108 protein-coding genes, 1 tRNA gene and 2 riboswitches (1 of these 111 running past the window's edge) are annotated in these 113,183 nt (G+C 72.9%); of the genes, 54 read left to right on the top strand and 55 right to left on the bottom strand.

Going from position 1 to position 113,183, the window contains the following annotated elements:
• The 5 genes in view from ACZ31C_RS25845 to ACZ31C_RS25825 are tightly spaced (at most 5 nt apart) and all read left to right on the top strand, a layout consistent with a single transcriptional unit that may run on beyond the window.
• Positions 1-1,375, top strand: partial view of an amidohydrolase gene (locus ACZ31C_RS25845; RefSeq protein ID WP_465797467.1) — the 3' portion only. 194 nt of this gene lie to the left of the window's left edge; the window shows 1,375 of its 1,569 coding nt (coding positions 195-1,569); the start codon falls outside the window, past its left edge; its stop codon occupies positions 1,373-1,375.
• A gap of 5 nt (positions 1,376-1,380) precedes the next feature.
• Positions 1,381-2,952 carry a lysine 5,6-aminomutase subunit alpha gene (kamD, locus tag ACZ31C_RS25840; protein ID WP_465797556.1) on the top strand — a complete coding sequence of 524 codons (1,572 nt, stop codon included), beginning with the start codon at positions 1,381-1,383 and terminating at the stop codon, positions 2,950-2,952.
• Complete coding sequence (kamE, locus tag ACZ31C_RS25835) at positions 2,949-3,710, top strand: lysine 5,6-aminomutase subunit beta (protein WP_465797466.1); 762 nt, start codon at positions 2,949-2,951, stop codon at positions 3,708-3,710. Before kamD ends, kamE begins: the two co-directional genes overlap by 4 nt.
• Positions 3,707-4,099, top strand: coding sequence for a 3-aminobutyryl-CoA ammonia lyase (gene kal, locus ACZ31C_RS25830; protein ID WP_396745868.1), 393 nt, complete (start codon positions 3,707-3,709; stop codon positions 4,097-4,099). The genes kamE and kal overlap by 4 nt, the downstream gene beginning before the upstream one ends.
• Positions 4,096-5,424: a glutamate mutase L gene (locus ACZ31C_RS25825; RefSeq protein WP_465797465.1), complete on the top strand. Its 1,329-nt coding sequence runs from the start codon at positions 4,096-4,098 to the stop codon at positions 5,422-5,424. The genes kal and ACZ31C_RS25825 overlap by 4 nt, the downstream gene beginning before the upstream one ends.
• Before the next feature lie 407 nt (positions 5,425-5,831).
• Here the strand turns inward: ACZ31C_RS25825 and ACZ31C_RS25820 are convergent, their stop codons facing one another.
• Complete coding sequence (locus tag ACZ31C_RS25820) at positions 5,832-6,413, bottom strand: helix-turn-helix domain-containing protein (protein WP_465797464.1); 582 nt, start codon at positions 6,411-6,413, stop codon at positions 5,832-5,834.
• 75 nt (positions 6,414-6,488) lie between these two features.
• Here ACZ31C_RS25820 and ACZ31C_RS25815 point away from each other — a divergent pair, with 75 nt between their 5' ends.
• From ACZ31C_RS25815 to ACZ31C_RS25800, 4 genes are all read left to right on the top strand, one after another.
• The gene (locus ACZ31C_RS25815; protein WP_465797463.1) at positions 6,489-8,066 is read left to right on the top strand and encodes an FAD-dependent oxidoreductase; all 1,578 of its coding nucleotides are present in this window, start codon (positions 6,489-6,491) and stop codon (positions 8,064-8,066) included.
• Positions 8,067-8,200: 134 nt separating this feature from the next.
• On the top strand, positions 8,201-9,817 hold the full coding sequence (gene lnt, locus ACZ31C_RS25810) for an apolipoprotein N-acyltransferase (protein ID WP_465797555.1): 1,617 nt from the start codon (positions 8,201-8,203) through the stop codon (positions 9,815-9,817).
• Between the two features lie 30 nt (positions 9,818-9,847).
• Positions 9,848-10,654 (top strand): polyprenol monophosphomannose synthase, encoded by an 807-nt coding sequence (locus tag ACZ31C_RS25805; protein WP_396746139.1) that lies wholly within the window; start codon positions 9,848-9,850, stop codon positions 10,652-10,654.
• Between the two features lie 90 nt (positions 10,655-10,744).
• Positions 10,745-11,308, top strand: coding sequence for an FxsA family protein (locus tag ACZ31C_RS25800; protein ID WP_465797462.1), 564 nt, complete (start codon positions 10,745-10,747; stop codon positions 11,306-11,308).
• A gap of 69 nt (positions 11,309-11,377) precedes the next feature.
• On the opposite strand, the gene ACZ31C_RS25795 is transcribed toward ACZ31C_RS25800, so the two are convergent.
• The 6 genes from ACZ31C_RS25795 to ACZ31C_RS25770 all read right to left on the bottom strand — a co-directional run bounded on the left by ACZ31C_RS25795 (position 11,378) and on the right by ACZ31C_RS25770 (position 19,109).
• Complete coding sequence (locus ACZ31C_RS25795; RefSeq protein WP_046564157.1) at positions 11,378-11,719, bottom strand: RNA polymerase-binding protein RbpA; 342 nt, start codon at positions 11,717-11,719, stop codon at positions 11,378-11,380.
• 244 nt (positions 11,720-11,963) lie between these two features.
• Positions 11,964-12,557: a pyridoxamine 5'-phosphate oxidase family protein gene (locus tag ACZ31C_RS25790; protein WP_465797461.1), complete on the bottom strand. Its 594-nt coding sequence runs from the start codon at positions 12,555-12,557 to the stop codon at positions 11,964-11,966.
• 325 nt (positions 12,558-12,882) lie between these two features.
• Positions 12,883-14,097: a hypothetical protein gene (locus ACZ31C_RS25785; RefSeq protein WP_465797460.1), complete on the bottom strand. Its 1,215-nt coding sequence runs from the start codon at positions 14,095-14,097 to the stop codon at positions 12,883-12,885.
• Positions 14,098-14,143: 46 nt separating this feature from the next.
• On the bottom strand, positions 14,144-15,217 hold the full coding sequence (locus ACZ31C_RS25780) for a LacI family DNA-binding transcriptional regulator (RefSeq protein WP_465797459.1): 1,074 nt from the start codon (positions 15,215-15,217) through the stop codon (positions 14,144-14,146).
• A complete protein-coding gene (locus tag ACZ31C_RS25775; protein WP_465797458.1) occupies positions 15,214-17,661 on the bottom strand; it encodes a glycoside hydrolase family 3 C-terminal domain-containing protein in 2,448 nt (815 codons plus the stop codon). Before ACZ31C_RS25775 ends, ACZ31C_RS25780 begins: the two co-directional genes overlap by 4 nt.
• A 230-nt stretch (positions 17,662-17,891) precedes the next feature.
• Complete coding sequence (locus ACZ31C_RS25770) at positions 17,892-19,109, bottom strand: ROK family transcriptional regulator (RefSeq protein WP_465797457.1); 1,218 nt, start codon at positions 19,107-19,109, stop codon at positions 17,892-17,894.
• 211 nt (positions 19,110-19,320) lie between these two features.
• On the opposite strand from ACZ31C_RS25770, the gene ACZ31C_RS25765 reads away from it, so the two are divergent.
• From ACZ31C_RS25765 to ACZ31C_RS25755, 3 genes are all read left to right on the top strand, one after another.
• On the top strand, positions 19,321-20,985 hold the full coding sequence (locus tag ACZ31C_RS25765) for an extracellular solute-binding protein (RefSeq protein WP_465797456.1): 1,665 nt from the start codon (positions 19,321-19,323) through the stop codon (positions 20,983-20,985).
• Entirely contained in the window at positions 20,982-21,989 is a 1,008-nt protein-coding gene (locus tag ACZ31C_RS25760; RefSeq protein ID WP_396745900.1) for an ABC transporter permease, read from the top strand. Before ACZ31C_RS25765 ends, ACZ31C_RS25760 begins: the two co-directional genes overlap by 4 nt.
• Positions 21,990-22,084: 95 nt before the next feature.
• Positions 22,085-22,969 (top strand): carbohydrate ABC transporter permease, encoded by an 885-nt coding sequence (locus ACZ31C_RS25755; protein ID WP_465797455.1) that lies wholly within the window; start codon positions 22,085-22,087, stop codon positions 22,967-22,969.
• A gap of 109 nt (positions 22,970-23,078) precedes the next feature.
• Here the strand turns inward: ACZ31C_RS25755 and ACZ31C_RS25750 are convergent, their stop codons facing one another.
• A complete protein-coding gene (locus ACZ31C_RS25750) occupies positions 23,079-25,421 on the bottom strand; it encodes a TIM-barrel domain-containing protein (RefSeq protein ID WP_465797454.1) in 2,343 nt (780 codons plus the stop codon).
• A 162-nt stretch (positions 25,422-25,583) separates the two neighbouring features.
• Between ACZ31C_RS25750 and ACZ31C_RS25745 the strand changes: the two genes are divergently transcribed.
• Positions 25,584-27,602, top strand: coding sequence for a beta-galactosidase (locus ACZ31C_RS25745; protein WP_465797453.1), 2,019 nt, complete (start codon positions 25,584-25,586; stop codon positions 27,600-27,602).
• Between the two features lie 35 nt (positions 27,603-27,637).
• Here the strand turns inward: ACZ31C_RS25745 and ACZ31C_RS25740 are convergent, their stop codons facing one another.
• A complete protein-coding gene (locus tag ACZ31C_RS25740; RefSeq protein WP_465797452.1) occupies positions 27,638-28,687 on the bottom strand; it encodes an NAD(P)-dependent alcohol dehydrogenase in 1,050 nt (349 codons plus the stop codon).
• A 96-nt stretch (positions 28,688-28,783) separates the two neighbouring features.
• On the opposite strand from ACZ31C_RS25740, the gene ACZ31C_RS25735 reads away from it, so the two are divergent.
• From ACZ31C_RS25735 to ACZ31C_RS25720, 4 genes are all read left to right on the top strand, one after another.
• Entirely contained in the window at positions 28,784-29,380 is a 597-nt protein-coding gene (locus tag ACZ31C_RS25735; protein WP_465797451.1) for a TetR/AcrR family transcriptional regulator, read from the top strand.
• 134 nt (positions 29,381-29,514) lie between these two features.
• Complete coding sequence (locus ACZ31C_RS25730; protein WP_465797554.1) at positions 29,515-29,982, top strand: DnaJ family domain-containing protein; 468 nt, start codon at positions 29,515-29,517, stop codon at positions 29,980-29,982.
• 97 nt (positions 29,983-30,079) lie between these two features.
• Positions 30,080-30,355, top strand: a complete 276-nt coding sequence (locus ACZ31C_RS25725; protein ID WP_449950412.1) for a putative quinol monooxygenase — start codon at positions 30,080-30,082, stop codon at positions 30,353-30,355.
• Between the two features lie 67 nt (positions 30,356-30,422).
• Positions 30,423-31,115 (top strand): class I SAM-dependent methyltransferase, encoded by a 693-nt coding sequence (locus ACZ31C_RS25720; RefSeq protein ID WP_465797450.1) that lies wholly within the window; start codon positions 30,423-30,425, stop codon positions 31,113-31,115.
• A 197-nt stretch (positions 31,116-31,312) separates the two neighbouring features.
• Here ACZ31C_RS25720 and ACZ31C_RS25715 read toward each other — a convergent pair whose 3' ends face one another.
• From ACZ31C_RS25715 to ACZ31C_RS25705, 3 genes are all read right to left on the bottom strand, one after another.
• Positions 31,313-31,780, bottom strand: coding sequence for an HNH endonuclease (locus tag ACZ31C_RS25715; protein ID WP_465797449.1), 468 nt, complete (start codon positions 31,778-31,780; stop codon positions 31,313-31,315).
• Positions 31,781-31,838: 58 nt separating this feature from the next.
• On the bottom strand, positions 31,839-32,621 hold the full coding sequence (locus tag ACZ31C_RS25710) for an FkbM family methyltransferase (protein WP_465797448.1): 783 nt from the start codon (positions 32,619-32,621) through the stop codon (positions 31,839-31,841).
• A 90-nt stretch (positions 32,622-32,711) separates the two neighbouring features.
• The gene (locus tag ACZ31C_RS25705) at positions 32,712-33,515 is read right to left on the bottom strand and encodes an alpha/beta fold hydrolase (protein WP_465797447.1); all 804 of its coding nucleotides are present in this window, start codon (positions 33,513-33,515) and stop codon (positions 32,712-32,714) included.
• Positions 33,516-33,586: 71 nt separating this feature from the next.
• Between ACZ31C_RS25705 and ACZ31C_RS25700 the strand changes: the two genes are divergently transcribed.
• From ACZ31C_RS25700 to ACZ31C_RS25685, 4 genes are all read left to right on the top strand, one after another.
• Positions 33,587-34,258, top strand: coding sequence for a winged helix-turn-helix transcriptional regulator (locus ACZ31C_RS25700; RefSeq protein WP_465797446.1), 672 nt, complete (start codon positions 33,587-33,589; stop codon positions 34,256-34,258).
• Between the two features lie 78 nt (positions 34,259-34,336).
• Positions 34,337-34,762 (top strand): Hsp20/alpha crystallin family protein, encoded by a 426-nt coding sequence (locus tag ACZ31C_RS25695; RefSeq protein WP_396745930.1) that lies wholly within the window; start codon positions 34,337-34,339, stop codon positions 34,760-34,762.
• 132 nt (positions 34,763-34,894) lie between these two features.
• Positions 34,895-35,893 carry a tyrosine-type recombinase/integrase gene (locus ACZ31C_RS25690; RefSeq protein ID WP_465797445.1) on the top strand — a complete coding sequence of 333 codons (999 nt, stop codon included), beginning with the start codon at positions 34,895-34,897 and terminating at the stop codon, positions 35,891-35,893.
• Between the two features lie 105 nt (positions 35,894-35,998).
• Positions 35,999-36,406, top strand: a complete 408-nt coding sequence (locus tag ACZ31C_RS25685; RefSeq protein WP_465797553.1) for an Rv0361 family membrane protein — start codon at positions 35,999-36,001, stop codon at positions 36,404-36,406.
• Here the strand turns inward: ACZ31C_RS25685 and ACZ31C_RS25680 are convergent, their stop codons facing one another.
• The 7 genes from ACZ31C_RS25680 to ACZ31C_RS25650 all read right to left on the bottom strand — a co-directional run bounded on the left by ACZ31C_RS25680 (position 36,407) and on the right by ACZ31C_RS25650 (position 47,130).
• Positions 36,407-37,105 (bottom strand): ABC transporter ATP-binding protein, encoded by a 699-nt coding sequence (locus ACZ31C_RS25680; RefSeq protein WP_465797444.1) that lies wholly within the window; start codon positions 37,103-37,105, stop codon positions 36,407-36,409.
• Entirely contained in the window at positions 37,102-38,070 is a 969-nt protein-coding gene (locus tag ACZ31C_RS25675; RefSeq protein WP_465797443.1) for an ABC transporter ATP-binding protein, read from the bottom strand. Before ACZ31C_RS25675 ends, ACZ31C_RS25680 begins: the two co-directional genes overlap by 4 nt.
• Positions 38,071-38,137: 67 nt before the next feature.
• Positions 38,138-40,816: an FtsX-like permease family protein gene (locus ACZ31C_RS25670; protein WP_465797442.1), complete on the bottom strand. Its 2,679-nt coding sequence runs from the start codon at positions 40,814-40,816 to the stop codon at positions 38,138-38,140.
• On the bottom strand, positions 40,813-44,007 hold the full coding sequence (locus ACZ31C_RS25665) for an FtsX-like permease family protein (RefSeq protein WP_465797441.1): 3,195 nt from the start codon (positions 44,005-44,007) through the stop codon (positions 40,813-40,815). Before ACZ31C_RS25665 ends, ACZ31C_RS25670 begins: the two co-directional genes overlap by 4 nt.
• A 135-nt stretch (positions 44,008-44,142) precedes the next feature.
• The gene (locus ACZ31C_RS25660) at positions 44,143-44,832 is read right to left on the bottom strand and encodes a thymidine kinase (RefSeq protein WP_465797552.1); all 690 of its coding nucleotides are present in this window, start codon (positions 44,830-44,832) and stop codon (positions 44,143-44,145) included.
• Between the two features lie 109 nt (positions 44,833-44,941).
• Positions 44,942-46,339, bottom strand: a complete 1,398-nt coding sequence (locus ACZ31C_RS25655; protein WP_465797440.1) for an MFS transporter — start codon at positions 46,337-46,339, stop codon at positions 44,942-44,944.
• Positions 46,340-46,362: 23 nt separating this feature from the next.
• The gene (locus ACZ31C_RS25650; RefSeq protein WP_465797439.1) at positions 46,363-47,130 is read right to left on the bottom strand and encodes a glycerophosphodiester phosphodiesterase; all 768 of its coding nucleotides are present in this window, start codon (positions 47,128-47,130) and stop codon (positions 46,363-46,365) included.
• A 121-nt stretch (positions 47,131-47,251) separates the two neighbouring features.
• On the opposite strand from ACZ31C_RS25650, the gene ACZ31C_RS25645 reads away from it, so the two are divergent.
• The 3 genes from ACZ31C_RS25645 to ACZ31C_RS25635 are packed head-to-tail and all read left to right on the top strand — an operon-like array spanning position 47,252 to position 49,983.
• A complete protein-coding gene (locus ACZ31C_RS25645) occupies positions 47,252-47,932 on the top strand; it encodes a hypothetical protein (RefSeq protein WP_465797438.1) in 681 nt (226 codons plus the stop codon).
• On the top strand, positions 47,929-49,605 hold the full coding sequence (locus ACZ31C_RS25640; RefSeq protein WP_465797437.1) for a hypothetical protein: 1,677 nt from the start codon (positions 47,929-47,931) through the stop codon (positions 49,603-49,605). Before ACZ31C_RS25645 ends, ACZ31C_RS25640 begins: the two co-directional genes overlap by 4 nt.
• Positions 49,606-49,623: 18 nt before the next feature.
• Entirely contained in the window at positions 49,624-49,983 is a 360-nt protein-coding gene (locus tag ACZ31C_RS25635) for a hypothetical protein (protein WP_131052273.1), read from the top strand.
• 67 nt (positions 49,984-50,050) lie between these two features.
• Here the strand turns inward: ACZ31C_RS25635 and ACZ31C_RS25630 are convergent, their stop codons facing one another.
• Positions 50,051-50,830, bottom strand: coding sequence for a lysophospholipid acyltransferase family protein (locus tag ACZ31C_RS25630; protein ID WP_465797436.1), 780 nt, complete (start codon positions 50,828-50,830; stop codon positions 50,051-50,053).
• A 177-nt stretch (positions 50,831-51,007) separates the two neighbouring features.
• Between ACZ31C_RS25630 and ACZ31C_RS25625 the strand changes: the two genes are divergently transcribed.
• Genes ACZ31C_RS25625 through ACZ31C_RS25615 form a run of 3 tightly spaced genes read left to right on the top strand, consistent with a single transcriptional unit; the run spans position 51,008 to position 53,961 of the window.
• On the top strand, positions 51,008-52,423 hold the full coding sequence (locus ACZ31C_RS25625; protein ID WP_465797435.1) for a cytochrome ubiquinol oxidase subunit I: 1,416 nt from the start codon (positions 51,008-51,010) through the stop codon (positions 52,421-52,423).
• Between the two features lie 14 nt (positions 52,424-52,437).
• Positions 52,438-53,436 (top strand): cytochrome d ubiquinol oxidase subunit II, encoded by a 999-nt coding sequence (gene cydB, locus ACZ31C_RS25620; protein WP_465797434.1) that lies wholly within the window; start codon positions 52,438-52,440, stop codon positions 53,434-53,436.
• Between the two features lie 51 nt (positions 53,437-53,487).
• Positions 53,488-53,961: an OsmC family protein gene (locus ACZ31C_RS25615; protein ID WP_465797433.1), complete on the top strand. Its 474-nt coding sequence runs from the start codon at positions 53,488-53,490 to the stop codon at positions 53,959-53,961.
• A gap of 70 nt (positions 53,962-54,031) precedes the next feature.
• Here the strand turns inward: ACZ31C_RS25615 and ACZ31C_RS25610 are convergent, their stop codons facing one another.
• Positions 54,032-54,733 (bottom strand): hypothetical protein, encoded by a 702-nt coding sequence (locus ACZ31C_RS25610; RefSeq protein WP_465797432.1) that lies wholly within the window; start codon positions 54,731-54,733, stop codon positions 54,032-54,034.
• A 72-nt stretch (positions 54,734-54,805) separates the two neighbouring features.
• Positions 54,806-55,267 carry a peroxiredoxin gene (locus tag ACZ31C_RS25605; RefSeq protein WP_465797431.1) on the bottom strand — a complete coding sequence of 154 codons (462 nt, stop codon included), beginning with the start codon at positions 55,265-55,267 and terminating at the stop codon, positions 54,806-54,808.
• A 145-nt stretch (positions 55,268-55,412) separates the two neighbouring features.
• On the opposite strand from ACZ31C_RS25605, the gene ACZ31C_RS25600 reads away from it, so the two are divergent.
• From ACZ31C_RS25600 to ACZ31C_RS25585, 4 genes are all read left to right on the top strand, one after another.
• Positions 55,413-56,141: an SDR family NAD(P)-dependent oxidoreductase gene (locus tag ACZ31C_RS25600; RefSeq protein WP_465797430.1), complete on the top strand. Its 729-nt coding sequence runs from the start codon at positions 55,413-55,415 to the stop codon at positions 56,139-56,141.
• Positions 56,142-56,278: 137 nt separating this feature from the next.
• Positions 56,279-57,061 carry an aspartate racemase/maleate isomerase family protein gene (locus tag ACZ31C_RS25595; protein ID WP_465797429.1) on the top strand — a complete coding sequence of 261 codons (783 nt, stop codon included), beginning with the start codon at positions 56,279-56,281 and terminating at the stop codon, positions 57,059-57,061.
• Positions 57,062-57,063: 2 nt separating this feature from the next.
• Complete coding sequence (locus ACZ31C_RS25590; protein WP_465797428.1) at positions 57,064-58,263, top strand: FAD-dependent oxidoreductase; 1,200 nt, start codon at positions 57,064-57,066, stop codon at positions 58,261-58,263.
• A gap of 77 nt (positions 58,264-58,340) precedes the next feature.
• Positions 58,341-59,252: an IclR family transcriptional regulator gene (locus tag ACZ31C_RS25585; protein WP_465797427.1), complete on the top strand. Its 912-nt coding sequence runs from the start codon at positions 58,341-58,343 to the stop codon at positions 59,250-59,252.
• On the opposite strand, the gene ACZ31C_RS25580 is transcribed toward ACZ31C_RS25585, so the two are convergent.
• Complete coding sequence (locus ACZ31C_RS25580) at positions 59,183-59,803, bottom strand: cysteine hydrolase family protein (RefSeq protein WP_465797426.1); 621 nt, start codon at positions 59,801-59,803, stop codon at positions 59,183-59,185. The genes ACZ31C_RS25585 and ACZ31C_RS25580 overlap by 70 nt on opposite strands.
• A gap of 173 nt (positions 59,804-59,976) precedes the next feature.
• Between ACZ31C_RS25580 and ACZ31C_RS25575 the strand changes: the two genes are divergently transcribed.
• The 11 genes from ACZ31C_RS25575 (at position 59,977) to ACZ31C_RS25525 (ending at position 73,215) form a co-directional block, all read left to right on the top strand.
• A complete protein-coding gene (locus tag ACZ31C_RS25575) occupies positions 59,977-60,768 on the top strand; it encodes an ABC transporter ATP-binding protein (protein WP_350694330.1) in 792 nt (263 codons plus the stop codon).
• A gap of 22 nt (positions 60,769-60,790) precedes the next feature.
• Positions 60,791-61,663 (top strand): ABC transporter permease, encoded by an 873-nt coding sequence (locus tag ACZ31C_RS25570; RefSeq protein WP_131052286.1) that lies wholly within the window; start codon positions 60,791-60,793, stop codon positions 61,661-61,663.
• 124 nt (positions 61,664-61,787) lie between these two features.
• The gene (locus tag ACZ31C_RS25565; protein ID WP_176094144.1) at positions 61,788-62,861 is read left to right on the top strand and encodes an ABC transporter substrate-binding protein; all 1,074 of its coding nucleotides are present in this window, start codon (positions 61,788-61,790) and stop codon (positions 62,859-62,861) included.
• Positions 62,858-64,588, top strand: coding sequence for a thiamine pyrophosphate-dependent enzyme (locus ACZ31C_RS25560; RefSeq protein WP_465797425.1), 1,731 nt, complete (start codon positions 62,858-62,860; stop codon positions 64,586-64,588). The genes ACZ31C_RS25565 and ACZ31C_RS25560 overlap by 4 nt, the downstream gene beginning before the upstream one ends.
• Positions 64,581-66,005, top strand: coding sequence for an aldehyde dehydrogenase family protein (locus tag ACZ31C_RS25555; protein ID WP_465797424.1), 1,425 nt, complete (start codon positions 64,581-64,583; stop codon positions 66,003-66,005). Before ACZ31C_RS25560 ends, ACZ31C_RS25555 begins: the two co-directional genes overlap by 8 nt.
• A complete protein-coding gene (locus ACZ31C_RS25550) occupies positions 65,992-67,236 on the top strand; it encodes an MFS transporter (protein WP_465797423.1) in 1,245 nt (414 codons plus the stop codon). Before ACZ31C_RS25555 ends, ACZ31C_RS25550 begins: the two co-directional genes overlap by 14 nt.
• Positions 67,237-67,316: 80 nt before the next feature.
• Positions 67,317-68,528, top strand: coding sequence for a CaiB/BaiF CoA transferase family protein (locus ACZ31C_RS25545; protein WP_465797422.1), 1,212 nt, complete (start codon positions 67,317-67,319; stop codon positions 68,526-68,528).
• A 38-nt stretch (positions 68,529-68,566) separates the two neighbouring features.
• Positions 68,567-69,418, top strand: coding sequence for a cyclase family protein (locus tag ACZ31C_RS25540; RefSeq protein WP_465797551.1), 852 nt, complete (start codon positions 68,567-68,569; stop codon positions 69,416-69,418).
• Positions 69,411-70,835: an MmgE/PrpD family protein gene (locus tag ACZ31C_RS25535; protein WP_465797421.1), complete on the top strand. Its 1,425-nt coding sequence runs from the start codon at positions 69,411-69,413 to the stop codon at positions 70,833-70,835. The genes ACZ31C_RS25540 and ACZ31C_RS25535 overlap by 8 nt, the downstream gene beginning before the upstream one ends.
• Positions 70,836-70,876: 41 nt before the next feature.
• Positions 70,877-72,343 (top strand): dihydroorotase, encoded by a 1,467-nt coding sequence (locus ACZ31C_RS25530; RefSeq protein ID WP_465797420.1) that lies wholly within the window; start codon positions 70,877-70,879, stop codon positions 72,341-72,343.
• Positions 72,340-73,215: an HpcH/HpaI aldolase/citrate lyase family protein gene (locus ACZ31C_RS25525; RefSeq protein ID WP_465797419.1), complete on the top strand. Its 876-nt coding sequence runs from the start codon at positions 72,340-72,342 to the stop codon at positions 73,213-73,215. Before ACZ31C_RS25530 ends, ACZ31C_RS25525 begins: the two co-directional genes overlap by 4 nt.
• 57 nt (positions 73,216-73,272) lie before the next feature.
• Here ACZ31C_RS25525 and ACZ31C_RS25520 read toward each other — a convergent pair whose 3' ends face one another.
• Both ACZ31C_RS25520 and ACZ31C_RS25515 read right to left on the bottom strand, forming a co-directional pair.
• Complete coding sequence (locus ACZ31C_RS25520; protein ID WP_465797418.1) at positions 73,273-74,208, bottom strand: ADP-ribosylglycohydrolase family protein; 936 nt, start codon at positions 74,206-74,208, stop codon at positions 73,273-73,275.
• Positions 74,209-74,246: 38 nt separating this feature from the next.
• The gene (locus tag ACZ31C_RS25515) at positions 74,247-74,891 is read right to left on the bottom strand and encodes a formylglycine-generating enzyme family protein (RefSeq protein WP_465797550.1); all 645 of its coding nucleotides are present in this window, start codon (positions 74,889-74,891) and stop codon (positions 74,247-74,249) included.
• Positions 74,892-75,379: 488 nt separating this feature from the next.
• Here ACZ31C_RS25515 and ACZ31C_RS25510 point away from each other — a divergent pair, with 488 nt between their 5' ends.
• A complete protein-coding gene (locus tag ACZ31C_RS25510) occupies positions 75,380-76,378 on the top strand; it encodes a tyrosine-type recombinase/integrase (RefSeq protein WP_465797417.1) in 999 nt (332 codons plus the stop codon).
• A gap of 9 nt (positions 76,379-76,387) precedes the next feature.
• Here ACZ31C_RS25510 and ACZ31C_RS25505 read toward each other — a convergent pair whose 3' ends face one another.
• Positions 76,388-76,954 (bottom strand): TetR/AcrR family transcriptional regulator, encoded by a 567-nt coding sequence (locus tag ACZ31C_RS25505; RefSeq protein WP_465797416.1) that lies wholly within the window; start codon positions 76,952-76,954, stop codon positions 76,388-76,390.
• A 55-nt stretch (positions 76,955-77,009) separates the two neighbouring features.
• Between ACZ31C_RS25505 and ACZ31C_RS25500 the strand changes: the two genes are divergently transcribed.
• Together ACZ31C_RS25500 and ACZ31C_RS25495 are read left to right on the top strand one after the other, a co-directional pair.
• Positions 77,010-78,071, top strand: a complete 1,062-nt coding sequence (locus ACZ31C_RS25500; RefSeq protein WP_465797415.1) for an FAD-dependent monooxygenase — start codon at positions 77,010-77,012, stop codon at positions 78,069-78,071.
• 56 nt (positions 78,072-78,127) lie between these two features.
• A riboswitch (ZMP/ZTP riboswitch) is annotated at positions 78,128-78,211 on the top strand.
• 13 nt (positions 78,212-78,224) lie between these two features.
• Positions 78,225-79,097, top strand: coding sequence for a bifunctional 5,10-methylenetetrahydrofolate dehydrogenase/5,10-methenyltetrahydrofolate cyclohydrolase (locus ACZ31C_RS25495; protein WP_465797414.1), 873 nt, complete (start codon positions 78,225-78,227; stop codon positions 79,095-79,097).
• Here ACZ31C_RS25495 and ACZ31C_RS25490 read toward each other — a convergent pair.
• The gene (locus ACZ31C_RS25490; protein ID WP_465797413.1) at positions 79,094-79,873 is read right to left on the bottom strand and encodes an endonuclease/exonuclease/phosphatase family protein; all 780 of its coding nucleotides are present in this window, start codon (positions 79,871-79,873) and stop codon (positions 79,094-79,096) included. The two genes, ACZ31C_RS25495 and ACZ31C_RS25490, sit on opposite strands and share 4 nt — an antisense overlap.
• A gap of 175 nt (positions 79,874-80,048) precedes the next feature.
• Here ACZ31C_RS25490 and ACZ31C_RS25485 point away from each other — a divergent pair, with 175 nt between their 5' ends.
• From ACZ31C_RS25485 to ACZ31C_RS25475, 3 genes are read left to right on the top strand one after another with little or no spacing between them, the layout of a single operon-like run.
• Positions 80,049-80,828, top strand: a complete 780-nt coding sequence (locus ACZ31C_RS25485; protein ID WP_465797412.1) for a sulfite exporter TauE/SafE family protein — start codon at positions 80,049-80,051, stop codon at positions 80,826-80,828.
• A 33-nt stretch (positions 80,829-80,861) separates the two neighbouring features.
• Positions 80,862-81,638 (top strand): GNAT family N-acetyltransferase, encoded by a 777-nt coding sequence (locus tag ACZ31C_RS25480; protein WP_465797411.1) that lies wholly within the window; start codon positions 80,862-80,864, stop codon positions 81,636-81,638.
• Positions 81,639-81,673: 35 nt separating this feature from the next.
• Positions 81,674-82,258 carry a GNAT family N-acetyltransferase gene (locus ACZ31C_RS25475; protein WP_465797549.1) on the top strand — a complete coding sequence of 195 codons (585 nt, stop codon included), beginning with the start codon at positions 81,674-81,676 and terminating at the stop codon, positions 82,256-82,258.
• On the opposite strand, the gene def is transcribed toward ACZ31C_RS25475, so the two are convergent.
• Together def and ACZ31C_RS25465 are read right to left on the bottom strand one after the other, a co-directional pair.
• Positions 82,241-82,747 (bottom strand): peptide deformylase, encoded by a 507-nt coding sequence (gene def / locus ACZ31C_RS25470; RefSeq protein WP_396746042.1) that lies wholly within the window; start codon positions 82,745-82,747, stop codon positions 82,241-82,243. The two genes, ACZ31C_RS25475 and def, sit on opposite strands and share 18 nt — an antisense overlap.
• 10 nt (positions 82,748-82,757) lie before the next feature.
• Positions 82,758-84,026 carry a chorismate-binding protein gene (locus ACZ31C_RS25465; RefSeq protein WP_465797410.1) on the bottom strand — a complete coding sequence of 423 codons (1,269 nt, stop codon included), beginning with the start codon at positions 84,024-84,026 and terminating at the stop codon, positions 82,758-82,760.
• Positions 84,027-84,122: 96 nt separating this feature from the next.
• Between ACZ31C_RS25465 and ACZ31C_RS25460 the strand changes: the two genes are divergently transcribed.
• Positions 84,123-84,323 carry a DUF5999 family protein gene (locus ACZ31C_RS25460; protein WP_131057861.1) on the top strand — a complete coding sequence of 67 codons (201 nt, stop codon included), beginning with the start codon at positions 84,123-84,125 and terminating at the stop codon, positions 84,321-84,323.
• Between the two features lie 121 nt (positions 84,324-84,444).
• On the opposite strand, the gene gcvP is transcribed toward ACZ31C_RS25460, so the two are convergent.
• Entirely contained in the window at positions 84,445-87,264 is a 2,820-nt protein-coding gene (gcvP, locus tag ACZ31C_RS25455) for an aminomethyl-transferring glycine dehydrogenase (protein WP_465797409.1), read from the bottom strand.
• A 77-nt stretch (positions 87,265-87,341) separates the two neighbouring features.
• A riboswitch (glycine riboswitch) is annotated at positions 87,342-87,440 on the bottom strand.
• Positions 87,441-87,502: 62 nt separating this feature from the next.
• A complete protein-coding gene (locus ACZ31C_RS25450; protein WP_465797548.1) occupies positions 87,503-88,369 on the bottom strand; it encodes an NAD-dependent protein deacetylase in 867 nt (288 codons plus the stop codon).
• A 72-nt stretch (positions 88,370-88,441) separates the two neighbouring features.
• Here ACZ31C_RS25450 and ACZ31C_RS25445 point away from each other — a divergent pair, with 72 nt between their 5' ends.
• Positions 88,442-89,101, top strand: a complete 660-nt coding sequence (locus tag ACZ31C_RS25445) for an SDR family oxidoreductase (protein WP_465797408.1) — start codon at positions 88,442-88,444, stop codon at positions 89,099-89,101.
• 50 nt (positions 89,102-89,151) lie between these two features.
• On the opposite strand, the gene ACZ31C_RS25440 is transcribed toward ACZ31C_RS25445, so the two are convergent.
• The 15 genes from ACZ31C_RS25440 to ACZ31C_RS25370 form a co-directional block, all read right to left on the bottom strand.
• Complete coding sequence (locus ACZ31C_RS25440) at positions 89,152-89,871, bottom strand: DivIVA domain-containing protein (protein WP_465797407.1); 720 nt, start codon at positions 89,869-89,871, stop codon at positions 89,152-89,154.
• Positions 89,868-91,046 (bottom strand): globin domain-containing protein, encoded by a 1,179-nt coding sequence (locus ACZ31C_RS25435; protein WP_465797406.1) that lies wholly within the window; start codon positions 91,044-91,046, stop codon positions 89,868-89,870. The genes ACZ31C_RS25440 and ACZ31C_RS25435 overlap by 4 nt, the downstream gene beginning before the upstream one ends.
• Before the next feature lie 3 nt (positions 91,047-91,049).
• Positions 91,050-91,448, bottom strand: coding sequence for a group I truncated hemoglobin (locus ACZ31C_RS25430; protein ID WP_465797405.1), 399 nt, complete (start codon positions 91,446-91,448; stop codon positions 91,050-91,052).
• A gap of 420 nt (positions 91,449-91,868) precedes the next feature.
• On the bottom strand, positions 91,869-92,465 hold the full coding sequence (locus ACZ31C_RS25425) for a MerR family transcriptional regulator (RefSeq protein ID WP_465797404.1): 597 nt from the start codon (positions 92,463-92,465) through the stop codon (positions 91,869-91,871).
• A 208-nt stretch (positions 92,466-92,673) separates the two neighbouring features.
• Positions 92,674-93,138: a bifunctional nuclease family protein gene (locus tag ACZ31C_RS25420; protein WP_131299495.1), complete on the bottom strand. Its 465-nt coding sequence runs from the start codon at positions 93,136-93,138 to the stop codon at positions 92,674-92,676.
• A 173-nt stretch (positions 93,139-93,311) separates the two neighbouring features.
• Positions 93,312-94,013 carry a transcriptional regulator FtsR gene (gene ftsR, locus ACZ31C_RS25415; RefSeq protein ID WP_465797403.1) on the bottom strand — a complete coding sequence of 234 codons (702 nt, stop codon included), beginning with the start codon at positions 94,011-94,013 and terminating at the stop codon, positions 93,312-93,314.
• A gap of 50 nt (positions 94,014-94,063) precedes the next feature.
• Entirely contained in the window at positions 94,064-94,516 is a 453-nt protein-coding gene (odhI, locus tag ACZ31C_RS25410) for an oxoglutarate dehydrogenase inhibitor Odhl (RefSeq protein ID WP_093402417.1), read from the bottom strand.
• Between the two features lie 218 nt (positions 94,517-94,734).
• On the bottom strand, positions 94,735-95,115 hold the full coding sequence (gcvH, locus tag ACZ31C_RS25405; RefSeq protein ID WP_465797402.1) for a glycine cleavage system protein GcvH: 381 nt from the start codon (positions 95,113-95,115) through the stop codon (positions 94,735-94,737).
• Between the two features lie 58 nt (positions 95,116-95,173).
• On the bottom strand, positions 95,174-96,151 hold the full coding sequence (locus ACZ31C_RS25400; protein WP_465797401.1) for a DUF881 domain-containing protein: 978 nt from the start codon (positions 96,149-96,151) through the stop codon (positions 95,174-95,176).
• 9 nt (positions 96,152-96,160) lie between these two features.
• Positions 96,161-96,493 carry a small basic family protein gene (locus tag ACZ31C_RS25395; protein WP_396746078.1) on the bottom strand — a complete coding sequence of 111 codons (333 nt, stop codon included), beginning with the start codon at positions 96,491-96,493 and terminating at the stop codon, positions 96,161-96,163.
• Positions 96,490-97,389, bottom strand: coding sequence for a DUF881 domain-containing protein (locus ACZ31C_RS25390; protein ID WP_465797400.1), 900 nt, complete (start codon positions 97,387-97,389; stop codon positions 96,490-96,492). Before ACZ31C_RS25390 ends, ACZ31C_RS25395 begins: the two co-directional genes overlap by 4 nt.
• A 76-nt stretch (positions 97,390-97,465) precedes the next feature.
• Entirely contained in the window at positions 97,466-98,101 is a 636-nt protein-coding gene (locus ACZ31C_RS25385; protein WP_465797399.1) for a CDP-alcohol phosphatidyltransferase family protein, read from the bottom strand.
• A 296-nt stretch (positions 98,102-98,397) separates the two neighbouring features.
• Positions 98,398-98,853, bottom strand: a complete 456-nt coding sequence (locus tag ACZ31C_RS25380) for a MarR family winged helix-turn-helix transcriptional regulator (protein WP_350694383.1) — start codon at positions 98,851-98,853, stop codon at positions 98,398-98,400.
• Between the two features lie 44 nt (positions 98,854-98,897).
• Complete coding sequence (locus tag ACZ31C_RS25375; protein WP_465797398.1) at positions 98,898-100,076, bottom strand: PP2C family protein-serine/threonine phosphatase; 1,179 nt, start codon at positions 100,074-100,076, stop codon at positions 98,898-98,900.
• A 62-nt stretch (positions 100,077-100,138) separates the two neighbouring features.
• Positions 100,139-100,885 carry an SAM-dependent methyltransferase gene (locus ACZ31C_RS25370; protein ID WP_465797397.1) on the bottom strand — a complete coding sequence of 249 codons (747 nt, stop codon included), beginning with the start codon at positions 100,883-100,885 and terminating at the stop codon, positions 100,139-100,141.
• A gap of 129 nt (positions 100,886-101,014) precedes the next feature.
• Here ACZ31C_RS25370 and ACZ31C_RS25365 point away from each other — a divergent pair, with 129 nt between their 5' ends.
• From ACZ31C_RS25365 to ACZ31C_RS25355, 3 genes are read left to right on the top strand one after another with little or no spacing between them, the layout of a single operon-like run.
• Positions 101,015-101,917 carry a universal stress protein gene (locus ACZ31C_RS25365; RefSeq protein WP_465797396.1) on the top strand — a complete coding sequence of 301 codons (903 nt, stop codon included), beginning with the start codon at positions 101,015-101,017 and terminating at the stop codon, positions 101,915-101,917.
• A gap of 40 nt (positions 101,918-101,957) precedes the next feature.
• Positions 101,958-102,173: a phosphatidylethanolamine-binding protein gene (locus ACZ31C_RS25360; RefSeq protein WP_396746097.1), complete on the top strand. Its 216-nt coding sequence runs from the start codon at positions 101,958-101,960 to the stop codon at positions 102,171-102,173.
• Positions 102,170-102,640, top strand: a complete 471-nt coding sequence (locus ACZ31C_RS25355; RefSeq protein WP_465797395.1) for a hypothetical protein — start codon at positions 102,170-102,172, stop codon at positions 102,638-102,640. Before ACZ31C_RS25360 ends, ACZ31C_RS25355 begins: the two co-directional genes overlap by 4 nt.
• Before the next feature lie 27 nt (positions 102,641-102,667).
• Here the strand turns inward: ACZ31C_RS25355 and ACZ31C_RS25350 are convergent, their stop codons facing one another.
• Complete coding sequence (locus ACZ31C_RS25350; RefSeq protein WP_465797394.1) at positions 102,668-102,871, bottom strand: hypothetical protein; 204 nt, start codon at positions 102,869-102,871, stop codon at positions 102,668-102,670.
• A gap of 106 nt (positions 102,872-102,977) precedes the next feature.
• Between ACZ31C_RS25350 and ACZ31C_RS25345 the strand changes: the two genes are divergently transcribed.
• Positions 102,978-103,625: a hypothetical protein gene (locus tag ACZ31C_RS25345; RefSeq protein ID WP_396746100.1), complete on the top strand. Its 648-nt coding sequence runs from the start codon at positions 102,978-102,980 to the stop codon at positions 103,623-103,625.
• Positions 103,626-103,634: 9 nt separating this feature from the next.
• Here ACZ31C_RS25345 and ACZ31C_RS25340 read toward each other — a convergent pair whose 3' ends face one another.
• The 8 genes from ACZ31C_RS25340 to fdh all read right to left on the bottom strand — a co-directional run bounded on the left by ACZ31C_RS25340 (position 103,635) and on the right by fdh (position 112,793).
• Positions 103,635-103,811 (bottom strand): hypothetical protein, encoded by a 177-nt coding sequence (locus tag ACZ31C_RS25340; RefSeq protein ID WP_162854401.1) that lies wholly within the window; start codon positions 103,809-103,811, stop codon positions 103,635-103,637.
• Positions 103,812-103,879: 68 nt separating this feature from the next.
• On the bottom strand, positions 103,880-104,077 hold the full coding sequence (locus ACZ31C_RS25335; RefSeq protein ID WP_013733930.1) for a hypothetical protein: 198 nt from the start codon (positions 104,075-104,077) through the stop codon (positions 103,880-103,882).
• Between the two features lie 4 nt (positions 104,078-104,081).
• Entirely contained in the window at positions 104,082-105,884 is a 1,803-nt protein-coding gene (selB, locus tag ACZ31C_RS25330) for a selenocysteine-specific translation elongation factor (RefSeq protein WP_465797393.1), read from the bottom strand.
• A 2-nt stretch (positions 105,885-105,886) separates the two neighbouring features.
• The gene (gene selA, locus ACZ31C_RS25325) at positions 105,887-107,191 is read right to left on the bottom strand and encodes an L-seryl-tRNA(Sec) selenium transferase (protein WP_465797392.1); all 1,305 of its coding nucleotides are present in this window, start codon (positions 107,189-107,191) and stop codon (positions 105,887-105,889) included.
• 20 nt (positions 107,192-107,211) lie between these two features.
• Positions 107,212-107,307: transfer RNA gene (locus ACZ31C_RS25320), tRNA-Sec, on the bottom strand.
• 43 nt (positions 107,308-107,350) lie between these two features.
• Positions 107,351-108,451 (bottom strand): NrfD/PsrC family molybdoenzyme membrane anchor subunit, encoded by a 1,101-nt coding sequence (gene nrfD / locus ACZ31C_RS25315; protein ID WP_465797391.1) that lies wholly within the window; start codon positions 108,449-108,451, stop codon positions 107,351-107,353.
• Positions 108,448-109,503, bottom strand: a complete 1,056-nt coding sequence (locus tag ACZ31C_RS25310; protein WP_465797390.1) for a 4Fe-4S dicluster domain-containing protein — start codon at positions 109,501-109,503, stop codon at positions 108,448-108,450. The genes nrfD and ACZ31C_RS25310 overlap by 4 nt, the downstream gene beginning before the upstream one ends.
• The gene (gene fdh / locus ACZ31C_RS25305; RefSeq protein WP_465797389.1) at positions 109,503-112,793 is read right to left on the bottom strand and encodes a formate dehydrogenase; all 3,291 of its coding nucleotides are present in this window, start codon (positions 112,791-112,793) and stop codon (positions 109,503-109,505) included. Before fdh ends, ACZ31C_RS25310 begins: the two co-directional genes overlap by 1 nt.
• Between the last annotated feature and the right edge of the window lie 390 nt (positions 112,794-113,183).

Here is a 113,183-nt window from a genome sequence, read left to right as displayed (position 1 = left end):
TGTGAGTGACACCGGGTTGGCGTTGTCGGGGCTGGATCTGTCCGGGGTGCGCTCGGCGGAGGAGTTGCTGGCGGCGGTGGCGGCGTTCGCGGCGGGGTTGCCGGAGGACGCGGTGGTGTTGGGGCACGGGTGGGACGAGTCGACGTGGTCGGTGCCGGTGCCGCCGGGGGCGGCAGAGGTGGGTCGGGCGGCCGGTGGGCGGCGGGTGTACCTGTCGCAGGCGTCGATCCATTCGGCGCTGGTGTCGTCGGCGTTGTTGGCGGCGTGTCCGGAGGCGGTGACGGCGCCGGGGTACGACGCGTCGGGGTGGTTGCGGCGGGACGCGCATCACGTGGTGCGGGCGGTGGCGCGGGCGTCGGTGTCGCGGGCGCAGCGGGTGGCGGCGCAGCGGGTGGCGTTGCGGCATGCGGCGTCGTTGGGGATCGCGGCGGTGCACGAGTGCGGTGGGCCGGAGATCTCGGACGAGGAGGACTTCACTGGCCTGTTGTCGCTGTCGGGCGCGGGGGTGCCGGAGGTGTACGGGTACTGGGGCGAGTTGGGTGGTGCGGCGCGGGCGCGGGAGTTGGGTGCGGTGGGCGCGGGTGGGGATCTGTTCGCGGACGGGGCGTTGGGGTCGCGGACGGCGCACGTGTCGGCGGCGTACGTGGACGGGCAGGGGTGTGGTCACGGGTATCTGACGGCGGAGCAGGTTCGTGATCATTTGTTGGACTGTGCGGCGCACGGGATGCAGGGCGGGTTCCACGCGATCGGGGATGCGGCGATCTCGACGGTGTTGGCGGGGTTCGCGGGGGCGGCGGAGAAGTTGGGGACGGAGCGGGTGCGTGCGGCGCGGCATCGGATCGAGCACGCGGAGATCGTGGATCGGCGGTTGATCGCACGGTTCGTGGAGTTCGGGGTGGTGGCGTCGATGCAGCCGGCGTTCGACCGGTTGTGGGGTGGCGCGGGTCGGATGTACGAGGCGCGGTTGGGGTTGGTGCGGTCGTTGGCGTCGAATCCGATGGGGGCGATGCACGGGGTGGGGGTGGCGTTGGCGTTCGGGTCGGATTCGCCGGTGACGCCGTTGGATCCGTGGGGGTCGGTGCGGGCGGCGGTGGCGCATCACAACCCGGTGCAGCGGATGAGTGTGCGGGCGGCGTTCGCGGCGCATACGCGGGGTGGTTGGCGGGCGGTGCATCGGGACAGTGAGGGGGTGTTGGCGTTGGGGGCGCCGGCGACGTTCGCGGTGTGGTCGTCGCCGGCGGGGGTGCAGCGGGGGTTGCCGGTGTTGGAGGCCGAGGATCCGCAGGTGCGGGGGGTGCAGGATCCGACGCCGTTGCCGGTGTGTCGGGTGACGGTGTTGCGCGGTGAGGTGATTTACGAGGAAGGGGCGTCGTGACGCAGGTGAGTGGTTTCTCGGGCGGGAAGCTGGATCTGGATCCGGTGGTGGTGGCGCGGGCGCGGGAGTTGGCGCGGCGGGTCGGGCAGCCGGTGGTGGAGTTGGCGCGGGGGCACACCACGGTGTCGGTGGAGCGTGCGGTGTTGCGGTTGGCCGGGGTGGCGGGTGCGGATCCGGACGGTATTCCGTGGGTGAACCGGTTGGTGGACGCGGTGGTGGCGGATGTGGGGTTGGGGCACGGGGTGGCGGTGCCGGTGTTCGAGGCGTTGGCGCGGGAGCAGGTCTCGGATGTGACGTTGTTGGCGCAGCAGGCGGCGGCGGGTGCGGTGCGGTTCGTGGTGCCGTCGGGGAGGTCGGCGTCGGTGGCGCGGCGGTCGGCGCGGCGGGCGGTGGCGGCGGGGGTGCGGCGCATCGATCGGCGGCGGGCGGAACGGGATCGGTTGGTGCGGCGGTTCGGGGATCCGGTGCGGCGGCCGTGGGTGTATCTGATCGTGGCGACGGGGGACATCTACGAGGACATTCCGCAGGCGCAGGCGGCGGCGCGGGCGGGTGCGGATGTGATCGCGGTGATCCGGTCGACGGGTCAGTCGTTGTTGGACTACGTGCCGGAGGGGGCGACTCGGGAGGGGTTCGCGGGGACGTACGCGACGCAGGAGAACTTCCGGTTGATGCGGGCGGCGTTGGACGAGTCGTCGCGGGAGTTGGGTCGGTATGTGCGGTTGACGAATTACGCGTCGGGGTTGTGCATGCCGGAGATGGCGACGCTTGCGGGTCTGGAGCGTCTGGACATGATGCTCAACGATTCGATGTACGGGATTCTGTTCCGGGACATCAATCCGATCCGGACGTTCGTGGACCAGCGGTTCTCGCGGCAGGTGCACGCGCGGGCGGGGATCATCATCAACACCGGTGAGGACAACTACCTGACCACGGCGGATGCGGTGGACGAGGCGCACACGGTGACGGTGTCGCAGTTGCTGAACGAGTACTTCGCGCACGAGGCGGGGTTGGCGGACTGGCAGTTGGGGCTGGGGCACGCGTTCGAGATCAGTCCGGATGTGCCGGAGTCGTTCCGGTTGGAGTTGGCGCACGCGTTGTTGGCGCGGGAGTTGTTCCCGGATGCGCCGTTGAAGTGGATGCCGCCGACGAAGCACATGACCGGTGACGTGTTCCGGGGCAATCTGCTGGACGGGTTCTTCAATCTGGTGGGCGCTATGACGGGGCAGGGGATCCTGCTGGTGGGGATGATGACGGAGGCGGTGGTGACGCCGTGGTTGTCGGACCGGGACATCGCTCTGCAGAACGTGCGGTACGTGTTGGGTGCCGCCGGTGGGTTGCACGAGGACTTCGTGCCGGCGCCGGGTGGGTTCATTCAGCAGCGGGCGCACCACGTGCTGGGTGAGGCGGTGGAGTTGTTGGAGCGCATCGGTGAGCGGTCGTTGTTGTCGGCGATCGCCGAGGGCACGTTCGGGATCATGAAGCGGCCGGCGGATCGGGGCAAGGGGTTGGACGGGGTGGCGGCGCACGAGGCCGACTACTACAACCCGGCGACGGAGATCCTGGAGGCGGTGGCGTGAGCGCGGCGCAGGGTCCGGTGGTGCGGCCGTACGGGGACACCACGGGTGACGGCATGGTGCAGGTGTCGTTCACGTTGCCGGTGCCGCACGACAAGCGGGCCGAGGGTGCGGCGGTCCAGTTGGCGAACCGGATGGGGATGGATCCGGCGTTATTGGTGCACGCGAAGCAGATGGGTGATGGGTTCACGTTCTTCGTGGTGTATGGGCGGGTGAACCATCTGGTGGACCTGTCGGCGGTGCAGGTGGTGGAGCGGGACTTCCCGCTGTTGTCGGCCAAGGAGGTCAACGCGGTGGTGAAGCGGCGGTTGCGGCGGAAGTTGTCGGTGGTGGGGGCGTGTATCGGCACGGACGCGCACACGGTGGGCATCGACGCGATCCTGAACGTGAAGGGGATCGCGGGGGAGAAGGGCCTGGAGTACTACCGGGAGTTGTCGGTGACGAACCTGGGTGCGCAGGTGAGTGTGCCGGAGTTGGTGGAGGCGGCGCGGGCGGCGCGGGCGGATGCGGTGTTGGTGTCGCAGGTGGTGACGCAGCGGGACGCGCATCTGCACAACACGCGGGAGATGTCGGCGGCGTTCCGGGAGGCGATGCCGGCGGGGCGGCGTCCGTTGCTGATCGTGGGTGGGCCGCGGTTCGACGAGTCGCAGGCCGCCGAGTTGGGGGTGGATCGGATCTTCGGTCGGGGCACCACGCCGGGTGAGGTGGCGTCGTTTCTGGTGCACGCGTTGGTGACGGGTCGGAAGGTGGGGGCGGCATGACGGATCCTCGGGTGGGGTTGACGGTGACGCATCGGCGGTATGTGCCGTACGCGCATGCGCATTACGCGGGGAACCTGGTCGACGGGGCGTACGCGTTGGGGTTGTTCGGTGACGTGGCCACGGAGGTGTGTATCCGCACGGACGGCGACGAGGGGTTGTTCGCGTCGTACTCGGATGTGCAGTTCCGGGCGCCGATGAAGGCCGGTGACGTGCTGGAGGTGGTGGCGACGGTGACGCGGGTGGGTACCCGGAGCCGCACGTTGGACTTCGAGGCGCGGGTGGTGTGTCGGGGGCGGCCGGATCGGGGTGAGTCGGCGGCGGAGGTGTTGGAGGTGCCGGTGGTGGCGGTGTCGGCGACCGGCACGGTGGTCGTGCCCGCGTCGGTATGAGTGTCGCGGTCTGCGCCGACGTCGGGTCGACGTTCACGAAGGTGGCGGTGGTCGACCTGGCCGGCGGCGGGTTGGTCGCGGCGGCGGCGGTGCCGACGACGGTGGGTACGGACGTGTTGCACGGCCTGGACGCGGCGGTGGCGGCGGCCGGGCTGGGTGCGCGGGAGGTGCCGTGGTTCGTGTGTTCGTCGGCCGGTGGTGGGCTGCGGTTGGCGGTGGTGGGGTACGAGCCGTTGGTGACCGCGCAGGCGGGCCGGCGGGTGGGGTTGTCGGCGGGGGCCGACGTGGTGCACGTGGCCGCCGGCCGGTTGGGGCGGGCGGAGCTGGCCGGGTTGCGGGCGGCGCGGCCGGACGTGGTGTTGCTGGTGGGTGGCACCGACGGTGGGGATGCCGAGACGCTGACCCACAACGCGACGCGGTTGGCGCGGGCACGGTGGCGGGTGCCGGTGGTGTTGGCCGGCAACGTCGACGTGCGCGAGGAGTTGGCGGCGGTGTTGGCCGGTGCGGGGGTGCCGGTGACGGTGGCCGACAACGTGTTGCCGCGGATCGGGGTGTTGTCGCCGGTGTCGGCGCGGTCGGCGATCCGGCAGGTGTTCCTGCGGCACGTGATCGGCGGTAAGCGGTTGTCGCGGGGGTCGCGGTTCGCGCGGCTGGTGCGGGCGGCGACGCCGGATGCGGTGCTGACCGGGGTGGAGGTGTTGGCGGAGGCGGCCGGTGGTGATCTGGTGGTGGTGGACGTGGGGGGTGCCACCACGGACGTGTATTCGGTGTTGACTCCGGATGAGCGGGCCGACGGCCCGGGTCGGGAGGTGGCCGGGGCGTTGTGGCGGGCGCGGACGGTGGAGGGGGATCTGGGGATGCGGTGGAGCGCGCCGGGGGTGGTGCGGGCCGCCGTGGAGGAGCGGCTGGTGGCCGACGGCGAGCGGGACGCGTTGGTGGCTGCGGCGGCGGTGCGGGCCGTCGATCCGGGTTTCCTGCCGGTGGACGCGGCGGGGCGGATGTGGGATGGCCGGTTGGCGGCGTTGGCGGCGACGGTGGCGGTGCGGCGGCACGCCCGGGGTGTGGGGACCGGTGAGCGGGCCGGTCGGGATCTGCGGGACGTGCGGCTGCTGGTGGGTTCGGGTGGGGTGTTGCGGCATGCCCGCGACGGTGAGGTGACGCCGGTGTGGCAGGCGGTGTTGGGTGATCACGCGGGTGGGTGGGCGGTGCCGAGGGCGGCGCGGGCGGTGGTGGACTCGGACTACGTGTTGGCGGCGGCGGGGTTGTTGGCGGCGGAGCATCCGGGGGCGGCGCGGGCCCTGGTGGGGCCGCTGACGTCGGTGTGACCGGTGTCGGGTCGGTTTCGGACGGTGACGGTGAGCGCGACACGCCGTGCCGGTGTGGCGACTCGTCGGGGGTGGGTTGACAAGGCCGGGGGTGAGCCACGTACCGTCTTTGAGTCCTACCACGGGAAGCGGCTGTTGTTCGCTTCGTCCCTTCGTCCGCTGGCCGAGCGACGGTTGTCGCGGCGGCCAGGTCCAGCGGGCGGGGGTCGGCGGGGCGGCGCGAACCGGCCGCGGTTACCGGTGTACGGGCAGGGTGGGGTGCACGGCCAGTAGACAACGGCCCGACGGGGACAGCCAGTCACCGTCCGGTCGGTCCGAAGGTCGGGGTGCCTCATTCCCGCCGCACCGGCTGGGAAGGGCCTGGGAGCATCGGGGCGCGGCGTATGCCGCGCCCCGATTTCGTGTGGTCAGTCGGCGGCGGGTCGGGCCCGCACGTGCAGCCGTTCGCCCTGGGGGCCGTAGAGGTTGAGGACTTCGGCGGGGGTCGGGTCGGGGTTGGCGACGGAGTGCGGCACCCGGGTGTCGAACTCGGCGACCTCTCCGGGGTGCAGGATCAGGTCGTGCTCGCCCAGGCGCAGCCGGATGCGGCCGGAGAGCACGTACAGCCATTCGTAGCCCTCGTGGGACGCCGGTTGCGGGTCGGTGGGGGTGTGGGGCGGCAGGATCTGCTTGAACGCCTGGACGCCGCCGGGGCGGCGGGTCAGCGGCAGGAACGTCATGCCGTGGCGGACGATCGGCTGGGGGCGGACGCGGGGGTCGCCGACGGCGGGTGCGCCGACGAGTTCGTCCAGGGGCACCTGGTGGGCGCGGGCCAGTGGCAGGAGCAGTTCCAGGGTGGGGCGGCGGTGGCCGGATTCGAGTCGGGACAGGGTGCTGACGGAGATGCCGGTGGTGTCGGCGAGTTCGCTCAGGGTGGTGCCGCGTCGTTTGCGGAGGGCCCGGAGCCGGGGGCCGACCTCCGCGAGCACCGCCGCCTCGTCGTTTGCCATAACGGCAACATTACTTGTCGTTTCGGCGGGTGGGGTGCAGCGTGGGTGCCGCAGAAGGTCACGAGGGGGGTACGCATGGACGACGGATACGACGTGGTGGTGGTCGGCGGCGGCGCGGCCGGGCTGGCCGGGGCGCTGGCCCTGGCGCGGGCGCGCCGCTCGGTGCTGGTGGTGGACGCCGGAGCGCCCCGCAACGCCCCCGCCGACCGGGTGCACAACTATCTGGGTCGGGAGGGTACGCCGCCGGCGGAGTTGACGGCGACCGGCCGCGCCGAGGTCACCGGGCACGGCGGGCACGTCGTGGACGGGCGGGTCGAGGCGGTGACCCGCGATGGGGACGACTTCGTGGTGGCCGTCGACGGCGACCGGCGGGTCCGGGCGCGGCGGCTGCTGGTGACCACCGGCCTGGTCGACGAGTTGCCGGCGGTGCCGGGGTTGGCGCAGCGGTGGGGTCGGGACGTGCTGCACTGCCCGTACTGCCACGGGTGGGAGGTGCGGGACCGGCGCATCGGGGTGCTGGCGACCGGGCCGCTGGCGGTGCACCAGGCGCTGCTGTGGCGGCAGTGGAGCCCGGACGTGCTGTTGCTGGCGCACCAGGGACCGACGCCGGACGCCGAGCAGGCCGAGCGGTTGGCCGCCCGCGACGTCGGTGTGGTGCCGGGTGAGGTGACGGGCGTGACGGTGGCCGAGGACCGGCTCACCGGCGTACGGCTGGCCTCCGGGGAGGTCGTGGCGTTGGACGCGTTGGTGGTGGCGACGGGGATGACCGCCCGGTCGGCGCTGCTGACCTCGCTCGGGCTGGTCCCGGAGGACGTGGAGATGTCCGGGCACGTGATCGGCCGGCGCATCGCGGCCGACGCGACCGGCGCCACCGCCGTTCCGGGGGTGTGGGTGGCCGGCAACGTCACCGACGTGTCCGCGCAGGTGATCCGGGCCGCCGGGGCGGGCCTGACGGCCGGGGCGGCGATCAACGCCGACCTGGTCGAGGAGGACACCCGGCGCGCGGTGGACGCACGTCGCCGGCAGCGGGAGGAGATGTTCACCGAGGCGGCCTGGGAGGAGCGGTACCGGTCCCGGACGTCGATGTGGAGCGGCCGACCCAACCCGCAGCTCGTTGCCGAGGTGGCGGGCACGACGCCGGGCCGGGCGTTGGACGTGGGCAGCGGCGAGGGCGCCGACGCGGTGTGGCTGGCCGAGCAGGGCTGGCAGGTCACCGGCGTGGACATCTCCGCCACCGCCCTCGAGCGGGCCGCCGGGCACGCCCGCGACGCCGGTGCGCGGATCGCCGCGCGCATCGAGTTCACGCACGCGGACCTGTTGAGCTGGTCGCCGCCGCCGGGCGCGTACGACCTGGTGTCGGCGCAGTTCATGCAGCTTCCGCCGGAACCTCGGCGGGAGATGTTCGCGCGGCTGGCCGAGGCGGTGGCCCCGGGCGGGCGGCTGCTGATCGTCGGACACGATCCGGGTGACACGCACGTCGGCGGTCACCGCGCCCGCTACCCGGAGATGATGTTCACCGCCGAGCAGGTCGCCGCGGACCTGGACCCGCGGCGGTTCGAGGTGCTGGTGACGCAGAGCCGCCCCCGGTCGGCGGTGCACGATGGCCGGGACGTGGTCATCCACGACGCGGTGCTGGTGGCCCGCCGCCGCTGAGGCACCCCGACGCGAAACGGACACGCGACGCGGTCAGCGGCCGGGCGGGAGGATCGCCCGAGGCCGGTGACCGCGTCGGCGTCGGGGGCCGCCGGGCGGGTAGCCTTCGGCGCGTGACCCCGCCTGACGCCCCCGTGACGACCACGGACCGCGCCGACGCGCCCGCCGACGTCCGCCGGCCCGACGGTACGCCCCGGCCACTGCCTCTGCCGGTGGCGGTGGTGATGGCGGTGGCCGCCGGGTTGGCGCTGCTGGTGGCGTTCCCGCCGTACGGGTGGTGGCCGCTGGCGCCGGTCGGGGTGGCGCTGCTGGCCGCCGCGACGCACCGGCGGCGACTGCGGGCCGGCGCGGGTCTGGGTTTCCTGACCGGGCTGGCGCTGTTCGCGCCGCTGCTGTCCTGGACGAACCTGCACACCGGCTACCTGCCGTGGGTGCTGCTGTCGCTGTTGCAGGCCGGCTACCTGGCGCTGCTGGGTCTGGGCACCGCGTGGGTGTCGCCGCTGGCCGACCGGTACCCGGCGGTCTGGCCGGCGCTGACCGGTGTGCTGTGGGTGGGGCAGGAGGCGCTGCGGGACCGCACCCCGTTCGGGGGGTTCCCGTGGGGGCGGCTGGCGTTCGGCCAGGACGGCTCCCCGCTGCTGGGGGTGGCCGCCGTCGGCGGTGCCCCGCTGGTGACGTTCGCCGTCGCCACGGCCGGTGGGCTGCTGGTGGCCGGCGTGTGGTGGACGGTGCGGGCCCGGCGGGACGCCACCGGCGGCGGTCGGTGGCGTCCCGCCGCCGGATGCGCGGCGGCGCTGGTGCTGCTGTTCGGTGGGGGGCTGCTGGTGCCGGTGAGTACGGTGGCCACCGGTGACACGGTGACCGTGGCGATCGTGCAGGGCAACGTGCCGCGTCTCGGGTTGGACTTCAACGCCCAACGGCAGGCGGTGCTGAACAACCACGTGAACGCCACCATCGCCCTCGCCGGTGAGGTGGCCGCCGGCACCCGGGCCCGACCGGACCTGGTGGTGTGGCCGGAGAACTCCAGCGACATCGACCCGCTGCGCAACCAGTCGGCCAACATCCGCATCTCCGAGGCCGCCGACGCGATCGGCGTACCGATCCTGGTCGGTGCGGTGCTGACCGGCCCCGAGCAGGGGCAGGTGCGCAACGCGGGGCTGCTGTGGCGTCCAGGCAGCGGCCCCGACCTGGAGCAGCTCTACATCAAGCGGCATCCGGTGCCGTTCGCCGAGTACGTGCCGCTGCGCCGGATCGCCCGGATGGTCAGCGACCAGGTCGACCGGGTCCGCGCCGACTTCGTGGCCGGCACCGCACCGGGGGTGGTGCGAACTCCGGCGGCGGTGCTCGGCGACGTGATCTGCTTCGAGGTGGCCTACGACGGACTGGTGCGCGACACCGTGATCGGTGGGGCGCAACTGCTGGTCGTGCAGACCAACAACGCCACCTTCGACGAGGCCGAGGCCCGCCAGCAGTTGGCGATGGTCCGGTTGCGGGCGATCGAGCACGGTCGGCCCGCGTTGATGGCCTCCACGGTCGGAGTGTCCGGGTTCGTCTCCCCGGACGGGCGGGTAAGCGACGCCACCGGGTTCAACACCCAGGCGGTCGTGGTGCGTGAGCTGCGGCTGACCGAGGGGCGCACCCTCGCCACCCGGGTCGGGGTGCTGCCCGAGGTGGTGCTGGCCGGGCTGGCCGTGGCCGCGTTGGTCGGGGCGGCCCTGGTGCGGCGACGGTGGGGCGGCCGAGCCGGATGACCGGCGGCTGCCCGGAGAGGGGCAGCGGTGATGCGCAGGACCGACATCCGCCCGGCGGCGACCGGGGTGCCCGGCGTGGGTCGGGTGCTGGTGGTGATCCCGACCTACAACGAGGCTGACAACGTCGGCGCGATCGTGCGGCGGGTCCGTGGGGCCGCACCGCAGGTGGAGATCCTCGTCGCCGACGACAACAGCCCCGACGGCACCGGCCGCATCGCCGACGGTCTGGCCCGCGGCGACGCGCACGTGCACGTGCTGCACCGGGAGGGCAAGCAGGGCCTCGGTGCGGCGTACCTGGCCGGTTTCGCGTGGGCGCGCCAGCGCGGCTACGACGCGGTGGTGGAGATGGACGCCGACGGCTCGCACGCCCCGGAGGACCTGCCGGCGCTGCTGGCCGCCGCCCGCCACGCCGACGTGGTGATCGGGTCGCGGTGGACCCGGGGTGCCCGGGTGCTGAACTGGCCGCTGCGGCGGCTGCTGCTGTCGCGGTGCGGCAACCTGTACGCGCGGCTGGCGCTGGGCATGCCGGTGGCCGACGCGACCGGCGGCTACCGGGTGTACCGGGCGGGTGTCCTCGACGCCCTGGACCTGGAGTCGGTGTGCTCGCAGGGGTACTCGTTCCAGGTGGAGCTGTCCCGGTTGGCGCACCGCGCCGGGGCGCGCATCGTCGAGGTGCCGATCACGTTCGCCGAGCGGGAACGCGGCGACAGCAAGATGAGTCCGCTGATCGTGGCCGAGGCGCTGTGGCGCATCACCGGCTGGGCGGTACGCGACCGGCGTAGCGCGGTGCGGCAGGGTTGGCAGGCGGCGACGGTGGGGCGGGCCCGCTGGCCATGAGCCGGAGCGTGTCATGCTTGACGGACGGGACGGCTGCGCCCCGCCGGGCGCGCCGTCCGATGACGAGCGCCGTGAGGCGGATGGGGTGAGATGCGCCGGACAGTGAAGTTCGTACCGTTGGCCCTGCTGCTGTCCCTGGCAGTGGAACTGGCCGTGTTCGTGGTGGTGGGCCGGGCGATCGGCTTCGGCGCGGCGACGCTGCTGGTGTTCGCGGCCTCGCTGCTGGGACTGGTCCTGCTACGTCGCGAGGGGATCCGGGCCTGGCGGGGCTTCCGGGACGCGGCGCAGTCCGGACGGCCGCCCGGCGGTCAGGTCACCGACGGGCTGATCGGGCTGCTCGGCGCGCTGCTGCTGGCCACCCCGGGGCTGGTCAGCGGCGCGGTGGGGTTGGTGCTGCTGGTGCCGCCGGTGCGCCGGATCGCCCGTGGCGGCATCCAGCGTTCCGCCGAGCGGCGGGTGTCGTCGATGACCGCCGGTGACCTGTTCGGGCCGCGCCGGGTGCACGTGTACCGGGGTGCGCCGCAGCAGCCGGCCGGCGAGCAGCCCGCCCCCGCGCCGCAGACTCCGCCGCACACCGCGCCTCAGCAGCAGCCGGTGACGCCGGTGGTCGACGACGGCCGCGCCATCGAAGGTGAGATCGTCGAGCCGCGCTGAGCGCGACCCGTCGCACGCACGACGGCGCCCCGGGAGATCATCTCCCGGGGCACCGTCGGTGGTGACTGCTCAGGCGCGACCGCGGCGGGTCCGGACCTCCTGGAGCCGCTCGGCGAGGATGTCCTCCAGCTCGGCGATCGAGCGCCGCTCCAGCAGCATGTCCCAGTGCGTACGCGGCGGCTTCGCCTTCTTCTGCTCCGGCTCGCTGCCGTCGACCAGCCGGGCCACGCTGCCGTCGAACTTGCACTCCCAGGTGGTGGGCACCTCGGCGTCGACGGCGAACGGCACCTCGAACTGGTGACCCTTGGCGCACAGGTACTCGCGGGTCTGCCGCGGCGCGAGCTCCGTGTTGCGATCGGATTCGTAGCTGACCGCGCCCAGTCGGCTACCGCGCAGCATGCGCTCGCCCATGATCGACTTCCCCTCTGTGGTGGTGCTGGTCCTATCGGTGTAACGGTCCGCCGGCACCGCGCCATTCCCCGTGGCCGTGTCTCGGCGTCCCGCAGCACGGCGGGTACGGGTCAAGGGTAGCGGGCCGCAGCGCGTACCCGGTCGGGTCCGCCCGCCGGGTCGTCTCGGCGGACCGTCGCCGCCAGCGGAAATCGTAGCCGTCGCGCGCACCCGGGCGGGCCCGGTGGGCGGCGGCGCGCCGTGATCAACCGGCCCGGGGCGTCGGCGGCAGGGGCAGCGGCAGCCCGGGCAGGCCGTCGATGCTGGTGGCGACGTCGTCCTTGCCGGCGAAGTAGGCGTCCAGCGACGCGTCGTCCTCCCGGGCGAACCGGCGGCCGTGCAGGTCCCGGTCGGCGTCGTAGGTCATCAGCGGCACCGCGAACCCGCAGGTGTCGCGGATCAGCCCGGCGTGCACCACGATGATCGCCCGCAGCCCGTGGTCGGCGCTGTCGATGTCCGGGAAGCGGGCCAGCAGCCCCGGGAAGCGGGGGTCGTCGCGGAACACCGGCTCGCCCCGCCCGTGCACCCGCACGATCGTCGGCGGACCGGAGAAGGCGCACCACATCAGCGTGATCCGGCCGTTCTCCCGCAGGTGGGCGATGGTCTCGGCGTTGCTGCCGGCGAAGTCGAGGTAGGCCACCGTCTGCTCGTCGAGCACCGCCAGGCACCCCCGCAGGCCCTTCGGCGACAGGTTGACCGTGCCGTCGCCGGCCAGCGGCGCGGTCGCGGTGAAGAACATCGGCTGGGCCTCGATGAAGTCCCGCAGCCGACCCTCGATGCGCGCGTAGGTCTTCCCCATCCGCCCATCATCGGCGAGCCCCCACCCACCCCGCCGCCCCGTTCCCAACCCTCGACACCCCTCCGACGCGCGACAGCACGAACGGTTCAGCTCGACAGCCCCCGCCCCCAGAAGCCCCGCCCCCAACCGAGCCCCGCGCCGACCCCCCACCGAGCCCGGACCCGGGACCGGTGCGTTGATCAAGAAGTTTGCGCGCGAATGGTGGCCAGGTCACGCCGAAACCTCTTGATCAACAAGGGTGTGCGGGCGTCGAGGTCGTTCGGCGAGCGCAGGAGGTCGGGGGGAGACAGGTGGCAGGGGGCGGGAGGTCGGGGCGGGGCGGGGGTCAGGAGGGGGCGCGGCGGGTCAGGGCGGTGGCCAGGTCCGCCACCTGGGCGGCCAACTGGGCCACCCGCTGCCGGGCGTCGTCCCGGTCGGCCTCGGTGGCGCGCAGGCGTACCGTCACGTCGTCGAGTCCCCGCTCGGCGGTGCTCGCGGCGGCGCGGGCGGCGGCCAGGTCGGCGCGCAGCGTGCTGACGTCGGCGAGCGCGGCGGCCAGGTCCCCGGCGGACTGCCGGGCCACCGCCTGGGCCCGGTCCCGGTCGGCGGCGGCCTGGGTGCGGGTCCGCTCGATCTCGGCCTGCACCGCCGCCACCTCCGCCTGGGCCGCTGCCACCTCCGCCTGGGCCGCCGCCACCTGGGCCCGGTCCCGGTCGGCGCTCGCGCGGGCCTGTGCCGCCTCGGCCCGGGCCTGGTCGGCGTCGGCGCGGGCCTGGACGAGGTGGGTCTGGGCCTGGTCGGCGGCGAGCCGCGCCCGGTCGGCGGCGGTCCGCAGCCGATCGGCCTCGGCGCTGGCCTCGCCGAGGGCGCGGGCGGCGCGCTCGGCGTCGGCGCGGGCGGTGTCCCGCTCGGCGGTGAGGTCGGTGACCCGGCGGTGGGCGGTGTCCGCCTCGGCCCGCAGGGTGACCGCCTGCGCGCGGGCGGCGTCCCGGTCCGCCTCGGCCTGCGCCCGCAGCGCCTCGGCGGCCACCGCCGCGCGCCGTGCCTCGTCGCGCGCCGTCTCGGCGGATTCGGCCCGCTGGTCGGCGGCGGTGGCCCGGGCGGCGGACTCGGTGGCCTCGGCGCGAGCGGTCTCCCGGTCGGCGGCGGCGGACTCGGCCGCCCGGCGGTCCCGTTCGGCGCGGGCGGCGGCGTCCTCGGCGGCTCGCACCGCCTCGTCCCGCTCCGCCTGCGCCGCCGCCACCTCGCCGGCGGTCTCCGCGCGGACCTGCGCCACCTGGCGCTGCACGCCGGACGGGGACAACTCGGCGTGCAGGGACTCGGTCAACGTCTCGACGATCTGATCGAGCCGGTCCACCGCCTCCCAGGTACGGGCCACCTGCCCGGGCAGGCCCGGGGCGTTGCGGTGACGCATCCGGCTGTTGCGGGAGGCCCGCTGACAGGCGCCGTCGTTGTCCCGGCAGTACCGGAACGGGCGGCCCGCGCCGACGCGCTGCGGCACGTCGCGGCCGCAGTGGGCGCAGGGTCGGGTGTCGGCGGTGGGGGCGGGCTGGACGTCCATCGAACGGGCAGTCTAGTGAGCCGCGCCCGACCGCCCCGCCGGACCGTCACCGCACCGACGCCGGACCGCCGTAGGACGCCGTGTCGACCACCGGAGGAGCGGTGCTGTCCCGCACCGTCAGCCGGGGCTCCAGCAGCGTCGTCTCCGGCACCGGCTCGTCGGCCAGCTTGCGCATCAGCAGCGCCACCGCCTGCCGGCCGATCTCCTCGGCGGGCACCGGCACCGAGGTGAGCCGGGGACCGGCGTGCTCCGCGAACTGGTCCGGGCAGACCGCCACCATCGACACGTCGTGCGGCACCCGCCGCCCCAGCCCGGCCAGCGCCGCCTGCACCGCACCGACGGCCGCCTCGTTCTGCACCACCAGGCCGGACAGGTCGGGGTGCCGGTCGAACAGCTCCACCACCCGGCGGCGGACGTCGGTCGCGTTCTCCTCGCACGGCATCGTCACCGCCTCGACGCCGTGCCGGGCCGCCGCCTCCACCACACCCGCCCGGGTGCGGTGCGCGAACCCGGTGCCCCGGTCGTAGACGGCGGCCGGCGCGCCCAGCAGTGCCACCCGCCGGTGCCCGAGACCGGCCAGGTGCTCCACGCACACCTGGCCGGCCCGGTGGAAGTCCAGGTCCACACAGCTCAGACCGGCGGTGTCGGCGGGTACGCCGATCAGGACGCTGGGCCGACCCAACTCCCGCAGCAGCGGCACCCGTACGTCGTGCAGCTCCACGTCCATCACCAGCACCCCGTCGACCAGCGCCCCGGCGGCGACCCGACGCAACCCCTCCGGGCCCTCGTCGGAGGTCACCAGCAGCACGTCGTGGTCGTGGCGGCGGGCCGAGGTCACCACCGCCGTGGCGAACTGCATCACCACCGGCACCTGGATGCCCGAGCGCAGCGGCAGCACCAGGGCGATCACGTTGGAACGGCGGCTGGCCAGGGCCCGCGCCCCGGCGTTCGGGTGGTAGCCGAGCAACCGGATGCTGGCCAGCACCCGGTTACGGGTCAGCTCCGAGATGGCCCGCTTGCCGCTGAGCACGTACGACACGGTGCTCACCGCGACACCCGCGTGCCGGGCCACGTCGGCGATGGTGGGCTGACCCGACGCGACCCGACCGCGCCGGCTCACCGGGCCCCGCTCGCGCTGTGCAGCCGCGCCGACCGGGCCGCCGTGTCGCCGCGTACCGCCAGCGCGCCGACCAGCCGCACGTCGGTGGCGGAGCGGCCGACCAGCACGCTGTGGGTGGCGTCCTCCACCACGAGAGCGCCGCGATCGGTGTCCCACCAGCCCAGCTCGCCGGTGTGCAGGCGCAACGTGACGGTCCGGCTCTCCCCGGGGTCCAGGGTGATCCGGGCGAAGTCGCGCAGTTGCCGCAACGGCTGCTTGACCCGGGAACGGCGTTGCCGCGTGTAGAGCTGCACCACCTCCACACCGGGCCGCGAGCCGCTGTTGGTGACGTCCACGCTCACCTCGACGGTGTCGCCGACCGTCGCGGTGTCGGTGCTCAACCGCAGGTCGGCGTAGTCGAAGTCGGCGTAGGACAGGCCGTGCCCGAACGGGTACAGCGGCTCGCCCCGGAAGTACAGGTAGGTGGCGTCGGCGCCGATCACGTCGTAGTCGAGCAGGTCCGGCAGGTCGGCGGTGTCGGCGTACCAGGTCTGGGTGAGGCGGCCGGCCGGGTCGGCGTCGCCGAGCAGCACGTCGGCCAGGGCCCGGCCGTGTTCCTGACCGCCGTGGGCGGACCAGAGCACCGCCGGCAGGTGCTGCTGCGCCCACCCGATCGCGTACGGGTAGCTGCTGGTCACCACCAGCACCGTACGCGGATTGGCGGCGTGCACGGCACGCAGCATGGCCTCCTGCCGTGCGGGCAGGGCCAGGTCCACCCGGTCCTCGGTCTCGCGGCCGTTGACCATCGGGTGGTTGCCCAACGCCACCACCGCCACGTCGGCGTCGGCGGCCAGCGCGGCGGCCTCGGCCGCGCCGTCGATCACCAGGTCGATGCCGAAGGCGGTGGCGGCCTGCCGGTCGTCGCCGTCGACCCGCAGCCGCCCCTGGTCGTCGACGGTGACGTACCGGTCGGTGGCCAGGTGCCGCAGCAGCACGGTGCCGGCGGGCAGCGGGTCGAACTGGAACGTCTCGCGCACCACCCAGCCGCCCGGACCGGGCCGGTCGTTGCGCAGGGCGCCGTCGTCGTCGACGCCGACGTGCCGGCCGTTGCCGACGGCCCGCAGCGCCACCGTGTCGCGTCCCCAGTCGAACACGTCGAACCGGGTGGCGTCGGCGCCGACGGTCAGCGGACCGCCGTCGGCGGTGTCCGGGCAGCCCACGTACCGGTCGCCGACCCGCAGCACGACGCGGTCGGTGCCCGGGTGCGTGGTGACCTGCGGCAGCCGCCCGGTCAACCCCTCGACGGTGGTGACCGCGTACGGCAGGGTGCCGCTGTACCAGTCCTCGTAGACGGCGTCGGCCAGCGGACCGAGCACGGCGACGCGGGTACCGGCGGGCAGCGGCAGCAGGCCGGTGTTGCGCAGCAGCACCACGGAGTCGCGGGCGGCCTGTCGGGCCAGGTCGCGGTGCGCCGGGCAGTCGACGACGTCGGCGGGTGTCGCGGCGTACGGGTCGTCGTGCGGCGGGTCCAGGTCACCCAGGCGCAGCCGCACGGACAGAATGCGCCGTACCGCCCGGTCCACGTCGGAGGCGGCGATCAGGCCCCGGTCGAGTGCCTCGGTCAACCATCGTCGGGTGGGGGCGCTGTCGGTGTGGTTCTCGGTGAAGCTGTCGATTCCGGCGCGCAGCGCGGCGGCGAACCCGTGGACGTGGTCGGGTGTCTGGCCCTGCACCTCGGTGAGGTTGCCGACCGCGCCCGCGTCACCGACCACCAGCAGCTCGTCCGAGGCCCACCCGCGCAGTTCGCCGTCGATCAGTGGGCTCAGGTGCGCCGGCACCCCGTCGACCAGGTTGTACGACGCCATCGCGCCGAAGGCCGCACCGGCGGCGATCGGGGCGCGGAAGGCGGGCAGCTCGTACTCGTGCAGCACCCGGGGCGGCAGGTCGCTGGAGGTGGCGGCCCGGTCGGTCTCGTTGTTGTAGCCGAGGAAGTGCTTGACCGTGGGGGCGGTCCGCAGCCGCTCGGGATGGTCGCCGCACAGCCCCTGCGCGTACGCGGTGGCGAGTCGGCCGGTCAGCCACGGGTCCTCCGACCAGCCCTCCTCGTTGCGGCCCCAGCGCGGGTCGCGCAACGGGTTGACCACGGGGGCCCAGACGTTGAGGCCGACGCGGTCCGGGTCGGCGTGGTTCTTGGCGCGTACCTCGGTGCCGACGGCCGCGCCGACGGCCCGGATCAGATCCGGGTTCCAACTGCTGGCCAGGCCGATGACCTGGGGAAACACGGTGGCCGGGCCGAGCCAGGCGACGCCGTGCAGCGCTTCGGTGCCGGTCTTGAACGCGGGCAGGCCGAGCCGGGGGACCGGGGCCTGCCACTGGTGCAGCAGGCCGATCTTCTCCGGCAGGGTGAGCCGGGCCAACAGGTCATCGATCCGGTCCCGGGATGCGGGCAGGGTGCGGTCGGTCATGGTGGATCGCCTTCCAGTGCCCGGCGCGCCGGAGGTCGAAGCGCTTCGACGGCGGATGGCCGAGCGGCATCGCAGGTGACGGTGGGGTAACGGTCGTCGGCCCCGGACGCAGGTGAAGCGCTTCGACGAACCGCGGAAAGCAAGCCGCCCCGGGTGCCCGAGCGGAGCGGCTCGCTTCGAGGTTGGCACCATCGACCGATCCGGTCAAGACTCGGGCGACGGTGCCCAGGTCAGCGGGTCGGCAAGCGTCCCGCCTCGACGGCGGCCAGGGCCGCGGTGGCGCCGCCGAGCGCCGCGGCGGTGTCCAGGGTGGAGGCGTCGAGTCGTACGCCCCCGGTGTCGGGGGCGTGGGCCCGCGCGGCGAGTTCGGAGCGGGCCGCCGGCAGCAGCCAGGGCGCCAGGGTGGCGAAGTGGTCGCCGAGCACCACCGCCTCCGGGTCGAGCAGGTCGGCCAGGACGGCCACGCCACGACCGAGGTGCCGGCCGGTCTCGGCCAGGCCGTTGCAGACCGTGGGGTCGTCCTGGCGGGCCAGCGCCACGATCCGGGTCAGCTCGGGCAGGTAGTCGGTGACCGGGCCGTCGGCCTCGGCGTCGGGTAGCAGCCGGCGGACCACGGCGGGCAGCCCGACCAGCGTGGTCAGGCAGCCCCGGCCGCCGCAGTCGCAGGGCGGCCCGGCCGGGTCCACGGGCAGGTGGCCGATGCCGCCGGCGAAGCCGCGTCCGCCGCGCAGCAGCCGCCCGGCGGCGATGATGCCGGCGCCGACGGTGATGCCGCCGCTGAGGTGCACCAGGTCGGCGGTGCCCGCGTACGCGCCGTGGCGCTGCTCGGCCAGGGCCGCGAGGTTGGCGACGCTGTCCACGGTGACGGTGAAGGCCGGTTCCCGTAGGGCCGCGCGCAGGTCGGCGGCGACCGGCACGTCCCGCCAGCCGAGGGCGTCGGCCAGCGGGACCGCCCCGGCGGGGTCGACCAGCCCGGGCACCCCGACGGTGAGGCCGAGCATGGTGCGGCCCTGTGCGGTGACCCGGCCGATCGCGCGGCGGGCCAGGGCGGTCAGCGCGCGCAGGGTCTCGGCGGGGGAGACCGTGTCGGCGGCGAAGGCCCGCCGCCAGGTGAGCAGCCGGTTGCCGCCGAGGTCGATGGCGACCGCCACCAGTTCGTCGGCGCCGAGTTGCAGACCGAGGGCGGCGTACGGTTCGCCGTCGAGCACCAGCATGGTGGCGGGGCGACCGACGCGGTTCTCGGTGAGGCCGGTCTCGCGGACCAGTCGCTGGTCGATGAGCTCGGTGACGAGGCTGGAGACGGTGGCCTTGTTCAGGCCGGTGCGGGCGGCGATGTCGGCGCGGGAGCAGGGGGCGTGCAGGCGGACGTGCCGCAGGACCACCGCGCGGTTGGCGACCCGCACGTCACCGAGGTCGGTCGGCTGCGGTTCGTTCTGGATGCTGATCACGATCTGCCCGCTCCCTGCGCCGGTGTCGTGGCGCGCGCGTCCATCATCGCGTACCGCGGTGGCGGGACCGACCACGCCGTCCGGGCCGCCGGCACGCCCTGTCTTGTGGGACGGGATAGCCGTCGATTAGTTTGTTCGGCTAGAACCCCAACTAATCCTAGCCGGAGTCCCCCGCTCCGCAAACCGTTATCGACGACGAAGGGAGTGCGCCGTGACGCCTCTTACGCGTACATCCACCGACCGCCGGACCATGCTGCGGTTGGTCGGCCTCGGCGCCGCCGCGACCGTGGGCGGCGGCGCCCTGGCCGGTTGCAGCAAGGAAGCCGGGAGCCAGGGCAGCGCCACCAGCGCCGACGCCATCAAGGCGGTGCTGCCCACCTACCAGCGGACCGAGCTGCTCAAGCCGGACATCCCCGGTGAGGGCCCGATCCCGGACGGCTACCTCAGCTACCCCCGCGAGCTCGTCGACGCGGTCACCGAGCAGCCCGGCCGGGGTGGTCCGCCGATCCAGACGATGAGCCCGTGGTGGGGCCCGACCCCGCCGCCGCTGGGCCGCAACTCCTACCTCGCCGCGGTCAACGGCAAGCTCGGCGTGGAGGTCAACCCGAGCCTGCAGGACGGCCTGACCTACGCCGACAAGCTCAACGCCATGCTCGGCGCCCGCGACGTGCCGGAGCTGCTGTCCGCGCCGAACTGGGAGGTGGACAAGGTCGCCCGGTTCTCCGACGCGGTCAAGGCGTTGTTCACCGACCTGACCGACCACCTTCAGGGCGACAACGCGGCGAAGTACCCGTACCTGGCGGCGCTGCCCAGCGGTGCCTGGGAGTACTCGGTCTGGGGCGGGCGGCTCTACGCCGTGCCGTTCCCCACCGACGGGCCGTTCGCGTGGGCCATGTTCTATCGCAAGGACCTGCTCGACGCCGCCGGTCTGGCCGCCCCGGCCAGCCCCGACGAGCTGTACGAGTTCGGCAAGAAGACCACCGACCCGGCCAAGGGCGTGTGGGCCTTCGGCAGCGTCTTCGAGATGGTCCAGCAGTACTTCGGCTGCCACGAGCGCTGGCGCAAGAAGCCCGACGGCGGCCTGCAGCACAAGTTCGAGGATCCGGCCTTCGAGGCGGCGCTGGCCTTCACCGCGCGGCTGTTCGCCGAGGGTCTGGTGCACCCGGACACGGTGGCCAGCAAGGGCGCCGACGAGAAGCAGCTGTTCAACTCTGGCAAGATCCTGATGTACCGCGACGGCCTCGGCGCCTGGCAGGGCATGCAGAGCGAACGGGTCAAGGAACTGCCCACCTTCAACATGCAGCCGCTGCCGGTCTTCGGCGCACAGGGTGCCCAGCCGGTCATCTGGGGCAGCGAGAAGCCGATCTTCTACACCTTCCTCAAGAAGGACCTGTCCGCCGAGCGGGTCGACGAGTTGCTGCGGGTGCTCAACTGGTGTGCCGCCCCGTTCGGCAGCCGGGAGTTCGAGCTGCGCGAGTACGGCGTGGAGGGACAGCACTTCACCCGGGGCACCGACGGCACGCCGACGCTGACCGAGCGGGGACGGACCGAGCTGGGCGCGCAGTACACCCACATCGGCGGTCGGGTGCCGGTCAAGGTGCGCAGCGGCGACACGCCCAACTTCGTGCAGGACTACCTGGCCTACTACCGCAACAACATCACCTCGATCGAGAAGGACCTGTTCGCCGGGATCAAGCTGGAACTGCCGGCGAACTGGTCGAAGATCATCCAGCCGACCGACGACAAGATCCGCGACATCCTGCGCGGCCGTCGCCCGGTCAGCGACCTCGCCCAGGTACGCAAGGAGTTCCTCGACACCGGCGGCGAGGAGGGACGCGCGTTCCACGAGAAGGCGCTCGCCGACAACGGCCGATGAGCGCCCCCGGCACCGTCGAGGAGCGACCACCCACCGGGCGTACGCCGCCACCGCGGCGTCCCCGGCGCGGTGGGCGGCGCAGCCTGCGGGCCCGGCTGCGCCGCGACTGGCCGCTGCTGGCGATGGCCGCCCCGGCGGCGCTGCTGCTGCTGGTCTTCCACTACCTGCCCACGCTGGGCAACGTCATCGCCTTCCAGGACTACAACCCGTTCGTCGGCGACGACCCGTTGGACGCGTTCCTCAACAGCGAGTGGATCGGCTTCGGCAACTTCGAGGCCCTCTTCCGTGACCCGCTGTTCTGGGACGCGGTCCGCAACACGCTGAGCATCACGGCCTTCCAGTTGGTGTTCTTCTTCCCGCTGCCGATCCTGCTGGCACTCATCCTCAACAGCGTGGTCTCCGGGCGGCTGCGCGGATTCGTGCAGAGCGTCGTCTACCTGCCGCACTTCTTCAGCTGGGTGCTGGTGGTGACGTTCTTCGTGCAGATGTTCGGCGGCGCCGGACTGCTCGCCCAGGAGATGCGCCAGGCCGGTATGCAGCCCTGGGAGATCATGACCAACCCGGACACGTTCATCGTGCTGGTCACCGCCGAGGCGGTCTGGAAGGACCTCGGGTGGGGCGCGATCGTCTTCCTGGCCGCGCTCTCCGCGATCGACCAGAACCTGTACGAGGCGGCGGCCGCCGACGGGGCCGGGCGGTGGCGACGGCTGTGGCACATCACCCTGCCCGGTCTGCGTCCGGTGATCGTGCTGCTGCTCATCATGCGGCTCGGCGACGCGCTCTCGGTCGGCTTCGAGCAGTTCATCCTGCAACGTGAGGCGGTCGGCCGGGAGGCCGCCGAGGTGCTCGACACCTTCGTCTACTACCAGGCGATCAGTACCCAGCAGTGGGGACTAGGCGCCGCGGCGGGCCTGTTCAAGGCGGTGGTCGGCCTGGCGCTGATCATCACCGCGAACAAGGTCGCGCACCGGCTCGGCGAGCAGGGGGTGTACGCGAAATCATGACCGCGCAGCTCAGTGGTGCCGGGCCGGTTCCCGCGGCACCGAGAACGGCGGGGCCACCCGCGCCACCGCCGCGGCGACGTCCCGCCGGTCGTCCGGTGTGGGCGGGCCACCCCTCGACGTCCCTGACCATCGGCAAGGGCGTCGTGCTCACGCTGCTGGTCGCGGCGGTGCTGGTGCCGCTCTGGGCGGTGCTGGTCACCAGCCTCGCCTCGCGCGGCACCATCGACGACGCCGGCGGCATGGTGGTCATCCCCCGGGAGATCGACCCGTCGGCGTACATCACCATCTTCAGCGGCGGCGACGTCACCCAGGCGGTGTGGATCAGCACCCTGGTCACCGTGCTCGGCACCACGGTCAGCCTGCTGCTCACCGTGCTGGCCGCGTACGGGCTGTCCCGGCCGGGCTCGGTGGGCCACCGAGGGCTGCTGTTCTACTTCCTGCTGACGTTCCTGATCTTCCCGGGGCTGGTGCCAAGCTACCTGGTGGTGACCGGGCTGGGCCTCAAGGACAGCATCTGGTCACTGATCCTGCCCAGCGCGATCAGCGTGTTCAACCTGGTGGTGATCCGCGCGTTCTTCATGAACGTACCGGCCGAACTGCTCGACAGCGCCCGCATCGACGGCGCGGGAGAACTGCGCATCCTCACCCGGATCGTGCTGCCGCTGTCCAAGGCGGTGATCGCCGTGGTCGGGCTCTTCTACGCCGTCGGCTACTGGAACGCGTACTTCAACGCGGTGCTCTACATCGACTCCAACGACAAGTTCCCGATCCAGCGGGTGCTGCAGAGCTACATCCTGGCCGGACAGTCACCGAACGTCTCCGGTGCGTCGGTGAGCCTGCCCGGCGTGACGGCGTACCCGCCCACGCTCGCGGTCAAGATGGCCGTGGTGATCGTGACGGTCATCCCCGCCGTGATCATCTATCCGTTCGTGCAGCGGCACTTCACCAAGGGTGTCATCACCGGTGCGGTGAAGGGCTGACCGGGCGCGGTGCGGCGTCGCCCGGCAGGGGCCGGACCCGGGTGGGTCCGGCCCCGTCCCGCGTGACGCCCGACTCCGTCCAGCCGGGCGTCACGCGCGACGGTCGGCCCTAGGCGGGGAACAACCCCGCGAAGGGCACGACGGTCACCGCCGCACCGTTGAGCAGTGACCGGGCCGGCAGGTCGGACTCACCGACCCCGGCGAAGGCCAACTGCCCCACCAGCAGCGGCCCTCGCGTCCTGATCCGCAACTCGTCGCCGTCGCGGAACGCCTCGATGACGGTGTCGCCGTCGACGTCGTGCACCACCGTCCGCCCCTCGACGGCACCCCAACTGACCAGCGTGAGATCGCGGAACGGCCGGTCGCCGACGGTCGGGTGCGGCGCGACCAGCGGCAGCAGCGTGCCGTACCGCACGAACAGCGGGGTGCGCGACAGCGGCACGGTGACCCGCAGGTGCCGCCCACCCGGGTGCCGCTCGCCGGTGGCCGCGTCGATCCAGTCGTCGCCGACCGGCAGATAGACGTCACGCTGCCCGGTCGGGTCCAGCACCGGCGCCACCAGGAGGTCGGTGCCGAGGCGGTACTGCAGGTCGGTGGTCCAGGCCGTCGGGTCCTGCGGGGTGTCGACCAGCAGGGCGCGCATCATCGGCGCACCGGTACGGGCGGCCTGCACCGCCGCCGACCACAGGTACGGCATGAGCCGGTAGCGCAGCCGCAGCGCGGCCACCGCCAGCCGTTCGGTCTCGGCCGGGAAGTCCCAGGGCAACCGGCTGGTGGTGCCGTGCAGCCGCAGCAGCGGCGACAACGCCCCGAACTGCGACCAGCGGACGTACAGATCCGGTTCCGGGGTGCCGTGGAAACCGCCGGTGTCGTGGCTCCAGAACGGCACCCCGGACAGGCCGTGCGACAACCCGCCGCGCAGCGTGCTGGCCAGCGCCGGCCAGGTCGCGTTGACGTCGCCGCTCCACTGCGCGCTGTGCCGCTGCCCACCCAGGTACGACGAGCGCGCCCACACCGCCCGGTGACCCGCCACCTCCTCGGTGACCTGGGCGACCACGTCGTTGAAGAGCAGGCTGTAGACGTTGTGCAGCTCGACGCCGGTCATCCCGTTGTGGGCCACCGCGTCGGCCGGCACCCCCTCGGCGAAGTCGGTCTTGAACACCGCCACGCCCTGCTTCAGCAACGGCCGCAGCAGGCCGGTGAACCAGTCGACGGCGGCCGGGTTGGTCAGGTCGACGATGGCGCTGACCGGATAGCTGCCGTGCCACACGTCCGCGACGTACGTGCCGCCGTCGGGGCGGCGCAGGAAGTAGCCGGCCCGGTCCGCCTCGGCGTACAGCGGGCTGCCGGTCATCAGGTACGGGTTCATCCAGAGGCAGACCCGGAAGCCCTGCTCGCCGAGGGTCCGCAGCATGCCGGCCGGGTCGGGGAACGCTTCGGCGTCCCAGCGCAGGTCCGACCAGTTCCCGGCGACCTGCCAGTAGCAGTCCAGGTGCAGCACGTCGCAGGGGATGTCGCGCTCGCGGATGCGCCGAGCCCGCTCCAGCACCTTCTCCTGGCTGTCCGGATAGAAGCCGGAGGAGATCCAGGCGCCGAACGCCCAGCGGGGCGGCAGGTACGGCCGACCGGTGAGCAGGTCGAACCGGTCCAGCACCTCGGCGGGGGTCGGCCCGGCCAGCACGTAGTAGTCCAGCAGGTCGTCGGGGGCCAGGATCTGGACCGTGCTGTGGGTGGACTGGCAGACGTCGAACTGCACCGGCAGGCCGCTGTCGACGAGCAGCCCATAGCCCCGGTTGGACAGATAGAACGGCACGTTCTTGTGTGACCGGTCGGATTCGCTGCCGAAGGCGTCGAAGTTCCACATCAGCGCCCGCTGGCCGCGCTTGTCCAGCGGGGTGAACTTCTCCCCGAAGCCGACGAAGCGTTCGTCGCCGGGCGCGACGAAGCTCTCGTGCCAGGCGACGTGGACCCCGTCGACGGTGGAGCGGCCGAAGGGCAGCGTGCGACGCCGGCCGCTGATGTCGACCGTGCCGGGGTCCTGTTCCAGCAGGACGGTGCCGTCGGGGCGCAGGAACCGGATCCGCCACGGGTCGAGCCGGATCTCGGCGACGACCGCTCCGGCGTCGACGCGTACCCACCGGTCGTCGGCGGTCACGGTGGCCGGATGCGCCTGCGGGCGGACCAGCGTCACCGCCCGCGCGGACCGGGTCCGGGCCTGGGGGTCCTCGGCGAGCCGGACCCGGATCACGCCGTCACCGGCGGCCTCCACCCGGACCACCGCCGTCACCCCGTCGGCCAGCGCCGCCTTGAAGGTGGCCCCGGAGGTGTCGCCGCCGACGAACTCGGCCCGTCCCACCACCGCGGTCCCACCCTCGCCGGGGGAGCGGGCGGGCAGGTCGGGCGGGTCGGCCACGAACGTCTCGTACGGCACCAACGGCGGTCGGTACGGCATCGGCTCTCCTCGACAAGGGTACGGCGGTGCGGATAGTTTCTTTAACTACCCAACGAACTGTCAACGAGGATCATCGATGTCGAAACTATCGGTGCCGTTGACATGGGCAAACCGCCTCCATAGTTTGGACGGATTATCAACTAATCCGACGGATGGTGGGCGATGTGGCACGACGGTCGGCTCTGCTACGGCGGTGACTACAACCCGGAGCAGTGGTCGACAGAGGTCTGGGCCGAGGACGTCGCGCTGATGCGCCGGGCCCGGGTCAACCTGGTCACCGTCGGCGTGTTCGCCTGGTCCCGCCTGGAGCCGGCCCCCGGCCGGTACACCTTCGACTGGCTCGACCAGGTCCTCGACCTGCTGCACGACGGCGGCATCCGGGTCGCCCTGGCCACCCCCACCGCCTCCCCGCCACCCTGGTTCTCCCTCGCCCACCCGGGCGCGCTGCCGGTCACCGCCGACGGGGTCCGCCTGCACCACGGCAGCCGCGACACCTACTGCGCCGCCGCCCCCGCCTACCGCTCCGCCGCCCGCCGCATCACCGCCGCCCTCGCCGACCGGTACGCCCACCACCCGGCCGTGGCGCTGTGGCGGGTGCACAACGAGTACGGCACCACCTGCCACTGCGAGCACACCGCCCGGGCCTTCCGGCGCTGGCTGGCCGGGCGCTACGGCGACCTGGCCGCCCTCAACGACGCCTGGGTCACCGGCTTCTGGAGCCAGCACTACTCCGACTGGGCGCAGATCAGCACGCCCCGCGCCACCCAGTACCTGGGCAACCCCGGCCACCTGCTGGACTTCCGCCGCTTCTGGTCGGACACCCTGCTCGCCGCCTACGCCGAACAGCGGGATCTGCTGCGCGCCGCCGCCCCGCAGACCCCGATCACCACCAACTACGTGCTCGGCGACTGGGTGCCGGTCGACCACGCCCGCTGGGCCCGCGAGGTGGACCTGGTCGCCGTCGACCACTACCCGTCGGCCGTCGACGGCGGCGCCGAGGAGCAGACCGCGCTCGTCGGCGACCTGGCCCGAGGCTGGGCCCGACACGCCGCCGTCGACCGTGGTACCCCGACGCCGCCCTGGCTGCTCATGGAGAGCGCCGCCCAGCAGATCCACACCACCGGCCGGTCGCACACCAAGGAGCCGGGACGGATGCTGCGGCACAGCCTCGCCCACGTGGCCCGTGGCTCGCACGGTGCGATGTTCTTCCAGTGGCGGGCCTCGGCAGGCGGCGCCGAACGCTTCCACTCCGCCCTGGTGCCGCACGCCGGCCCGGACAGCCGGGCGTTCCGCGAGGCGGTCGACCTCGGCGCGGCGTTGGAGCGGCTCACCGAGGTACGCGGCCGGGTCGAGGCGTCGGTGGCGCTGGCCGTCGACGCCCCGAGTGCCTGGGCGCTGCGCCACCCGGGCCTGCCCTCGACCCGACTCGACCACCAGCAGGAACTCGCCGCCGCCCACCGCGCCCTGTGGCACACCGGCCACGGCTGCGACACGGTCGCGCCCGGTGACCCCCTCGACGGGTACCGACTGCTCGTCCTGCCCGCGCTCTATCTGATCGACAACGCCACCGCCGAGTGGATCGGCGAGTACGTCCACCGGGGCGGTCATCTGCTGGCCACATATCTCAGCGGCACCGCCGACGAGTACGCGCGGGTCCGGCTCGGCGGCTACCCGGGCGCGCTGCGCGACGTGCTCGGCGTACGGGTGGAGGAGTTCCACCCGTACGCCGAGGGCGACCAGGTACGCCTCGGCGACGGCGGCACCGGCCGGATCTGGGCCGAGACGGTCCACCTGACCGGTGCGGAGACCATCACCGCGTACGTCGGCGGGGTGCTCGACGGGTCACCGGCGATCACCCGGCACCGCCACGGCACCGGCACCGCCTGGTACGTCTCCACCCGCCCCGACGACGCCACCTACCGCCGGCTGCTCGACACCGCCGCCCGCGACGCCGGAGTCACCCCGGTCTGCCCGCACGCACCCGCCGGGGTCGAGGCGGTCCGTCGCCTCGGTGACGGGGTGAGCTGGCTGTTCCTGTTCAACCACACCGACCGCGCGCAGCGCGTACCGGCCTGCGGCCGGGACCTGCTCACCGACGCCGAGGTCGACGGGGCGGTGACCCTGTCGCCCGGCGGGGTGGCCGTGCTGCGCGAGGCTGCCGGCGAGGGACCGACGACCTGATCGACGCGGAGACGGACGTCGACGGTGGGGGTGGCTCAGTCGAGGTCGGCCAGGTCCAGCACGAAGCGGTAGCGGACATCGCCGCGGGCGAGGCGGTCGAAGGCCTGCTGGATCTGGGCGGAGGGCAGCAGCTCGACGTCGGCGGTGATGTCGTGTGCGGCGGCGAAGGACAACAGTTCGGCCGTGTGCGTGGTGCCGCCGGTGCCCGAGGAACTCAGCTTCTTGCGGCCGAAGGTCAGTTCCATCAGGTTCACCGGCGTCTGCATGGGGAAGCCGAGCACGCTGAGAGTGCCGCCGAGATTCAGCAGGCGCAGCAGCGGCGAGAGGTCGTGCGGGCCGGAGATGGTGTCGAGGATGAGGTCGAAGCGGCCGGTGGCCCGCGCAATCGGGGCGTCGTCGGTGGTGGTGAGCAGTTCGACGGCGCCGAGTCGGCGGGCGTCGTCGGCCTTGCCGGGGGTGCGGCTCAGGACGGTCACCTCGGCGCCGAGTGCGGCGGCGAGCTTGACACCCAGGTGGCCGAGGCCCCCGAGGCCGGCGACCGCCACCCGGCTGCCAGGGCCGATTCCCGCCTCGCGCAGCGGCTCCCACATGGTGATGCCGGCGCACATCAGCGGCGCCGCGCCGGCCGGGTCGAGGCCGGCGGGCAGCGGGTACGCGAACTTCTCCCGCAGGACGTACTCGCGGCTGTACGCGCCCTTGGTGATCGTGCCGTCGATCCGGTCGGGGCTGCCGTACGTGCTGGTCGGGCCCGCATGGCAGAAGTTCTCCTGGCCGACCTGGCACATGGGGCAGGCCCCACACGAGTCGACGAGGGTGCCGACGGCGACGAGGTCGCCGGGAGCGAAGCGGGTGACTGCGGCACCGACGGCGGCGACCGTGCCGGTGAACTCGTGGCCGGGCACGACGCCGGCAGCGTTCTTGTAGTGCGGCATCATGCCGCTGAGCAGGTGCAGGTCGCTGTGGCAGACGCCGCAGTAGTCGACGCGGACCGCGATGTCGTCGCTTCGCAGGTCGCGCCGCTCGAACGCGGCCCGCTGCAGGTCGGTAGTGCCGTCCACGCTCTGCCATCCGATGGTCGTCCGCACGGGAAACCTCCTATAAACAGACTGTTCTGTCTGTTCGCAATCTAGGGGCCCGACGCGCCGAAAGCAACCGAACGGTCTGTTTGTTAGACTGGCATCATGTCGTCAGGCCCCGTGACCGCCAAAGGCGCAGCAACCAGTCGCCGCATCCTCGACGCCGCCGCCGTCGAGTTCGCCGAACGAGGCATAGCCGGAGCCCGGATCGACCGCATCACCGCCGCGGCGCGCACGAACAAGGCCCAGGTGTACGGCTACTTCGGCAACAAGGACGGCCTGTTCGACGCCGTCATCGCCGACCGCGCGGATCAACTCATGAGCGCGGTCCCGTTCGACGCGGACGACCTGCCCGGATCAGCGGTGGCGATGTACGACGAGAACCTGCGCGATCCTCAACTGGTTCGGCTGCTGACCTGGCTGCGCCTGGAACGGCGGCCCGCCGGCTATCTGGGCCGGGCCGCCGAGCACGAGCCGAAGCTGACGGCGATCGCCCGGGCGCAGGCCGCCGGCCGAGTGCGGGCGGGCGACCCCTTCGACCTGTTCACCCTGGTCCTCAGCATGGCGTTCTCCTGGTCGGCGGCGAGCGTCGTCTACGCCGCGACCGCCGACGACCCCGACGAGGACCACGACCGGCGGCGCACGCTCCTGGCCGCGTGCGTGCGGGGGGCGATCTCGCCGAGCACGGCGCCGCGGGACTGACCGACCGTGACCACGGGCCTGGGCTGGCGTGCCTCCCAGCCCGGCGAACCCGGGCGTCCAGATCGTCGTCGGACCGGCCGGTCCGGTGGTTCGCGTTACCGTGGGGGAACGGGGAGGTGGAACGCGTGGACAGGATGTGGGAGGCGTCGGTCGAGGCGCAGATCCGCTCGGCGCAGGAACGCGGGGAGTTCGACGACCTGCCCGGCGCGGGTCGACCGATCCCGGGCCGGGGACTGCCCTACGACGAGTCTTGGTGGATCAAGAGCTTCATGGAGCGTGAGAAGCTCCCCACCGACCTGCTGCTGCCCACCCCGCTGCTGCTGCGCCGCCGCATCGAACGCCTACCGGACGAGGTCCGCGATCTGCCGACCGAGCAGGCCGTACGCTCCTGCGTCGCCGACCTGAATGCCGAGGTGATGACGTGGCTGCGCAACCCTTCCGGCCCTCGGGTCGTGGTGCGCCCGGTCGACGCCGACGCCGTGGTGTCGACGTGGCGTGCCGCGCGTCAGGCCGCCGCCCCGGCGTCGGCACCCGTCGTGGCACCGAGTCCGCCCGCGCCCCGGTGGTCCTGGTTCCCGTTCCGCCGACGCCGCGCCGCCTGAGCGGTCCGGGTCGACCGGGGATGTCGTAGCCGGACAGTACGGTCGGTTCTCCGTCGGTATCCGGGAGGCAGCGATCGTGTTCGGTTACATCGGCTCTATGAGGACCAGGCCCGGCCACCGGGACGAGGTCGCGGCGATCCTGCTCGACGGTGTCGAGGGTCTGCGGGCGGCGGGGTGCCACCTCTACGTCGTCGGCGTCTCCGACACCGATCCGGACCTCGTGGTCGTCACCGAGGTCTGGCAGAGCCGCGAACACCACGCCCGCTCGCTCCAACTCCCGGAGACCAAGGCGGCGATCGCGCGGGCCATGCCCCTGCTCACCGGCGAGTTCACCGGTCAGGAGACGACCGTTCGGGGCGGTCTCGGTCTCTGACCCGCGGCACCTTCCGGTGTCCCGATTCGGGTTGCGGCCCGCGCCACGACCTGGGCAAGCTTCCCTGATGTCCGCAGCCCACGCGTATCACGACCAGGCCGGTGACATCTTCGCGGCGCACGCCGCTGACAGTCCGCACAATGCCTACACGGACCGGCCGGCCATGCTGACGCTCGCCGGCGACGTGAGCGGTCTCCGGGTCCTGGACGCCGGCTGCGGTGGCGGCCACTACGCGGCCGAGTTGGTCGCCCGGGGGGCCGAGGTGGTGGCGGTGGACGGCAGCGCCACGCTGGTCGGGCGCGCCCGGGCCGTGCTCGGCGATCGCGCCGTAGTCCGACAGCACGACTTGGACGCCCCGCTGGAATTCGCGGCCGACGCGTCGTTCGACGGGGTCGTCTGCGCGCTGGTCCTGCATCACCTGACCAGCCGGGCCCGGTTCCTCGGCGAGGTGCGGCGAGTGCTGCGGCCGGGCGGTTGGTTCCTGCTGTCGACGACACATCCGGCGTCGGACTGGAGGTACTACGGCGGATCGTACTTCGACGAGAGCTGGGTCGAGTACCCGATGGCCGACGGGATCACCATGCGCTTGCAGCGGATGACCCTTGAGTCTCTGGTGACCGAGGTGCTCGACGCCGGGTTCGTGCTGGAGCGGCTGGTCGAGCCGAGGGCGGTCGAGACGCTGCGCGCTGTCGACCCGGAGCGCTACGAGCGGCTGACCGAGCGCCCGAGCTTCGTAGCCCTGCGTTTACGCCGCCCCTGACGACGCTCACGGCAGCGATCCCGGACGACCCAGGGCGGACCCGACGGAATTTATAGGATTACCGGTAACGCCAATCCGATAAATACTCGCCACAAAACGGACATAGCGGTGGTGCATCATAATGACTGTTAAGGTGCGTAAGGACTTACACTGATGTAGCCGACGGACTTCGCCGCCTGGTCACGGCCTTTTTGGCGTCAGGAGGGCGTCGGCCGGTACGTCGCTCGGGCTGCGGCGACCTCGGCAGCCTGGCGCTCGCGCCAGCGCTTCTGCGCCTCGCGGTTGCAGGTCCGGCAGACTCGTCGGAGGCGACCCGTAGCGGGTTCGATCTCCCGCTCATGCCCGTTGCGGCACAGCGGGGTCTGGCGGCGTTCGCGGCAGGTGTCGGCGTGGCTGAGTTGGCGCAGGTGCGTCGGCTCGATGCAGTCCGGCACTCCACAGTCGTGGTGGACCTTGAGGGTGGGGTCGTAGTCGCCGACGAAGACCACGTACGCGGCGACGTGCGCCCAGGCCCGGCCCGCCAGCTTCTGGTACACGCCCCGCTGACGGCCGTAGCCCCGCACGACGAGGCACCCGTTGTCAGTTCGTGTCGAGCGGCTCAGCAGGTACGCCCGCAGCGTGTCCTCGGTGAAGTGTCGGGACAGGCCGGTGATCTGGGACAGCACCCGGTCAGGGTACGACGGCGATCACCAGCGGAGGACGGGTGATCGATGGGCCGGGGTGTCAGCGGGACGGCGACGGCACGCAGTAGACGTCGCCGGAGTTGGCCTCGTGCGGCAGCGCGGTCAGGTACGCCGCCATCTCCTCGGCGGTGGCCCAGCGGCCGAGCTTCAGCTCCTTGTGGTCGCCGAGCGCGACGTCGAAGCCGCCGAAGCCGAGCGTAGTCAGCCGGTCCAGGCAGCGCAGCGCCACTTCGCGTTCGATCGTGGTGAACTCGAACGACAGCGCGGGCAGCGTTGCGCTCAGTCCGGTCAGCACGGCGTCCTCGAAGCCCTCCACATCGATCTTGGCGAAGGCCGGTGTGCCGTGTTCGGCGATGAGGGCATCCACGGTGGTGACCGGCACCTCGATCTGACCGTCCCAGGTCTGCCCCTCCCAGCCGCCGGCCCCGGCCGCCGCGCTGACGAAGTCGCTGGAGGCGGTGGAGACGGTGGGGTTGGCCGAGTTGACCAGGAAACCGATCCGTCCCGGTTGCGCCCCGCAGGCCGCCTCGATCAGGGTGACCTGGTCGTCGTCGGCGTAGATGGTGCGCAGCGCCCGCAGGCACAGCGGCTGCGGTTCGACCGCGACGACCCGGGCGCCGAGGCGGCGGAAGCTGCCGATGTGGTCGCCGACGTGGGAGCCGATGTCGAAGACCAGGTCGCCGGGGCGGACGAAGCGGGCGTAGAAGGCGTCCATCGCCGCGTCCCGTCCGGGGTCGCCGTAGTAGACCTCCAGCGACCGGCGTAGCCCGGCGGTCGCCGGGTCGGCCTTGAGCGCCTCGACCGCAGCGGTGTGTGTACCCATCGCAGCACCCTAACCCGCCCGACCGGCCGAGGTGGCTCGGCTCGACGACGCCCGTGACCCGGTGTGACCCCGGCGCGTCGAGAAGACGGGTCAGCCGGCGAAGAACGTGATGAGGAGGGGACCGAGCACGGCCGGATCGGCGACGTGGCCCTCGACCGTGAGGGTGTGCCGCCGGGCGTCGGGCAGTGCGGCGGCGGCAGCGTCTGCCGCCGCGCCGAAGAAGTCGACGGGAAGTCCGGCCATCTGTGGGTCGACCGTGATGCCGGTCGTCAGGAGCACCGGCTGCCGCACCATCGCGAGGCGGTTCGCGGGTGGCGGGCCGTCGCCGAGGCATGCCGCGTCGTAGCGCAACGTCGGCGCCAGCGCGCGGAGCGCGGGCCACACCGGTGCGGCTTGCGCGCCCGCGATGTCCTGCTCGGACGAGCCGGCGAGCCGCATGAACAGCGTGAGCGCCTGGTCGCGGTCGCCGGCGTCGAGCGCGGCCTCAAGCTCGCGCCGGTACGCCCGCCAAGCGGAGATCATCGCGTCGTCCACCTGGTACGGCACCTCGTGGACGGCGATCCGGTCGACCGGGAGTCCGGCGGCGGCCGCCTCGAGCGCGAGCGCTCCTCCGCTCGAGGCCCCGAACAGGTGCGCGCGGCCTCCGGCGGCGTCGATCACGGCAGCGAGATCCTCGACCTCCCGTTGGACGGCGTAGGGCCGGCCGTCGTCGCTGTCGCCTCGCCCACGTCGCCGGTAGCTCACGACGCTGAAGCTGGTGGCCAGGTGCTCGCCCAGCGGCCGGTTCTCCGTGCCGTCGTCCAGGCCGCCCCCGACGAGCACCAGCGCAGGTCCCTCGTCACTGAGCCGGTCGTAACCGATCGACGTGCCGTCGGCTGAGTACACGTGCGGCATCCGAACTCCTCTGATCAGCGTTACTCCTAAACTAGGAGTAACTGGTGTCGAATGCAAGGTACGATCGGCGCGTGCGGAGCTACCTGGACCTGTGCGGCATCGCCAGAGCGCTCGACATGGTCGGTGAACGCTGGGCGCTGCTGGTGGTGCGCGAGTTGCTGTTCGGCCCCAAGCGGTTCACGGATCTGCACCGTGGACTGCCCGGCATGAGCCAGAACGTGTTGACCCAGCGACTGCGCGAGCTGGAGAGTTCCGGCATCCTGGCGCGGCACCGCGCGCTGCCTCCGGCGACCGGGCTGATCTACGAGCTCACCGAGCGCGGTCTCGCACTCGAACCGGTCTTGCTGGCGTTGGGGGACTGGGGCAGTCGGCTGTCGCCACAGCCGGACTCGGCCGAGGAACTCAGCCCGGACGCCCTGATCGTGGCACTCCGCACCACCTTCGACGCCGCCGCGATGGGATCGGTGCGCGGCACCGTCACGCTCCGGCTGCCCGGCGACGCGTTCCTGCTCACCATCGGCCATGGCAGGCTGGAGGCGATCCGTGGTGACGTACCCGCCGATGCCACCCTGACCGCCGCCGTGCGTACCGTGCAGGACCTCGTGTTCGACCGACGCGAGCTCGACGAGGCCGTCCAGAGCGGAGCCGCGCGCGCCGAGGGCGACCTGCGGCTGCTGCGCCGACTGCTGGCCGCCTTCGACGACCACCGCGCGGGAGTTGACGACGGGCGCCCGGCGCGCTAAATAAGAAGACAGCAAGTTGAGTCGCCAAGGCTCAACTACTTCCGAACCTTCGGCGCAGAGGAACCGAGGAGGCACGAGATGCTGATGCGCACCGACCCGTTCCGTGAGATCGACCGGCTCGCCGAGCAGTTCTTCGGCACCACCAGCCGCCCGGCGGTCATGCACATGGACGCCTACCGCGACGGCGACCACTTCTACGCCGCCTTCGACCTGCCGGGAGTGGACCCGGACAGCATCGACTGCACCGTCCAGCGCAACGTCCTGACCGTCCGGGCCGAGCGTCGCCGGCCCGCCGGGGACACCGTCGAACTCGTCGCCGCCGAGCGCCCGATGGGGGTGTTCAGTCGGCAGCTCTTCCTCGGCGACACGCTCGACACGGACAGGCTGGAGGCCGGGTACGAGAACGGCGTGTTGACGCTGCGGATCCCGGTGGCCGAGCGGGCCAAGCCGCGCAAGGTCACCGTCAGCGCGACCGGCGACGGTCGGCGGCAGATCAACGCCTGACGCACGCGACGGCCGGGTGGGAGGTGTTCCCGCCCGGCCGTGTGCCGCGACGGTCCGGAACGGGGGTGTGCGATCATGAGGCGTCGGCGCGCCTGTTCGTCATCCTGAAACACGACTGAGAACATTTTTCACATGCGTTCGACCGAGACCCCGGTGTTGTACCGCCCGCCGGCCCATCCCGCCCTGCCCGGGGGGCCGATGGCCGTCACCGACGCGTGGTTGCGTAACCGGCGGTTGAGTGAGCACACCCGGGACGCGTACCGGCGGGACGTCGCCGGGTGGTTGAGCTGGTGCGACGCCCGCCACCTGGACCCGCTGCGGGCGAACTTCCTGCACGTCAACGAGTACGCGCGGACACTGGAGAGCACCCTGGCGGCGCGTACCGGCAAGCCGCTGACCCCGGCGACCGTGGCCCGCAAGCTCTCCGCCATGTCCAGCTGGTACGACTTCCTGGTCAAGCTCCAGGCGGTGCACGCCAACCCGGTCTCCGACGCCGACCGGCCCCGGATCGACCGCGACCACTCGGGCACGGTGGGCCTTGCCCCGGACGAGGTGGACGCGCTGCTCGCCGCCGCCGAGACCGACACCGGGCCGACGGCGGCCCGCAACCGCGCCGCCGTCACCCTCCTGGCCGACCTGGGCCTGCGGGTCGGGGAACTGGTCTCCCTGGACGTCGCCGACCTCGGCGCCGAACGGGGACACCGCAGCGTGCGCTTCACCGGCAAGGGCGGTAAGTCCCGCCGCCGGGCGCTGACCCCCTCGACCGCGTACGCGGTGGACGCCTACCTGACCCAGCGCGCCGCCGAGCAGGGCGTGGCGGCGCACCAACTCACCGGGGCGCTGCTGGTCACCGCCAGCGGCGCCCGACTGGACCGGCACTCGGTGTTCCGGCTGATCCGGCGACTCGCCCGGGACGCGGGCATCCCGGCCTGGGCGCGACTGTCACCGCACTCGCTGCGGCACGCCTTCGCCACCACCGCCCGCGCCGAGGGCGTACCGCTGGAGGACGTGCAGGACGCGATGGGGCACGCCGACCCGCGCACCACCCGACGCTACGACCGCGACCGGCACAACCTCGACCGCGACCCCGCGTACGCCATCTGGGCCGCTCGGGCCCGCCGCCGCAACTGACCCGGCACCGGACGCTTTCCGCCCGCCGACGCGCCCGATTCTCTACGGTCGGATGGTGTGGGCGAGGCGCAGCCGTGGAGCAGGCCGGCCCGGCGACGCCACCCGATGCGGGTCGGGCTCGTCTTCGCCGGCGCCGGCGTGGCCCTGTGCTGCATCGGCGTCGCCGGTCTCGGCGCCTGGAACGTGCAGGTCGTGACCCAGGCCGCCGGCCCGGTGCGGGAGACCGCCGAGGGGTTCCTGCGCGAGGTGACCACGGGCGACACCGACAGCGCGTACGAGCGCCTCTGCGCCGACTCGCGCAGCCGGTGGAGCGAGCTGGGCTTCACCAGTTGGGTCCGCACCCCGCCGACCGTGCGCGACTACGAGATCGTCGACGTGTCGGTGGCCACCGACCGGGGCAAGCCCCACGGCACGGTCACCGTCCGGCTGACCCGCGACAGCGGCGCCACCGAGCAGCGTGAGTTGTCGGTGGTGCGGGAGGACGGGTGGCGGGTCTGTGGCGACCCGTACTGATCACACGCCGACCGGCTCGGCCGACTCGATCAGCCGACCGTCGCGCAGTACCAGCACCCGGTCGGCCATCTCCACCAGCGTCGGGTCGTGCGTGGCCACCAGCGCGGTCATCCCGCGCGCGTGCACCAGCGCCCGCAGCAGGTCCATCACCGCCCGGCCGGTCTCCGAGTCCAACTGGCCGGTGGGTTCGTCGGCGATCAGCAGCTCGGGGTCGTTGGCCAACGCGCGGGCGATCGCCACCCGCTGCTGCTGCCCACCGGACATCTCGTACGGGCGCTGCGCGGCCTGCCCGCCCAGCCCTACCAGTTCCAGCAGCACCGACACCCGTTCCTCGCGCTGCGCGGCCGGCGTCTTCGCCAGCCGCATCGGCACCCCGACGTTCTCGGCGGCGGAGAGGATCGGGATCAGCCCGAAGGACTGGAAGACGAAACCGACGGTGTCCCGGCGCAGCCGCAGCAATTCCTGCTCACCGGCGGCGGTCACCTCCCGACCGGCCACCCACACCCGGCCGGCCGTGGGCCGGTCCAGTCCGCCGATCAGATTCAGCAACGTGGTCTTGCCGGCACCCGAGCGCCCCCGCACCGCGACCAGCTCACCGCGCCCGGCCCGCAACGACACGTCCCGCACCGCGTGGACCACCTGGTCGCCGCTGCCGTAGTCGCGGCACAACCCCTCGACCCGTACCAGGTCCTCGCTCACGTCGCGTCCCTCCCGTCGCCTGCGCGGACCTGCACGTGGTCCGGTTCCAGGGTCAGCTTCACCCGGTCCTTGAGCGCCAACGCGTCGACGAACCCGGCGGGCAACTGCATCCGCCCGGCCCGGTCCAGCACCGCGTACTCCTCGGTGACCAGTTCCTCGACGCCGTCGGCGCCGATGCGCGCGGTGCGGTGCACCTCCGAGGCGGTGCGCCCGTCGCGGATCGCGACGGTCCGGCGGACCTGCGTGGCGACCTGCGGGTCGTGCGTGACCACCACCACCGTGACGCCCAGCTCGGCGTTGATGGTGCGCAGCGCCCCGAACACCTCCGCCGCCGTCGCCTCGTCCAGCTCACCGGTCGGCTCGTCGGCGAAGAGGACCTCCGGGTCGTTGGCGACCGCCACCGCGACCGCGCACCGCTGCTGCTCACCACCGCTCATCTGCCCCGGCCGGCGGTCCGCGCAGGACCCGACGCCGACCATGTCCAGCAGCTCCGCCGCGCGTCGTCGACCGGCCCGGCCACCCCGACCGGCCAGCCGCATCGGCAGCTCCACGTTCTCCCGCGCCGACAGGTACGGCAGCAGGTTGCGGCTGGTCTGCTGCCACACGAACCCGACGGTGTGCCGCCGGTAGCGCAGCCGTCTGCGGGCCGACATGGTCAACAGGTCGTAGCCGGCGACCCGGGCGATCCCGGCGGTCGGCGTGTCCAGCCCGGACAGGATGTTCAGCACCGTGGACTTGCCGGACCCGGAGGCGCCCACGATCGCCACCAGCTCGCCCCGGTCCACGACCAAGTCGAGCCCCTGCAACGCGACGACCTCCACCCCCTCGCTGGTGAAGATCCGCACCAGGCCGTCGCAGACGATGTGGCCACGCAACCGCTCGACGCCACCGGCGCGGGCGGCGGCACGCTCCGCCGCCCGCCGCTGCAACGTCGCCAGATCCGGCACGTCCTCCATCAAGGTCATGCCGACTCTCCGCTCCGCTGCACGCCGCCGTGAGACACCAGTCCATGATCCGCTCGCTGACGCTCGCTCACGGGTTCTCCTCTCCCAGGCGCAGCACCTCGCCGAGGCGCATCCGCCGGTTCACCAGGTTCTCCACCACCAGACCGACCAGCAGGCCGAGCACCACCAGCGCCAGCACCCCGCCCACGACCAGCGGGTCCAGGTGGTCGCGGATGGGGACCCCGGGAGCGAACGCGGCCAGCCCCAGGGTCGGACCGAGCAGTCGGGGCAGAGCCACCCCGACCGCCGCGCCGGTCAGCGCCGCGACCACCACCAGCGGCACCAGCTCGTACACCAGCAGCCGCCGACCGCCCGCCGCCGACAGCCCCAGGGTGCGCAGCCGCGACAGCGTCCGGCCCCGCCCGGCGGCGTCGGCGACCACCGCGAACCCGACGGCGAGGACCGCCAGCGCGGTGCCGCCGGCCGCGCCCACGGTGAACGCCAGGGTCAACACCTCGTTGGCCCCGGTCCGCTCCAACCCGTCCCGGTACGCCTGCCGCGTCTGCAGGGCCGCCGGCACCTGGGCCCGGGTCACCTCCCTGCCGAGCACGTCGGCCTGTCGCCGCCGCTGTTCCTCGTCGGCCACCGCCAGCAACCGCGTCTCGTCGACGCCGTCGGTGGCGAGCAGGTACCGGTTGGGCACGATCGGGGTGTACTCGTACTCGGGCAGCGCCTGCCACGGCAGCACCACGAACCGCTCCACGCCCAACCCCACCCCGGGGAAGGCGTCGGCGACCCCGGCGACCTGGAAGGCGTACCGCCGACTCTGCACGTCGGCCACCGCGCCGTCGCCGACCTCCGCCGCCACCCGGGGCGACACCACCGCCGGCACCGGCCCGTCGCCACGGGCCGCGTCACGCAACGCGGCCGGCACGTCGACGTCCACGCCGCTGCGCGCCACCACCTCGGCGAACGCCGGAGCATCCACCACCAGCACCCGGGCCTGGCCGAGCTGACGTGCTGCCGGACCGCTGTCGGAGAACAGCCGCCGGTTCGACTCCACCCACACCCGGGCCAGCGCCTGCACCCCGGGCACCGCGCCGAGCGTGTCGGCGGCGTCCGGGGCGAAGGTGTACCCGGTCAGCCAGGCGTCGGCCGGGACGCTCAGCGTGGCGGCCCGGTCCCGGGCGTCCGCCACCGTGGTCGTCACCACGCCACCGAACACGCCGGTGCTGACCGCGACGATCAGCACCGCCAGCGGCCCCCACGCCACCGGCGTACCCCGGCCGACACGGGCCGCGCCGAGGAACAGCATCGCGCCCCGGGCCCGGGTGGCGAACCGGCCAACCAGCCGCAGCGGCCACGGCAGCAACCGGATCGCCACCAGCGCGGCGGCGACCGCGACCAGCACCGGCACCGCACTCAGGTACGCGTCGACGCCGCCGGCAGCGTCCAGGCCCCGGCGGCGGAGCAGCACCACGCCGAGCCCGGCGAGCACCAGCACGCTCGCCTCCAGCGTGAGCCGACGCGCGCTCGGACGATGCGCCACCACGTCCGCGCGGCCGGCGACCACACCGACCCGCCGATGGGTGAGCACCGCCAGCACCGGCACCACGACAGTGGTGAGCACCGCCAGCACCGGCACCGGCCAGGGCGCCCCGGTCGAGCGGCCCGGCACCGCCGCCCCGGCCAGAGCGCCCAGCAGCACCGCGAGCGGCTGTACGGGCACCGCCTCGACGAGCAACCGGCGACCGATCGTGCCCAGCGAGGCACCCCGCGCCCGCAGCAGCGTGAGTTCCGCCCGTCGACGTCGTACCGCGAGCCGGGCCGCCAGCACGATCAGCCCGAGCAGGCTGGCCAGCAAACCGGTCTGCACGACGGCCAGCAGCGCCCGGACCGACCGCAGTTCGTCGGCGAAGCGCACCAGCGCGGTGTCCAGCGAGGTCTGCACCAGCGCACCCGGGACCGTCTCGGCGCGGCGGGTCTCGGCCACCGCCGCGGTGACCGCGTCGAGCACGGCGGTGTCCAGCCGCTGCTCGTCGAGCCGGTACCGCCAGCCGCTCACCGCCGGCACCCCGGCACCGGCCGAGATCCGGTCCATGCCGGCCCAGTCGGTCACGCCCGCCACCACGTACGGGTCGCCGTCGAGCAGCGGCACGGTCGGGTTCAGCGCCGGCCGCAGGTCGTCCCAGACCGGGTCGGTGGCGTCCCGTGGCGTGAACACCCCGACGACGCGTGCCCGGGCCTGCCGGTTCCCGCCCCCGAACCGCAGGTCGGTGCCGGGTCGCAGGGACAGCACCTCGGCCACCTGCACCGACACCGCCAGCTCGGCCGGGCCGCCCGCCTGCGTACGCGGCCACCGTCCGGCGGTCACCTCGGCCGCCTCCTCGACGCCGGTCTGGGCGCGTACCCCGAACTCCTTGCGCGCGCCGCCGTCCATGGGTGTCTCGTCGCCGCTGGCCGGCAGCACCGCCGGGGCGATCGAGGAGGCGTACCACCGGTGATCCACCAGGGCGGGCAGCGGCTGCGGCAGCGCGGCGGCGTACCGGTCCAGCTCGGCCTGTCCGGCCTCGGCCGGTGCGGGACGCGCCACGCCGAAGGAGATGTCGCGGACCAGGTGCGGAAGGTCGGCGACGTCGGCCCGCAGCCCCCGGTCGGCGTACCCGTCGGCGAGTCGCGGCGCGGCGGTCACCAGCATCGCCGCGACCAGTCCCAGCAACGCCAGCAGACCCACCTGACCCGTGTACACCCTGATCCGGCCGATCATCGGTTCTCTCCGTCCGTGACGGTCAGGCGACGGCGCATGCCGGTGGAGGCGGCGGCGCTGAACGCCAGTGCCAGGGCCAGCAGGCCCACGCCGGTGGCGAGCACCGGGGGCCAGTCGACGCTCAGCAGCGGTGGCGGGTGCGGGCGTTCGGCGGACGGCGTCAGGATCACCAGCGGTGCCATCGTCGCGGCGACTCCGACCCCCACCAGCAGGCCGACCAGCACTCCCATCCCGGCGAGGAACGACTGCTCGGCCAGCAACGACCGGGCCACCAGGCGTCGTCCGGCGCCGAGGGTGTGCAGCACCGCCAGTTCGGTGGCCCGGCGTCGCGCGGTGGCGCTGACGTCCACGGCCACGCCCACGGCGGCCAGCAGCACCGCAGCCAGCGCGGCGGCGAACAGCGCACCTCGCGCACCCACCCCGAACGGGTCGCGGGCCAGCTCGGCGGCGACGTCCTCGCGGGCCAGCACGGTCAGGCCGCCGAGCGCGCCGGCCGCCTCGGCCACGCGCTCCGCCTCGCCGGGCCGCACGGCCAGCCACCACTCCTGCGGCGACCGGACGAGTCCGTGGTCGTGGAAGAGCCGGGCACCCAGCGAGGGCAGGTCGACCAGCAACGCGGCGTCCTCGGCGTCACCGGGCAACGCGGCCACGACGTCGACCACCACCACGTCGACCTCGGCCCCGCCCAGGAACAGCCGGGTCTGCGCGCCCACGTCCAGGCGCAGCGCGTCGAGTGCCGCCGTGGTGGCCACGACCGGCACCCGGGTCGGGTCGGCGGTGCGGGTCACGGCCAGGTGCAGCGGGGTACTGCGGGCGAACCAGCCGCCCGGCACGTCCCGCGAGTAGCGGGCGGTGAGCCCGGCGTCGGAGGCGGTCGCACCGGAGGCGGCACCGGTGCGGTCGACCAGGTGCCACGCGGCGTCCCCGGTCAGCGCGACCGGGGTGCCGGAGGAGTCGTCCGGGCTGGCCTTCAGGTCCGACAACCGCCAGTCGAGGCTCGTCCGTGGTGCCCCGAGGGTCTCCGTGGCGAAGCCGGCCAACCGCCACGGGCCGGGGCCGGTCGGCAGGTCGACGGCGAACCGCAGCGGTGTGCCGTCCCGGTCGCCGGTGCCCAACGCCAGCCTGCGGTGCGTGCCGTGCGGGTCGAGCAGCACCACGTGGTGGCGTACCGGGGAGTTCGTCTCGGTGTCCTCGATCCGGGTGCTCACCTGCCCGGTCAACCGCCGGGTGCCCTCCGGCAACACCGTGCCGGGCGCCTCGACCCGGCCGGCGGTGAGCGTGTCGAGCAGGTCGGCGGTGGAGCCGCCGGCCAGGTCGGCCCGCAGTCGCACCACCGGGCCGGCAGCGTCGGCGTCGACCGCCAGCATGGTGGCCGGTGCGGCGGCCGGCCCGAGTCGTACCGTGTCGCGCCAGGCCGGCAGCGGCACCTGCACGCCCGGCAGCCCGGCGAGCTGGTCGGCCCGGTCGGCGGCGGAGCCGTGGACCTCGGTGAGGCGCAGGTCCGCGCCGACCAGGTGCGCGGCCTGGTCGTCCAGCGAGCGTCGGGAGGTGCCGGCCAAAGACCAGGCGAGGGTGCCGACCGCCACGGCGAGGGCCAGCAGCAGCACCGGTCCGGCGTGCGGTCGTCGCCCGGCCTGCCAGGTGCCGAGCATGACGGCCGTCCACGGCTTGCGGTCCACCCACCGTTCGGCGAGCCGGACCAGCGGCGGCAGCAGCCGCAGCGCCAGCACCGCGCCGGCCAGGACCCCGAGCGTGGGTGCGGCGGCCAGCAGCGGATCGACCCCCAGGTCACCGCCGCGGGACCGGGACAGCGGGGAGGAGTAGCGGCTGAGCTGGTACCAGGCGAGCAGGGCCAGCCCGACCAGCAGCACGTCCAGGCCGGCGCGCTGCACCATGCCGCGACGGCTGGGCCGGGAGCGGCTGGCCAGGTCGGCGACGTAGCTGTCGCCCCGGCGCAGGCTCGGCCCGATCATCGCCAGCGCGCAGCCGGCCGCCGCCGCCCCGGCGACCAGCCACACCGTCGCGTCGGGTGCGCCGCCCGGTCGCAGCGACACCGCGGTGAGCCCCGGCAGGCGGTCGGCGAGCCCGAGCACCTGCCCGGCGAGCAGCGGGGCGAGCACCGCGGCGGGCAGCACGACCAGGGTGGCCTCCCGGGCGGTCAGCCCGGCCAGTTGCCGACGGGCGGCGCCCCGGGCCCGCAGCAACGCGGTCTCACCCCGGCGGTGCTCGGTGAGCAGCACGGCGACGAGCAGCAACGCGTACCCGCCGAGCACCACCACCAGCAGCATCGGGGTGACCAGCGCCGACCGGCCGACGAGGGTGGCCTGTTGCAGCCGGCGTACCAGGGTGGCCAGGTCGCTGGTGGCCATCGCCGACTCGCCGAGCCCGGCCTCGGCCGGGGTGCTGGTGGTGATCCGGCCGGCGGCCTCGGCCAACCGGTCCAGGGCGGTGGGGCCGACCGCGGTCAGGTCGGGTTCGACGAGCCAGCCGGCGGACGCGTTGGGCAGGAAGTGGGTGACGAAGTCCTCGCGGGCCACCGTCATCGGCCCGTACGTGGCCGACTGCGGCAGCGCGCCGGTGGCCGTCTCCGGCGCCAGCCGCCAGTACGCGTCGTCCGGGTCCAGCGGCGTGAACAGCCCGGTGACGGTCACCTCGGTGATCCGCCCGGTGAGCCCGTCGGTGATCGGGACACGGTCACCGACGTCGACCCGCAGCGTCCGGGCCGCCGCCTCGGCGAGAGCGGTCTGCACCGGCTCCGCGCCGGCCTGCGGCCAGGTGCCGGCGGCCAGCCGGGCGTGCGCGGGCAGGTCGTCGAGGAACATCACCGACGCGTACGTGGTGCCGGTGCGGTCGGCGACGGCGTCACCAGTGTCGCCGCGCAACTGCCGTCCGGCCGCGTACCCGGCGCCGGTGACCTGCGCGGGCAACCCGCCCAGGTCGGTGTCGACCTGGGCGCGGAGCGCGGTGTCGCGGTCCCGCAGCGCGTCGGCGGTCCGCCCGGCGGAGGCCCGCACCAGCAGCGACCGTTCCGCCGCGGTGGCCCCGGCGAGCACGTTGCGGGTGCCCGAGTCGACCACGTCCCGGTTGTAGGCGGCCAGGCCGGTCAGGGCGACCGTCGCCACCAGTGCCGCTCCGGCCGCGGCGAGCAGCAGGCCTTTCGTGCCCCGGGCACGCCGCCACGCGAACCTCATCCGTCCTGTACCCCCGCCGGTCCGCGGGCCGGTGTGGCCCGTGTGCGCAACTCGTCACGCACCAGGAGCGGCGGGCCCCCGGGAAAGGTTCGCAGCAGTGATCGTTTCGTTATCCGACGTGGCGACGCAGGTGGTTCAGTCTTCGGGCCAGGCGGTGGCGCGCGGACCGAGGTCACCGCTGCGGTGGTGGCGTCGGCACAGCACCTGGTAGCGCACGTCGGCGTCGTCGACGGTGTCGCCGATGACCACCTGCTCGCCCTGGCGGACGATCCGTCCGCCCGCGACCCGGGCGTTGAGCAGGCCCTCCCGGCCGCACCAGCAGAGCACCTCGACCTGGATCCGGGCCACCGAGTCGGCCAGCTCGAACAGCCGCTGGGCGGCCGGGAACAGGCAGGACCGGAAGTCGGTGGCCAGCCCGAAGGCGTACACGTCGACGTCGTAGCTGTCGACCAGGTCGGCCATCTGCTCGACGTGCTCGACGGAGTAGAAGCTGGCCTCGTCGCAGATCAGGTAGTCCACCCGGACCCCGTCGGCCCAGGCGTCGCGGACCAGGGCGCGCAGGTCGAGCCCGTCGGTCACCTCGATCGCCTCGTGCGCCAGACCGATGCGGGTGGTGACCTGCGGGCCGAGGGACCGGTCGATGCGGGTGGTGACCAGTCCCCGGCGGCCCTGCCGGGAGTGGTTGTAGTTCATCTGCAACGCCATCGTGGACTTGCCGCAGTCCATCGGGCCCCAGTAGAAGCGCAGCGCGGCGGCGTGCGCGGGCCGCCCGTCGACGCCACGGGCGGCCACGCACCCACCCGAGGGGTCGCCCGGACCGGCCATCCGGGGGCGGGCCAGGCAGGTGGGTACGGGGTCTGCGGCGCTCGTCACGGACCGGCAGCCTAGCCGATCGACGGCGCCCACCGGTCCACCGACGGCCCGCCGGTGTGCCTCACAGCACCCGTGGCGGCGTGTTGCCAGCGGCCACGATCGCGCGCCGGATCGGCACCGCCAGCAGCAACAGGAACCCGACCACGAAGAAGATCAGCAGGGAGACCAGACCCACCCGGTAGGAGTTGGTGAGCTGGAACACCAGACCGAACGCGAGCGGCCCCAACCAACTGGTGCCCTTGTCGCTGATCTCGTAGAAGCCGTAGTACTCGCCTTCCTTGCCGGCCGGGATGAGCTGGCTGAACAGCGACCGGCTCAACGCCTGGCTGCCGCCGAGGACCAGGCCGATGGCGGCGCCGAGCACCATGAACGGCAGCGGCGCCTCGGCCGGCAGCCGGAACGCGCCGAGGATCACCGCGGTCCACAGCACCAGGCTCAGCAGGATGGTCTTCCACGCGCCGATCCGCCCGGCCAGCCAACCGAGGCCGAGCGCGCCGCCGAACGCCAGGAACTGCACCAGCAGGATCGTCACGATCAGGGTGCTCTGGTCCAGCCGCAGTTCCTCGGTGCCGTACTGGCTGGCCAGGGTGATGACGGTCTGGATGCCGTCGTTGTAGACCAGGAACGCCAGCAGGAAGAACAGCGTCAACGGGTACGCCTTGATCTCCCGCAGGGTGCGGCCGAGTTGCCGGAAGCCGTCGGTGAGCACGTTGCCGCCGGGACCGGCGGCGACCGCGGCGGCGGTGGGACGCTCGCGCAGCCAGCGCAGCGGCACCAGGGTGAACACCGCCCACCACACGCCCGCCGAGACGATAGACCAACGGGCCAGGTCGAGGGTGCGTTCCGGGGTGCTGTTGTCGAACGACTGCACCGCGACCAGGTTGAACGCCAGCAGCAGGCCACCGCCGAGGTAGCCCAGCGCCCAGCCGCGACTGGAGATGCCGTCACGCTCGTCGGGCCCGCCCAACTGCGGCAGGAACGAGTTGTAGACCACGATCGCCGCGCCGAAGCTGATGTTGGCGATCATGAACAGCGCGCCGCCGAGCAGGTACCGGTCACCGGTGACGAAGAGCATCCCGATGGTCGCGCCGGCGCCGGTGAAGGCGGTGGCGGCCAGCAGCCGCTTCTTGTACAGCGAGCGGTCGGCGATCGCGCCGATCACCGGCAGCACGAAGACGGTCAGCAGCACCGACAGCGAGATCAGGTACGGGTAGTACGAGCCGGCGGCCACCTTGATGCCCAGCGGGTAGACGTACCCGCTGCAGTCGTCGGCGCCGAGCTGGCAGCCGGCGGCCATCTTGGCCACGCTGGTCAGGAACGGCCCGAGGAACACCGTAATGACGGTGGTCTGGAAGGCCGAGTTGGCCCAGTCGTAGAAGTACCAGCCGGTGCGCTCGCGGCGGGTGCTGGCGGGTTGCGGGGTGTCGTCCTGCGCGGCAGGGGTCGCCGTCTCGGCCATGTGGGGTCCTTTGCCCGGGGTGTTCAGGCGGCCCAGTGGCCGCGGCTGCGGTAGACGTCGCGCAGCACGCCGACGTGGTCGGTCATGATGCCATCCACACCGAGATCAAGTAACTCGTGCATCTCGGCAGGTTCGTCGATCGTCCAGACGTGCACCTGCAACCCGAGTCGATGGGCGGTGCGCAGCAGGCGGCGGTCCACCACCGGAATCCGGCCGAAGCGCACCGGCACCTGCGCGGCCACCACCGACGGCGGTAGCCGCACCGGCCGACCGGTCAGCGAGGCCCAGCGCAGCCGGGCCACTCCGCGTACGCCGAGGCTGGTGGCGACCCGACCGTGGGTGAGGGCGCGCAGCCGGGTCAGCCGGGCGTCGCTGAACGAGGCGAGCAGCACCCGGTCACCGGCGCCGGCCCGGGCCACGGTGGACACCGTCGGTGCCACGCCGGGGTCGGACTTCACGTCGATGTTGAAGCGCACCTGCGGCCAGGCGTCGAGGACCTCGTCCAGGCGGGGCACGGCGGCGGCCCCGCCGACGCGTACCGTGGCGAGGTCGGCCCAGCGCAGCGCGGACAGCCGCCCCCGCTGCCCGGTGAGTCGTTCGAGGGTGTGGTCGTGGAAGACCACGGCGACCCCGTCGGCGGTGCCGTGCACGTCGGTCTCCACGTACCGGAAACCCAGATCGACGGCGCGGGCGAAGGCCGCCGTGGTGTTCTCGTCGCCGTCGGCGGCACCGCCCCGGTGCGCGAAGGCCAGCGGCGTCGGGGCGTCGAGGTACGGGTGACCGGATGGCACGCAGCGCAGTATGCCCGGCGCCGGTGGCCTGCGGGCGACCGGCCGGTGACCGGCGCATGCCCACCGAAGGTGCCGGATTCCGGACAGTGATCGGGTCGATGCGCTTCGCGACGGTCACCATGTGGCAGTGATGCCGTGGCAGCCGTTCCCGCAGCCCGGGTCGCCGACGGCGCCCCGGTCGACGCTGACCGCCCATCCGGTCGATCCGCTGCCGCCCCGGATGACCCCGCCGCACGAGTCGCCGCCGCCGCGCCCGGTGCCGTCTGGCGTCTGGTTGTTCGTGCTGGCGGTGCTGGCCGCCGGCAGCCGGTGGGGGGCCGAACTGCTTCGGGGCTGGGCGGCCGACCTGCCCACCGCCGAGGGCCCGGCGGGGCTTTCCGCAGAGCTGTTGCGGGCCCTGATCTACGGCGTGACCTGGGCCCGGTGGGACCTGGAACCGGAACGCTCCAGCATGGTCGGGTACTGGTTGGCGGAGAACCTGCGCACGCTGCTGTTCGTCGTCGGCACGGTGTGGTTGCTGCGCCGGCTGGGGGACCGGCCGACGGTGTCCGGGGCCTTCCGGTGGTGCGCGGTGCTCGGCGCGGTCACCGTGACGACGGTGCTCGTCGCGTTCGCCGGGGGTCTCGTCGGCCTGCTGCTCTTCCCGGACGACCTGGTGTTGTACGGCGATCCGAGGTGGTGGGTGAACACCACGATCACCGGCGCGCTCATCGCCGGCCTGGTCTACGGCCCGGTGCTGGCCGTGGCCACGATGCAATCCGGCGCGAGCCCGCGTCGGGTGGACGGGGGACGGCCGAGATGACCATACGGACGGATCCACCGACGGTACCCGGGCAACGCCCCGCCTCCCCGCCGGTGACCAGCGAGGCGACCCGTTACCTGTGCGTGGCCGCGCACACCGACGAGCGGTTCGCCGAGCGGGTGCTCGACGAGGTGCTCGGCGACGAGTTACGAGCGGTGGCACCCTCGGTGGGCTTCGATGTCTCGCCGGTGCTGCGGCACTGCCTGGTGGCCCGCCACCGGCGTCGTCGCCGGGACCTGCGGCTGTTGGTCTTCGGTGGCCTGGCGCTGCTGCTCGCCCCGCTGTGGACCCTGTTGGTGATCGGCGCGATGCGGGTCGGCACCTCCCTGACCCCGTTCCGCCCGACCCGGGAGCGGATGCTCGGTCCGCTGCTGGGCATGATCGTCGTCGCGCTGAGCGCCCTGGTCCTGCTGATCCGGTTCCAGCTGGTCACCGTCGTGGGGTCCAGCCCGGCCGGGTGGCTGATCGGGCGGCCGTGGCTGGCATTGCCGGCCGGGATCGCCGCGTTCCTGGCACTCGCGATGCACCTGCACGGCACCCGTTGGCTGCTGGTGACCCGGTTGCGCCGGGACCGGTTCCTGGCGACGGCGCCCGACGAGGTGTCCCTGCCGTCCCGGTACGCCGACCGGCTGGCCGCCGTCGACGAGGCGCAGCACGGCAACGCCACCGTCTACGGCGGGTACGTGCCGTTCGTCGGGCACGGCACACCGGTGGCCGGGTGGTCGTTCGCCCTGCCGATCCGCCCGGCCGAGCACGTCACCGGGCTGAGCCGACCGGAGCGGCCGGAGCCGGCCCCGTTCACCGTGCTGGAGCTGATCGACCAGGTACGCGGGCGGCTCGCCGCGCTCGACGCCGGCCTGGGGGCGGACCGGCTGGCCGGACTGACGCTGGAGGACCGGGTCTTCGTCGGCGGCCACCTGCTGACCGGCGACCCCCGCCTGCTGCCGGACCAGGAACGGGCGCCACGACAGCGCTTCACCCCGGAGGAGATCCGCCAGGTCGCCGCGAACCCGCAGGGCGCGGCCCGGCACTACCTGTGCGCGCTGGTGCCGTCCTGGGGCGCGGAGGTGGTGGCGGGCACGTTCCTGCACTTCTCCACCGACGGGAAGCTGCTCTATCTGGAGTGCGCCCGCACGGTGCTGGAGCCGCCCCGGTGGGCCTACCACGAGGTGGACCGGCTGACCGACTGGATGTCGGCGCGGCAGTTGGTGCAGATGCTCGCGGTCGCCACCGACCGGCTGGTGCCCACCGCCGTCGGTGCCGCCGGCCGGTTGCTGACCGACCTGGGTCACGCGCTGCGGCACCGGGCGCGACAGGCGCGGCTGCGGCGGCTGGCCCGCGAGGACCTCGGGTACGACCACGGCGCCCGGGTCGGGGTGCGGGAGTTGGCGACCGGCACCGACTACCACAACTACTTCCAGGTGCTCGACGCGGCGAAGCACCTGAAGGTGGTGGAGCGGCACGTCCTCGCCGCGATCGTGGACTTCCTCGACGAGCGGGGCCTGGACACCGCCGAGTTCCGCAGCCGCCAGATGACGATCCTCAACCAGGGCATCGTCCAGACCGGCGGCCTCAGCGTGGTCGGCAACCAGGCGGTCGGGTCCGGTGCCCGGGCCGAGCAGCACGGACCGTCGGCACCGGCCGGTGGCGGTGAGCGGCCACGGCCGGTATGAGACACAGGGGAGGGGCGCATGTCGGAGACGTCGGCGAACTACGGCATCCAGCAGTCCGGCGGGGTCAGTCAGGTCGGTAACCAGGCTGTCGGTCCGGGCGCGTCGGCGGTCGGCGGCGCGCTCTGGGCGACGGCGCCCGGCGTGGACGTCCCGGCGCTGGTGACCCGGCTCGTGGAGGTGCTCGACCGGCACCGGGACGAGTTGGACGACCCGGCCCGCGCGGTGGCCACGGAGCTGCGGGCGCAGCTGGCCCGGCCGCATCCGGAACCGGCGCGGGTGACGGCGTTGTTGCAGCGCCTGGCGGCTCTGGCGACGCCGGTCGCGCCGGTGGCCTCGGCGGTCACCGAGGTGCTGCGCGCGATCCAGCAGGCCGGCTGATCCCCACCCGACAGGGCTGACTGATCCGCGCCCGACAGGCCGGCGGCGCGCACCGTGCCCGGGCGGGTCAGCCGGCGGCGGGGCGGCGTCGGTGGGAGCGGCTGGTGTCCACCGGCCGGCCCGGGTCGACGTGCCGGGGCCGGCCGGGTTCGTCCGGGCGTAGCGGCACGAGGGTGTCGGTGAGGGCATCGATGATCCGGTCGGTGGCCTGGCGGGCGACGCCGGGCGTACCCGCACGCAGGTCGGTCAGGTCGACCGGGTCGCCGAAGTGCACCCGGACGGTGGGGCGGCGGACCAACGCGCGGGCGACGCCGCCGAGCAGGCCCTTGGGCGACCGGTACGGCAGCACCTCGTGCGAACCCCACTGCGCCACCGGCACGACGGGGGCGCCGCAGGTCAGGGCGAGCCGGGCGGTGCCGGTCTTGCCGCGTTCGGGCCACAGGCCCGGGTCGAGGCCGATCCGTCCCTCGGGATAGACCAGGATCGGCGCGCCCCCGGCGACCGCGGCGGCGGCGTCGTCCAGGGCCCGGTGTACGCCGGTGGTGCCCCGGTCGACCCGGATGTGTCCGGCGCGCCGCATCGCGGTGCCGATCACCGGGGCGCGGAACAGCCCACCGGTGGCCATGATCCGGGGCGCTACCCGGCGGCTGCGGCAGGCGGCGGCGAGCACGATCGGGTCGAACGGGCTGATGTGGTTGGCGGCCAGGATCAGCGGCCCGTCGCGCAGGTGCGCGGGGATGTCGCCGGTGACCTCCAGCCGGGCCAGCGCGCCGACCACGACGCGGGCGAGCGTCTGGGCGGTACGCCAGATCAGCGGCGGCTGCCAGGGGGAGTGGGCGTGGTCCACAGCCGGTGATGGTCGCACGGCGGGACCTGCCTCCGCCGGACAGGGGGGGCAGCCCGGCGGAGGTGAGCAGGGTCATTGGTCCCGGAGCGGTTCGGGTCCCCCGCCTCTGCCGATCGTCGTACGACGGACTGTAGTATTTACTACGTCTTGTAGTATCAGCAGCCCTGGGGGTCGCAGGTGGACGCGTTGGACGTCGCCCGCTGGCAGTTCGGTGTCACCACCGTCTACCACTTTCTCTTCGTACCGCTGACCATCGGACTCTCCGTCCTGGTCGCCATCCTGCAGACCCTCTGGCACCGCACCGGGGACGAGAAGTACCTCAAGCTCACCAAGTTCTACGGCAAGCTGTTCCTGATCAACTTCGCGATGGGCGTGGTCACCGGCATCGTGCAGGAGTTCCAGTTCGGCATGAACTGGAGCGACTACTCCCGCTTCGTCGGCGACATCTTCGGCGCCCCCCTGGCCATCGAGGCGCTGGTCGCCTTCTTCCTCGAATCCACCTTCATCGGCCTGTGGATCTTCGGCTGGGACCGGCTGCCGAAACGCCTGCACCTGGCCAGCATCTGGGCCGCCGCGATCGGCACGAACCTGTCGGCGTACTTCATCCTCGCCGCCAACTCGTTCATGCAGAACCCGGTCGGCTACTGGATCAACCCGGAGACCGGGCGCGCCGAGCTGACCGACTTCGTCGCCGTGCTCACCAACAAGGTCGCCCTGATCACCTTCCCGCACACCATCGCCGGCGCCTTCCTGGTCGCCGGATCGCTGCTGGTGGCGGTCGCCCTGTGGCACCTGATCCGCCGCCCCGACAGCGAGGACACCCCGGCCTACCGGTTCGCGGCCCGCTTCGGCTCCTGGGTCACCCTGGTCGCGGCCGCCGTCGTGGTGATCACCGGCGACATCCAGGGCAAGATCATGACCGAGGTGCAGCCGATGAAGATGGCCGCCGCCGAGGGGTTGTACGACACCGAGAGCCCCGCCTCGTTCTCCGTGCTCACCATCGGCAGCCTCGACGGCAGCCGGGAACTGTTCGCCATCAAGATCCCGTACCTGCTGTCGTACCTGGGCACCGGCGACCCCAACGGCACCGTGCACGGCATCAACGACCTCCAGGCCCTCTACACGGCCCAGTACGGCCCCGGCAGCTACACCCCGATCATCCCGGTCACCTACTGGAGCTTCCGATTCATGATCGGCTTCGGGCTCGCCGCCGCCGCCATCGCGCTGCTCGTGCTCTGGTCGCAGCGCAGGGGGCGTACGCCGCGCGGGAAGTGGCTGCTTCGCGCCGGCCTGGTCATGCCGGTCCTGCCGCTGCTGGCCAACTCCTTCGGCTGGATCTTCACCGAGATGGGCCGCCAGCCCTGGATCGTCTTCGGCGAGATGCTCACCCGCGACGGCGTGTCCCGCAGCGTCTCCCTGGGCGAGGTGCTCACCAGCTTCGCCGCCTTCACGATCATCTACGCCGTCCTCGCCGTGGTCGAGGTCAAACTGCTGATCCGGTACGCCAAGGCCGGCGTACCCGACGTCACGCCCGCGCCCGAACCCGACGACACCGACGACGACGCGGACCGCCCGCTCGCGTTCGCCTACTGACCCGGAGCCCCACCGTGGAACTGACCACCATCTGGTTTCTCCTCGTCGCCGTGCTGTTCACCGGCTACTTCATCCTGGAGGGCTTCGACTTCGGCGTCGGCATGCTGCTGCCCGTGCTCGGACGCGACGACCGCGAACGCCGCGTCATGATCAACACGATCGGGCCGGTCTGGGACGGCAACGAGGTCTGGCTGATCACCGCCGGTGGCGCGATGTTCGCCGCCTTCCCCGAGTGGTACGCCACCCTCTTCTCCGGCTTCTATCTGCCGCTGCTGCTCATCCTGCTGGCCCTGATCGCCCGGGGCGTCGCCTTCGAGTACCGCCACAAGCGCCCCGAGGCGTCCTGGAAGCGCCGCTGGGACAACGCCATCTTCTTCGGCTCGCTCATCCCGGCGATCCTGTGGGGCGTGGCCTTCGCCAACATCCTGCGCGGCGTACCCCTGGACGCCGACCACGAGTTCGTCGGCGGACTGGTCGACCTGTTGCACCCGTACGCGCTGCTCGGTGGCGCGACCACGGCGGCGCTGTTCCTCACCCACGGCGCCGTCTTCATCGCCCTCAAGACCGTCGGCGACATCCGGGGCCGCGCCGCCACCCTCGCCGTGCGCCTCGGCGTGGTCACCGCCGTGCTCGCCGTCGCGTTCCTCACCTGGACCCTGACCATCCGCTCCAGCACCGCCGCCGTGGTGCTCGCCACCGGCGCCGCCCTGGCCCTGCTCGGCGGTCTCGCCGCCGCCCGGGTCCGGCGCGAGGGCTGGGCCTTCACCGGCACCGCGCTGGCCATCGGACTGGCCGTGGCGACCCTGTTCGCCGCGCTGTTCCCCACCGTGATGCCCTCCACGCTGGACCCGGCCGGCACGCTGACCGCCACCAACGCCGCCTCCACCCCCTACACGCTGCGGATCATGACCTGGGTGGCGGTGTTCTTCACCCCGATCGTGCTGGCCTACCAGGGCTGGACGTACTGGGTGTTCCGCAAGCGCATCGGCGTCAAGCACATCCCGCAGCACTGACCGGATCGGCCCGGGACCCCGCATCCCGGGCCGATCCGGCACCATGACCTGATGCCTCACCAGCACACCTACCGCACCACCGTCACCTGGACCGGCAACCTCGGCACCGGCACCAGCGGCTACCGCGCCTACCGACGCGACCACGACGTGACCGCCGACGGCCCGCCCCCGATCGCCGGCAGCTCCGACCCGACCTTCCGCGGCGACTCCACCCGGTGGAACCCCGAACAGCTCCTGCTGGCCGCGCTGTCGCAGTGCCACATGCTGGCCTACCTGCACCTCTGCGCCGACAACGGCATCGTCGTCACCGACTACGTCGACACCGCCACCGGCAGCATGACCACCGACAACAAAACGGGTAGCGGCCACTTCACCGAGGTCGTCCTGCATCCCCGGGTCACCCTCGCCGACCCCGCCGACACCGACACCGCGACCGCGCTGCACGACCACGCGCACCGGGTCTGCTTCGTCGCCAACTCGGTGAACTTCCCGGTCCGGCACGAGCCGAGCACCGGCACGGCCTGACCCGGGCGGCGACACACACGTGGGGCTCGGGACGCATCCGTCCCGGGCCCCACGCTCACCTGTGCCTGCCTCAGCTCGCCTCGCGCAGCTCCGCCAGCCGGGCCTCGATCTCGGCCAGCTCGGCCCGCAGCTTCTCGGCCTGCCGCTCGGCCTCGGACCGCTCCGACGCCAGGATCTGCTCCACCGCCTCGTGCACACCGGGCACGTCGACCAGCGCCACCATCCGCAGCGCCTCGGCCGGCTTGAGCACGTACGGCTTGGCCAGCACCTTGCCGCCCTGCTGCGCGGCCACCGTCCACTCGCCCTCGGCGTACGCCAGGGTGACCGTCAACCCGGCCGGTCCCTTCGGCTTGGCCGCCTTGACCGGCCGCCGCGCAGCGGGCTTGGCCTCGACCGTCTCCACCTTCGGCTCCTCCTGTCGCACCGGTTCCTCCCGCCGGGGCTGCGGCACCCGGTCCAGCACGAACTCCGGCTCCGCCACCGGCGGCTCGACCGGCGCCGGCTCCACCTTCGGCTCGGCCGGTTTACGGCCGGCGCCCCGGGGCGCCACCGCCACGTCGGCGGGGGAGAAGGGCAGTTCGTCGCGGCCGAAGCGCACCACCACGTACTCGTCGGACACCGCCGGGTCGGTCAGTTCGACCACCTGGCCGATCTGCCCGGCGATCTGACCGGCCGAGGCCGTGAACACCACCTTCGGCTTGCGTCCCGCGGCCAACGCCTCCCGGATGCCGCGCACCTCGTCATCGGACAAACCCTGGCCAGCGACACCCATCGCGCTCCCTCATCCGTCGTACACGTGTTCAGTCGCCTGCCTTGATACCAGTCCCCGGCGACACCGTGAAGATCAGCCCCCCAACGCTTTCAGCGCCCGGTCCGCGTGCTGGTTCATGTCCAGTTCACTGTGCACCACCTCGACGACACGTCGATCGACGCCGATCACGAAGGTCATCCGTCGGGTGCTCAACGCGCCCAGCGGCAGCCGCCGTCGCACCCCGAAGCGGTCCGCCACCGCGCCGTCCGGGTCGGACAGCAGCGGGAAGTCGAAGTCGTTGCGGCGGGAGAACTCGGCCTGCCGTTGCACCGGGTCCCGGCTGATGCCGACGCGTTGCGCGCCCAGCGCGGCGAACTCCGCCGCCAGGTCACGGAAGTGGCAGCTCTGCGCGGTGCAGCCGCGCGTCATCGCGGCCGGGTAGAAGAACAGCACCACCGGCCCGTCCGCCAGGAACTCCGACAGCCGCCGGGGACGGCCGGTCTCGTCCGGCAGCGCGAAGTCCTCGACCAGATCCCCGACGCCTACACCCGCCATGCGCGCTCCTCACTCGACACCGTCGTCGCCCGAGCGTATGCCACGCCCGGTCACCGGCCGTGTCCTCGACCACACCCGGCTACCGGCGTCGGTGAACGCCCCGGTAACGTCGCCGACACCGGCTCGGGGGCAGGGGAGACGATCAATGGCACCGGTCACCGTCATCACCGGCGGCGGGCGCGGCATCGGCGCGGCCACCGCCCGGCGGCTGGCCCACGCGGGCCACCACCTCGCCCTCGGCTACCGGCGCGACCACGCCGCCGCCGACGCCGTCGTGGCCGAGCTGCACGCCACCGGGGTACGCGCCGTCGCGGTGCCCGCCGACACCCGCGACCCCGACCAGGTGGCCGCCCTGTTCGACGCCGCCGAGGCCCTCGGCCCGCTGACCGGCCTGGTCAACAACGCCGGTGTCACCAGCCCGATCGGTCCCTTCACCGAGCTGCGCCTGGACGACCTGCGTGAGGTGGTCGACGTCAACCTGGTCGGCTACGTGCTCTGCGCGCAGCAGGCGGCCCGCCGGATGACGGCCGGCGGGGCGATCGTCAACATCTCCTCGGTCGCCGCCACCCTCGGCGGTCCCGGCGAGTACGTCCACTACGCCGCGGTCAAGGCCGGCACTGACGCGCTCACCGTCGGTCTGGCCAAGGAACTGGCCCCGCGTGGCATCCGGGTCAACGCGGTGGCCCCGGGCATCATCCGCACCGACATCCACGCCCTCTCCGGGCAGCCGGACCGGCCCGAGCGGGCCGCCGGGCGGATCCCGCTGGGTCGTCCCGGCGAACCCGACGAGGTCGCCGCCGCCATCGCCTGGCTGCTCGGCCCGGACGCCTCCTACACCAGCGGCGCGGTGCTGCGCGTCGGCGGCGGTCTCTGACCCGTTCCGCTTCTCATCCCTGCTCTGGCGTGCGCGGACGCGCCCGTCAGGTGGGTTGACCATGTCCCGCCGCAACCCCTATCGTTCCAGTAAGTCGAACGGCGTACGGCTCAGTCGAACATTCTGATGGGGGTGTCGTGGTCGAGACCGCTCTGGGCGTCATCGTCCCGCCGGCCAACCCGACCGTCGAGCCCGAACTGCGCCGCCTGCTGCCGCCACGGCTGCGCTACCACGTGGCCCGCCTCCCGGTCGTCGACGGCTCACTCGCCGACCGGCTGGACCGGTACGCCGACCTGCTCCCGGAGACCGCCGCCACGCTGCGGGGACTGGAACTGGGGGCCACCTACGTGGCCTGCACCGGCTGCTACTACCGGCACCAGGACGCCGACCACGTCGACCGGGCCGCCAGCGATCGGCTCGGCAGCCCCGTCGTCGGTGCCGCGAGCGCCGTGCGGCAGGTCCTCGACCGGCTCGGCGTACGGTCGCTGACGCTGGTGTCGCCGTACCCGCAGTGGCTCACCGCGCAGGCGGCGGCGTTCTGGCGGGCGACCGGCCGTACGGTCACCGAGGTGGTGGCCGTGCCCGGCACGGGCGCCATCTACGACCTCACCTCGACCACCGTCGGCGACACCGTGCACCGCGTGCTGGACACCCTGGACGCGACCGCCGCCGACGGGCACGCGGTGCTGCTCACCGGCACCGGCGCGCCGAGCCTGGACGTGCTCGACGAGGTCGTGCCGCGCTCGCCCGTGCCGGTGCTCTCCTCGAACCTGGCCGGCGCCTGGCAGTCGATGCAGACCGCCGGGGCCGCGCACCTGGCGGCGCAGTCGCCGAGTCCGGCGCTGCGACACCTGGCCGACGTCCTGGCCGCCACCGACACGACGCAGATCGCCGGCGGGACCGCCGGCCGGAAGGAGTGAACGTGCCGCCAAGCCAATCGGTGCAGGCACCGGTCGTCGTCCTCGGCGGCGGACCGGTGGGCATGGTGACCGCCCTCGCGCTGGCCCGCTACGACATCGGTGTGGTCGTGCTGGAACAGGGCCACGACGAGGTGCGCTCGGAGTGGCGCGGCTCGACGGTGCACCCGCCCACGCTCGAACTGCTCGACGAGCTGGACCTGGCCGCGCCGGTGCTCGCCGAGGCCGTCCGGGTACGTCGGCTGGACTACCGCGACCTGGAGCTGACCGAGTCCGCCCAGTTCTCCTACGACCTGCTGGAAGGCGAGACCCGCTACCCGTTCCGGCTCCAGTACGAGCAGTACAAGCTGGTCCGGCAGTTGCGTCGGGCGGTCGCCGAGACACCGAACGTGGACCTGCGTTTCGGCCACGAGGTGGTCGGGCTGCGCCAGGACGACACCCGCGTGGAACTGGAGGTGGCCGTCGACGGCGGGCGGCGTACGGTGTCGTGTCACTGGGCGGTGGCCGCCGACGGCGCGCGAAGCGTCGCCCGCAAGCTGCTCGACGTGCCGTTCCCCGGTTTCACGTACCCGTCGATGAGCCTGGTGGTGGCCACACCGTTCCGGTTCGAGGACGCGGTGCCCAACCTCAGCGAGGTCGGCTACTGGTCCGGCCCGCGCGGCCGGTTCTCGCTGATCCGCACCCCGGACATCTGGCGCGCCGCGCTGTCGACGAACACCGGGGTCGACGACGAACCACCGACCGGCACCCACCCGGACTTCCTGGCCGCCGTGGAGCTGCTGCTGGGTTCCCCGACCCCGCCGGACGGGCTGCTGCCGCTGCACCAGCACCAGATGTACCGCAGCCACCAACGGCTGGCCGACTCGTTCCGGATCGGTCGGGTCCTGCTGGCCGGCGACGCCGCCCACCTGAGCAGCACGACCGGGGGCATGGGTCTGAACTCCGGCATCCACGACGCGATGGCGGTGGCTGCGGCGCTGGCCGAGTCCGACCAGGACACCGCGACCACCGCGTACGCGCAACGACGCCGCTCGATCGCCGAGCGCTTCGTGCAGCCGACCACCACCGAGAACCGCACCTCGGCGGACGCGGCCGACCTGGCCGGACGCCGGGAACGGCTGGTCCGGCTGCGGGCGGTGGCCGACAACGCCGAGGAGGCCCGAGCGTATCTGCGGCGGGTCAGTATGCTCGGGATCCAGCACTAGGCGCCGCACGCCGGTGCCCACCCGCGAAGTGCCGCCCGACGGCACGCACGAGAGGTCACGGTCGAATGGAGTCAGCGGTGCCGGTGAGTGAGCCGGCGGACGGCCACCGTTACACCGCGAGCGGCCTGGGTCGCGCGCTGGCCGTGATCGACCTGCTCGCCGAACGCAGCCCCGAGATGGTCGGGGTCTCCACCGTCGCGCGGGACCTGAGCCTGCCCAAGGCGGTGGCCCACCGCATCCTCAAGGAGCTCACGGCCAACCAGTTCGTGACCTTCGACGAGGCCACCCGGCGCTACCGGCTGGGGCCGGGCGCGCTGGCCGCCGGTCTGGCCGCGCTGCGCGCCATCGACGTGCAGGCGACCACCAACCGGCACATGCGGCGTCTGGTGGAGATCACCGGCGAGACGGCCACGCTGTCGATGCGGCAGGGCTGGGTGCGGGTCTACACCGACCAGGTGCTCTCGCCGCACGAGATCCGGATGTCGGTCACGCTCGGCTCCCGGCACTCGCTGGTCGCCGGCTCGTCGTCCAAGGCGATCCTGGCGGCGTTGCCCGACGCCGAGGTCTCCGAATACCTGTCCACGCACGAGCTGGTGTCGATGACGTCGGCGACCATCACCTCCGTCGAGCAGCTCTGGGAGGACCTGCGGGCGGTACGCCGGCAGGGCTACGCGGTGAGCCGGGGTGAACGGCAGGCGGGGGCGGCGAGCGTGGCGGCGGCCATCCGGCTCGCCTCCGGCGAGGTCTACGGGTCGTTGTCGCTGTGCGGCCCGCAGGACCGCTTCTCCGCGCGCCTGCTGGCCGAGTACGGCGACCTGGTGGCCGACGCGGCCCGCCAGGTCAGCGCCGAGCTGGGCTACCAGTCCGCCCCGGAGCCGGTCGAGGCCGCGCCGCCGGCCAAGCGTCGCAGTCCTCGCCGTCAGGTGGCCCGTGCCTCGGCCGACCAGCCCGACAGCAGCTCGGCCGAGGTCGTGGTCTCGCAGAAGTAGAACCCGAGGTTGCGGATCGCCGGCTCGGCCAAGTCCGGGCGGGTCCATCCGACCATGTCCGTCGGCAGGGTGACGGCCAGGTCGGCCATGTACGCCTCGCGCACGGTCGAGTCGACGCAGACGTTGGCCGCCGTGCCGACCACCACCACGTGGTCGCGTTCGTGTGCCCGCAGCAGGTTGTGCAGGGGCGTGCCGACGAAGGCGCTGTAGCGCGTCTTCTCCAGGTGGCAGTCGCCGGGCGCGGGGCGTAGCCCGTCGGCGAGTTCGGCGCCCCAGGAGCCCGCCGCGCAGACGCTGAGCGGGCTGCGGCCCATCGCCTCGGCGCGCGCCCGTCGGGCCGGCGACACGAGCTGGTCATGGGCGGCCTGCCGGACCCAGACGACGAGGCAGCCGGCGGCCCGCGCCGGGTCCAGGAATCCCGGCAGTCGGCGGGCCAGGTCGGCGTTGACACCGACGTCGGCGCCGAGCGTCGCCATCGCTCCGGCGGGGGAGCAGAAGTCGTTCTGCATGTCGATGACCAGCACCGCGGTCCGCTGCGGGGGGCACTTCATGAGGTTTTCTCCCAAATCGGGGGATTGATCCGGATCGATGATGCCGAGTCGGGTCCTACAGGCCATTGACCTTGCCGCCGAACATAGCTTACGTTCGCACCAACAGAACGGCGTACTGCACAAGCGAACAATCTCGCGATCAAACGCGGGCCGGTCGGTGACAGGGGTAGCCCATGAGTGCGATCAAAGTGGAGGGCGTCAGCAAGGTCTTCGCCGGCGCCGGCGGGCAGTCGATGCTCGCCCTGAGCGACGTCTCGCTCGACATCGCCGACGGTGAGTTCGTCGTGTTGCTCGGGCCGTCCGGGTGCGGCAAGACCACCCTGCTGCGCATCATCGGTCAGTTGGAGAGCCCGACCGTCGGCCGGGTGAGCCTCGACCACGGCACGCGGTCCGACGGCGACCGCCCCCTGGGCTTCGTCTTCCAGGAGGCCACCCTGATGCCCTGGCGGACCGCCGCCGCCAACGTGGCCCTGCCGCTGGAGATGGCCGGCGTCGGCCGCCGGGAACGCACCACGCGGGTCCGCGAGATGCTCGAACTCGTCGGCCTGCCGGAGGCCGAGGGAAAGCACCCGCACCAGTTGTCGGGCGGCATGCGCCAGCGGGTCTCCATCGCCCGCGCGTTGGCACACGACCCGCAGGTGCTGCTCATGGACGAACCGTTCGGCGCGCTCGACGCGCAGACCCGCGACATGATGAACTCCGAGCTGCAGCGCATCTGGCTGGAGAACCGTAAGACGGTCGTCTTCGTGACGCACTCCGTCTCCGAGGCGGTGTTCCTCGCCGACCGCATCGTGATGCTGGGGACCAAGCCCGGCCACATCCACTCCATCACCGAGGTGACGCTGCCCCGGCCGCGCACCATCGACATGACCGAGACCGCCGAGTTCCGCCATCTCGCCGCCGAGCTGCGTCGACAGATCGGCGCGGTGCAGGACCCCGACAACCGATCCGCCGTCTCGGCCTGACCGCATACCGAGGTGCCGCACAGTGACTGCCACTAAAGAGCGCCAGCCGGCGCCGACACCCTCCGCCGAAGAGTTGCTGAAGCCACCACCGCCGACCTGGAAAGAGCGGCTGCGCAACAACCGGTGGCTGTCCTTCTACACCAGCCCCCTGCTGATCGCGCTGTTCCTCGTGGCGTGGAAGATCTACGTCGAGGTCACCGACCTGTCCCGGTTCGTGCTGCCGCCGCCGGAGGCGGTGTTCAAGGCGTTCAGTGAGCAGATCGTCGACCCGTTCGTCTGGCGGACCCACATCTGGACGACCTTCTACGAGGTCATGATGGGTCTGGCGCTGGCGATCGTGCTGGGCGTCGGGCTCGGCCTGATGATCGGCAAGTCGCCGCTGTTCGACCGGATCGTCCGACCGTTCATCGTGGCCACCCAGGTGGTGCCGAAGGTCGCGCTGGTGCCGCTGTTCATCCTCTGGCTCGGCTTCGGCCCCTCGTCCAAGGTGGTCATCGCCGCGCTGCTGGCCTTCTTCCCGCTGCTGATCAACACCTCGTTCGGTGTCCGCTCGGTGCCGGGCTCCATGCACGACCTGATGACGACGCTCAAGGCGTCGCGGTGGACACGGTTCTGGAAGGCCGACCTGCCCTACACGATGCCCTTCATCCTGGCCGGCATGGAGCTGGCGGTCGTCCAGGCGACCATCGGCGCGATCGTCGGCGAGTACCTCGGCGGTGACAAGGGCCTCGGCCGGTACGCGGTCAACCTGCAGAACAACCTCCAGGTCGACAAGCTGTTCGGCGCAATCCTGATCATGGCCCTGTTCGGCTTCACCCTCTACAGCATCGTCACCGGCGCCCGCCGGCTGCTGATCCCCTGGCACGAGTCCGTGCAACCGCGCCGTCGCCCCTGACCGGCGGCCCGGCCCTCACCTGACACACCACACGACCCGGTCGGCGCCGCGACGCGGCACTGGCGGACCTCTCCTTGCCCGAATCCGTCACCCATCCGTACCTTCCTCGCCCCGGGAGTCCTCCGTGACACATAACCCCTCCTTCGGCGCGCCGGTCTCCCGGCGCTCGCTCCTGCGCTTCGGCGCCTCCGCCGGACTGCTGCTGCCCACCGCCGGCGGCATGACCCTGATGCTCAGCGGCTGCGGCGGCGACGACAACCAGGTCAACGCCGACGGCAGCCTGAACGGCTCGTACATGACCGCCTCCGGCCTGACGTTGAGCTTCGTGGAGACGATGGTCGCCAAGGAGCGCGGCTACTTCGCCGAGCACGGCCTCAACCTGGACATCAAGGGCGGGCAGGGCACCGCCACCGCCATCCAGGCCGTCCTCGGCGGCTCGGCCGACATGACCCGCGCCAACGGCATCAACGCGATCATCGCGGTGGCCAACGAGGACGCGCCGTTCGTCAGCATCGCCAGCGTCCGGCAGAAGTCGCAGTTCGAGGTGGTGTCCCTGCCCGACGACCCGATCCGCAGCCCGGCCCAGCTCGCCGGACGCACCTGCGGCATCGTCTCCACCGGCGGCGCCACCGAGAACCTGCTCGACGTCATGCTGATCAACGCGGGCATCGACCCCGGGTCGGTGCAGCGTCCGGTCACCGGTGTCGGCACCGCCGCGTACGAGTTGGCGCGCCGGGGCGAGGTGGACGCCTGGATCTGCGTCAACACCGACCGGGCCACCATCCAGAAGGAGATCGGCGAGGTCGTCTTCTTCAGCACCGACGAGCACGCGCCGATGCCCTCGGACTCGTACAACACCAGCCTCAAGATGGTCGAGTCGGACAGCGACATGCCGGTGCGGTTCCTGGCCGGTGTGCTCAAGGCCATCGACTACGCCAGCAAGGAGGAGAACTGGGAGCAGGTCATCAACGACCTGCGCAAGTACAACCCGGAGGCGGACGCCGCCCAGGCCCGCGCCGAGCTGCCGCTGCTGGTGGAGAGCTGGCAGGCCGCCGGCCCGGAGAACACCCTGCAGATGAACCCGCAGACCTGGCTCACCGGCCAGGAGAGCCTGGTCAAGGCCAAGCTGGTCAACTCCGCCGCGCCGATCGAGAAGCTCATCTACCCGGACTACCTCGCCCGCGCGAGGGAGCTGTGACGGCCGACCCGGCCGCCGTCGGTGGCGCCGCCGCGGTCCTCGCGGCGGCGGCCGCCAGCGGCGTACGCCGGCTCTGGTTCAACAGCGGCTCCGAGCTGACCTCCTTCCAGGAGGCCGGCGCGCAGGCCCGCCAGAAGAGCGAGCCGAGCCCGGAGATCATCACCTGCCCGCACGAGCACGTCGCGCTGACCGCGGCGATGGGCGAGACCATGGTCTCCGGTGGACCCAGCATGACGGCCGCCCACGCCGACCTCGGTCTGCTGCACCACGGCGGCGCGATCCACAACGCCATGTGGGGCGACCACCCCATCATGATCATGTCGGGGTATCCGCCGACCACCGCGCAGTCGCGCACCTCGCCGGTGTTCTGGAAGCAGCAGCGCTGGGACCAGGGCGCGATCGTGCGCCAGTACGTCAAGTGGGACTACAAGCTCTCCGCCCTCGACGACGCCGCGCTGGTCGTGGCGCGTGGCCTGCAGGTCGCCCTGGCGCCCCGACGCGGACCGGTCTATCTGGCGATGCCGGAGGAGGTGGGTCGCCACCCGGTGCCCGTCGGCGACCGGGTGCCCAGCGCCCAGGCGCTCGGTGTGCCGACGCTGGGCCCCGGCGACCCCGGCGTGGTCAGCGAGGTGGCCCGCCGCCTGCGGACCGCCCGCCGCCCGGTGGTGGTCACCGACCGGGTCGGCGAGAACCCCCGCGCGGTGCAGTTGCTCGCCGAACTGGCCGACACCCTGGGCGTGGAGGTACGCGCCTCCCGCTACCGGGTCAACCTGCCCGACGACAACCCGTGGCACACCAGTGCGCCGTTGGACCAGTTCGACGTCGTCGTCGTGCTGGACCACCCGGTGCCGTGGATGCCCGCGGTGGAACAGCCCGCCGACGACGCGTGGATCGGCTGGGTGGGACCCGACCCGATCGAGAGCCGGGTCCCGCTGTACGAGTTGCGGGCCGACGCCCGTACCACCGCCGACCCGGCGGCGTTCCTGGCCGCGGTGCTGGGCGAGGTCTCCTCGGGCGACGCCGACACGGTGCGGCAGCGCCGGGAGCGGCCACCGGGCGTCGGCACGAAGCGGCACACCGCCGGCAGGGGAGCGGCCGGCGGTGTGCCCACCCCCGCGTTGATCGCGGCGGCGCTGGACGCGCACCTGCACCCCGACGACCTGCTCACCTGGGAGGTCTTCGACACCACGGCGGTGCGCCGCACGAAGCCGGGCACCCTGTTCGAGAAGGGCGGCTCCAGCCTCGGCTGGTCGGTGGCGGCGGCGACCGGCGCCAGCATCGCCGCCGGTGGCGCGCACGCCGTCGCGGTCACCGGGGACGGCTCCTACTTGTTCGGCTCGCCGGACTCGTGCCTGTGGTTGCAGCAGCAGCACGACGCCCCGATCGTCACCGTCGTGGTCAACAACGGCGGGTACCGCACCGGCACCACCACGCTGGCCGCGCACTACCCGGACGGTCTGGCCGTCGCCGAGCCCACGGTGCTCGGCGGTCACCTCACCCCGTCGCCGGACTTCGCCGCGCACGCCCGCGCGCAGGGCTGCCACGGCGAGCGGGTGGTGCGCGCGGCCGACCTGGCCGCCGCCCTGGACCGGGCCCGCGCCGCCGTGCAGCGCGACCGGGTGCCGGCGGTGCTGGACGTCTGGGTGCCCGAACACCTCACCGGGTCGATGGACCCGGGTCGCCGGGCGCGTACCCCGGCCGCTGACGAAGGGACCAGTGATGGCTGAGGTCGTCTCCCCGATCGACGCCCGGGTCCTGGCCCGGGTGGCACCCGCCGCACCGGAGGAGGTGCACGCCGCGGTCCGCGCGGCGCGGGCCGCGCAACCGGCCTGGGCCCGCCGCACCGGCAGCGAACGCGGCCGGATCCTGCACGCCGTCGCCGACCTCATCGAGGCCGCCGTCGAGGAACTGGCCGAGATCGAGACCCGCAACACCGGCAAGATCCTCAGCGACACCCGGCGCGAGGTGCGCCGGGCGGCCGGCAGCTTCCGCTACTACGCCGGCTGGGCCGAGCAGGTACGCGGGGAGACCATCCCGGTCGGCGTCGAGTACCACACGTACACGGTGCCGGAGCCGCACGGCGTGGTCGCCGGGGTCATCCCGTGGAACGTGCCGTTCTTCTTCGCCGCCAAGAAGATCGCTCCGGCGTTGGCGTTCGGCAACGCCTGCCTGCTCAAGCCGGCCGAGGAGACCCCGCTGACCGCGCTGCGGCTGGCCGGGCTGCTGGCCGAGGCCGGCGTACCCGAGGATCTGGTGGCGGTGCTGCCCGGCGGTCGGGAGACCGGCGCGGCGCTGGTGTCACATCCGGACGTGGACCTGATCGTGTTCACCGGGCACCACGACACCGGCAAGGCGATCGCCCGCGCGGCGGCGGAGCACCTGACCCCGGTCGCCCTGGAACTGGGCGGCAAGTCGCCGCAGGTGGTCTTCGGCGACGCCGACCTGGACCGGGCGGTCGACGCGGTGGTGCTGGGCGTCTTCGCCTCCTGCGGACAGATGTGCATCGCCGGTTCCCGGCTGGTGGTGCACGAGTCCGTCTACGACGAGGTCCTCGACCGGATCGCCGAGCGGGTACGCGGACTGCGCGTCGGTGACCCGTTCGACGACGACACCGACCTGGGTCCGCAGATCACCTCGGCGCAGCGGGACAAGACGGCGCAGTTCATCGCCGAGACCCGGTCCGTCGGACGGCTGGTGGCGCAGGCCGCCCTGCCCGACGACGAGCGGCTGCGCGACGGCTTCTACGTGCCGCCGACGGTCTTCGACCGGTTGGACACGCAGGCGCGGCTGCTGCGCGAGGAGGTCTTCGGCCCGGTCCTGGCGGTGTCGTCGTTCCGCGACGACGCCGAGGCGCTACGGCTGGCCGACGACACCGACTTCGGGCTCGCCGCCGGGGTGTGGACCGCCGACATCGCCCGCGCGCACCGGTTCGCCGGGCAGGTCCGCGCCGGCACGGTCTGGATCAACACGTACCGGGTGCTGTCGGACCTGGTGCCCTTCGGCGGGGTGGGCCTGTCCGGGTACGGGCGGGAGAACGGCACCGAGGCGGCACGGCTGTACCTGCGGCCGAAGTCGGTGTGGACCTCGCTGACGGCCGGCACACCGCAGGGGTACGGCCTGGGTGGCGCGGGTGCCGCAGGCTGACCGCCCGCCCGACGCGTCGACCGACGAGGTGGGTCGCGGCGCGCTCGCGTTGCTGCGGGACCGCCGCTTCGGCCCGTACTTCTTCGGGTCGCTGGCGTCCAACACCGGCACCTGGTTCCAGAACGTCGCGGCGATCCTGACCATCTTCGCGTTGACCCGCTCCGCCTTCATGGTGGGGCTGGTCACCGCGTTGCAGTTCGCGATGCAGCTGGTCCTCGCGCCGGTGATCGGGGCGGTGGCCGACCGGGTCGACCGGCGGCTGCTGATCATCGTCGGGCAGACGTTGGGCGGGACCGCCGCCGCGGTGCTCGCGGTGCTGGCGTTCCTGGACGCCCTCAACGCCCCGCTGCTGCTGACGTTCGTGGGACTGTCCGGAGTGGGGCAGGCGGTGACCGGGCCGGCGGCCCAGGCGCTGGTGCCCAACATCGTCGGACGCGCCGACGTCCCGCAGGCCATCGCGCTGCACTCGCTGACCTTCAACCTGTCCCGGGCGATCGGTCCGGTGGCCGGGGCAGCCACGTACGCGCTGGCCGGGGCCGGTGCCGCGTTCGCCGTCAACGCCGCCAGCTTCCTGGTGTTCGCGCTGGCGCTGACCGGCGTACGGCTGCCCCGGGCACAACCCGGCACCGGCAAGCGTCGGCTGGGGGTGTTCGACGGCGTCGCCTACGTCCGCCACCGGCCGGAGCTGGTGCGGTGCCTGGTGGCGGTGGCCCTGATCGGGTTGGCGATGGAGCCGATCAACACGCTGTCGCCGCTGTTCGCCGAGGGCTTCGGCGGCGGTGAGCTGATGGTGGGCATCTTCATCACCTGTTTCGGGCTCGGCTCGGCGCTGATCGCCGGCTGGGTGGGCCGGTTGCGGCGGGTGATGGGCAGTGGCCGTACCGGCGCGGTCGGGGTGGCCGCCCTGGGCGTCGGGATGGCGGTGCTGGCGGTCAGTCCGGGACCGGTGATGGCCACGGTGGGCATCGCCGTGGGCGGCGCCGGTTACCTGCTGGCGGTCAGCGACGTCAACGCCACCATGCAGCACGGCCTGGCCGACGAGGTACGGGGCCGGGTGATGGCGCTGTGGTCGATGTGTTTCCTGGGCATCCGCCCGGCGGCGGCGATCCTGCACGGCTGGCTCGGCGACGCGTTCTCCGCGCGCACCGGCGCGGTCGTGGCGGTGGTGGCCGCCCTCGCCGCCGCGGTGGTCCTGCGCGGTCGACGGGCGCTGCGCGCCGCCGGGCGGTGAGGGCGGTGCGTTGACCCCACAGCTGACAACAAACTATTCTGCTGAGCGAAACACCGTTCGCTTGATGCGAACGATATGAAATGGGGGCTCCCGTGCACGACGGACCGCTGACCGGCCTGCGCGTCATCGACGCCTCGACGATCCTGGCCGGACCGCTGTGCTGCCAGATCCTCGGCGACTACGGCGCCGACGTCATCAAGGTCGAACACCCCGTCGCCGGGGACAGCATGCGCGGACACGGCCACGCCAAGGACGGCGTACCGCTGTGGTGGAAGGAGATCTCCCGCAACAAGCGCACGCTCGGGCTCAAGCTGTCCACACCGGAAGGCGCCGACCTGCTGCGCCGCCTCGCCGCCACCGCCGACGTGCTGGTGGAGAACTTCCGGCCCGGCACCCTGGAACGGTGGGGGATCGGCCCCGACACCCTCCTGGAGATCAACCCGGCGCTGGTCGTCGTCCGCATCTCCGGCTTCGGCCAACGCGGCCCCTACGCCCACCGGCCCGGCTTCGGCACCCTCGCCGAGGCGATGAGCGGCTTCGCCCACCTCACCGGCGACGAGAACGGCCCGCCCACCCTGCCGGCGTTCGGCCTGGCCGACAGCATCTGCGGCATCGCCGCCTCCTCGGCCACCATGGTCGCGCTCTGGGCCCGCCACCACAACGGCGGCAAGGGCCAGGTCGTCGACCTCAGCCTGCTCGAACCGATCATGATGGCCGTCGGTCCCGGACCCACCGTCTACGACCAACTCGGCATCATCGGCCAACGCCACGGCAACCGCTCCACCAACAACGCGCCCCGCAACACCTACCGCACCCGCGACGGCTCCTGGGTGGCCATCTCCACCAGCGCCCAGACCATCGCCGAACGGGTCCTGCGCCTCGTCGGACACCCCGAGGTCATCGACGAACCGTGGTTCGCCTCCGGACGCCAACGCGCCGAACACGCCGACCTGCTCGACTCCTACGTCGGCGGCTGGATCGCCGAACGCACCCGCGACGAGGTCATGCGGGCCTTCGACGAGGCCGGCGCCGCCGTCGCACCCGTCTACGACGCCCGCGACATCGTCACCGACGAGCACGTCCGCGCCGCCGAGATGGTCGTCGACGTCCCCGACCCCGACTTCGGTCAGGTCCTGATGCACAACGTCCTGTGGCGCATGTCCGAGACCCCCGGCCGGATCCGCTTCACCGGCCGACCCCTCGGCGCCGACACCGACGATCTCCTCGTCAACGAACTCGGCTGCACCCCCGACACCGTCGCCGACCTACGCGACCGGGAGATCGTGGCCTGACGGCCGCCACCACGAAGGTAAGGATTGCCGTGACCACCATGAGCACCACCACCAGCCCGGCAAGCGGAACGCAGACGCTGCTGGCCGCCGTGGCCACCGGAACCCGGGTCTACGACCTGGGCCGCCGCCTGACCATCGGCATGCCCCAGTCACCGAACCACCCGCCGTTCTGGCACGCCCTGCCGCGACGGCACGGCGACGCGGTCCGCGTCGACGGCGGCTCCGCCGCCAACGACATCATCACCATGGGCACCCACGTCGGCACCCACATCGACGCCTTCTCCCACGTCTCCCAGGACGGACGGCTGCACGACGGCGCCGACGCCGCCGACGCCGGACGCGGCGGACGCTTCGCCGACCTGGGCGCCCACACCATCGCCCCGATGGTGCGCCGCGGTGTGCTGCTCGACGTACCGGCCGCGCTGGGCACCCCCGAAGGCTGCGAACCCGGCTACGAGATCACCCCGCAGGACCTGACCCGCACCGCCGAACAGCAGGGCACCCCGCTACGCCCCGGCGACGTGGTGCTGATCCGCAGCGGCTGGGGCCGACACTTCGACGACGCCGACCGCACCCGCTTCGTCGGCCACGACAGCGGCGTACCCGGCGTCGGTGAGGCCGGCGCCACCTGGCTCGCCGACCAGGGCGTGCACGCCGCCGGCGCGGACACCATCGCCTTCGAATGCCTGCGCCCCGGCGCCGGCCACAGCGTCCTGCCCGCACACCGGGTGCTGCTGGTCGAACGCGGCGTCTACATCATCGAGACGATGGCACTGGACGAACTGGCCGCCGCCGGAGTGCACGAGTTCCTGTTCGTGCTCTCACCGCTGGCCATCTTCGGCGCCACCGGCTCGCCGGTGCGTCCGCTGGCGGTGGTCGTCGATGCCTGAGCAGACCCTCGCCCGGCAGCTCGCCGCGTTCGCCGCCCACGCCCGCACCGCACCCCTGCCCGAACCCGTCGTCACCAGCGTGCGCCAACGGGTCCTGGACATCCTCGGCCTCTGCGTCGCCGCCCACCGGCTCCCCACCAGCCACGCCGCCCTCGACCACGTCGCCGAGCAGGGCGGACGCCCCCAGGCCTACGTCGTCGGCCTACCCGACGCGGTACCCGCCGCGCAGGCCGCGTTCGGCAACGGCGTCCTGGCCCACTCGCTGGACTACGACGACACCCACCTGCCGTCGGTACTGCACCCCAGCGCCGCCGTGGTACCGGCCGCCCTCGCTGCCGCCCAGGCCGCCGGCGCCGACGGCACGACCCTCACCACCGCCGTCGCCGTCGGCATCGAAGTCACCGTCCGCCTCGGCATGGCCGGCTACGACCCGGCGCTGAACAACTCGGTCTTCTTCGAACACGGCCAGCACGCCACCTCCATCTGCGGCGCGATGGGCGCCGCCGTGGCCGCCGGCATGCTCGTCGGCCTCGACGAGGACGGTCTGCTGGACGTGCTCGGCGTGACCGCCTCGATGGCCGCCGGAGTGATCGAGGCCAACCGCACCGGCGGCACCGTCAAACGGCTGCACTGCGGCTGGGCCGCGCACAGCGCCGTCACCGCCGCCGACCTGGTCCGACGCGGCTTCACCGGACCACCCACCGTGCTGGAGGGCCGGTTCGGGTTCTTCACCGCCTTCCTGCGCGGCGAAGCAGACCACGACCAGATCACCGACGGACTCGGCGAACGCTGGGCCGTGCCGGACATCTTCTTCAAGCCCTACCCGGCCAACCACTTCACCCACGCCGCCATCGACGCCGGCCTGGCCCTGCGCGCCCAGAACGTGCCGCTGGACCGCATCGACCACATCGAACTACGGGTACCCGCCGCCGTCATCCGCACCATCGGCCAGCCCATCGACACCAAACGCACCCCCGACACCGGCTACCAGGCCCAGTTCAGCGGCCCGTACGCCATCGTCGCCGGCCTGCTCGGCGGCGGCGGACTCGGCCTCGGCCTCGGCGACTTCACCGACGAGTTGGCCCGCGACCCGGCCCGCCGCGCGTTGATGGCCCGCGTCGACGTGGTCGCCGACGACGAATGCACCAAGATCTTCCCCTACCAGTTCCCGGCCATCGTGACCGTCCACACCGACGACGGCCGGACCTGGCGCGAAGAGGTGCTGACCAACCGGGGCGGCCCCCAACGACCACTGTCCGACGCGGAACTGGCCATGAAGTTCCACGACAACGTCGCCGGTCGCCTCGACCCCGACACCGCCGAGAAAGTGGTGGCCGCCGTCGCCGACCTCGCCGACGTCACCGACGTGGCCGACCTGCTGCGCCCACTGACCCGGCTGCGCACCGTCACCGACTGACCGCCCGCGACCCGTCGCCCGCCGACCATCAGGAGCACAACATGCAACCCTTCGATCTCGTAGTGCGCAACGTCCGCGTCGTGCGACACGACCAGGCGGAGCCGGCGGCGCTGGACATCGGCGTACGCGACGGCCGGATCGCCCACCTCGCCCCGCACATCGACACCACCGAGGCGACCACCGTCGTCGACGGCGGCGGCAAACTCGCCTTCCCCGGCGTCGTCGACGCCCACCAGCACTGGGGCATCTACCACCCACTGGCCGAAGACACCGGCACCGAGAGCCGCGCCTGCGCGCAGGGCGGCGTCACCTCCGCCATCAACTACATCCGCACCGGCCAGTACTACCTCAACCGGGGCGGACCGTACGGCGAGTTCTTCCCCGAGGTCCGCGCCGCCACCGACCACCGCTCCTTCGTCGACTACGCCTTCCACGTGGCCCCGATGACCGCCGAACACATCAACGAGATCCCCGACCTCGTCCGCGAACACGGCATCACCTCGTTCAAGATCTTCATGTTCTACGGCGGCCACGGCCTGCACGGACGCTCCGCCGACCAGAGCTCCTTCCTGATGATCCCGCCCGACGCCCGCTACGACTACGCGCACTTCGAGTTCGTCATGCGCGGCGTCCAGGCCGCCCGCGAACAGTTCCCCGAACTCGCCGACGAGATCTCCCTGTCGCTGCACTGCGAGACCGCCGAGATCATGTCCGCGTACACCCGGATGGTCGAACAGGAAGGCACCCTCACCGGCCTGGCCGCCTACAGCGCCTCCCGCCCACCGCACTCCGAGGGCCTCGCGGTCAGCATCGCCGCCTACCTCGCCCACGAGACCGGCCTACCCACCATCAACCTGCTGCACCTGTCCTCGGCCAAGGCCGTCGACGCGGCGATCCGCATGGCCCAGGCGTTCCCACACGTCGACTTCCGCCGCGAAGTCACCATCGGCCACCTGCTGGCCGACATCGACACCGCCTACGGCCTCGGCGGCAAGGTCAACCCGCCACTGCGTCCCCGCGAGGACGTCGAGGCCCTCTGGGCGCACCTGCTCGACGGCCAACTCGACTGGGTCGTCAGCGACCACGCCTGCTGCCGCGCCGAAGTCAAGTTCGGCGAACCCGACGACGACATCTTCGTCGCCAAGTCCGGCTTCGGCGGCGCCGAATACCTGCTACCCGGCCTGATCAGCGAAGGCACCAAACGCGGCCTGTCCTACGCCCGCGTCGCCGAACTGACCTCATGGGCACCGGCCCGCCGCTTCGGCCTGGCCACCAAGGGCGCCATCGCCGAAGGCCTGGACGCCGACTTCTGCCTCGTCGACGCCGACCACACCTGGACCGTCCGCGCCGACGAGTCACTCTCCGCACAGGAGTACACGCCGTTCGAGGGCATGGAACTGACCGCCCGCGTCACCGACACGTTCCTGCGCGGCGAACAGATCCTGCGCGACGGCACCGTGGTCGGGCAGCCACGCGGCCGATACCTGTCCCGCCCGACCCGCCCGTGACCGCCGTCGGCACCTCCCCGCCCATCGCCCGCAGCTACCTGTACGTACCGGGGGACCAGCCGGACAAACTAGCCCGAGCCGCCACCCGCGGCGCCGACGCCTGCATCCTCGACCTGGAGGACGCGGTCGCACCCGCACACAAGAGCACCGCCCGCGACACCGTCGCGACGTTCCTCGCCGACGCGCCCGCCGCCCCCCAATGGTGGGTACGCGTCAACGCCGACACCCCGGCGGCCGACATCGGCGCGATCGCCGGGCCGCGCCTCACCGGCGTGGTGGTGCCCAAAGCCGACGTCGACCTGCTCGCCGAGGTGGACGCGCTGCTCGGCGACGCCGAACACACCCACCGCCTACCGACCGGCTCCCTGGTGATCTTCGCCCTCCTGGAGACCGCCGGGGGAGTATGGCGGGCCGACGCCGTGGCCTACGCCCGCCGAGTGGTCCGGCTCGGCCTCGGCGAGGCCGACCTCGCCGCCGAACTGCGCCTGCAACCCGGACCGGACAAGGCCGAACTGTGGCCGATGCGCTCCCGCGTGGTGCTGGCCGGCGCCACCGCCGGCCTCGCCCCACCGGTCGGCCCCACCGAGACCGCCCTGCGCGACCCGGACCGCCTCGAACAGACCAGCCGGCTCCTGCTGCGGCAGGGCTTCCGGGGCCGCACCGCCATCCACCCCGCCCAGGTGCCGGTCGTCAACCGGGTCTTCACACCGACCGACGAGGAGGTGGCCGCCGCCCGCGACGTCGTCGACCGGCTGACCGCCGCCGAACGCGACGGCTCCGGCGTGACCGTCACCGCCGACGGGCGGCTCATCGACGCGGCCGTGGCGCGCAGCGCCCGCGAGATCCTCGACCGCGCCACCACAGGCGAATAGCCCTACGCCACCGGCCCCGGGGTGCGTGACACCCCGGGGCCGAACCCTGCCACCAACTCACCGCGCCGACTCCCGCAACGCCACCAGACCCGACGCCAACCGCCACACCACACCCGCGTCCGGCACCGCCACCGACCCACTCCACGGCAACTCCGCCCGCACCGCCTCCGCCGACGACCCCCCACCCAACAGACCACCCACCAACGCCGCCACCGTGTCCGTGTCCCCACCACACCGCACCGCCGCCACCAACCCGTCCCGCACCGAACCCGCGCCCCGCACACAGTGCAGCACCGCCGCGACCGTCTCCGCCGCATCCAGACCGACCCCCGACGGCGGGGGAGACCACCCACCCGCCACCACCGCACCCACCAACCCGGCCAACCGCGGCGCGTCCCCACACACCGGACGCGCCACCTCCACCAACTCCACCGCCCGCGCCACCGCCACCGCCACCGGCGCGCCCGCCACCGACCACGACGCACACCCCGCCATCACCACCGCCGCCACCAACGCCTCCGGCGCCCGATGCGTCGCCCGCGTCAACTCCACCGTCCGCGCCACCAGCAGATCCACCCGCTCCGGAGGCACCGACCACCCCACCGGCAACGCCCGCATCGGCGCACCGTTCGTGCCACCCTCCCGATCGTCGGGCACCGCCCCGGTGGCCCGGAACGCCGCCAACGCCGCCCGCGTCGACGGACCCGCACCCGGCACCGGAGGATCCTGCGCCGCCAGCCGCGACAGGAACGTCACCGCGTCCACGTCACCGTCCACCAGACACTGCGCCACCAGCAGCGTCAACGCCGTGTCGTCCGACGTGGCCCCGGCCGCCCACCGCTCACTTGCCCGAGGCGTCTCGATCACCTCGTCGGCGTCCTCCGTCGGCGGACGCCCCTCGTACGGCACCCCCAACGCGTCCCCACAGGCGTACGCGGTCAGCGCCCCCGCCACCCGCCGCACCGTCACCGACTCATCCACGACACTCGACACACCAGCAGCCTAGGCGGCCGAACGAGGGGAGTGGTCAACTACTCTGCGTGACCGGACCGGGCGAGGCGGAAACCCACGTCGTCGATCGCGTAGCTCGGATGACTACGCCGCCGCACCGACGCCCGGCAACTCCACTGCTCGTCGAACCAGCCGCCGCCACGCAACACCCGGTAGGTGCCGTACACCTCGGGGTCGTACACGTCCCAGCACCAGTCCCAGACGTTGCCCAGCATGTCGTACAGGCCCCAGGCATTGGGCCGCCTACCGCCCACGTCGTGCAGCCGCTCACCGGAGTTGCCGCGATACCAGGCGATCTCGTCCAGCGGCCCGTAGCGCGGACCCTCGGTGCCGGCCCGGCAGGCATGCTCCCACTCGGCCTCGGTGGGCAGGCGGTACCCGTCGGCACCGATGTCCCACTCGACGTCCTCACCGTCGATCCGGTACGCCGGCCGCAGCCCGTCGGCCTCGGACAGGGCGTTACAGAACCGCACCGTGTCCCACCAGGACACCGTCTCCATCGGACGGCGGCGCTCGTCGGGCGCACAGGGGACACCGACGACCGAGGCGTACCGGGCCCGCGTCACCGGATGCACGGCGAGCCGGTACGGCCCGACGTCGACCGGCCAGCTGTGCTGCGTACGCCGGTCCGACAACACCACGCGTCCCGCCGGAACGTTCACCATCTCGCTGTCGGAGTCCACGAGGAGCAGATGCTACCGACCCGCCGCCACCGCCAGGCCGGTCAGGCCATGTTCGATAATTGACATTATGTAAAGCTGACGTTCCGACGCACTCCCCGAGAGGGGGTACCGCCGACCGCGTCCGGCTACCGACATGCAAGGAAGGGTCCCCTGCTATACACCAGGCGTTAGCAAGGGACCCTTCCTTGCATCCCGGCGCGCCCCGGCGTAGGTGCGTAAGGCTTCGTCGACGATCACCCAGCCGACGGTGCACGCCAGCCGGACGTGCCGACCGCTCGCCGCCGGCGCGCCAAGGTGGCCCCCGCCCCTATCGCGCGCCCGACATCGTCGCCGCCTGGAGACCCCTCGGCCCGGACAGGCCGAGGACCGGCCTCACGGCACCATCCCCGGCGCTGGGTACGGCCGTGCCGCGAATCACCCCCGCTCCCCTGGGTCGACCGTGAACCCGAGAATCATGCATAATATCCCTTATGCATGACAAAAGGGATGAAACGGTCCAGGTCTTGATCGAGGAGTTCCTGACCTCGCGGGCGACGCGCAAGCCCTCCCCGCACACGCAGGCGGCGTACCGGCGGGACCTGATCGCGGTGGCCGCGCTCGCGGCGGAGCTGGCCACCCCTCCCCTCCCCCTCGACGCCCTGTCGATCGAGGTGCTCTCCCCCAGGCTGATGCGGGCGGCGTTCGCCCGCTTCGCCGCCGAGCGGGCCGCCGCCTCGGTCGGGCGCGCCTGGTCCACCTGGAACGGTTTCTTCTCGTTCCTGGTGGCCGAGCAGGTGGTGGCGGGCAATCCGATGCCGGCGGTGGGACGCCCCCGGGCGCCGCTGCCGATGCCGAAGCCGTTGCGGGGTGAGGACACTCCCGAGCAGCTGCTCGCGGCGGCGGCGCAGGCGCAGGGGCGGCAGCGGGATCCGTGGCCGGAGCGGGACGTGGCGGTGTTGGCGCTGGCGTTGTGTGCCGGGTTGCGGTTGTCGGAGTTGTTGGCGTTGCGGGTCGCTTCGCTGGCGGGTCGGCCGGGTGAGCGCCGGCTGGAGGTGGCCGGCAAGGGTGGGCGGCCTCGGGTGTTGCCAGTGGAGCCGGATCTGGACGCGTTGCTGGTGGACTATCTGAACAGCCGGGTGCGGCGATTCGGTTCGCGTTCGGTGCGGCCGGCCTCGCCGTTGCTGGTGGATCGGCAGGGTGAGGCGTTGCGGCGGGGTGGTCTGCAGTATCTGGTGGAGTCCTGTTACCGGCGTGCGGGAATCGGTGACCGGGTGCCGCGTGGGGCGCGGTTGCACGCGTTGCGGCACACGTTCGCGACGCGGTTGGCCGAGGACGGCGCTGGTGCGGCGGAGATCATGCGGTTGTTGGGGCATGCGTCGTTGGCGTCGTCGCAGACGTACATCGAGGTGACGTCGGGGCAGCAGCGGGAGGCGGCGCGGGTGAATCGCACGTACCGGGCGTTGGTGGGGTTGGTGCGGCCGTCGTCGTGAGGTGTGGTCTCAGGCGGGGTGGGCGTCGAGGACGGCCGGGAGGACGGTGGTGATGGCGGTGGTGGGGTCGAAGTCGGGGTCGGGGTTGGCGAGTTGGTTGTTCAGGAGGCCGTCGACGAGGGCGAGCAGGAGTCGCAGAGCGGTGGTGGGGTGGCGTGCGCCGAGTGCGGCGAGCAGGGGTGTGGCCCAGGCGGCGAGGTCGTGTTGGCGTTGGGCGATCTGGTGTTGCAGGGCGGGGTGGTGGGCGGCTTCGGCGAAGATCGCGAGTCGGGCGAGGGTGAGGGCGCGGTGGGTGGTGGTGAGGTCGTGGACGAGGGTGCCGAGGGCGGTGGTGAAGGTGTCGGGGTCGATGCGGTCGAGGGTGCCGGCGAGGTGGTTCCAGCCGGTGGTTTCGAGGTCGAGGATGCGGGTGAGGACGCCGGCGATGAGGGCTTCGCGGGTGCGGTAGCGGTTGGAGGTGGAGCCGGTGGGGAGTTCGGCCTGGTCGTCGACGGCGCGGTGGGTGAGGTGGCGGGGGCCGCGGGTGCCGAGGACGGCGATGGCGGCGTCGAGGAGGCGTTGTTGGCGGGCGTCCACGTGGCCAAGACTACAGCAGTAGTGTGTGGGACTACATCTGTAGTACGGTCGGGTGATGCGTGGATCAGCGGCCGTCATCGGAGGCGGCGTGGGTGGGCTGGCGGTGGCGGTGGGACTGCTGCGCGCCGGGTGGTCGGTGACGGTGTTCGAGCGGGCGGCGGGGCTGCCCGAGACGGGTACCGGGTTGGGGATCTGGCCGTCGGCGTTGCGGGCGTTGGATCGGCTCGGTGTGGGTGCGTCCGCGCGAGAACGGGGGCGGGCGCAGCCGGACGGGGCGATGCGCCGCCCGGACGGGACGGTGATCGCCCGGTTGGACGTGGGGCGGATCCGTCGGCGGCATGGTGAGGGGGTGCTGCTGCTGTCCCGGCCGGCGTTGCTGGGTCTGCTGGCGGAGGCGTTGCCGGCGGGCACGGTGCGCTTCGGTGCGCCGGTGGCGGGTCCGGCGGAGCTGGGTGACGGGTACGACGTGGTGGTGGGCGCGGACGGGATCCGCAGCGCGACCCGGGCGGCGATGTTCGGTGACCGGTTCCCGTTGCGGTACTCGGGGGTGACGGCGTGGCGTGGCACGGTGCCGTTGGAGGTGGCCTCCGGTGGGGAGACGTGGGGTCGGGGGCGCAAGTTCGGGGTGACGCCGCAGGGTCCCGGGGTGGCGAACTGGTATGCGGCGGTGGCCGCGAAGGAGGGTTTCCGGCCGCCGGAGGGTGATCTGGCGGCGCTGCGGCGGTGGTTCGGTGACTGGCACGATCCGGTGCCGGCGGTGCTGGATCGCGTCGACGCGGCCGGGGTGCTGCAGCACGACGTGCACTATCTGCCGCCGGTGCCGACGTACGTGCGGGGGCGGTGGGTGTTGCTGGGCGACGCGGCGCATGCGATGACGCCGGATCTGGGGCAGGGCGCCTGTCAGGCGTTGATCGACGCGGTGGCGTTGTCGGAGGCGTTGGCGGCGGAGGCGGACGTGTCGTCGGCGTTGGCCCGGTACGACCGGGCGCGGCGGGTGCCGACGCAGCGGATGGCGGCGATGGCGGTGCGGGCGGGCCGGTTGGCGCAGGTGCGGCGGTTCACCGGGGTGCGGGACGTGGCGTTGCGGTTGGCGTTGGCGTTCGGTCCCCCGGGCTGACGGGCATCCGCTCCCCCGGGCTGACGGTGGTGGTGGCGGCGTCGGGTGTGCAAGGCTGCGGGTGACGCGACTGGCGGCACCGGGGATGGGATCGACCATCGGGAAGCTCGTCGTGGGGGTCGTCCGCCTGGGCCTCCACGGTCGAGGTGAGCCATGTCCACGACGATGGAGACGGCCCGGTTGTTGCCGGGCGCGCCGGTGGCGGAGCGGATTCTGGCCGAGGTGGCCGAGGATGTGGTGGCGCTGCGGGCGACGGGGGTGACTCCGGCGTTGGCGACGGTGCTGGTCGGTGACGACGCGGCGAGCGCCCGCTACATCGGGATCAAGCAGCGGCAGGCGGCGGAGGTGGGTTTCGCGTCGCCGCACGTGCGGTTGCCGGCGTCGGCGTCGCAGGCGGATCTGCACGCGGTGCTGACGGATCTGAACGCGGATCGGGGTGTGCACGGGGTGTTGGTGCAGCATCCGGTGCCGGGTGGGTTGGACTTCGACCGGGCGTTGCAGGTGTTGGACCCGGACAAGGACGTGGACGGGATGCATCCGGTGAACGTGGGGCGGTTGGCGCTCGGGTTGCCGGGTCCGGTGCCGTGTACGCCGGCGGGTGTGGAGGCGTTGTTGGCGTTCCACGGGGTGCCGGTGTCGGGTCGGGAGGTGGTGGTGTTGGGTCGTGGGGCGACGTTGGGGCGTCCGTTGGCGATGGTGTTGGCGCAGAAGCGGCCGACGGCGAACGCGGCGGTGACGGTGGTGCACACCGGGGTGGCGGACTGGCCTCGGTATACGCGGCGGGCGGAGATCCTGGTGGCGGCGGCGGGGGTGCCGGGGATCGTGCGGCCGGAGCACGTGCGGCCGGGTGCGGTGGTGGTCGGTGGTGGGGTGCGGTATGCGGGGCGCCGGTTGTTGCCGGATGTGGATCCGGCGTGTGAGCGGGTGGCGGGGGCGATCACGCCGCGGGTCGGTGGGGTGGGTCCGGTGACGGTGGCGATGCTGTTCCGTAACGCGGTGCGGGCGGCCCGGTCGGCGGTGGCCTAGCCGAGGTCGACCAGCAGGGGCCGGTGGTCGGAGATGGTGGCCAGTGGGGTCTGCACGGCGGTGACCGGTGGTAGCCGGTGCAGGTCCTGCCGGTCGGCGAGGATGTGGTCGAGTTGGACGCGGGGTTGCCCGGCGGGGTAGGTGGGGCGGCGGCCCAGAGGTTGCCAGCGGGACACCAGGCGGGCGGCCCAGGTGGGCAGGTTGAGGTCGCCGAGCAGGATGCGCGGGGCGGGCAGGGTGCGCAGGGCGCGGACGGCCTGGCGGAGTTGGCGGATGTTCCAGCCGGGCACGAAGGACAGGTGGGTGGCGGCGACGGTGAGGGATCCGTGTGGGGTGTCCAGGACGGCGGCGAGGACGACGCGGGGTTCGTCGTGCAGGAGGATGAGGCCGCCGCCGGGGCCGGGTACGTAGACCGGGGACCGTAGTGGTGCCGGGCTCAGGCGGGTGATGCGCCAGGCGGTGACCCGGTGGCGGGAGACGAGGCCGACGCCGTAGCAGGGTTCGCCGTGGCCGTCGTCGTCGTGGCGCAGGGGGCGGAACGCTTCGCCGGGGGTGCCGACGACGGCGGCGGCGAAGCGGTGTTCGGTGGCGCCGAGGGCCTTGGCGGCGATGGCGGTGAGGTCGTGGTTGCCGCTGCGGGACTGGTCGCGGTCGACTTCCTGCAGGGCGAGGACGTCGGCGTCGAGGGCGGTGACGGCGGCGGCGAGGCGGGCGGGGTCGACGAGGCCGTCGGTCAGGGACCGGCCGTGCAGCAGGTTGAACGTGGCCAGGCGCACCGTGTCACCTTATCGACGCCGTGGCACAGTTGCCCGATGCTGCGGGTGTTGTTCTGTTCGATGCTGGTGTTCGTGGCGGTGGGCGCGGGTGGGGTGTGGCTGCGGAGGCGTCGGGGCCGGTGAGGCTGGCCACAGGCGGCGGCGTCGGGTGCTGCGGGGTGGGAAGAATGCCGCCGTGGATCTGGATCCGTCGACTGTCGCGCTGCTGCTGACCGCTGCGGCCCTGGCCGGTTGGGTGGATGCGGTGGTGGGTGGCGGCGGGTTGTTGTTGTTGCCGGCGTTGTTGGTGGCGGCGCCGGGGATGCCGCCGGCGACGGCGTTGGGCACGAACAAGTTGGCGGCGATCGCGGGGACGTCGGCGGCGGCGGTGACGTACGCGCGGCGTACGCGTGTCGACTGGGCGGTGGCGGGGCCGGCGGCGGGTCTGGCGGTGCTCTGCGCGGGGGTGGGTGCGGCGTTGGCGGGTGCGGTGCCGCCGTCGGCGTACCGGCCGGTGGTGTTGGTGGTGTTGCTGTCGGTGGCGCTGTTCGTGGTGGTGCGGCCGAGGTTGGGGGTGTCGTCGTTTCCGGGGCGGCGTACCCGGGGGCGGGTCGTGGTGGCGGTGCTGGTGGCGGGGGTGGGTATCGCCCTGTACGACGGGTTGATCGGTCCGGGTACGGGCACGTTCCTGGTGGTGGCGTTCACCGCGCTGGTGGGGGCGGATTTCCTGCACGGGTCGGCGATGGCGAAGGTGGTGAACGCGGGGACGAACGCGGGGGCGTTGGCGGTGTTCGCGGTGACGGGGCACGTGTGGTGGTTGTTGGGTGCGGCGATGGCGGTGTGCAACATCGTCGGGGCGATGGTGGGTGCCCGGATGGCGTTGCGGCGGGGTGCGGGGTTCGTGCGGGGGGTGTTGTTGCTGGTGGTGGTGGCGTTGGTGGCGAGGTTGGGCTACGACCAGTGGTTGGCGGGGTGAGCGGCGCGACGCGGCGCGTGTGATCATCGGCGGGTGCCGGTGCGCGCGGAACACGACCGGGCCGTCCTGGCGGGTCTGTTGGGGCGGGATCCTCGGCTGCACGCGTACGAGTTGGGTGATCTGGACGACTTCTTCTGGCCGTACACGTCGTGGTTTCGGCGTGGGGACGCGGTGGTGTTGCTGTATCACGGGGCAGTGTCGCCGACGCTGGTGGCGTTGACGCGGCCGGCCGGGGTGGCGGCGGTGTCGGCGCTGCTGGGTGAGGTGGTGCCGGTGTTGCCGGCCCGGTTGGAGGCGCACCTGTCCCCCGGTGTCGAGGTGGCGTTGGCGGGGGCGTTCGAGGTGACGTCGTCGGGAACGCATCTGAAGATGGCGTGGACGGATCCTTCACGCGCGGTGGGGGTGTCGCCGGCGGGGGTGGTGTTGGGGCGGGCGGATCTGCCTCGGCTGCGGGAGCTGTACGCGCTCGCGTATCCGGGGAACTGGTTCGACGCGCGGATGGTGGACACCGGCCGGTACGTGGGGATCAGTGACGGTGACCTGTTGGTGGCGGTGGCGGGGGTGCACGTCTTCTCCCCCACGTATCGGGTGGCGGCGGTGGGGAACGTGACGACCCGGCCGGGATGGCGGGGTCGGGGGTTGGCGGCGGCGGTGGTGACGCGGCTGTGCGAGGTGTTGCGGGCCGACGTGGATCATGTGACGTTGAACGTGAAGGCCGACAACGGGGTGGCGGTACGGTTGTACGAGCGGTTGGGGTTCACCCGGGTGGCCGAGTACGGCGAGTTCCGGCTACGCGCCGGTGGCCGCTGATTGTCGGTGGCGGTGGCGGCCCGGTGGCCGCGATGATGACGCGCGTGTCCCAGGTGATTCTGCGTACCGCGCGGTTGGTGTTGGTGCCGTTGGCCCAGGTGCATCTGCCGCACGAGGTGGCGTTGGACGCCGACGCGGAGGTGATGCGGTTCCTGGGGCCGGTGCGGTCGGCGGCGCAGGTGACGCGGTGGCACCGGGAGCGGCTGGCGGTGGCGCGACGGGCGCCGGGGTTGGGGTTCTGGGCCGGGTCGACCGACGGTGAGTTCGTCGGCTGGTGGTTGTTGGAGCCGCCGTCGCGGGCCGACCAGGGGCCGGTGGTGGGGCAGGCCGAGTTGGGCTACCGGTTGGCGCGCCGGTTCTGGCGGCGGGGTCTGGCGTCGGAGGGGGCCCGGGAGCTGATCCGGCACGGTTTCGCCGACCTGGGGTTGTCGCGGATCTTCGCCGAGACGATGGCGGTCAACGTGGCGTCGCGGGCGACGATGGCGGCGGTGGGGATGCGGTATGTGCGCACGTTCCACCTGCCGTGGGCGGATCCGTTGCCGGGGGCGCAGGCCGGTGAGGTGGAGTACGCGGTGACCCGGGACGAGTGGGCGGCGGGCGGGTCAGGCGCGGCGGGGTGAGTCGAAGCGGCCGGCGCGGATCTCCCGCAGGGCGCGGCGGCGGACGTCGCCGCGCAGCGTGTCGACGTAGAGGCGGCCGGCGAGGTGGTCGGTCTCGTGTTGCAGGGCGCGGGCGAGGAAGCCGCTGCCGGCGATGGTGAGGGGTTCGCCGTGCTGGTCGTAGCCGTGTGCGGTGGCGTGCAGGGCGCGGGGGGTCGGGAAGTACAGGCCGGGGATGGACAGGCAGCCCTCGTCGTCGTCGCAGAGTTCGTCGGACAGTTCGAGGGTGGGGTTGACCATGTGGCCGCGGTGGCCGTCGGCGTCGTAGACGAACACCTGGGCGTTGACGCCGATCTGGGGTGCGGCGACGCCGGCGCGGCCGGGTGCGCCGAGCAGGGTGTCCATCAGGTCGGTGACCAGGGCGCGTAGGTCGGCGTCGAAGCTGGTGACGGGTTCACTGGGGGTGCGCAGCACCGGGTCGCCGATGATTCGGATGTCCCGCATGGTCATGTCGGCAAGGTTATCGGTCGGCGGGGCCGGCGGTGGGGCGGCCGGGTGGGGTCGGGTCGAGGGTGGCGCGGACCGGGGCGGTCTTGGCGGCGGCTTCGGCGACCTCGGCGTGCGGGTCGCTGTCCCAGGTGATGCCGCCGCCGGCCCAGACGTGGACGGCGTGGCGGTCGGTGGCGGCGGTGCGGATGGTCAGGCCGAGGTCGAGGTGGTCGGGGCCGATCCAGCCGAGGGCGCCCATGCCGGCGCCGCGGCCGACGGGTTCGAGGGCGGCGATGTGGTGCAGGGCGGCGAGTTTGGGGGCGCCGGTGACGGAGCCGCCGGGGCAGACGGCGCGCAGCAGGTCGGCCAGGCCGAGGCCGTCGGCGACGTCGGCGCGGACGGTGGACTCGGCCTGCCACAGGTCACACCAGCGGCGTACGGCGAACAGGTCGTCGACGCGGACGCTGCCGGTGCGGGCGACGCGGGCCAGGTCGTTGCGTTCGAGGTCGACGATCATGATGTGTTCGGCGCGTTCCTTGGCGGAGGTGAGCAGGTCGGCGCGGCCGGCGGCGGTGGCGGGTCGGGTGCCTTTGATGGGGCGGGTGGTGAGGGTGCCGGCGCGGACCTCGACGAGGGTTTCGGGGCTGGCGCAGCCGATGGCCCAGCCGTCGCCGGTCAGGACGCCGCCGTAGCGGGCGCCGGGAAGCCGGCCGAGGCGGGCCAGGGCGGGGCGGGGGTCGCCGTGGTAGGGGGCGGCGGCGTGGCCGACGACGTTGACCTGGTAGACGTCGCCGTGGCCGATGGCGGTGCGGACGGCGCGGACGGCGTCGGCGTGTGCGGTGGGGGTCCAGCTCTCGGTCCACGGGCCGTGCCACCACGTTCCGGCCGGGGCGCCGGTGGTGGGGGTGTCGGTGTGGCCGTAGACGACGACGGCGATCTCGGGCAGGTCGGCGGGGTTGGCGGCGCCGGGGTTGCCGCCGGCGAGCAGGGCGCCGGCGGCGGCGGACACGTACAGGGCGGCGCCGCAGACGCGGTCGTCGTGGTGGTGGGGGCGGGTGGGGTGGGCCAGGTCGTGCCGGGGCAGGTCGTGGGCGGCGAGGAAGTCCTCGACGGCGGTGGCGGGGTCGCCGCCGTCGGTGGGGCGCCACTGCCAGCGGGCGAGTTCGACGCGGCGGCCTCGGCAGGACGCGGGCGCGGCCGGTGGGTCGTACGGTGACGGATCGACCACCGTCCGTGGGAGCGCTTCCACGACGTCTGGTTGGTGGTGGCTCATCCGTTCAGCGGATTTCCCACGAACCACGCACGCTTCTGCTCGATGCGCCATGCGTTTGCTTGGTACTGTGCGTCACTGGTCGTGTGAACCATGACACAGTGCCCCCACAGTCCGGAGAACCCGATGTGCCAGCACCAACCCACCTGCCCCTCCGCCGAAGCCACCGACCGGGAAGCCGCCAAGGTCATCGCCTGCTTCCGTGAGCAGGGCTGGAGCCTGCTCTGCAACGGGGTCATCGTTTTCGAGGACACCGGCGAACTGCTGCCCGACGGCAGCAGCATCGCACCGCACCGCGGCCCCGCCCGACACGCCCTCGCCGCCTGACCTGCTCACGATCCGTCACGACTCTTCCCGCGTCGACCCAGGCTAGTCCCCGCTGCGGGGACCGTCACGACCAGGTCGACGCGACGCCGGGGCGGCAGGGACCGCCCCGGCGCGGCTGCCGTCAGCTCTCGTACGCCTGCAGCGACGGACACGAACAGACCAGGTTCCGGTCGCCGTACCCGCCGTCGACCCGACGCACCGGCGGCCAGTACTTCCCCGCCCGGTCCACGCCGGTCGGGTAGCCGGCCACCGACCTCGGGTACGGGTGCGGCCACTCGTCGCCGGCCACCATCGCCGCCGTGTGCGGCGCGTTGGCCAGGGGGTTGTCCCCGGCCGGCCAGCGCCCCGCCGCCACCTCGTCGATCTCCGCCCGAATGGCGATCATCGCGTCGCAGAACCGGTCCAGCTCGGCCAGGTCCTCGCTCTCGGTCGGCTCCACCATCAGCGTCCCCGCCACCGGGAACGACATCGTCGGCGCGTGGAACCCGTAGTCGATCAACCGCTTGGCCACGTCGTCGACGCTCACGCCGGTCGTCTTCGTCACCGGCCGCAGGTCCAGGATGCACTCGTGGGCCACCAGGCCCTTGTTGCCCGCGTACAGCACCGGGAAGTGCTCCCGCAGCCGCGCCGCCACATAGTTGGCCGCCAACACCGCCACCCCGGTGGCCCGGGCCAGCCCGTCGGCGCCCATCATCCGCAGGTACACCCACGGGATCGGCAGGATGCCCGCCGACCCGTACCGAGCCGCCGAGATCGCCGGCCGCCCGTCCACCGGCGCGCCACCGGGGTCACCGGGCAGGAACGGCGCCAGGTGCGCCCGCACCGCCACCGGCCCCACGCCGGGACCACCACCGCCGTGCGGGATGCAGAACGTCTTGTGCAGGTTCAGGTGCGACACGTCGGCCCCGAACCGGCCCGGCTTGGCGAACCCGACCAGCGCGTTGAGGTTCGCGCCGTCGACGTACACCTGGCCACCGGCGTCGTGCACCTTCGCGCACAGCGACGCGATGCCCGTCTCGTACACGCCGTGAGTCGACGGGTACGTCACCATGATCGCCGCCAGGGCGTCCCGATGCCGGTCGATCTTGGCGTCCAGGTCGACCAGGTCGACGTTGCCGTCGTCGTCGCAGCCGACCACCACCACCCGCATCCCGGCCATCACCGCGCTGGCGGCGTTCGTGCCGTGCGCCGACGACGGGATCAGACACACGTCCCGGTGCCCCTCACCCCGGTCACGGTGGTACGCGCGAATGGCCAGCAACCCGGCCAACTCCCCCTGCGACCCGGCGTTGGGCTGCACACTGACCGCGTCGTAGCCGGTCACCTCGGCCAGCCACCCCTCCAACTGGCCGATCATCTCCCGGTAGCCGGCGGTCTGCTCCGCCGGGGCGAACGGGTGGATGTGGGCGAACTCCGCCCAGCTCACCGGCTCCATCTCGGTGGTGGCGTTCAGTTTCATCGTGCACGACCCCAGCGGGATCATGCCCCGGTCCAGCGCGTAGTCGAAGTCGGCCAGCCGCCGCAGGTAGCGCAGCATCGCCGTCTCCGAGTGATGCGACCGGAACACCGGGTGGGTGAGGACCTCGTCGGTCCGCCGCAACCCGTCCGGCAGCGCCGCCGTCACCGCGCCGTCGACGCCGTCGACACCGAACGCCGCCCACACCGCCGCCACATGCTCGCCCGTGGTGGTCTCGTCGCAGGAGATCCCCACCCGGTCGTCGTCGACCAGCCGCAGGTTCACCCCGCGCGCCGCCGCGTCGGTGACCACCTGACCGGCCCGCCCCGGCACCGTCGCCGTCACCGTGTCGAAGAACGGCACGTCGGCCACCTCCACACCACCGGCCCGCAGCCCGGCGGCCAGCCGCACCGCCGCCTCGTGGGTGCGCGTCGCGATCGCCCGCAACCCGTCCGGGCCGTGGTAGACGGCGTACATGCCGGCCATCACCGCCAGCAGCACCTGCGCGGTGCAGATGTTGCTGGTCGCCTTCTCCCGCCGGATGTGCTGCTCACGGGTCTGCAACGCCAACCGGTACGCCGGGTCGCCGGCGCTGTCGCGGGACACCCCGACCAGCCGGCCGGGCAGCATCCGCTCCAACCCGGCCCGCACCGCCAGGTAGCCGGCGTGCGGCCCACCGAAGCCCATCGGCACCCCGAACCGCTGGGTGGTGCCGGCGGCGATGTCCGCGCCGATGTGCCCCGGCGCCCGCAGCAACGTCAACGCCAGCAGGTCCGCCGCCACCGTCACCAACGCGCCGACCTCGTGCGCCGCCGCCACCAGCGCCGCCTGGTCACGCACCGCCCCGGACGCGCCCGGGTACTGCAGGTGCAGGCCGAAGAACTCCGCCGGCAACTCCTGCACGGTCAGGTCCAGCACCCGCACCTCGATGCCGAGCGGCTCGGCCCGACCGGCGATCACCGCGATGGTCTGCGGCAGGGCGTCGGCGTCGACCACGTACACCGGGCTGCTGCTCTTCGACGCCCGCCGCGCCAACGTCATCGCCTCGGCCGCCGCGGTGCCCTCGTCGAGCATCGACGCGTTCGCCGTCGCCAGACCGGTCAGGTCCGACACCATGGTCTGGAAGTTCAGCAGCGCCTCCAACCGGCCCTGGCTGATCTCCGGCTGGTACGGCGTGTACGCCGTGTACCAGGCCGGGTTCTCCAACACGTTACGGCGGATCACCGCCGGGGTGTACGTGCCGTGGTAGCCCAGACCGATCATCGACACGGCGACGGTGTTGCGGTCGGCGAGGGCCCGCAACTCGGTCAGGGTCTCGTGCTCACCGGTGGGCTCCGGCAGGTCCAGACGACCGTGCCAGCGGATCACCTCGGGGATCGCCGCATCCATCAGCTCGTCAATCGAGGCGTACCCGACCGTCGCCAACATGCGGCGTTCGTCGTCGGGGCCGGGGCCGATGTGACGGTCGGCGAACTCTGTGGTCATGAGGGGCGCTCCTGCGGGGGCGGGGTCGACAGGTCGGCCCTCCCCCTCTGTCACACCCCACGGGCGCTCCACAGTGCCTGACCCACGCGGTCCTTTTGCCTGAGAGGTTCCGGGGAGGATTTGCCCCTTCGGCGCCGCCCCGGCTGCCGCCAGGCGGTCTCTCCCACGCGGGTGCTACCGGCGCGATCAACGCTACCAGCGTCCCCGCCGGCCCACACCGAACCCCCGGGCCCCCTGCTCAGGAGGCGACGGACACCACGCGGTCCGCCCCGGCCGGGCAGAGCCGGTCGGCCACCGCCGGCAACAGGCGACCCAGCGGGGCGTCGACGCACAACCGCGCGTACGCGTCACCGCGCGTCGGCCCCTGGTTGACGATCACCACCGGTACGTCCTGCCGGGCCGCCGCCGACACGAACCGCCGCCCCGACATCACCGTCAGCGACGACCCGAGGACCAGCAGCAGCCGCGCCTGCCGCACCATCGTGAAACACTGCGCCACCCGGGGCGCCGGAACCGTCTCGCCGAAGAACACCACGTCCGGTTTGAGCATGCCGCCGCAGGTCCCGCAGTCCACGACCCGGAACCCGGCCACCTGCGCGTCGTCGAGATCCACGTCACCGTCCGGGTTGATCGCGGCGGCCCGCGCGTCGAAACCCGGATTGGCCCGCCGCAGCCGACCATCGAGGTCCTCCCGGGTCGTCCGCGCCCCGCAGCCCAGACACACCACCTCGTCGAGGCGGCCGTGCAACTCCACCACACCGGCGCTGCCGGCGGCCGTGTGCAGCCCGTCCACGTTCTGCGTGATGATCCCCGCCACCACACCGGCCCGCTGCAACCGGGCCACCGCCCGATGCCCGTCGTTCGGGGCCGCCTGCGCGATCCACCGCCACCCCAGATGGCTACGCGCCCAGTAGCGGCGCCGGGCCCCCGCGTCACCGGTGAACGTCTGGTACGTCATCGGGGTGTGCCGACGCGCCACCCCGCTGGGTCCCCGATAGTCGGGAATACCCGACTCGGTGGACAGGCCGGCGCCGCTGAGCACCACCACCGCGCCACCGGCCGCCAGCCCCGCCACCTGCTCTATCACGTCCTCCACCCGTACCATGCTGCCCCACCCGGCGGCCCGTCGGCGACCCGGCGGCGGCAGGACCACACCCGGAGCGGATAGGTTCGGCACATGCGTGTCGTCATCGCCGGAGGCCACGGCAAGATCGCCCGACTGTTGCACCGCGACCTCGCCGCCCGGGGTGACGTCCCGGTGGGCCTGGTCCGCAACCCCGACCACACCGCCGCGCTGCGCGCCGACGGCGCCATGCCCGTCCTGGCCGACCTGGAACACGTCACCGCAGGCGACCTCGCCGCACACCTCACCGACGCCGACGCGGTCGTCTTCGCCGCCGGCGCCGGACCGGGCAGCGGCACCGCCCGCAAGGACACCGTCGACCGGGCCGCCGCCGCGCTGCTCGCCGACGCCGCCCGCACCGCCGGGGTACGCCGCTACCTGCTGGTCTCCTCCATGGGCGTGGACCGCGACCCGCCCCCGGGCACCGACGAGGTGTTCGTCGCCTACCTGCGGGCCAAGAAGGCCGCCGAGGACGACCTGACCCGCCGGGACCTCGACTGGACCGTGCTGCGGCCCGGCCGCCTCACCGACGACCCGCCCACCGGCCACGTCACCCTCGACCGGCAGGCGCCCCGGGGCCCGATCAGCCGCGCCGACGTGGCCGCCGTCCTCGTCGCCCTGCTCGACGCCCCCGCCACCGCCGGACTGACCCTGGAGACCGTCGCCGGCCCCACCCCCGTCACCGCCGCGGTGACCGCCCACACCGACGGCTGAGGCCCGGCCGGATCGCCGCCCGGACTCCGCCTCGACGCGACGACCAGGCGTCAGGACTGCTGGTGGCGAGGCAACGACCGGTCCGCGGACGCGGTCACCTCCGCCGGAGCGCCGATGCGCTCCATCGTGCGCGCCAACTGGGCGCTGCCGTCGTCGAGGTGCCGCGCCGCCGCCTGCATGTGCGAGATCATCATCTCGCCGTAGATCCGCAACGCCTCCCGCGCGGCCACCCCGTCGTCGAACGTCGGCCCCGCCGACGCCCGATAGTCCTGCACCGCCCGTTCCGCCTGCTGCCGGGCCTCCTCCACGGCCGCCCGCACATAGCTCTCGTACTGGGTGCGGGCGTACTCGGCGACCCGCCGCGCGTAGTCGTGCGCCTGCGCGATGATCTGCTCGGCCTCCCGCTGCGCCGCCGACAGCAGGTTCACCTCCTTGGCCGCCGGCGCCTGCGGGGACGGACCCGAACTCGGGATCACCCCGTGCCGGTGCAGCTCCAGGTGGCCGGTGAGCATCTCGTTCTCCGCCCGCAGGTCCGCCACCCGCGTCGTGAGTCGATCCACCTCGTCGGCCACCTGCATCCGGAACCGGTCCACCGCGCCCTGGTCGTAGCCGCGCCGGGTAAACGACGCCGACCCGAACTCCCACCGTCGCACCCGGTCGGCGGTCAACCGCACCTGCACACGCCCGGCCACCGGGGTGCCGTCGTACCGGCCGATCGGGGCCGTACCCACCGAACCGGCCCGCCACTGGTCACTGCGGGGCTCACTCACCGGGCACCTCCGGAATCGTCAGGGGCGGACGGACTCTGCATCGCCGTACGCCACGCGGGGCCGTACCACTGCGCACCCGGACCCTCGTAATGCACCTGCCCGGGATGGAAACCGGCGCGGGTCAACGCCGTCACCGCGTACGCCACCACGTCGTCGGCCCCGCACACGTACACGTGGCGGGACCGCCAGTCGCCGTCGGCCAGCGCCCGGTCCACCGGGTGCACGAACTCCCCCGGCCGGTCCAGGTTCACCCCCACCACCTGGGTCACCCGCAACCACGGATACGAGGCGGCCAACTTGTCCAACAGGTCACCGTCATAGAACTCGGTCCGCGACCGCGCCCCCACGTACAGGTCGACCTGCCGGCCCGCCCCCTCCACCGACACCTGCTCCACCAACGCCTTCAACGGCGCCCAGCCGGTCCCCCCGGCCAGCAGCAGCAGATCCGCCGACCCGGCCGCCCGCAACGTCAACGCCTCACCCACCGCCGCCGCCAGGTGCACCTGGTCACCCACCGCACACCCGTACACCAGCCGCGACGACACCGCGCCACCCGGCGCCGCCCGCACATGCAACTCCAGGGTGCCGTCCTGGCGGGGCGCGTTGGCCGGCGAGTAGTACCGCCACGCCCGCACCGCCGGATGCGACACCCCGATCGACTGGCCCGCCGTGAACGGCAGCAGATACTGGGGACGCACCGTCACCACCGCCACGTCGAAGCCCCGCCGCTCATGGCCGACGATCTCGGCCACCCACCACGGTGGATTCACGGCCTCGGCGGCCTGCGCCGCCTCGACCATCACCTTCGCCACCAACGCGTACGCCGCCGCCCAGTCCTGCGCCAGCTCCTCGGTCCACTGGTCACCGAGGAAGTGCCGCAGCGTCGCCAGCAACGCCTCACCCACCGCCGGATAGTGCTCCGCCCGCACCGCGAACTTGCGGTGGTCGGCGCCTAGGTCCTGCAGGAAACCCACCAGCCGGTCCACCTGGTCCACCTGGGACACGATGTGACCCAGCGCGGTCACCAGCCGGTCCCGCTGCCCCGCCATGTTCGTCGGGAACATCTGCCGGGTCTCGGGATGGGTCAGGAACAACGTCGAGTAGAAGTACAGCGGAACCTGGTCGCCGTGCCCGGTGACCAGCGCCCAGCTCCGCTTGAGGCGAGAGACGTCCACGGCTCAGGAGTCCGCCCGGTCGCCGCCGGCCACCACCTGGTCCTGCACCTGCGCCAGCACCGCCTGCACGTCGGTGATGACGTCGTCGGGCACCCCCAACTGCGTCAACGTCGCCGTCAGGTGCTCACCCACCCGGACGTAGTGCGCCACCGGGATGTCCAACGGTCGGTGCGCGGTGGCCAGGTCCCGGCCCGCGTACTCGTTCGGGCCGCCCAGCACCACAGTCAGCATCAACGCCATGTGCCGACGCTGGCCCGCCATGTCCACCTCGGTGAAGTAGCCGGCCAGCTCCGCGTCGGCCAACACCCGGTCGTAGAACAGCTCGACGGCGGCCCGCACCGCGCCGGCCCCGCCGATCCGCTCGAAGTGCGACACGGGGGTGGTCTTGTCGGCGACCGTCACAGGTCAGTCCTTCCGCCGGGGAGAGAGTGCACAGACGCGCGGCTTTCGGCGCGACGTCCGCCGGCAGGCACCCCCGCCGTCGCGGGGCGGTGTCAGGCGGACCGTGTCGGACGATAGCGTGCCGCGCCGTCCCCGTCAGTCCCGAACAGCACACCAACGCCAACGCTCGCACACGCAGCGTGACGAAATCCGGACAGGAGACTGCGGGACGTCACCTCGCGGTCACTGACGGCGAACCCGGCCGGCGATCGGGTCACGCCGGACAAGCGGCACAGAACGCCCCGGTGAGCAGGACCGACGGGAGCACCCCGACACGCTTCACACACCACCGGCCTGCGATGCGCCCACCGCCCACCCCGAGACACAGCGTGATCGACGAATCGCGCGCAGAAAACCCTCACCCGGCGGGCGGACGACCGGTCAGCCGGCCCGCCGACGCGCCCGACGCGCCGCCAACTCGTCGCCCACCAGATCCCCGTCCCCGGCGACCTCGGGCTCCGGCTCCGCGACGCCACCCACCGGCTCCGCCGGCAGATGCGACAACGACCCCTGGATCTCCTTGAACGCGCCACCGATCGCGATACCGAACACCCCCTGGCCGCCCTGCAACAGGTCGACCACCTCCTCCGGGGAACGACACTCGTACACCGTCGTCCCATCGGAGATCAACGTGATGCCCGCCAGGTCCCCCACCCCACGCGACCGCAACGCCTCGATCGCCTTACGGATGTTCTGCAACGACACCCCGGCGTCCAGCAGCCGCTTCACGACCTTCAACACCACCAGGTCCCGGAACGAGTACAACCGCTGCGTACCCGAACCCGAAGCGTCGCGCACACTCGGCACCACCAGCGCCGTCCGCGCCCAGTAGTCCAGCTGGCGGTAACTGATCCCCACCGCGTGGCAGGCCGTCACACCCCGATACCCCACCGCACCGTCACTGTCAGTCGCCGAACCAGGCATCCCACCCGACTCGTCCCACTCCGCAACCGGATCGGAATCTCGCGGCTCGTGCATCCGGACAACCTCCCCGTCAGTGCGGTGACACGTCACTTCCGGGACGCGCACCCCTCGACACGGCAACCCTATAGCGACCGCCAGGGGTTACCACGGAGAAACCGCCGCGACACGCCGCGCATCGACAGCGACGATCATCACCATCACCGACCGTGACGCCACGATGGTGGTCACGCACATGGCCCGGGCACACGACCCGGGCCACCGATCAACCGGCGAAGTCCTCCGGACGCACCTGCTCCAGGAACTCCCGGAACTTCTCCACCTCGTCCTCCTGCTCATCGGGAATCACGATCCCCGCCTCGCTGAGGACCTCCTCGGCACAACGAATCGGCGCACCGACCCGCAACGCCAACGCGATCGAATCACTCGGCCGCGCCGAGACCCGCACCCCGTCACCGATCAACAGATCGGCGAAGAACACGTTCTCCTTCAGCTCGGTGATCTCCACCGCCCGCAACGGCGCCTTCAACGCCGCCAACACATCCCGCAGAAGATCATGGGTCAACGGCCGGGCCGGCTTGACACCCTGCTGCTCGTAAGCGATCGCCGTCGCCTCGACCGCGCCGATCCAAATCGGCAGATAGCGGTCACCCTCGACCTCCCTGAGCAGGACGATCGGCTGGTTACTGGGCAACTCCACCCGAACCCCGACCACGCTCAGCTCGCGCACCGCCGCCTCCGTGTCGTTGTCACCTACGCCGCACCGCGCCCTTCCCTGCACGGTACACGGACCGCGACACGGCCATCTCACGCGCTCCGCGCACCACGCCCGTGCCCAGAAGAGGGGTTACCCCCGCAAGCCTACGCCACTCACCAACCCGCCGATCAGCGCGCACACGCACCTCACCGACCCAACGTCGACCGCAACCCCACCCGCACCAACGCCGCATGCAACTGCTGCGACAACGCCACCAACTCCCGCGCCGTCTCCGCCGCCCGCGCCCGCGCCGCCGGATCACTCTGCCGCGCCAACGGCGCCACCAACTGCGCGAACAGACCCACCTCCCGATCCGCCGCCGTCCGGTAACCCCGCAGATGCCGAGGCTGGAACCCGTACTCCGCCAAACCGGCCACCGCCCTCGCGATGATCAACGCATCCCCGTCGTACCACCCCGGCGGATCCGACACCACCAACCCGAGCCGCTCCAACTCCGCCAACGTCGACTCGTCCAGCCCACTGCGCGCCACCAACTGCGTACGATCCAGCCGCACCTGACCCGACTCGACCGACGACGCCGCGCCACGCCCCGGCACCTCACCGTCCGGCCCCACCGCCACCAACGCCGGCCGCGACCGCTCCGGCGCCGCACCATCGGCATCCCACTGCGCCAACTGCTCACGGATCACCCGCAACGGCAGATACTGATCCCGCTGCGCGGTCAACACGAACCGCAGCCGAGACACGTCGTCCCAGCTGTACTTCCGATAACCAGCCGCCGTGCGCTGCGGCTCCACCAGACCCTCGGCCTCGAGGAACCGCAGCTTCGAAATCGTCACGTCAGGAAAATCCACCCGCAACTGGGCCAGCACCTCGCCGATACTCATCAACGGCTGGGCACGACCCACCCCGGACGGCGGAGAAGCCGCAGGCTCGTTCACCCCCGGCCGGCCTCCCCCTCCGGGCGCGGACCGGCGATGAACACGACCCGGAACTTGCCGATCTGCACCTCGTCACCATTGCTCAACGTGGCCGCCTCGACCCGCTCCCGATTCACGTACGTGCCGTTCAAACTGCCCACGTCCCGCACCGTGAACGTCCCACCGTCCCGGTGGAACTCCGCGTGCCGACGCGACACCGTCACGTCATCGAGGAAGATGTCACTGTCCGGATGCCGCCCACTGGTTGTCACGTCGTGATCCAGCAGGAACCGCGCACCCGCGTTCGGACCCCGACGAACCACCAGCAGCGCCATCCCCGGCGGCAGCGAACCGGACATCCGGCTCGGCACCACATCGGTGTCCGGCCCCTCCAGCGCTTCCTCGAGCGAACCCAGATTGAGCGTCGACGTGACGTCGAGCGGGGGGAACTCGTCGCCTGGGCGAGTCATGGGGACCACCTCACGGATCTGTTTCGGTCGGCGTCGGGAGACGGCGGGTCTGGCCGCCGGGCTACACACCACCCGGCGGCTGGCTCTCCGTGCCCGGAAAGGCTGTCCGCGACGCACAACTAATTGGGTTCTCGGTCGACTGGGCGAGCCTAGCCAGCGCCGAAAAACAGGGCAACCGGACGCGCGGCACACACCACGACCGCCGCCCGGGAAACCGATCAGCTCTCGGTCAACTCGCGATACGCGTCCGCCGACAGCAGACCCTCCACGGTCGCCGGATCCGTCGGAGAGATCTCCACCAACCAACCCGCACCGTACGGATCCGTGTTGATCACCTCAGGCGTGTCGACCAGCGCCTCGTTGCGCGCCGACACCGTACCGCCCACCGGGGCGTAGATCTCCGACACACTCTTGGTCGACTCGATCTCACCCAACGACTCACCAGCCGCCACCACCGCACCGGACTCCGGCAACTGCACATACACGATGTCGCCCAACGCGTCCTGCGCGAAATGAGTGATGCCCACCCGCACGGCACCGCCGTCCACGGTCGTCACCCACTCGTGCTCGGCGGTGTAACGCAGTTCCTCAGGAATCACCAGCAGCGTCCTCATCCATCGGTGGCACCGGACCGACCGGCGCCGGCCCCACCCGGCCTCACGAGACCGGACGGGCGTGTTCCAGCGTGCTCGGCACGTGCAGCGCCGAAACCTCGGCAACCTCACGATCCTCAACGATCACGTTACCGCCGTCGCGCGCCACCACCGCCACCACCCCGCCAGGAATGTTGAGCGCCGTACGCATCGTCGACGGATCCCCGATCACCGTGATCGTGAACGGACCCGTCAACCGACGCCCGTCCACGATCAACGACCCGTTCTCCCCGTCCAGGAAATACGTCGACGCCACGATCCGCACCGACGCGCGGTCACCACCGGAGATCTGCATCGCCTCCGCACCGGCACCCCGCAACTCCTGCACCGCGTCCAACACCCCACTCGCCGAGATCGGCTTCGACGGCCCCGCCTGGAACCGCACCGCCAACCCCGGACCCCGCGCCGGCAACGTACCCGCCAGGATGCCCAACTCGTCCGCCCGCCGGGTCGCCTCCTCCAACGCCGCCTGACGCCCCTGCTCACCCGAGCGCAACTGACGCTGGCTCTCCTCCAACGTCGTGATGTCCTGCCGCAGACGCATCTCCCGCGCCTCCAGGTCGTACAGGATCCGGACCAGGTCCTCCTGCCGCGCCGCCGCCAACGACGAGTCCGTCGACGTCGTCTTCAGCTGCACCGCCAGCGTGAACCCCAGCAACACCAGCAGCACACCGATCATCACCGCCGCCGAACTGAACCGCCGCAACGGACCAGCCGCAACGGCCGCAGCCGCGCCGCCCGCCGCCTCGTCCCGCTCGACGGCCTCCTCACGCTCGGCGGAATCCCGCTCGACAGGCTCGGCCGGCACAGCCGGCGACTCGCCGTCACCCGGCTCCGGCCGCCCCTGCGGCGACAACGGACTCAACTCGTCAGGATCCGGCGCGTCCGGACGCGGATCCGGCTCCCCAGCCGGCCCACCCGGCCGGGCCGGACCCGCCGGCTGCGGCCACCCCGTACCGGTCTCGGTGTGCTCGTCAGTCACGACACCAACCTACGCCCGGAACAGGTGCCGACGGATCGCCGCCACATTGCCGAAGATACGAACCCCCAACACGACCACCACACCGGTGGACAACTGACCACCCACGCCCAACTGGTCACCCAGATACACGATCAACGCCGCCACCAGCACGTTCGAGATGAACGACACCACGAACTGCTTGTCGTCGAAGATCCGGTCCAACTTGGCCCGCACGCCACCGAACACCGCGTCCAACGCCGCCACCACCGCGATCGGCAGATACGGCTGCAACGCCGACGGCACCGTCGGATCCAGCCACAACCCGAGCACCACACCGGCCAGCAGAGCCAGCACCGCGATCATCGACCACCTCCGGAAGGGCTGGGTGACGTACCCGAGTCGGACGACTCGTCACCGCCCGACGGCGACACACTCGGACTCACCGCGGGCTCCGCGTAGCGTAGCCGCGGCTCCGGCGCCGCCGGCAACGTGAGCCGGTCCGCGTCCCGCACCTCGAACGACAACCCGTTCGCCTGCGACACCCGACGCATCGTCAACGCGCTCCGACTGCCCTCGTACGCCTTGCGCATCGACCCCGGACCGATCGCCGACACCTCGTACGGCCCGGTCACCGGCCGGAAGTCCACCAGGATCGCCTCGCCCGCCGACCGGATCGTCGACGTCGCCGTCAACCGCTGACCGTTGATCGCGATCGCCTCCGCCCCGGCGCCCCACAGATCGTTGGCCACCCCCTGCAGGTCGCTGTAGAGCACCCGCGACGGACCCACCTTCGCCCCGCCCAACGACTCCCCACCGTCCGGCCCGTCGGCCAACCGCACCACCACACCGTCACCGCGTACCCGACCCAGGCCCGCCCGCGCCTCCAGGTCCCGCAGCCGCGCCGCCTGCGAACCACCCAGCGCCGCCTCCCGCTGCCGGGTCACCTCCTCGCGCAACTGGTCGGCGCGCACGGACAGGTTGTCCGTCTCACCCTGCCGCTGCTTGATCTGCCCGACCAACCCCGACCGCGCCTGCGCGCGCCCCGGCTCCTCCGCCATCGTCTGCCGGTACGCCACCGCGCACAGGAAACCCAACAGCAACACGACCACCAGCGTGATCGGCCCCACCGACCACCCCGGACGCGCCGGCTTCCCGGTCTTCGCCCGGCGAGCCGCAGCATCGGCGTACCCCGGATCCAGCGGGTTCTGGAACAGTTCGGTGAGGAAGTCCGGGCTGAACCCCCGGTTGCGCTCGCTCATGCCGAAGCTCCGCTACGCGTCGCGCCGGCACGAGGCTCCACCGCGCTGCGCCAGATGACTCGCTCGCTGCGCTCGCTCATGCCGTCTCTCCTCGACCGACCGCCCGGACCAGCTGGCGCGCCTGGATCACGTACAACGCACCAGCCGCCCAGTACAGCACCAAACCCCACCAGGCCAGCGCCCAGCCCACGGCACCGGCCACCGCCGACGCGGCCGGCACCGCGGCCGCCAGCAGCAGCGCCGGGAAGGCCGCCAACAGCAGGAACGTCGCGGTCTTGCCGACGTAGTGCACCGGCGGCGGACCGTAGCCGTAGCGGCGCAACACCACCAGCGAACCGGCCAGCAGCAGTTCCCGGGCCAGCAGCGCCGCGGTGAACTGCCACGGCACCACCTCGCGCGCGGTGAACGCCACCAGCGTGGCGAGGATGTAAAGGCGGTCGGCGAGCGGGTCGAGCAGTTCGCCGAGGCGACTGACCTGACGCAGTCGGCGGGCGATCCACCCGTCCACCCAGTCGCTGGTCCCGCCGACCGCCAGCACCACGATCGCGGCCACGTCGGCGCGGGCCACCAGGAAGAGGTACAGGAAGACCGGGACGCCCAGCAGACGGACGAAACTGATCAGGTTCGGCAGAGTGAGGACCCGGTCGGTGGACCGTCCCGCGTCAGCCTCGGGGGCCTGCGGTTGCTCTGCCCGAGCCGGTCGACGCGCCACCGAACCTCCTCCGCGGCACGCGACCCCACCTCGGCCTCTGGGTCCGCCATGGAACGCCGTGCGCGCTGTCGGGCCGGCTGGTGCCGGCACCCCCCTGCGATCCCCGATCCGGGATCTGCCCTGGCCCGCCGCCCACCGTTGATGATCACCGGTCGGTCGGATGCGCTGCCACTATAGCGGGCTGCCGTGCCGCCTCGACCCGCTCGGCTTGCCCCTGTCGGTGATGTTCGTCCGGTGGCGGTGTGAGCACCGTCACCACCGCTAGAGCATCCTAGGATGATAGATGGAAAGGGGCGTCAGGCGCTGCGGGCCGAGGAGTCCGGCGGCTCCGCGGTCGCCGCCTGGCCGAAGGCCTTGAGGGCCCGCAGCAGGTCCTGCTGCACCCGCGCCGGCATCCGCTCCAGGACCGCCCGCACGGCATCGTGGCGGCGCGACCGCACCTCCCCCAGCAGGACCTCCGCCGCGGCGGTGGGCGTCAGGCGGACCTCACGCCGGTCCCGGGGGTCGGCCTCCCGGCGCACCAGGCCGATCGCCTCCAACCGGTCACAGAGCCGACTGGCCGAGGAGGGTACGACGTCCAGCAGCTCCGCCAGACCGTTGATGTTGGTCTCCGGCCGGCTGCTGAGCAGCGACAGCACCCGCAACTGGGTCGGCGACACGGCCATCCGGTGCCGGGTGACGGCGGAGTCGAGGACACCCACCAACGACTCAGCGGCTGCGTCGATCGCCGCGGCGAGATTCGGTCGCTCCACCCGATGTCCCCTGCGATTGTCCCGCTCGTACCACCCGAGGCCCGTCAGTCCTGCGTCCGGCCGTCGGCACCGTGCCAGTCCAGGCAGACCACGACGGCGTCGTCACGCAGGTCGGCGTCCGCGTGGAATGCCTGCAACTCGCGCATCACCGTACCAACCGCCTCCGGCGGCGGCTGCAACCGCGTGGCCCGCATGGACCGCGCCATCGCCCGCTCCCCGTACGTCTCGCGGCCACTGGGATCCGCGCCCCACACCCCGTCGGAGACCACGAACAACCGGTCCCCCGGGTCCAGCGCGAACTCCTGGAGCGCGTACCGGGTCTCGGCGAACATGCCCAACGGCAGTTGCTGCTCCAACGGGACCCGGGACACGGTGCCGCCGCGCAGCCGCAACAGGTGCGGCGAACCGGCGTCCACCGCCTGCACCCGGCCGGTGGCGCAGTCCAGTTCAAGCAGGACGGTGGCCACGTGCCGGTGACCCCGATGCTGGTAGTAGACCGTGTCGGAGGCCAGTTCGGCCTGCTCCACCAGGCCGCCGCCGGACCGGCGGGCGTTGCGCATCGCGTTCACCGTCACCGCGGTCAGCAGGGCGGCGGTCAGCCCGATCCCGTCGCCGTTGAGCACGGTGACGGTGAGCCGGCCGTCGTCCAGCGACCAGTCGAAGTGGTCACCGCCCACCGTGTACGCCGGTTCGAGCTGACCGGCCAACTGGAACGAGCCGTGACTGACGCTGCGCCCCGGCAGCAGCTCCCACTGCAACTCGGCGGCCATGCTCAGGCGCTCCTGCCGACGTGCCCGCCGGTAGCGGTCGGTCTCCCGGTCGGCGGCGTGCATCGCCAACGCGACCTCACCGGCGATGTCCGCGGCCCGGCGCACCACGCTCTCCGGCGGCTCCTCGGGCATCTCCACCATCAGCACGCCGAGCCGCTCGCCCCACACCGACAGCGGCAGATAGAGCTGGCACCGGCCGTCGGTCCCGCCGGCCCGGACCGGCTGCTGACTGCTGAAGCTGCGTTGCAGCGGCCCCTGAAGGGCGTGCGCGGCGGCATCCGGTTGCCGCGAGTCGAGCACCGGCCACAGGCCACTGATCCGGTAGTCGGCGACGAACACGACGGTGCCCGAGGCACCCAGGACCGACCGGATGGCCCGGTCGGCGGCCTCGACCACGCGATCGGGCGGAGCCTCGCGCAGGGCGCGCGAAACCCCCGTGGGCGCATCCGGCATGTCGTTCCTCCGAAGATACTTGCTCTGGGGCAAGCATCATACGGAGGCGGTTCCATCCATGGTCACCCGGCCGACCGCACCGCCACCGCGCCGTGGAACGCGTCCGGCACCGCCTCCGGCGGGCCCTGCGGTCGCCAGTCGGTCACCGGCACGATGCCGTCCTCGGTCGGCGTCCACCGGCCCAACAGCGGCCGGAACGCCGCCGGTGCCCGCATCCGGAACGCCGGGCCCATCATGGCCAGCGCCTCCGGATGACCGGCGAGTTCCTCGGTGTCGAAGTCGATCGCCAGGTGGCTGCCGGGCGCGGCGGCCGTGTAGAGCTCGTCGAGGGTCCGGGCGAGCGTCTCGTCATCGAGGAAGGCGGCGAGCCCGAGGAACACCACCCCCACCGGCCGCCGGCCCCAGCCCGGCACGAACCGGTGCAGCGACGCCGGGTCGATCGTGCCGACGTCGGTGGCGTCACCGAAGCCGTAACCGGCCCGGTCGCTGCCGGCCAGGATCTGCTGCCCCAGCCGGATGGTCACCGGGTCCACATCGGTGTAGAGCACGGTGGCGTCGGGCGCGGCCTCGTGCACGTTGCCCATCGTCGGCACCCCGGCACCGAAGACCAGGAAGCTGTCCACGCCGGTGGCGGCGATCGCCCGGACCGCCCGGCCGAGGAAGGCGCGCAACGCCCGGAACACCGGGGCGCAGGGCCCGTACGCCTGCTCGAAGGCCCGGGCCGCCGCCACGTCGACCGGGTAGTGGTGCTCCCCGCCGAGCCAGAAATCGATCATCCGTGCGGTGCTCGGCTGGTCGGGCTCCACCATCGACGACGCTCCCTCCCCGGGCAGTCGCCGTCAGCGTACCGACCCGGTGCCGCTGCGCGGTATCGCCCCGCCGGGCCCCCACGGGCCGCGATACTGGCCGCAACGACGACCGGCGGCGGGAAGGTGCTCGTGGACCCGATCAACGGCGCGGCGGTGGTGGTCGGTGTGGACGGCTCCGAGCCGTCCCGCGCCGCGATCCGGCTCGCCGCCACCGAGGCGGCCCGACAGGACCTGCCGCTGCGGGTACGGCACGCCTTCATCTGGCCGCTGCTGCGTACCCCGGTCAACGCGGTCACCGACGACCGACCCGGCACCGGGTTGCGGGAGCAGGCCGAGCAGGTGGTGGCCGACGCGGTCGACGAGGCCGCAGCGGTCGCGCCCGGCCTGCGGGTCACCGGCGAGATCGTCGACGGCGAGGCCGCCGCGGCGCTGCTGGACGCGGCGCCCACCGCCGCGATGATCGTCCTCGGCCACCAGGGCCTCGGCGGGCTCGGCGCCCTGGTGGTCGGCTCGGTGACGGTGAAGGTGGCCGCGTCGGCCGGCTGCCCGGTGCTGGTGACCCGGAGCGCCGAGCCCGCCGACGGACCCGTCGTGGTCGGTGTGGACGGCACCGAGACGTCCCGGTACGCGATCGAGTTCGCGGTCCGCGCCGCCGCCCTGCGCGGCGCCTCCGTGGTCGCGATCCACGCCTACCGGCACCCGGTCTCCACCGGCCCCGGCGACATGCAGCCGCTGGTGTACGACGAGTCCGAACTGCGCGCCGACGAGGACCGGCTGCTCGCCGAGTCGCTCGCCGGTCTGGCGCAGCGCTACCCGGAGGTGTCGGTCACCCGCGAGTCGGTACGCGGACGTGCCGGCACCGTGCTCGCCGACGCCTCCCGCCGCGCCCAGCTGTTGGTGGTCGGCGGTGCCGGTCACGGTCCGGTCGGCGGCCTGCTGCGCGGCTCGGTGAGCCAGGCGGCCCTGCGCCACAGCCACTGCCCGGTCGCGGTGGTCCCCGCGCCGGGGGTTGCCGGCGGTCCACGCGGGTAGACGGGCACGTCCGTCACCGCGACGACCGGAGGAGACAGCGATGCCAGGACCGCGTCCGGGTAGCAACGCCTACGACAAGCAGCGCGCCCGCATCCGCAACGCCATCGACGACTCGGGCCGGCACACCTCGGACCAGAAGGCCGACGAGACCGCCAACCGGATCCTCCAGGAGGATCGGGGACAACGCGGCGTGGCGCGGGGCGAGCGCACCTACGGCCCGAAGGGCAACCGCGAACCGGGCGACCCGAAGAAGTGAGGGGCGGGCACCTGGCCGACGGGCTCATCGCCGGGGCGGTGGGCACCTTGGCCCTGAACACGGTGACCTACCTGGACATCGTGGTGCGGGCCCGCGCGGCCAGCCAGACCCCGCAGGAGAGCGCCGGCCGGGTGGCCGACGCGGCCCACCTGCGCCTGGGTGCGCCGCCGCAGGCCGCCAACCGGCGCTCCGGGCTCGGCGCGCTGATGGGGTACGGCCTCGGTGTGGCCGCCGCCGTCGGTTTCGCCGTCCTGACCCGGGGCCGGCGGCAGCCGATGCTGCGCGCCGCCGCGCTGCTCGGCGGCGGGGCGATGACGCTCTCCGACGGGTCGTTGACGCTGCTCGGCGTCACCGACCCGCGGACCTGGCGGCGCGTCGACTGGCTCGCCGACCTCGTCCCACACCTCGCGTACGGGGTGACGGCCGCAGCCACCTGGAACCGGCTGCGGCCGTCGGGGCACCGGTAGCGCGCACGCCGTACCGGTGCGGATGGGTCAGCGTCGGTTGCTGTCGTCGTCGGCGACCGGCTGCTCGGTCGGGCCGTACCGGGACACCTGGCCCCGCGGCACGGGACGGCCGGTGTCACCCGACGAGGAGCCCCGGTGGGCCGGATGACCGGATGCCTGCGGCGCCTTGTTGTACTGGCTGGTGCCGCCGCGCTCGTTGCGGCGGAACTCCTCCTGCTGCGGGTTCGTCACGGTGCTCTCCCTTCCCTCGCCGACCGCATACCCGCCGCCGACCGCCGCATTCCGCGTCCCGGCCGGGCGCAGGGCTAGTCCGGGCCACAACGGGTACCCCCGCCAGATGGGCGATCACCGCGAGATGGCACAGGCCCTGCTCACCCGGCGCACGTACGCCGAGGAGGCGGGGATCACCCTTGCCGACCGGCCCGCGCCGCTGTACCAACTGCTGGTGCTCGTCACGCTGTTGAGCACCCGGATCCGGGCCGGGGTGGCGGTGGCGGCGGCCCGGGAGCTGTTCGCCGCCGGTTACCGCACCCCGCAGGCGATGGAGGCAGCCCGCTGGCAGCAGCGCGTCGACGCGCTCGGGCGCGGCCACTACCGCCGCTACGACGAGCGGACCGCCACGATGCTGGGCACCGGTGCCCGACTGTGTCTGGATCGGTGGCACGGCGACCTGCGTCGGCTGCACCGGGAGGCGGGCGGCGACCGGACCGCGTTGCGCCGGCTGCTCACCGAGTTCCCCGGCATCGGGCCCACCGGGGCGGACATCTTCCTGCGCGAGGTGCAGAGCGTCTGGCCGGAGTTGCGCCCGTACGCCGACCGGCGGGCGGTCGCCGGCGCCAAGCGGCTCGGGTTGCCGGCCGCCCCGGACCGGCTGGCCGGGTTGGTCGACGACGACGACTTCGGTCGGTTCGCCTCGGCGCTGGTGCGGGTGGCGCTCGGCGAGGAGTCGGCGGGGCAGCTCAACCGGCGTGTCGCGGCCCGCTGACCGGCGTCGTCAGGCGTCGCCGGGTTTGGTCAGGTGCCACACCAGCAGGGCGGCGAGCAGGGCCAGCACCACCAGGCCGCCGGAGATCCCGCTGCCCTCGGTCTCCGACCGGCCGGTAGTGCCGAAGTAGATCACCGCGAGGCCGGCCAGCACGGCGACGACCTTGCGGATACCTCGGTCCTTCATCCGTCGCACGATAGGGACGAACAAGCGCGAATGCCGGTTTTCGACCGCTCTGTCCCCCGACTGGGCGATCAGTCGGTCTCCAGGTCGTCCAGCGAGATCTTGTGGCTCATCAGCCAACGGGCCAGCGCCGACATCCCGAACAGCCACAGCGGCGCCGACTCGGTGGTGCCGTTGGTGGCGAAGATGGCGAACCTCAGGTCCGGCGCCCGGTACGCCTCGATCCGCCAGCGGTGCTGCCGGTCCCGCCAGACCGCGGAGGGGTCCATGGCGTCACGGTAGGCGTCCCGGACTCCCACCGGTCGGCGGATCGGCGGAATCCGCGTCGACCACCACCCGGGCGTCGTCCGGCAACCGGCGGGTCCGGCCCTGCCGGTCCAGCAGCTCCAGCAGCGGCACCGCCACCCGGCGGGTGGTGTCCAGCGCCTGCCGGGCGGCGCTGAGCGTGAACGGCTGCGGCAACCCGGCGAGCACCCGCGCCGCCTGCTGTGGCGCGCCGGGCAGCAGCAGCACGTTGCCGGTCAGGCGCAGCAGCGCGCCGGCGCGGACCGCCGCGCCGATCTCGCGGACCCCGAGGCCGACGGCGGCCAGTCGGTCGGCGTCCGGGGCCCGGAACGGGTACGCCACGAAGTCGTCGCGGACCAGCGCCACCGCGCGGACCACCGGTTCCGGCAGCGGATCCGCCCCGGCCGCGCCGACCCGACCGGCGGACAGCCGCAGTGGCGCCCGCACCAACGCCTCGACCAGCACCCGGTCGGGCAGGTCGAGCTGCCGACGCAGCACCTCCACCGGGGCGCCCGGCTCCAGCGGATGCTCCCGGGTGTAGCGGGCCACCGCGTCGGCGAGCCGCCCGGCCAGCCGCGCCCAGTGGTCCGGATCGGCCAACCAGTCCCCCGCCACCGGGGCCACGTGCACCGGCACGCCCGCGCGAACCAGGTCCCCGGCCCGGACCAGGCCGCGTCGCCGCAGTTCACCGGCGAGATCCGGACGACCGTCCAGGGTGGCCAGCACGGCCGCCCGGGCCACCGCCGCACCCCGGCGACGCAACGGCGGCGGCAGCACGTCCAGCACGGTCACCCCACCGGCGACGTGGTGACGACCCGGGTCACGCAGCAACGCCCGGTCACCGACGAGCAGCGGCACCGGACGCCCCAACCGCAACCGCAGGGTGTCGCCGCCCAGCGGACGCACCCGCGCCGACACGGCCGCCGCACCCACGTGCAGGGTCAGTGTGGCCGGCAACTCGGCCACCGCGTCACCGGCCAGCCGCACGTCGACCAGGTCGGTGGAGCGGAACCGGCCCGGGGTGAGCAACGCGTCGCCGCGCCCGATCCGGTCCCGGGACACCCCGCGCAGGTTGACCGCCACCCGGGCGACCGGGTCGACGGTGTCGCGGGCCTCACCCATCCGGTGCAGGCCACGCACCCGCACCGTCTCGCCGGTGCCGGCCAGTTCCAGCTCGTCACCGACGCGCAGCCGGCCCGCGCCCAGGGTGCCGGTGACCACCGTGCCACTGCCGCGCACCGTGAAGCTGCGGTCGACCCAGAGCCGCACCGGGGCCGCGCGGTCGGCGGACGGCATCCGGGCGGCCAGCCGGTCCAGCGCGGCACGCAGCTCGGGCAGGCCGACGCCGGTGACCCCGCTGACCACCACCGCCTCCACCGCGCCCACCGTGCTCGACGCCAGCTCGGCCCGGGCGCGCGCCAGCGCCGGCCCCGGGTCGGCCAGGTCCGCGCGGGTCACCACGAGCAGGCCGTACGCGACGCCGAGCGCGTCCAGGGCGGCCAGGTGCTCGGCGGACTGCGGCATCCAACCCTCGTCGGCGGCGACGACCACCGCCACGGCGGGCACCGGCCCCACTCCGGCGAGCATGTTCGGCACGAACCGTTCGTGGCCGGGCACGTCCACGAAGGCGACGGTGGCCCCGGACGGCAACGTGGTCCAGGCGAAGCCCAGGTCGATGGTCATGCCCCGGCGTCGTTCCTCCGCCCAGCGGTCCGGTTCCATCCCGGTCAGCGCCCGCACCAGCGTCGACTTGCCGTGGTCGACGTGCCCGGCGGTGGCCACCACCAGCATGGTCAGTCGCCGTCCGGCACGGCCAGCACGGTGGCGCGCACGGTCGCGTCGGCGTGCTCCGGCACGCACCGCAGGTCCAGCAGCAGCCGGCCCCGCGCCACCCGGCCGAGCACCGGCGGGTCACCGGTGCGCAGCGGGCCGGCGTAGCGCACCGGCAGGCTCAACGCCCAGGAGTCCAGCTCCACGCCGGGCGCGCCGCCACCGCCCACCACGGCCACCGACGGCACCACGTCGGCCTTGCGGCCCTCGGCGGCCAGGGCGTCCCGCAGCCGCTCGGTGCGGGCCCGCAACACCGCCGTGTCGGCGTGCAGCGCGGTGCGGGTGGGGGTGGCCGGGTCGCCGAGGGTGGCGGCGAGCGCGGCCAGGGTCAGCTTGTCCACCCGCAGCGCCCGGGCCAGCGGAGAGCGCCGCAGCCGCTGCACCAGCGCGGCCGAGCCCAGCAGCAGCCCGGCCTGGGGGCCACCCAGCAACTTGTCGCCGCTGGCGGTGACCAGGTCCGCCCCGGCCCGCAGGGTGGTCGCCGCGTCCGGTTCGTCGGGCAGCAGCGGATCGGGTGCCAGCAGACCCGACCCGATGTCCACCACCACCGGTACGCCGAGCGCGGCCAACCGCCGGACCGGCACCGCTGACGTGAAACCGGTGACCCGGAAGTTCGACGGATGCACCTTGAGCACGAAACCGGTCTCGGGACCGATCGCGGCGGCGTAGTCGGCCACCGTGGTGCGGTTGGTGGTGCCGACCTCCCGCAGTCGCGCCCCGGTGCTGGTCAGCAGGTCCGGCAGGCGGAACCCGTCCCCGATCTCCACCAGCTCGCCCCGGCTGACCACGATCTCGGCGTCGGCGGCCAGCACGGTGGCCGCCAGCACCAGGGCGGCGGCACCGTTGTTGACCACGTGCACCGCCTCGGCCCCCGGCACGGCGGCGGCGAGCGCGTCGACGGCGTCGCGGCCCCGCCGGGCGCGGCGGCCGGTGCCCAGGTCCAGTTCGACGTCGGTGTGACCGGCGGCGGCGACCACGGCGGCCACCGCCGCGTCGGAGAGGGCGGCCCGCCCGAGGTTGGTGTGCAGCAGGACACCGGTGGCGTTGAGCACCGCACGCGGGGCCGCCGACGGCAACGCGGCCAACGCCTCGGCGGGTACCGCCTCGGGGGTGATCTCACCGCGGCGGGCCCGGTCCTGGGCCTGCCGGACGGCGGCCTTCACCCGGTCCCGGCCCAGGGCGGCAGCGGCCGCGACCAGCCGGGGATCGGCCAGCAGCACGTCGGTACGCGGCACCCGGCGTCGCGGGTCGACGCCGCCGTCGCCCATCGCGTCATCTCCTCACCGTGTGGCGGAGACGGACGGGAATCGAACCCGCCTGGCCCGGATCCCGGACCACACCGGTTTTGAAGACCGGGAGGGGCACCAGCCGCCTGAACGCCTCCACCCCGCATTGGATCACAGCACGCGCCCGGCCGTACCGCCGAGTCACTGCTCGGTCGTCGGCGCCTCACCGGCGCGCCGCGCCAGACGCTCCCGCTGCGGCAGCACCGTGTACTTCGGATCCCGGGCCGAGGCCAGGCCCGCGTGGAACACCCCGAAGCGGGTCGCCACCGACGCGGCCAGCAACGCCGCGCCGGAGACCGCCGACAGCACCCGGCTACGGGCACCCAGCAGAGCCCCGGCCACCCCGGCCACGGTCAACGCCCGGCCGGCCCGCAACAACCGGCCGCCGCGACCGGTGCGGTAGGGCTCACCGAGCAACCCCAGCCGGGTCTCCAACCGATGCGCGCCGACCAGCTCCAGACCGGCGCCGGCCACCGCCATCCGCCGCGCCGGACCGGCCTGCGCGGGCGGCACCGCGAGCAGCCCCACCCCGGCGCCGCTGGCCAGGGCGCTGCCGGCGAAGACGAACGGCAGGTGCGGGTACGCCTCGTGCCACGACGGCACGGCCGTGTCCGCCAGCAGCACCGCCGTGTACGTGCCCAGCGCCGGGGCGGTCACCGCGGCGGCCAGCCCGGCGGCGTGCCCCGCCGGCGGCAACGCCCGACGGACCAGCCCCAGCGGACCCCGCTCGGGCAGCAGCGGCGCCGCCTCGGCGATCGCGGCCAACCCGGCCGCCGGCCCGTACGCGCTCAGGATCCACGTCCCCACCGACATCGGCGACGTCGGTTTCGCCACCCGCAGCATGTGGTGGAACCGCTCCGGCCGACCCAGGTCCTTGACCAGCAGGCCCGCACTGGCGGTGACCGCGACCAGCGCGGTGACCCGACCGACCCGGCGCAGCGCCGGACGGCCGGTCACCTGCCCACCCGCCGCCAGCAGCGACGAGCCGGCCGCCAGCCCACCGGTGAACAGGTACGCGGCGATCTCCCAGGTCCACACCGGCGGTTTCAGGATCGGCCGCCCGTAGTAGGAGCGGAACTCCGCCGGGGGCACCGCCAGCTCCTCGCCGCCGCGCCTCCCGCGCCCACCGCCCCGCCGACCGCCGGTGCCGCCACCGGTCGCCTGGTCGCCGGTCCCGCCACGAGCCGCCTGGTCGCGGAAGCGACGGAACTTGTCACCCACCTCCGGATGCTGCGGGTTCATCGCCGGCCACCGAGGAACGCGCCGACCGCCACCGCCGCCATGGCCAGCGCGGCGACCCCGGCCCGCTGCCACATCCTCGGCAGGTCCCGGGTGGTGACCTGCGGGTCCGGTGGCAGGCCGTACACCTCCGGTTCGTCGAGCAGCAGGAAGAACGCGCCGTCGCCGCCGACCCCGTCGGCCGGGTCGTGACCGTAGAGCCGCGCCTCCGACGCCCCCCGCTCGTGCAGCGTGGCGACCCGGGCGGCGGCGCGTTCCCGCAACTCGTCGAGCGGGCCGTACTGGATCGACTCGGTCGGGCACGCCTGGGCGCAGGCCGGCGTCATACCGGCGCCGATCCGGTCGTAGCACAACGTGCACTTCCACACCCGGCCGTCGTCGACCCGCCGGTCGATGACGCCGTACGGGCAGGCCGAGACGCAGTAGCCGCAGCCGTTGCAGATGTCCTCCTGCACCACCACCGTGCCGAACTCGGTGCGGAACAGCGAACCGGTCGGGCAGACGTCCAGGCAGGCGGCGTGGGTGCAGTGCTTGCACACGTCCGACATCATCAGCCAGCGGAAGTCCGACCGGCCCTGCGCGCTGCCGGTACGCCCCGGCGGTCCGGCGGCCGGCATCCCCAGGAACTCGGTCATCCGGGCCGCTGCCGCCGGATCACCCGACGGCAGGCCGGGATCGGTGCCGGTCGGGTTGCTCGTGTGGGCGGCGGTCGCCGCCGAGGCGGCGCTGACCGGGTCGCCGGTGGGGGTGCCGGCGAAGGGTGCGTCGCGGTGACCGGGGGGACGGGGCTGCTCCACGAAGGCCACGTGCCGCCAGGAGTTCGCGGTCAACGCGCCGGTGTTGTCGTACGACATGCCGAGCAGGTCCAGGCCGGAGGCCGGCACCCCGTTCCACTCCTTGCAGGCCACCTCGCACGCCTTGCAGCCGATGCAGACGCTGGTGTCGGTGAAGAAACCCATCCGTGGGGGCGCGTCGACCCACCCGGACGCCGACGCCGGCTGGTACTCCGGGCTCGGCGACGCGGGCGGGCCCGACCGGTGCTGCGGGTCGACCATCAGTGCGTCCCCTCCTCGTCGCCGGTCCCGGTCGGCGTAGTCGGCACACCGGGAGTGACCGCCGGCGGGGTGCTGCCCGGCACGATGCCGGCCCGGTCACCGTAGTCGCGGACCAGCTCGCGCAGGGCCACTCCGGTGGGACGCCGCCCCGGACGCACGTCACACGTGCCGATCTTGCTCTCCTGGATCAGCACGTTCGGGTCCAGGGTGATGCCGAACAGGTCGTTCGCCGAGTCGCCGGTGACCAGCCCCTCGAACCCGAAGTGGTACGGCAGCCAGAGCTGGTGGATCACCCGCCCGTCCACCCGCAACGGCACGATCCGATCAGTGACCAGCACCTTCGCCTCGATCACCGCACGGGAGGTGACCAGGTGCGCCCACCCCAGATGGATCAGCCCGACCAGGCCGGCCAACTCCGGGGACACCTCCACGAACATCTCCGGCTGCAACTCCGCAAGCGGCCGTACGGTGCGGCTCATCCCACCCGCCGTGTGGTGCTCGGTGAGCCGGCTGACCGTGAACACGTACGGGAAGACCTGACTATGCGGCGCGGGCGGACTCGGGTTCGTCGGGTTGACCGGATGCGCGTACATCTTGCGGGTCGGGTTGGCCTGCTGCGCGTAGAGCGGGTTGCGCACCGGCGACTCGGCCGGCTCGTAGTGGGTCGGCAACGGCCCGTCCAACACCCCGCTCGGCGCGTACAACCAGCCCTTCCCGTCGGACTGCATCACGAACGGGTCGTCCCCGGCCAGCGCCGCCGGACCGGTGGCACCCTCCGGCGGCCGGTACGACGGCGGTTTCGTCACCTCGAAGTCCGGCACGTCACGCCCGGTCCACCGGCCCGCCTCAGCGTCCCACCACACGTAGCGCTTCCGCTCGCTCCACGGCCGCCCCTGCGGATCCGCCGACGCCCGGTTGTAGAGCAGACGCCGGTTCGCCGGCCACGCCCACCCCCACTCGGCGGCCACCCAGTCCTGCTCGTGACCGGGCCGCCGCCGGGCCGCCTGGTTCACCCCGTCGGCGTACACGCCGGTGTAGATCCAGCAGCCCACCGCCGTCGTACCGTCGTCGCGGGCCTCGGCGAACGCGGACAGTGGGCGGCCGGTGGTGGTGTCGTACCCGTTGATCTCCCGCAGCACCGCCTCGGCGTCCGGCTCGTCGCGCGGGCCGTGCGTGGGGTAGTCCCACGCCAGGTCCAGCAGCGCCCGGTCGCGCGGCAGCGACGAACCCGCCAGCCTCTCCCGCAGCCGACGCCCCAGGTGATAGAAGAACCACAGCTCGGAGCGGGCGTCACCGGGCGGGTCGACCGCCTTCTCCCGCCACTGCACCAGCCGCTGGGTCTGGGTGAACGTGCCCTCCTTCTCCACGTGCGAAGCGGCGGGCAGGAAGAACACCTCGGTACGGCACTCCTGCGGCACGATCTCACCGGTGGCGACCTCCGGACCCCGCTGCCAGAAGGTCGCGCTCTCGATCATGAACAGGTCGCGGACCACCAGCCAGTCCAGGTTCGCCATGCCGAGCCGCTGCGCCCGCCCGTGCGCCGACCCGACCGCCGGGTTCTGCCCGAGCAGAAAGTACCCCTTGATCTTGCCCGCGATCATGTCGAGCACCTGCTGGTACGTGCCGTGGTCGCCGGTCATCCGAGGCAGGTGGCCGTAACAGAAGTCGTTCTCCGGCGTCGCCGCGTCCCCCCAGTACGCCTTGAGCAGACTCGCCGCGTACGCGCGGGCGTTGCCCCAGAACCCCTTCTGCCCCGGATGCCGGATGTCGTCCACCCAGTCGTCGAAGGTCACGTGCTTGGCGTGGTGCGGCATCGGCAGGTAGCCCGGCAACAGGTTGAACAACGTCGGGATGTCGGTGGACCCCTGGATGCTGGCGTGCCCACGCAGCGCCAACACCCCACCACCCGGACGACCCACGTTGCCCAGCAGCAACTGGATGATCGCCCCGGTGCGGATGTACTGCACGCCCACGGTGTGCTGGGTCCACCCCACCGAATAGATCAGACACCCGGTCCGCTCCCGGCCCGAGTTCTCCGTCCAGGCCCGGGCCAACTCCAGGAACCTCTCCCGGGGCAGGCCACACACCCGCTCCACCATCTCCGGCGTGTAGCGGGCAAAGTGCCGCTTGAGGATCTGGTAGACGCAGCGCGGATGTCGCAGCGTCTCGTCCCGGTCGGTCCGACCCGACACCGGCGCACCGTGCGACTCGTGGCGCAGCCCCGCGGCGGTGTCCCGCTCGTCGGCGGTGCCACCGCTGCCCGAGTCGCCCTCGTGGCCCGCGTACTGCCAGCTGTCCTGCACGTAGCTACCGGTCTCCGGGTCCCACCCGGAGAACAGCCCCTCGGCGTCCTCGGCGTCGACGAACTCCTCACTGACGATCGTCGCCGCGTTGGTGTACGCCAGCACGTACTCCCGGAAGTCCAACTCGTTGGCGAGGATGTGGTTCACCACCGCACCCAGCAGCACGATGTCGGTGCCCGCCCGGATCGGCAGGTACGCGTCGGCGACCGCGCTGGTCCGGGTGAACCGAGGATCGACGTGGAAGACCTTCGCCCCGCGCTTCTTCGCCTCCATCACCCACTGGAAGCCCACCGGATGGGCCTCGGCCATGTTCGAGCCCTGGATGACGATGACGTCAGCGTTCGCCACGTCCTGTTGGAAGACCGGCGCACCACCGCGACCGAAACTGGCTCCCAGACCGGGAACCGTGGCGGAGTGTCAAATCCGGGCCTGGTTCTCGATCTGCAACGCGCCCGCCGCGGTGAACAACTTCTTGATGAGGTAGTTCTCCTCGTTGTCCAGCGTCGCCCCACCCAGGCTGGCAAAGCCCAGCGTGCGGTTCAACGGACGGCCCTGCGCGTCGACGTCCTCCCAGGTCTGCGCCCGCGCCGCCAGCACCCGATCCGCGATCATGTCCAGCGCGGTGTCGAGGTCGAGGTCCTCCCACTCGGTCCCGTACGGCCGGCGATACCGCACCGTCGTCTGCCGCAACGGACTGGTCACCAGGCTCTTGCTGGCCGCACCCTTTGGGCAGAGCCGCCCCCGGGAGATCGGGCTGTCCGGGTCGCCCTCGATCTGCGTCACCCGGCCGTCACGGACGAAGACCCGCTGACCACACCCCACCGCGCAGTACGGGCAGACCGACCTGGCCACCTCGTCGGCGTCCTCGGTGCGAGCGGTGAGCCCGGCACTGCGTGCGGACTGGGCGGCGGCGCCCCGGCCCAGCGGGTCGGTGCCGGTGAGCTGCCGGTACACCGGCCACCCCAGCAGCACGTCCCGCAGTCCCACGCCCGCCTCCTCGGTCCCCGCTCTGTCCTGACCTTAGGCCAGCTCCGGCAGGCAGGCGAGCGGGGCGGCAGAACCGGTTCGGAACGGACGTCGCCCCCGACCCGTATCGGGCCGGGGGCGACGGTGGGTGTCGGTGCGCAGGTCGCCTCTCGGCGAGTGGCGCGACGCGGCTCCAGCCGAACGGTATTCCGCGACGGCGATATAGGTGAGGCCCGGGGACACTGGATCACACCGACGCTCGGTACAACCGACCCACGCCCACTCTTGTTCCCCCTCCCCCACGTCTCAACCCTGATGTAAGGAGGGGTCCCCTGCTAACGCCTGGTGTATAGGAAGGGACCCTTCCTAACATCTCCCCCACCGCAGACGCAGACGCCGCCGGCCGGCACC

The organism is Micromonospora sp. NPDC023869, from assembly GCF_055559695.1.
The sequence above is the reverse complement of the archived record's forward strand: the minus strand, read 5'-3'. Positions and strand labels throughout refer to the sequence as shown.

Bases quoted from the DNA above. Each gene is read 5' to 3' on its own strand.
- kal (WP_396745868.1), top strand. From the start codon at position 3,707: ATGACGGATCCTCGGGTGGGGTTGACGGTGACGCATCGGCGGTATGTG.
- ACZ31C_RS25825 (WP_465797465.1), top strand. From the start codon at position 4,096: ATGAGTGTCGCGGTCTGCGCCGACGTCGGGTCGACGTTCACGAAGGTG.
- ACZ31C_RS25820 (WP_465797464.1), bottom strand. From the start codon at position 6,413: ATGGCAAACGACGAGGCGGCGGTGCTCGCGGAGGTCGGCCCCCGGCTC.
- ACZ31C_RS25815 (WP_465797463.1), top strand. From the start codon at position 6,489: ATGGACGACGGATACGACGTGGTGGTGGTCGGCGGCGGCGCGGCCGGG.
- ACZ31C_RS25805 (WP_396746139.1), top strand. From the start codon at position 9,848: ATGCGCAGGACCGACATCCGCCCGGCGGCGACCGGGGTGCCCGGCGTG.
- ACZ31C_RS25800 (WP_465797462.1), top strand. From the start codon at position 10,745: ATGCGCCGGACAGTGAAGTTCGTACCGTTGGCCCTGCTGCTGTCCCTG.
- ACZ31C_RS25795 (WP_046564157.1), bottom strand. From the start codon at position 11,719: ATGGGCGAGCGCATGCTGCGCGGTAGCCGACTGGGCGCGGTCAGCTAC.
- ACZ31C_RS25790 (WP_465797461.1), bottom strand. From the start codon at position 12,557: ATGGGGAAGACCTACGCGCGCATCGAGGGTCGGCTGCGGGACTTCATC.
- ACZ31C_RS25785 (WP_465797460.1), bottom strand. From the start codon at position 14,097: ATGGACGTCCAGCCCGCCCCCACCGCCGACACCCGACCCTGCGCCCAC.
- ACZ31C_RS25775 (WP_465797458.1), bottom strand. From the start codon at position 17,661: ATGACCGACCGCACCCTGCCCGCATCCCGGGACCGGATCGATGACCTG.
- ACZ31C_RS25760 (WP_396745900.1), top strand. From the start codon at position 20,982: ATGAGCGCCCCCGGCACCGTCGAGGAGCGACCACCCACCGGGCGTACG.
- ACZ31C_RS25750 (WP_465797454.1), bottom strand. From the start codon at position 25,421: ATGCCGTACCGACCGCCGTTGGTGCCGTACGAGACGTTCGTGGCCGAC.
- ACZ31C_RS25745 (WP_465797453.1), top strand. From the start codon at position 25,584: ATGTGGCACGACGGTCGGCTCTGCTACGGCGGTGACTACAACCCGGAG.
- ACZ31C_RS25735 (WP_465797451.1), top strand. From the start codon at position 28,784: ATGTCGTCAGGCCCCGTGACCGCCAAAGGCGCAGCAACCAGTCGCCGC.
- ACZ31C_RS25730 (WP_465797554.1), top strand. From the start codon at position 29,515: ATGTGGGAGGCGTCGGTCGAGGCGCAGATCCGCTCGGCGCAGGAACGC.
- ACZ31C_RS25725 (WP_449950412.1), top strand. From the start codon at position 30,080: ATGAGGACCAGGCCCGGCCACCGGGACGAGGTCGCGGCGATCCTGCTC.
- ACZ31C_RS25720 (WP_465797450.1), top strand. From the start codon at position 30,423: ATGTCCGCAGCCCACGCGTATCACGACCAGGCCGGTGACATCTTCGCG.
- ACZ31C_RS25710 (WP_465797448.1), bottom strand. From the start codon at position 32,621: ATGGGTACACACACCGCTGCGGTCGAGGCGCTCAAGGCCGACCCGGCG.
- ACZ31C_RS25705 (WP_465797447.1), bottom strand. From the start codon at position 33,515: ATGCCGCACGTGTACTCAGCCGACGGCACGTCGATCGGTTACGACCGG.
- ACZ31C_RS25695 (WP_396745930.1), top strand. From the start codon at position 34,337: ATGCTGATGCGCACCGACCCGTTCCGTGAGATCGACCGGCTCGCCGAG.
- ACZ31C_RS25690 (WP_465797445.1), top strand. From the start codon at position 34,895: ATGCGTTCGACCGAGACCCCGGTGTTGTACCGCCCGCCGGCCCATCCC.
- ACZ31C_RS25685 (WP_465797553.1), top strand. From the start codon at position 35,999: ATGCGGGTCGGGCTCGTCTTCGCCGGCGCCGGCGTGGCCCTGTGCTGC.
- ACZ31C_RS25675 (WP_465797443.1), bottom strand. From the start codon at position 38,070: ATGACCTTGATGGAGGACGTGCCGGATCTGGCGACGTTGCAGCGGCGG.
- ACZ31C_RS25670 (WP_465797442.1), bottom strand. From the start codon at position 40,816: ATGATCGGCCGGATCAGGGTGTACACGGGTCAGGTGGGTCTGCTGGCG.
- ACZ31C_RS25665 (WP_465797441.1), bottom strand. From the start codon at position 44,007: ATGAGGTTCGCGTGGCGGCGTGCCCGGGGCACGAAAGGCCTGCTGCTC.
- ACZ31C_RS25660 (WP_465797552.1), bottom strand. From the start codon at position 44,832: ATGGCCGGTCCGGGCGACCCCTCGGGTGGGTGCGTGGCCGCCCGTGGC.
- ACZ31C_RS25655 (WP_465797440.1), bottom strand. From the start codon at position 46,339: ATGGCCGAGACGGCGACCCCTGCCGCGCAGGACGACACCCCGCAACCC.
- ACZ31C_RS25640 (WP_465797437.1), top strand. From the start codon at position 47,929: ATGACCATACGGACGGATCCACCGACGGTACCCGGGCAACGCCCCGCC.
- ACZ31C_RS25635 (WP_131052273.1), top strand. From the start codon at position 49,624: ATGTCGGAGACGTCGGCGAACTACGGCATCCAGCAGTCCGGCGGGGTC.
- ACZ31C_RS25615 (WP_465797433.1), top strand. From the start codon at position 53,488: ATGCCTCACCAGCACACCTACCGCACCACCGTCACCTGGACCGGCAAC.
- ACZ31C_RS25610 (WP_465797432.1), bottom strand. From the start codon at position 54,733: ATGGGTGTCGCTGGCCAGGGTTTGTCCGATGACGAGGTGCGCGGCATC.
- ACZ31C_RS25605 (WP_465797431.1), bottom strand. From the start codon at position 55,267: ATGGCGGGTGTAGGCGTCGGGGATCTGGTCGAGGACTTCGCGCTGCCG.
- ACZ31C_RS25600 (WP_465797430.1), top strand. From the start codon at position 55,413: ATGGCACCGGTCACCGTCATCACCGGCGGCGGGCGCGGCATCGGCGCG.
- ACZ31C_RS25580 (WP_465797426.1), bottom strand. From the start codon at position 59,803: ATGAAGTGCCCCCCGCAGCGGACCGCGGTGCTGGTCATCGACATGCAG.
- ACZ31C_RS25575 (WP_350694330.1), top strand. From the start codon at position 59,977: ATGAGTGCGATCAAAGTGGAGGGCGTCAGCAAGGTCTTCGCCGGCGCC.
- ACZ31C_RS25555 (WP_465797424.1), top strand. From the start codon at position 64,581: ATGGCTGAGGTCGTCTCCCCGATCGACGCCCGGGTCCTGGCCCGGGTG.
- ACZ31C_RS25545 (WP_465797422.1), top strand. From the start codon at position 67,317: ATGGGGGCTCCCGTGCACGACGGACCGCTGACCGGCCTGCGCGTCATC.
- ACZ31C_RS25540 (WP_465797551.1), top strand. From the start codon at position 68,567: ATGAGCACCACCACCAGCCCGGCAAGCGGAACGCAGACGCTGCTGGCC.
- ACZ31C_RS25535 (WP_465797421.1), top strand. From the start codon at position 69,411: ATGCCTGAGCAGACCCTCGCCCGGCAGCTCGCCGCGTTCGCCGCCCAC.
- ACZ31C_RS25530 (WP_465797420.1), top strand. From the start codon at position 70,877: ATGCAACCCTTCGATCTCGTAGTGCGCAACGTCCGCGTCGTGCGACAC.
- ACZ31C_RS25515 (WP_465797550.1), bottom strand. From the start codon at position 74,891: ATGGTGAACGTTCCGGCGGGACGCGTGGTGTTGTCGGACCGGCGTACG.
- ACZ31C_RS25510 (WP_465797417.1), top strand. From the start codon at position 75,380: ATGCATGACAAAAGGGATGAAACGGTCCAGGTCTTGATCGAGGAGTTC.
- ACZ31C_RS25500 (WP_465797415.1), top strand. From the start codon at position 77,010: ATGCGTGGATCAGCGGCCGTCATCGGAGGCGGCGTGGGTGGGCTGGCG.
- ACZ31C_RS25495 (WP_465797414.1), top strand. From the start codon at position 78,225: ATGTCCACGACGATGGAGACGGCCCGGTTGTTGCCGGGCGCGCCGGTG.
- ACZ31C_RS25475 (WP_465797549.1), top strand. From the start codon at position 81,674: ATGACGCGCGTGTCCCAGGTGATTCTGCGTACCGCGCGGTTGGTGTTG.
- def (WP_396746042.1), bottom strand. From the start codon at position 82,747: ATGACCATGCGGGACATCCGAATCATCGGCGACCCGGTGCTGCGCACC.
- ACZ31C_RS25460 (WP_131057861.1), top strand. From the start codon at position 84,123: ATGTGCCAGCACCAACCCACCTGCCCCTCCGCCGAAGCCACCGACCGG.
- gcvP (WP_465797409.1), bottom strand. From the start codon at position 87,264: ATGACCACAGAGTTCGCCGACCGTCACATCGGCCCCGGCCCCGACGAC.
- ACZ31C_RS25450 (WP_465797548.1), bottom strand. From the start codon at position 88,369: ATGGTACGGGTGGAGGACGTGATAGAGCAGGTGGCGGGGCTGGCGGCC.
- ACZ31C_RS25445 (WP_465797408.1), top strand. From the start codon at position 88,442: ATGCGTGTCGTCATCGCCGGAGGCCACGGCAAGATCGCCCGACTGTTG.
- ACZ31C_RS25425 (WP_465797404.1), bottom strand. From the start codon at position 92,465: ATGCACGAGCCGCGAGATTCCGATCCGGTTGCGGAGTGGGACGAGTCG.
- ftsR (WP_465797403.1), bottom strand. From the start codon at position 94,013: ATGAGTATCGGCGAGGTGCTGGCCCAGTTGCGGGTGGATTTTCCTGAC.
- odhI (WP_093402417.1), bottom strand. From the start codon at position 94,516: ATGACTCGCCCAGGCGACGAGTTCCCCCCGCTCGACGTCACGTCGACG.
- ACZ31C_RS25395 (WP_396746078.1), bottom strand. From the start codon at position 96,493: ATGATCGCGGTGCTGGCTCTGCTGGCCGGTGTGGTGCTCGGGTTGTGG.
- ACZ31C_RS25390 (WP_465797400.1), bottom strand. From the start codon at position 97,389: ATGAGCGAGCGCAACCGGGGGTTCAGCCCGGACTTCCTCACCGAACTG.
- ACZ31C_RS25375 (WP_465797398.1), bottom strand. From the start codon at position 100,076: ATGCCGGATGCGCCCACGGGGGTTTCGCGCGCCCTGCGCGAGGCTCCG.
- ACZ31C_RS25370 (WP_465797397.1), bottom strand. From the start codon at position 100,885: ATGGTGGAGCCCGACCAGCCGAGCACCGCACGGATGATCGATTTCTGG.
- ACZ31C_RS25360 (WP_396746097.1), top strand. From the start codon at position 101,958: ATGCCAGGACCGCGTCCGGGTAGCAACGCCTACGACAAGCAGCGCGCC.
- ACZ31C_RS25345 (WP_396746100.1), top strand. From the start codon at position 102,978: ATGGGCGATCACCGCGAGATGGCACAGGCCCTGCTCACCCGGCGCACG.
- ACZ31C_RS25340 (WP_162854401.1), bottom strand. From the start codon at position 103,811: ATGAAGGACCGAGGTATCCGCAAGGTCGTCGCCGTGCTGGCCGGCCTC.
- ACZ31C_RS25335 (WP_013733930.1), bottom strand. From the start codon at position 104,077: ATGGACCCCTCCGCGGTCTGGCGGGACCGGCAGCACCGCTGGCGGATC.
- selB (WP_465797393.1), bottom strand. From the start codon at position 105,884: ATGCTGGTGGTGGCCACCGCCGGGCACGTCGACCACGGCAAGTCGACG.
- selA (WP_465797392.1), bottom strand. From the start codon at position 107,191: ATGGGCGACGGCGGCGTCGACCCGCGACGCCGGGTGCCGCGTACCGAC.
- nrfD (WP_465797391.1), bottom strand. From the start codon at position 108,451: ATGAACCCGCAGCATCCGGAGGTGGGTGACAAGTTCCGTCGCTTCCGC.
- ACZ31C_RS25310 (WP_465797390.1), bottom strand. From the start codon at position 109,503: ATGGTCGACCCGCAGCACCGGTCGGGCCCGCCCGCGTCGCCGAGCCCG.